Consider the following 115,343-nt stretch of genomic DNA (forward strand, 5'->3'; position numbering starts at 1 on the left):
TTCTGTCATGTAATTTTAATTAAATTAATGAGTTAGACTTTATATTTGTTAAAATTTGCGCGCGCAAAATTATAACTTAATTCTATTAAAACAAAAGATTCGTGTTATTTTATTGAAATAGAGCGAAATTGGACCGTTTTTTAGCTTAAAATACCTTGTGATTAACATAGTTTAGTTTTATGGCCTTATTTTGGATTGCATTCCGGGTTTCTTTTATTTACTTTTGAAGCCTGATAAAATCAGACAAGCAATACATTAATAAACCATATAAGATGAAAGGAATAATTTTAGCCGGCGGTTCAGGAACCCGTCTTTATCCAATTACACGTTCAATCTCGAAACAAATAATTCCGGTTTACGATAAACCCATGATTTATTATCCACTATCGGTTTTAATGTTGGCAGGAATTCGTGAGATATTAATTATATCAACTCCCGAAGATATTGGTTTGTATGAGAAATTATTTGGCGACGGTTCGCAACTCGGTCTGAAACTGTCGTATAAAATACAGCCATCGCCCGATGGTTTGGCGCAGGCATTTATTCTTGGCGAAGAATTTATTGGCGACGATAACGTGAGTATGATTCTTGGCGACAATATATTTTATGGTTATAAATTCAGGAAGATTCTGGAGCAGGCAGCAACATTGGAAGATGGCGCAACTGTTTTTGGATATTACGTGAATGATCCGGAACGATACGGTGTTGTTGAGTTTGACGAGGCAGGCAAAGTAACAAGTATCGAAGAAAAACCGGACGAGCCAAAATCAAATTACGCGGTAACCGGCCTTTATTTTTACTCGAACGATGTGGTTGAAAAAGCAAAAGCTTTAAAACCTTCAAAACGCGGGGAGCTTGAGATTACTGACTTGAATCGTATTTACCTCGAAGAAAACCGATTGAAAGTGAAACTACTTAGCCGTGGATTTGCCTGGTTAGATACCGGAACACACGATAGTTTGCTGCAGGCTTCTAATTTTATTTCAACCATTGAGCAGCGCCAGGGACTGAAAGTTTCGTGTATCGAAGAAATTGCATGGAAAAAAGGCTACATCAGTACCGAACAATTGATTGATTTGGCCAAGCCACTCAGTAAAAATCAATACGGCGAATATTTATTAAAAATCGCCAGCAAAAAAGCATTTACATTTTAATAAGGAATGAATATAGTAGAGACGGGAATCCCCGGATTAGTGGTAATCGAGCCGCGGGTGTTTGCGGATGACAGAGGATATTTTTTTGAAACTTTTCACGAAGAAAGATATCGGGAAGCCGGTATCATAAAACCATTTATACAAGATAATGAATCGCGCTCAACAAAAGGAGTGGTGCGAGGTTTGCATTATCAATTGGGCGATGCGGCGCAGGCAAAATTAGTACGTGTTGTACAAGGTGCAGTTTATGATGTTGCCGTTGATTTGCGCAAAGGTTCGCCTACTTTTGGACAGTGGTTTGGCGTTCAACTCGATGAGAATAATAAAAAACAGTTATATGTGCCACGTGGTTTTGCTCATGGCTTTTCTGTTTTGAGCGATACCGCTATTTTTACATACAAATGCGACAATTTATATAATCCGGCAACTGAACGCTCGATTAATCCTTTTGATGAAACAATTGGGATTGACTGGCAGTTAGGTGAAAGTGAGAAAATTGTCTCGGAGAAAGATTTGGCAGGACCAGATTTTGCAGATGCAGAAATGAATTTTGTTTACGATCAGCAATGAAGATATTAATAACAGGCGCATACGGACAATTGGGCAACGAATTAAACTTGCTCAGTAAAAACTATCCAGATTGGGAGTTTGTTTTTACTGATGTTGATTCGTTGGATATTACCGATGAAGAACAGTTAAAAAGTTACTTTGCTGATAACAACTTTGAGTTGGTAATAAATTGTGCAGCTTATACAGCTGTTGACAAAGCAGAGTCGGATTTTGAAACTGCACAAAAAGTTAATGCACTTGCACCTAAATTGCTTGCAAAATATTCGAAAGCTGTTGGCGCAAAGTATATTCATGTTTCAACCGATTATGTTTTTGCCGGCGATGCACATCTTCCTTATGAAGAAACCGATGCGGTTGCACCAAACGGAGCTTACGGCAAAACTAAACTCGAGGGCGAGCAAAATTGTCAGGCTGAAAATCCTGAAACAGTGATCATTAGAACAGCCTGGTTGTATTCTGCTTTCGGAAATAACTTTGTAAAAACCATGCTGCGCCTCGGAAAAGAAAAGGATGAATTGGGCGTGGTTTTCGATCAGGTTGGATCGCCAACTTATGCCGCCGATCTGGCTGCAGCAATTTTAAAAGTGGCTGAAAGTGAAAAGTTCGTGCCCGGTATTTATCACTATTCTAACGAAGGAGTGGCCAGCTGGTACGATTTTGCTTTGGCGATTTTCGAAATTTCAGGAGTTGATTGTAAAGTTAAACCAGTACTTTCGGAGAACTTCCCGACACCTGCAAAAAGACCGGCCTATAGTGTGCTGAATAAAGCAAAAATAAAAGTAACTTACGAGTTGGAAGTTCCGTATTGGCGCGATAGTTTAAAAATCTGTATAAAACATCTAGAAAGAGAATAATCATGGAAAATCAAGAATTAATGGAAGTAAGAGCGAAAGCACAGGAATGGCTTTCGGATACTTACGATGAAGAAACAAGGGCTCAGGTTCAAGCGCTTTTAGATGCTGAAGACCCAACGGAGCTGATTGATTCTTTTTACCGTAGCCTGGAGTTTGGAACCGGCGGTCTTCGCGGCATTATGGGCGTAGGAACCAACCGTATGAATATCTACACAGTTGGTGCTGCAACGCAGGGATTAAGTAATTACCTGAAGAAAAATTTTGCTGATCTTGATGAGATAAAAGTGGCTATTGGTCACGATTGCAGAAACAACAGCCGTTTGTTCTCTGAAACCAGTGCAAAGATTTTTGCTGCCAATGGAATTAAAGCATACTTGTTCGATGATTTACGTCCAACACCTGAGTTGTCGTTTGCTATTCGCGAACTAGGCTGCCAGAGTGGTATTATTCTTACGGCATCGCACAATCCTAAAGAATACAACGGTTACAAAGCTTATTGGGAAGATGGTTCGCAGATTGTTGGTCCGCACGACGTAAACATCGTTAACGAGGTTGCCAAAATAAAACCGGAAGATATCAAATTCGATGGACCTGATGAGTTGATCGAAATTCTGGGAGAGGAAATGGATAACAAATTCCTTGCAGAGGTTAAAAAGGTTTCTATTTCGCCTGACGTTGTTGAACGTCACAAAGACATTAAAATTATTTATACGCCAATTCACGGAACAGGAGTGAAGTTAATTCCTGCTGCTTTACGCGAATTTGGTTTCACAAACATCATAAATATTCCTGAGCAGGATGTGGTAAGCGGCGATTTTCCAACAGTGGTTTCGCCAAACCCGGAGGAGCCTGCAGCCATGGAAATGGCCATGAAAAAGGCCGCTGAAATTGATGCCGATGTTGTTATGGCTTCCGACCCTGATTCTGACCGGATTGGTGTTGTGGTGAAAGACGATAAAGGCGAATACATCATTGTAAACGGTAACCAAACTGCGCTGCTTTTCTTCTATTACATTATTGTAAAAATGAAGGAAGCCGGCAAACTGAAAGGAAACGAGTTTGTAGTGAAAACAATCGTTTCTACTGAAATGATTGCCGAAGTTGCCCGCCGAAATAACATCGAATATTTTGATGTGTACACCGGATTTAAATTTATTGCCGAAGTAATTCGCGATAACGAAGGTGTGAAAAAATACATCGGAGGTGGCGAGGAAAGTTTTGGTTTTATGCCTTCTGATTTTGTGCGCGATAAAGATGCCGTTTCGGCATGTGCCTTAATGGCCGAGATCACTGCATGGGCAATCGATCAGGGCAAAACATTGTACGAATTACTGCAGGATATTTATCTTGAATATGGTTTCTCGCGCGAGAAAATGAAATATGTGGTTCGTAAAGGAAAGTCGGGTGCCGAAGAAATTCAGCAGATCATGACTAAATTCCGAAACGATCCGCCAAGAGAATTGGGTGGCTCGCCAATGGAATGGGTAAAAGATTACTCAACCTTGATTGCGAAAAACCTGATAACCGGCGAAGAGAAAAAAATCGATCAGAAGATTACTTCAAACGTTTTGCAGTTCTTTACGCAGGACGGAACAAAAATTTCGGTTCGCCCATCGGGAACAGAGCCTAAAATTAAGTTCTATTTTGAGGTAGCCGGCGAATTGAAAGCACGTGAAGATTTTGATGCTGAAGAGCAAAAAGCCGATGCCAAGATCGATGCAATAATGGAAGAACTGGGATTGTAATAAAGTTTTTAGTGCTAAGCGGCTTTGGCCGTTTAGCGCATTTGTATTAAAATATAAATACCTAAATCAACAAAAATGAAATTTAAAATTTTCACTGTAGCCTTGCTTTTTGTAGCAGTGTGCGCAGTCGCTCAAGAGGAAAGACCAGAAATGGTTCCTGAAATGACTGAAATCTGGGATCCTGAAGTACCGGTAATTACACCAGGAGAAACTCCGGCTGATGCACCTTCGGATGCCATTGTTTTATTCGACGGTGTGGATATCGACCGCGAGTGGACAAACCAGGATGGTGGCCCTGTTGGCTGGAAAGTAGCCGACGGTTGTGTAACCGTTGAAAGAGGAACCGGAATCATTCAGACAAAACGTTCTTTCGAAGATTTTCAATTACACATTGAGTGGAGATCACCCGCCGAAGTAATTGGCGAAAGCCAGGGACGTGGAAACAGTGGTGTTTTCCTTCAGAAACGTTACGAAGTGCAGGTACTGGATAACTACAACAACCGTACTTACCGCAATGGTCAGGCCGGAAGTTTGTACAAACAACACGCACCGCTGGTAAATGCTTGTAAAGGCCCGGGCGAGTGGCAAGTGTACGATATTATTTACACTGCACCGCGTTTTAACGACGACGGAACCTATTTTACACCGCCAACCGTTACTGTTCTGCACAATGGTGTTTTGGTTCAAAACAATTCAAAATTGCGCGGACCAACAGAATACATTGGTATTCCTGAATACAGTGTAGAAAAACACGGTGCCGATGTTATTCAGTTGCAAGACCACGGAAATCCGGTGAGTTACCGTAATATCTGGATTCGCGAACTGTAGATGAAATACAAAAGATAAATGAAAACCGGGAGTTTGTGCTTCCGGTTTTTTATGAAATAAATAGAGGAGGTGGATTATTCAAACTCTTCAGAAAAAACAAGTTGGTCGTTATTGTCCGACAATTTAGTATAGTCAACAGCACCGCTTCCGGCGAATCGATATGAAACTCCTTTTAAAGCACCATTACTGTTTTCGTAAGAAGTGGTGTAAATTTCCTCATCATTCAGCAAAACGGTTACGAATTTATTGCTGATGTCCAGTTTAAGTGAGTTCCAACTATTCAGGTCAGTACCAAATGCCGAAAGATCGTTGTTCGTTCCCATAACATATTCTGTTCCGAATTTCTGAAAAATACTTCCAATACATCCAGGGTTTGCTAACTGAAGCACATGTCTTCCATATTCAGCAAATATCGATATTTCGCAAATCTGGCAAGCCAGTCCTCCCTCATCAATGTTGTTTTTAACCCGTGTTTCAAACGAAAAATTATCACTGTCGCCGTTAAAGTTTTCGTTTACATAGTAAAAGCAAGTTGCATGATTGTTTTTCGACAAATCGACATGATGGGCTTTAACCGTTTCCGGCGAAATGTATATCTGATTGTTGCCGATGCAATTTTCATTCACATAAATCGGGATCAAATCATTTTCCGGATTTTGAATGAGCGACAGCCAGCCGTTGGTAGTAATGTAAACCGGTATTTCTTTTACTAACTGATCATTGATCATGATTTTTGCACGATGATAGCCCGGGTAATAATATACCGAGGTGGAATATTTTTCGTGCCTTTTAATTTCAGCACGTCGGCGGGCATCCCACGATTGCTGAATAAAAGCACTGTCGAAATCATACATCGAGATATCGTAATCGAAAATAACCGTATTGGGAACTCCGCTGCTAACATTCGTGCGGCTTGTAAAGCTGGCCTCAGAGTAACTTTGAGCCGGCTTACTGTTTAAAAGAATAACTGCAAACAGGGCCACAACTATTACAGTAGCCGGGATATAAAGTACGCGTTTCTGAAACTTAAAATTCAGTCTCTTGCTTTTTCTTGGTGCTACGGGAGAATCAGCATGGTTATCTTTAAAATCGTACCAATCCTTATAATCCAGAAATTGTGCCAGTGCGTTTAGTGTATTTTTTTGCGGAATGCGCTGAAACTGGTTTTTAGAAATTCTTTTCAGGGTGGAAACACTCAGATTGATCCCGGTTTTTTCCTGAATCAGAAGGTTCAGATTTTCATAATCGCGTTGCTGCAATTGTTCCGGATCCTCAACATGCAATTTCTCGGCAATTTGCTGAACAATGATTTTTACGAACTTTTTTTCCTGTTCTGTTTCGTTATACATGGTCATTAATTTCTGGTTCCTAAAAATAGTAAGAACGATCGGTTTTCTATGCGTGAATACGTTTTGATTATGTTTTGACTACGGTTTGAACGTTGATTTTCAGTGTTGTTGCTGAAATTTGTTTCACGAGATTCATAAAAACCAAAGCAATGAAAACATTTGTAACACTACTTTTTATACTTATTAATCTTTCTGTTTCCGCCCAAGAGCATGTTAGTCTCGACGGAATCGACTGGATCTTGAACGGAAAAGTTGTTAACGAAAATTATAAGGGAAAAGACTGTTTGAAAACCGACGAGGGAGTTGCCACTGCCAGTGATTTTACATTAAAAAATGGCATTATTGAGTTTAAAATGTGTATCCAACCGGGAAGGGGATTTGCCGGGGTGCGTTTTCGGGGCGATGGAATGGGAGACACCGAAGAGTTTTACATACGCAAACACCAGAGTGGTAATCCCGATGCCATGCAATACACGCCGGTTTATAACGGTAATGCAGGTTGGCAACTGTATTACGGCGAAGGTTATGGCGCGGTAAAACAGCATGTTTTTGATGAGTGGTTCCAGGTAAAATTGGTGATATCGGGAAATAGAGGTGAGGTTTATATTTCGGATATGAAAAAGCCGATGCTGGTTATTCACGAGTTAAAAATGGGCGAACGTCAAGGGAAAATAGCCTTTTACGGGCCGGCCCGTTTTGCTGATATAAAAATTACTCCATTGGTTTCTCCTGAGTTAAAAGGAGAGTTTAACGAAATAGTTAAAGTGGGTGATGAGGTTATAAAAAGTTACCCGGTTTCTGAAGTATTTGATGCCGAAAAACTGATCAATGAAAATTTGTTCCCAGCTAATTTTACAAAACAGCTTCAATTCAAAAATTGGGAAACTGAAGCAAATGGACTTTTAAATATCTCGAAAACCGCAGCTTTGGCCGAGAAAAAGAATGCAGTTCTTCTGAAAATCACTATTGATTCTGAAACCGACTTGATTAAGATGATGAATTTTGGATTTAGCGATGTGGCCAAAATATTTGTAAACGGTAAAGCGGTTTGGTTGGGCGCTGATATTTACCGAAGCCGCGATTATCGTTTTCTGGGAACAATGGGGTATTTCGATTCTGTTTACCTCGATTTGAAATCAGGGAAGAATGAGATTCTTGTTCTGGTAGCCGAGAATTTTGGCGGTTGGGGATTTAAAGCCCGGTTCGAAAACCTGAACGGTATTAAAATTCTGTAATAAAATAAAACCATTGAAATAACCTTTAAAATTTTAAACAATGAACAGAAGACACAGTTTAAAGGCCGGTGCTGCATTGGTAACCGGACTAACATTAATTCCGGTTGTAAAATCGGCCGGAGAAAACTTAGTCAGCCAAACCGAAGAATCATTTTGGGAGGTAGTTAAAAACCGTCGCTCGGTGCGTGCTTATAAATCGGATCCGGTGCCGAAAGCTGATTTAGAAAAAATAGTAGATGCAGCACGAATGGCTCCAACAGCGGGCAACCAGCAACCCTGGAAATTTCTGGTTATTACCGATAAAAAGAAAATTGAAGCATTAAAAGCTGCAAAACTGAAAGAAGCTGAAGCCTATCTTAAAGATGAGAAAAAGCTGGCAGGCGAAGAGCTGAAGAAGCAACTAAACGAGTATGACAAACAGTTAACAACCGGATATTTGTCGGCGCCGGCTTACATTGTAGTTCTAACGGATAATAACAGTCGTTATCCGCATTATAACCACTGGGATGGCCCTCTGGCTGCTGCAAATTTAATGCTTGCTGCACGTGCGCTTGGTTATGGAACCGTTCATATCACCGATTCGTTTTCGGAGGAACTGACCCGAAAAGTATTTAATATTCCTGAAAATTATACGCGTGTTTGTTTTACTCCGGTTGGCGTTCCGGTAGAATGGCCTGAAAAAGAAAAGCAGGCACTCGGAGATTTTATAGTCAGTAACAGTTTTTAATTTTTAAATAAATAAAAAAGCCTGTTCCAACATTCTGGAACAGGCTTTTTATAGTATCTATCTATTAATTAGAATTCCATCACAAATTCCTCTTTCGGATTACGAACTTTTTTCATCGACGCTAACCAGTCGCCATCATTATCGCGATATCCCAAAGGAAGCATGGTTACACTTTTTAATCCTTTCGATTTTAGATCAAGCAGGTCGTCTAACTCCTCGGTAGTAAAACCTTCCATTGGCGTACAATCTACTTTTTGCTCAGCGGCTTGTGCAATCGACAATCCAAAACCAATGTAGGCCTGGCGGGCAGTGTGAATAAAGTTTTCTTCAGCCGATTGAGGTAAATAAGCTGCTTTTAGTTTGTCGGTGTAAGAGCCAAAACGACCGCGAGGTAATCCGCGTTCATCGGTAGTGCGGTTGTAAATCTCATCAATACGTTCTTCGGTGTAACGATCCCAGGCTGCAAAAACCAACAGGTGCGAACACTCTGCAACTATTTCCTGTCCCCATGCAATCGGAACGATTTTATCCTTCAATTCCTGGTCGGTGATAACGATTACACGAAACTGCTGTAAACCCGACGAAGTAGGAGCAAGGCGTGCTGCCTCAACAATTTTATCTACATCTTCCTGCGCTACTTTTTTTGTGGGGTCGTACTTTTTAGTGGCATATCTCCACTGTAAATTTTCTAATAATGACATTGTTTAATATTTTGACTTTAATAATTGAAGCCTACTTGGCTCTGTTTAATATTTTAACTACTAAATCTTTTAGCTGCATTAAATCTTCAGGTGTAATTCCCATTGCTTTTACCACTTTTTGCGGAACTTCTGCGGCTTTGGTTTGTAATTGTTTTCCGCTCTCGGTAAGCGATATTTCAACTACGCGCTCATCGCAACTACTGCGTTTGCGCGAAATCAAACCTTTTGCAGCCATTCGTTTTAATAAAGGGGTGATCGTTCCATTTTCGAGATTCAATTTGTCACCTATTTCATGCACCTTTTGCGGTTCATTTTCCCACAAAACCATCATCACCAGGTATTGTGGATAGGTAATGTCAATCTCTTCAAGAATCGGGCGATACACGTTAACGATTTCGCGCGATAAGGCGTAAACTGGAAAACATACCTGACTCTTTAATTTTAACTCCTCATCCATTTATTAAAACTTTTGCTGTACAAATATAGTGCAAAATAAAATCGTGCACGATATAATGGTATAAAATGTAATGGATTTTAGAAAAGATTAATATTTCATACCAATCAAGGGTTGAAAAAATTACTGTATAACCTTGATTTTCTCCCTTTTTTACCTCGGTCCTGAAGGAAGAAAGGCAGAAAATACTTGATCATCCTTTAGGATTTGAGGTAAAATCAAGGATTTTTATACAATCTGTGATTCAACCCTTGATTCGCATATTTCATGAATATTTATGAATATAAATGGGGGAATTGTTTTAGAATTAATAGGGAATTATTTAATGACAGTACCTTTTGCGCCCCACCAGTAAAAGGCATTCATTTTTAACCGGTTTGTTTTAACTGTTGGATCTTCTCCTTCCAGTTTTAAAGCTTCGTCAACTGTTGCCACATCAAAAATTAATAATCCCCGATTATTGCCACCTCCTTCAAACGGACCGGCTACAATTAGCTTTCCACTTTCAGCCAACTTATTTAGGTGCGCCATGTGCATTTGCTGGTAATAGGCTGCCTCTGTCGAATCTTTACTTTTTGTTTCTCCACTTTCAAGGAGCATAAAAACATAACGTTTCATGGTGTAGGTGGTGTCGCCTTCGGTGTAGGAGAATTCGCGCTGGTCCTGGGCCGAAACAGCAAAGGCAAAAGTTAAAAGGCAAAAGGCAAAAACAATTCTTTTCATAGTTGACTATTTTGTTTAAGGATGCCATCTTTATCTGTTTTATTTAGAGAAAGATGGCATCCTTTCTTTTTTTATGTTATAGATTGTTAGTATTCAGCATTCAGTATTAAATGACTAATAACCAATGACCAGTGATTGATAACACTCTACTTTTTCAACTGGTCTTTAAATATCTTCTTGAATTTCTCCAGTTTTGGAGCCACTACAAACTGGCAATAACCTTGCGATTTATTGCGCGCATAATAATTTATGTGGTAATCTTCCGCAATGTAAAACTTGTCGAATTCGGTAACTTCGGTAACGATTGGTCTGCTGTAAACTTCTTCCTTTTCAAAAAGATCGATAACACGTTCTGCCACTTCTTTTTGTTCTTCGTTGTGATAGAATATTGCCGAACGATATTGCGGACCAACATCGTTGCCTTGTCTGTTTAACGTTGTAGGGTCGTGTGTCATAAAAAACACTTCCAGAATTTCTGAAAAGCTCACCACCTCCGGATCGAAAGTAATTTGCACTACTTCGGCGTGGCCGGTTGTTCCTTCGCAAACCTCCTTGTACGTTGGATTTTTTACGTGTCCTCCGCTGTAACCCGGTTTTACATCAACAACTCCTTTTAACTCCAGGTAAATGGCTTCGGTGCACCAAAAGCATCCTCCGCCGAGTGTGGCTTTCTGCAAATCTTTACTCATACAAGTACTTGAATAAATTAATAGTGTGAATATAACTGCTAGTGTTTTCATTTCTTTTTAGGTATAAATCGCGAAAACGTTTTTTTCTCAAACTCCCAGGCAAAACGGAATTGTCCAAAAACGGAGGCAATCAGTAAAAATAACACCTGGTAAGCCGGAACTACGGTAACGATGTATAGCGGAACTTTTATCCAAAGACTGGTGGTTTCGGTTATGCCGACGAGATCGAAAACTCCTTTGCGCACATACAGCGCAGCACTTCCGGTTATTGAAAATACAAACAGAATTATTAAAACCTGGAAATTACTGTTCAGGTTCCATTTCTTTTTAAGTCGCTCAAACATTATCTCACTTTTGCTACTATTAACAAAAGAGTAGAATGTATGTTTTGTGTTGCTTTAAATAATATGGGTTTGGAATATGATGTAACCGTAAATGGCAAAGCGTAAAAAGCGGAATAGGGCATATTTTAGGTAACGTTTTGATGGGTAGCCGGCCGAACCAACCAGCAGGCTGATAGCAGCCCACGGAAGTGGAGTTAGTGCCGCTACAATAATCAGGAACAAACCATATTTTTTTAGCAATGGCCACTGTTCTTTTAGCAGGGTATTTCTGAAACGTTTAAGCCCGTCGCGGTTGTAGAAAAAGCGGCCAATAAGAAATGTAAGGTAGCCCATAAAATAGGAGACCGCAGCAAAAAAGGCCAGGTTCAGAAAATAATGCGCAATGGTATCTTTATTGATGGCCCAAATCATAAAAAGTTCGGGCGGAATAATACCAAAGAAAAATTCGGATAAACAATACACCAGGTAAACCAACATCGGTTTGGCGTAAATTTTATCCATCCATTCGTCGGGTGCACGCGATATTACAAATTCCTTAAAAAGTAAGTAGGCCCCCAAAATTATGAGCAGCCAGACAAATCCTTTCAGACCATTTTTAATTAGAAACTGTATTCGCGGACTTAGATTCATAGTTGATTTCGTTTACACGGCAATGTACAAAATAAAAGACATGTAGGCAGCCAAAACCATGCCAATGTAACCGATTGGGGAGAAGATTTTTTCTTAAGTTAATTCCACCACGGTAATCTCCGGAGGCATACCAATTCTGCCCGGAAAACCAATGTATCCGAACCCGCGGTTTACATACAGGAATTGTTTTTTCTCTCGATACAAACCTCCCCAGCGCGGATATTTATATTGTACCGGGCTCCACTTAATTCCGGCACGTTCTATACCAAATTGCATACCGTGCGTGTGGCCTGCAAATGTAAGGTCGATGTCGGTAGATTCCAGTACTTCTGCATCCCAGTGCGACGGGTCGTGGCTCATTAAAATTTTGAAGGACTGGCCTTGTGCTTTTTCTGAAGCTTTTTTCAAATCGCCGTGTTGCGGGAAAGGTGGTTTTCCCCAGTTCTCCACACCAACCAGTGCAATTTCTTCGCCGTTAATGGTTAAGGTTTCTGTTTCATTCAGCAGCAAACGGAAACCAATTTTCTGATGAAATTTTTTGATGGCAGCCAGGTTTTTTTCTTTGGCAGCCGGTGATTCCCATTCCGAATAATCGCCGTAGTCGTGATTTCCAAGTACCGAATATTTGCCGATTTTGGCATTCAGCTGCGATAAAACCGATTCCCAACCTTCAGTTTCTTCGGCAAAATTATTTACAAGGTCGCCAGTGAATAATAGAATATCCGGTTCCTGTTCGTTAATCAGCTCAACAGCTTTTGCCACCTGGTCGAACTTTTTGTTAAAGCTGCCCAGGTGCATATCCGATATCTGTACGATTTTTAATCCTTTAAACGATTTTGGCAAATTATCGAAATGCAAACTTTCGCGCATCACGCGGTAATTAAATTTACCTTTTGTAACGCCATAAAGAATCCCCGCAAACGGAACGGCTGCCAAAACCAATCCCATTTGATATAAAAATTCTGCTCTCTCCATTTTCCTTCCCGAATTATTTCGTGATAAATCTTTCTTTCTTTTTCCTTTTAACCAGCTGAAAATCTTTTGAAAAATCAGCTGAATATCTTTTAGTAATACAAATACAATAAATACAAATTTCGGAAAATAGAACAGTGCAAATGCCGATACCAGGTAGCCGGCATAGATGTATGCCTCCGACTGTTTTACATGTTTTATTCCGAACATAAAAAGGCAAAATCCGCCAAACACAACAACTGAAATTGCCCAAAATACGATGCTTAAGGATTGTTTTATGAATTTTATTTTGAGTTTTGCGAGCAGTGGTTTTATTCCCCGGTAGGTGTAAATGTCCACCAGCAGCATAAAAATAAACAGGGGAATTAATAACATGGCACTCGCTCTCATAAAATTACCTCATCGTTTTAACTCGTTGCAAATAAACAGTTTTATTATTAAAAAGTTTGTAATTCGGGTTGCAAACAAATCACAAAAAATCTTAAATGCGAGCAGAATAAATTGGGGTAGGGAGGAAGTAGGAACCTGTCTAATCTTCAGAAGCTTCTTCGGTTTTGCTTGAGTCGGCTACCAGACGATTAATTTCTTTTAGCTCATCGGGAGTAAAATGACGGTATTTTCCCCGTTTTAAATTTCCGAGTTCGATATTCATTATTCGAACTCGTTTCAGGCGGGTAACTTCGTAGCCCAGATGCGTGCACATACGGCGAATCTGGCGGTTTAAACCTTGCGTAAGAACAATTTTAAAAGAAAAGTCGTTGATGCGTTCTACCCGGCATTTTTTAGTGATGGTATCTAAAATCGGAACGCCGTTGCTCATTTGACGGATAAAAGCCTGTGTGATTTTTCGGTTTACGTTAACAATGTATTCCTTTTCGTGATTGTTTCCGGCGCGAAGAATTTTGTTTACGATGTCGCCATCGTTGGTCATAAAAATCAGTCCTTCACTGGGTTTATCGAGGCGGCCAATGGGAAATATCCGCTCTGGGAAATTGATGAAATCAACAATGTTGTCTTTTTTGCTGGTGTCGGTGGTGCAGGTTATTCCAACCGGTTTATGAAAAGCAAGGTAGATATTCGGAACCTCTTTCGTGATCAGTTGTCCATCAACTTCAATACGATCATCAGAAGTAACCTGAACGCCAAGCCCGGCAATTTCGCCATTTACTTTTACCTTCCCGCTTTCAATCAGCCGGTCGGCTTCGCGACGCGAACAAAAACCGGTTTCCGAAATCGCTTTATTTAATCGTTTGCTTTCCATCCGGGGGCAAAAGTAGGAAATCTAGCCTGACTAAGTCACAAATTTTCTTTGGGAATAGAATAATTTATGAATTAAACAGGCTAAAGCCACCATTCAGCTTTCACGCCTAAATAATGTCCCCATTTTTGTTCGCCCACAAATTGTAAATAGGGCGAATACAGGTTTTCGCTGGCAGCATCGTTGTAGTGCGACAATGAAAAAATAAACCTGAAATGTGGCCGAACACCGGTGCTTTTTTCGCCCGTTGGGGCAAAGGTCGGTGCCAAACTAATTTTCTGGTAGCAGTACTTCGGATCTTCGCCATCTTTTCGTTGCGAATAGTGAAACTCGCTTAATAAGTGAAACTTATCGGTGACATAATGCACATCTCTGAAACCAATTGTCAGATCTTGTTTGTAGTTGTAAACTTCGCGGCCCCAATAGGTTTCGGCCATGCCTTTTGTGTCGGCAGCTCCCTTACTTTGTGTGAAAATGAGATAGGCATTTAAATTATTTTCCTCGCTGATGTCAAACTTTACCTCATCAACAATTGCCAGGGAATAGGCACCGGAATAGTCGAGTTTATCGAGATCGGGAGCACCAAAAGTTATCCATGTTTTTGTTAGACCGCCGTCGCCACCATTAGCGATGCTGGTACCATAACGAACCGCCAAAGTATTGTAGGCGCCAATTTCAAGAGAAGGCAGGTCGGATTGAAGTTTCAGTCCGTATACAAAACCATGATCAGCAGAGTAGTTCAAAACAACGTCCGCGTTGTCAGTTCGTGGCTCCGGAATTGGATCGCTCTCTGTTCCTCCCATTCGGTGAAATTCAAATAACCCGGTAAGTTTATTGTTTTCTGACAACTGAAAATCGTGTTCGAGAATAAGTACATTCCGTTGGCGAAGCGCAATGTTTGCAACTCCGTCGCCAATATTCAAATAGAAATACGGAGGAACATCGGCAGTTGTATCGGTTGAGGAGACAAAAATGGAGGCAAAGCGTGTGTTTTTATACTCAATTCCAAATCCTTGCCCCGAATGATCATCGAAGAAAAAATGGTCGGCAATATGTACTTCGCCTTTTCGGTACAATCGGGCTCCAATCCAAATACTTAGGTCTTTGCCATTAATGTTGCTGGCTTCTGCATAAATTTCGGGCATGGCAATGGTAAGTCCTCCCAAACTGCTGGTTGATGAATTTCCGAAAAGCGATAAACTTTTGGAATAAACGGCAAACCGGGTTTGTACTTTTATTTTAGTGAGGTCGTTTTCGTTAAATGGTTTAAAATGGAAGGTTGGAACCAGTTCCAGGTAATCTTGTTCTTCAAGGCGGCCACCAATACTTCCCATATTATTCAGGTTGAGTCGCCGGCCAATCGACCCGCCATTATCGTAATTCCAGTCAACACCTACACGTCCGTAGGTGTCGAAACTGAAACCTGTTTTATCGCCTTGTTCGATGTAGTTTAACTGCCCAATGGAAATGATGGGGAGAATTAAAAAGACAGAGAAAAGGATGATGAATTGACGTATCATAAGTTGGTTGCGTTTACAGAATTGGATAGTTTAGCTATTAATAGTAAAAGTTACAACACTTAGCGGAACTAATCAATACCTGATTAGCGTGGAGTACGGTCATGGTTGGGTTAGCTATTTCAATAAGCTAATTTCTCCTTTCTTGAGTTGACGTAATTCCTTTTTCGAAAACTCTGCCGTAATTATCTTTTCGTCGAGTACTGTTTCGTAATACTCGTCGGGAACCAGCGGTTGAACTCCTGATTCGGTGAAAAACCAGGGTTCGATAAATGCGTAATACTGGAATTTTTCTTTTAGCGTCCTTGGTTTATCCTTTGTTCGTGGGATATCGTTAAGATAATACACCGAAAATCGTAGTTGGGCCGTTTCAATATCGTATTTTCCCAAAAGCCCCAAAGGAGTATGTGGATAAACGGTTTGCCCTTCTTCTACCCAAATATCACCTTTGGTAAAACCGGTATAATCTGCCAGCGTTCCGTCAGGATGTTCGATTATAATGTTGTTTTTACTACTTTGGTACGAAACCGAAAAATCTGTGAGGTAGTTATTCCCATCATCAATTTTTACAACCTTGCCTTTTCGCGCTGCAAAAACTGTGTCGCCCGGATTTGCCATAAATTGATAAGCATGCCAGTTTTTAGGTTTTTTCGAACCAAAATATTGATTTCCAAGGTTGGTAAGCGATCGCACTTTATAGGTTTTCTCAACACTCAAAGGCAGTAGATAAGTAAATTCAGGATCGAATTCAGGTTGGAGTTCACCCCGAATATACCAGTATTTGTATCGGCAGTTTATCGGGCGGCTATTATTTGTCGGTTTTAAACGAAGGAGATTTCGGTTGCTGACAGATACATTGCCATGAAAACCACTTGAATGTGCATTTTCTATATTTGTAAACCAAAGCTCAATGTAGTAGGTGCCACTTACATTTTTTATGCAATTGAATGACATGCTTTTGTCGTCGTTTCGCTCAGAAACAACCTGAATTTTTTTCTCTTGCGCCCAAACGGCAGATTGGATAAGAAACAATACAATAATTAGAAGTGATACTTTAGTGCTCATTATGATTGGGTATAATTTGCACTAAAAATAATAAAACTACTGTAAAATACTAAAGTGCATCAAGCCAATCTTCCATCTTTGTAATGGCATACACCATTTTACTGCAATATTTTTTCAGAAATTCTTCGGTTAATGGCAAGTCCTTGTATTCGTTCATTGCTGCTTTCAGAACTGTTTCTCCATCAAAATCAACATAAGCAATACGGGCAGTTAGCTCCTCAGGCTGGCGACCAAATTCCATTCCCGGCAGGAAAGCAACGCCGGTATCGCGAAGGATTGCTTCGCACAATTCAAACGATGTGAGAATGCCTCTAGCTGCCAGCTTTTCGCGGTAAACGCTAAAATTCGGGAACAGGTAAAAACCTCCTTTGGGAGTAGGAACGGTAATGTATTTTTCGCGTAAACGCATGGCAAAATAGTTTCCAAGCGATTTTAAAATGCGCCGCGAATGATCCAGATATTCGTCAATCTCCGGATGGTCTTCAAAAGCCGTAACCGCCGCGTATTGTATGGGCGCACTGGTTGAGGTGAAAGTTTCACTTGCCACGGTAGCCATTGCTTTTTGCAGCCATTTTAGGTTCGAAGGGAAAGTAAATGTGCCGAGACGCCAGCCCCCGGCCCCGGCCCACTTACTCAAACCACTGCTAACAATGGTGCCTTCAGGGTAATATCTTGCTATCGAAACATGGTCGCCGTTGTGATCTAACAGGCTGTATATTTCATCCGAAATAAGAATGATATTATACTTGCGGGCCACTTTGGCTAACTTTTTCAACCAGGCTTCAGAGTAAGTTGCACCTGTTGGGTTTGATGGGTAGTTTAAAATAACCACACGTGGCCGGTCGGGATCGGAACGACAGATGAGGTCGAGTTTTTCAGGACTCAGTTTCCATTCGCTCTCTTCCGATGTAGGAACCCAGTTTACATGGCGTCCTGCAATGCGTGCCTGTGGCGAATACGACACCCAGCTTGGTGTTGGTATTATGAGCTCGCCGTAATAAACCAGTTGCAGAATAAAAATCAGCTCTTTCGAGCCGGGGCCAATCATAATATCGTCGGCCGTACATTCCAATCCTTGATGGCGGTAATTGAATTCGGCAATAGCTTCGCGGAGTTTTAGCAATCCCATAACAGGCAGGTAGTCTTTTTGGTGCGCATTTTGGCGCAGAGCTTCCTGTACAATTTCGGGAACGGGAAAAGGAGATTGGCCAAGTCCAAGCTTGTAAACAGTTTCTCCCTTTTGAATAAGTTCGTTGCTTCGTTCGTTGATCAGCAGTGTTGCCGACTGGTTTAAACCTCTAACGTTTAAGTTGAGATTTACAAAGTGTTTGCTTTTTAGTCTTTTTTCCATCTTGCTGCTATCTTTAATTGTTATTTCAATTCAATATGCTGTCAAAAGTAACTCTTGAATATCAAAAAGAAATCAGTTGTTTTGTTTTTGTGGATATATGATTTTAAATTTTAACTTTCTCTTGATATTTGATATTTTATGTTCATAGTTTATCGTAAAACAAAAAAGGGAACCATTACTGATTCCCTTTTCAATTGTTATTGTATTTTTCTGCTATTCTAACTATAAATTAATTCCAATATTTTCTCCAGCCAATGCGCATCCACTTCAGTAAAAGATGCTTTTTCCGAGCTGTCGATATCCAAAACACCGATTATTTCACCGGCCTTATTTTTAAGCGGAACTACGATCTCTGAATTCGAGCGGGCATCGCAGGCAATGTGATCCGGAAAAGCGTGTACATCTTCAACTATTACTGTTTCTTTTTTGTTGTAGGCAGCCCAGCAGACACCTTTGTCTTTTTCCAGAATCTGGCAGGCAACCGGCCCCTGGTAGGAGTTCACAATCATCTCTCCATCTTCAATCAGGTAGTATCCCGTCCAGAAAAAGTAATCCATTTTATGGTGCAAAACGGCAATAATTGTTGCCATTCGCGCCTGTGTATTATTACTTTTTACCACCAGTTCACTCAGCTGTTTGTAAATCCTTCCGTAACGGCCTTCTTTTTTCCTGTCTTCCATTTTAAATTAATTCTGCCTGTTGAAATCTTGCACGAATAAACAAAAAATCATTAGTTTAGTTGAACTAAAAACTGAAAAAATGCACCGAATAATCGATGATCCGAACGAGCGCCAGTGGGGAATGTTAGTTCATATTGCCGCTTTGGCACTTTTTATTTTACCTGTTGCCGGAAATATAATTGGGCCGCTCATTATCTATTTAATGAAAAAAGACGAGTACGAATTTGTGAACGAACAGGGCAAGGAAGTACTAAATTTCCAGATCACCTGGTCGATCATCTTTTTTATTTCAATCCTACTTATTATTGTAGGAATTGGCGTTTTAATGTTGGTTGGATTTGGAATAGCCTGGCTGGTTTTGGTTATTGTGGCTTCGGTTTCGGCAAGTAATGGAACGCCTTACAAATATCCTTTCACCATCCGTTTTTTGCAATAATATTAATTGCCAAAGGATGTAATCTTTCAAAAAGATGACATCCTTCAATTTCATTCAATAACAATTGCTGTTCTTTCGTAATGCATTCCGTTATGGTACGATGCGAAATCTTTCTTGCCTCCAAATATTTCATGTACTAAATCACGTTTCAACTTTGTAGGATTCTGGGAGCATAGAGCCATAAAAGAACTATAGTTGTATGTTTTGAAATTTTCTGTTAATCCATGCCGTTCAGGATTGTAATGCACATAAAATATTGCATATTCCAAATAATCTTGCTCTGTAATTTCTAGTCGTTTAAAAGGCCGGTTGAATAAACTTCCGGTTCTGCTTTCCTGATTATTAATAGCCATTGAATAACTAACAAACATTTTCCTAAATTGATTGGAAACAATTTTGCCTATTTCGGTTTCATTTTCAATTCTGTAATCGTTTTGAAAAATGACATCCTTGATTTTTATAACTAAATGAAAATGATTGGGTAAAAGACAATAGGCTAAAATATCGACATATTCTGTTAAATGTTTTTTTATTAGTGCAAGGAAATGTTGATAGTTCTTTTTCTGTAGGAAAATTCTCTGTCCATTAATTCCTCGGTTGAAAACATGGTAGTAACTTCCACTCGTAAAGGGTGTTATTGATTTTATTGAAGGCATACATAAAGATACGAAAATTATTAACTGAACAGTTCTCATGGATAAGGATGTCATCTTTTTAAAAGATGACATCCTTAAAACTACTGTGTGTTTAAACAGAAATTCTTACTTTTGCAGCCTCATAAAATTTTAAAACGATGGCACAGAAACCTTCGATTCCAAAAGGCACCCGCGATTTTTCACCGTCAGAAATGGTGAGAAGAAATTATATTTTCAATACCATTAAAGATGTTTTTCGTTTGTACGGATTTCAACCCATTGAAACGCCGGCGATGGAAAACCTCTCCACATTGATGGGAAAATATGGCGAAGAAGGGGATAAACTGTTGTTTAAAATTTTGAATTCGGGCGATTTTATCTCGAAAGTTCCGCAGGATATGCTGGACGAGAAAAACTCGAACAAGCTTACCACAAAACTTTCGGAAAAAGGATTGCGTTACGACTTAACAGTGCCATTTGCGCGCTACGTTGTGCAGTATCGTAACGATATCGCTTTCCCATTTAAACGCTACCAGATTCAGCCGGTTTGGCGTGCCGACCGACCTCAAAAAGGTCGTTACCGCGAGTTTTACCAGTGCGATGTTGATGTGATCGGAAGTAACAGTTTGCTGAACGAAGTGGAGCTGGTACAAATTATCGATGAGGTTTTCCAACGATTGGGAATCAATACAACAGTAAAAATCAACAACCGTAAAATTCTAGCCGGAATTGCAGAAGCCATTGGCGAAGCCGACCGAATGGTTGACATTACCGTTGCCATCGATAAACTGGATAAAATTGGTTTGGAAAAGGTAAATGCCGAAATGCTGGACAAAGGAATTTCGCAGGAGGCCGTTGATAAACTTCAACCAATTTTAAAGCTTGAAGGAAGCACAGTCGAAAAGCTGGCGCAGATTGAAACAGTTATTGGCGGAACCGAAATAGGTGCCAAAGGAATTGCCGAAATGCGTACCATGTTTGCGTACCTTGAAAACGTTGAATTAAATACTACGGTTGAACTCGACCTTACACTAGCACGCGGATTGAATTATTACACCGGTGCTATTTTCGAGGTAAAATCGAACGATGTACAAATTGGCAGCATTTGTGGTGGTGGTCGTTACGACGACCTGACCGGAATTTTCGGTATGCCCGATGTTTCTGGTGTTGGTGTGTCGTTTGGTGCCGAGCGTATTTACGATGTGTTGGTTCAGTTGGATGCTTTCCCGGAAGAGTCGCTGGAAACCACAAAAGCTTTGTTCGTAAACTTCGGAGAGAAGGAAGAAGCCTACTGTTTGCCAGTTTTGGCTCAGTTGCGTAAAAATGGCGTGAATGCCGAAATCTTCCCCGAAAGCGCCAAAATGAAAAAGCAAATGACGTATGCCAATCGCAAAGAAATTGCATATGTAATTCTGGCCGGCGATAACGAAATGGCTGCCCAAAAGTTTACGCTTAAAAATATGGAAACCGGGGAGCAGCAATTAGTTGACGCACAAGAGCTGATAAATATCCTAAAATAGATGATCGGATTGTCCGATATTGCCCCAAAATAAATTGAGCAATGATTGCATCGGTTTCAAACAGACTTGTAAAAACCCTTGGTGGAGATGTACGTTTCCCGTGATAAACGTGCGCAGATGGATTGTAAAAGTTAGCGAGTAGTGAGCGATTTATTAAGGCTCGACTCAAATTACAATTTATCGGTTTAACAGTTTAACAATATCTCCATTAAAAATTTTTACAGTTTAAATTATGGCAAACCGTATATTTGAAATAACACCCAAAAACCTCACTTTCGAAATCATTCAGGATATTCTGGACAACAATGTAAAGCTCAAACTTTCAGAAATATCCGTACAACTTATTCATAAAAGTAAAAAGTACCTCGATAATAAACTCGAAAGAGCCGACAAACCACTTTACGGAATTAATACCGGGTTTGGTGCCTTGTGCGATATCGAGATTTCGAAAGATGGCCTGAGCAAATTGCAGGAAAACCTGGTCGTTTCGCACGCTTGTAATATTGGCCCGGAAATTCCGGCTGACGTTGTTAAACTGATGTTGCTGTTAAAAGCACACGCGCTTTCAAAAGGTAATTCGGCAGTACAATTGATAACCGTACAGCGAATTCTTGACCTTTTTAATAACGATGTTTTACCGGTTGTTTGCGAGCAGGGATCGCTTGGAGCAAGTGGTGATTTAGCGCCTTTGGCAAAACTATTTTTGCCACTGCTTGGTTTGGGCGAGGTTAATTTTGAAGGTAAAAAACAACAGGCCGGCAAAGTGCTTGAAAAGTTGGGGTGGGAGCCAATAAAACTGGAAGCCAAAGAGGGACTTGCCTTGCTGAATGGTACACAGTTTATGAGCGCGCACGCCGTGTTTACTTTACTAAAAACCTTCCGAATTATCGATCAGGGAGATATTATCGGGGCACTTTCGCTGGATGCTTTTGATGGTTTGATCGAACCTTTTTCTGAGAACATCCAACGTATTCGTCCGCACAAAGGGCAAGCCGAAACGGCAAAGAATTTCAGGAATGTTTTAACCGGCAGCGAAATGCAGGCCAAACCAAAAGCTCACATTCAGGATCCTTATTCTTTCCGCTGTATTCCGCAGGTTCACGGAGCAGTAAAAGACGCAGTTAATTATGTGGCTAAGGTCATTGAAACAGAAATTAATTCGGTAACGGATAATCCAACGGTTTTCCCCGATGAAGATTTGATCATTTCAGGAGGGAACTTTCATGGCGAGCCGCTTGCCTTGTCGCTTGATTTTCTGGCTATGGCAATAAGCGAATTGGGAAGTATTTCGGAACGAAGAACTTACCGTTTGATTTCGAGCGAACGCGAATTGCCTGAATTTTTGGTTGCTAATCCCGGATTGAACTCCGGTTTTATGATTCCGCAATATGCCGCAGCGTCGATTGTTAGCCAGAACAAACAGCTGTGTACGCCTTGTGTGGTGGATTCTATTCCATCGTCGAACGAGCAGGAAGACCACGTTAGTATGGGCGGAAATGCAGCAACAAAAGCCTTAAAAGTGGTGCTGAATACCGAAAAGATTCTGGCAATTGAATTGTACAACGCGGCTCAGGCAATGGATTTTCGTCGGCCAATAAAATCGTCGCCGTTTATCGAACGTTTTATTAAAGAGTACCGCAAAAAGGTAAGTTTCGTTGAGGAAGACATTGTAATGTACGAAGCGATAAACCTTACCATCGATTTCTTGAATACAACAAAATTCGATCGATTATAAAAAAAAGGCTGTCTGAAAATCATCAGACAGCCTTTTTTATTTCACACTTTAACGATTAAAGGGCGTCGCTTGTTTGTTGCTTTTTAAGCAATATTGTATTAATGTTTTGTGTAAACATCTTTTTAGTGTCTTCTTTCGAACGGGCAATACCCGAAGCCATTGTTGGTTTTCCTTCCATCGGAATATAAAGGAAAGCAGGTATGCTTTTTACGCCAAATACAGCAGCTAACTCGCGTTCAACTTGCGTATCGATTTTGTAAACGATCACTTCTTCCGAGAATTCAGCTGCCACTTCTTCAAGAATAGGAGCTGCAGTTCGGCAAGGTCCGCACCAGTCGGCATAAAAATCGATCAGAGCCGGTTTTTCGCCTTTGTATTTCCATTCTTGTGGAGAGTTTTCGTAATCCCATACTTTTTCTAAAAACATGGCTTTGGTTAGCATGGTGGTGGCTTTTCCTGCCTCCGAAACTGATTTTGTTGGCGCTTCACTATTGTTTTTTTCAGCATTTGCCGTGCACGAGCTATACCCGAACAACAAAAAAGCAGCCATCATAAGTGTAATAAATCTTGTTTTCATTTTATTCTGTTTTTATTAATATCAAACTGTAATGACAAAAATTTGTTCAAATATATATAAATATCTAGATATATGAATTACAAAAGCTATGCCAATTTTTGTCTCCATAAAACTACAACATATTTTAACTATTCAACGCAACCTTTTTTCTTTTTCATTCGTCTATCAGCTGTGATTAAATTAATTAAAAAGAGTGATGAAAAAATTAGCATTTGGAATTTTAATGGGATTACTGGTAGCTTTTACCAGCTGTTTAGATGACGACGATGGTTATTCGTTGGGGGATTATTGGGTTGGATTTGGTATTTATAAAGGCGATGGAGCGGGAGCTGTAAGTTTGGTCATGGACGATGGTTCTGTTTTGATTCCGGCAGCCTCGTCAAGTCCGGGTTGGTCTTTGGATTTTTCGGATGGCGACCGTGTTCTGGTTAACTATACAATTTTAGATGAAGACGAAACCAGCAGCTCGGTAGAACGCTACTTTGTTAAGGTAAATGATATCAGTGATGTGCTGATGAAAGGAATTATGGATATTACTGAAGAAAATGCAGATAGTATTGGTAACGATCCGATTATTGTTGAAGATGCCTGGATTACCGACAGTTTGCTGAATTTCAGATTGAAATACTGGGGATACAATAATATGCATTTCCTGAACCTGGTAAAAGAACCGGGAGATTTGACTGCCGACGATCAGCCATTTAAATTGGAGTTACGGCACAACGCAAACGAGGATCCTGAGTCGATTCCATACACCGCTTATGTATCGTTTAGTTTGAACAGCTTGCGGTTAAGTGGTTTGGATTCGATACGCTTTGAAGTTACTGCAACAGATTATGAAGGTGTTGCTTACCAGGATAGCGGCGTGTTTAATTATAGTAATTTGGAATTACCCACACCATAAAAATTAAACAGTGTAAAACAGAAAAGGTGCTCAAAATGAGCACCTTTTTTTATTTGATAAAAGTTGATTTTTATTCTATTCAGGTCGCTGAATCTGTTCGATCAGCATTTCTCTTTTATTTTCGTCGAAACGAGAAAAACCACGATCGAAAATTTGGTACTCGAAATTAACTTTCGGAGCACTTTTCATAGCTACAACAGGTGTTCCTGTAATATCTTCGATGGCAGCTTTAAACAGCGGGTCGTTTTTATCTCCAAGCGGGAAGGTGGCGAACAAGTCGTCATCAACCGGAATATCAGGAGCAAAACCATTTTTAAAATCGGTAACACCGGCAGCATTGGCATAACGCAAAACAATAGGTTGCAGCCCCCAGTTCGCGATTTCTTCGCTATATGATTCGCTGTAATAATCCTCTGGTCGTAAAGTGATTGATGCGGTATATTTTCCGTAGGTTGTATCTCCAACTGTTTTCACCTCATTCATGTATGCTCTCAACCCGGTTATAGATAGCTCAGATGCTGAAGCAGTTCCCGATCCGGTGAGGAAATAAACATTGTTTAAATCCATTTTAACGGGAACCTGGTTGTCGAAATAAACTTCAACCTGACTCATAATTTGTCTGTCGATAAAGTAGTCCTGGTACTTATTGTTCCATTTATAAGTAACAAGAATGCTGTTGTCGTTAACAATATCCACAGGTGCAATACTCGAGCACAAATGTTGTGCAGCCGAAATGGCCCCTCCCGGGTTATAACGAAGATCGACTACAAGATCTGTAGCTCCCTGGCTTACCAGGCTTGCAAAAGCATTGTCGAGCGCGCTGTTAAAATCAGGAATAAATTGTGCATAAAAAATATAGCCAATCTTTCTTCCATCGTGTTCAACAATTTTGGTGGTTAATACGGGATTAAGAGTTAATACTGAAGACGTAAGGCTAAGAGTTGTATCGGTGGCAATTCCTTCTTCGGTTAATACGCCAAGCGTTACATCCATGTTGTCGCTGTACAAAAGGTCGGTGTAGTTATTTTCTGTAATATCGGCATTGTCCATCATTACGAGTAAATCACCACGTTTAACTCCGGCCGCTGAAGCAGGAGTTTCCGGGTAAACATACTCAACGATAGCAAAAATATTACCGGTATTAGAGAAACGACCAAAGGCCAACGACCAGCCGTATGTTTTTTCAGTACCCTCAAAACTTGCTTCAAGAGCATCAACATCATCAGTTATGTACGACCACTTATCATCTACATAAAGCAATTTGTTGAAATAGGCTTTCGGATCGCTTTCGTAGTTATAATCTATATCTGGCAATTCGTCGTACCAGAAATAAATATCATCCATTGCCTCATAAATGAATTTGTTTACCTTTTTGGCATATTCCGAAGCTTCTGGACCGTCGGGGTTGGGGTCATCTTTTTGGCAGCCAATAAAAACCGCCAAAGCAAGAAATAACAATAATGTTGTTTTCGCTAAATTTTTCATAATGTATTCTGTTACGTCCACAATTGTTCTACAATCATTCTTTATTAACGCAGTATGAGGCGTTTTCGTTTATCTCTACTGCTTTTTTCCCTTTTTTTCGTCGGGATATTCAATACGGATATGGTAAATATTGATCAGTTTTTCTAAAAGTGTACGTTTAATTGTATCTATATCTCTGAATGTCAGATCGGAATCGTCCAACTGTTTATCCTCAATTTTCTTGTCGATCATACTATCGATAAGCGCCTTAAGGTTTTCGTGCGTTTTTTCTTTCATACTGCGCGATGCAGCTTCAATTCCGTCAACCAGCATAACAACCGCAGCTTCTTTCGAGCGTGGAAGCGGACCAGGATAAATAAAGGCTTGCTCATCAACTTCCTGATCAGGGTTTTGTTCCTGGTGTTTCAGGTAAAAATATTTTGCTTTTGTGGTACCGTGATGCGTGGCAATAAACTCAATAATAACCGCCGGAAGCTTGTGTTTTTGTGCCATTTTTACCCCGTTCTTAACATGGTCGATAATTACTTCTGCACTTTTTAAATTACTTATCCGGTCGTGAGGATTCATTCCCATCGCCTGGTTTTCGATAAAAAAGTTGGGGCGGCCAATTTTCCCAATATCATGGTAAAGTGCGCCGGCACGTACCAAAAATGGATTTCCGCCAATGCGCAGAATAACCTCTTCGGCAAGGTTGGCAATTTGCATCGAGTGCTGAAATGTTCCCGGTGCCTGCTCGGCAAGTTTTCGCAATAGTGGCTGGTTACTATCCGAAATTTCTATCAGCGTAACATCAGAAACAAATCCAAAAAGTTTCTCGAAAATATATACCAGCGGGTAAACCAGTAGAATAAGCACACTGCTAATGGCAAACCATTTTAGCATCGAATAATCGTAAGATAAAAATGTTCCTTCGTGTATAAGGTTTAGCGCCGTAAAAACAACTACGTAGGTTAAAAATACCCACAAGGCCGCCAACACGAGGTGAACGCGGCGATGCATTTTATTCAGGCTAAAAACCGCGATCAGACCTGCCGACACTTGCAGTAGTATAAATTCGTAGTTATTGGGAGCGTAAAATCCCATAAGCAGGGTTGTGATGATAAGCGTAAAAATGGCCGTTCGCGAATCGAAAAACGTTCGAATCATAATCGGGAACACCGCCAACGGAACCATATAAATGTGCAGATTAGGGAAGGTATTTATAAAGTTCGACAGCAGAATTATACCCGCCATCAACATCAGCATAAAACTCAGTTTGTTCAGGTGCTGAAGAATATCGCGGCGATACAACAAAAGGAACACAAAAATAAAGCTAAGCAGAACCGAAATAAGCAACACTTTTCCGATGGAAACCATGTAGCGGTTTACATCGTTGCCGCGTTCTTTTTCGTAACTGGCTTTTAATGACTCCAGCATCTGGTATTTTTCGGCATCCACGATTTCGCCTTCCAGCACAATTCGCTGGCCTTGTTTTACCATGCCGCGTGTAACCGAAATGGATTGTGTTATCTCATCAATCTCTTTCTGACTGGTTTCGTTATCGTACGAAAGGTTGGCTGTTATGTACCGTTCAAGATTAAGATCAGTTAGCCACGGAAAATTATTTCCCTCGCTAACCAGTTTTTGCCTTGTGTTGAGTAGTGCGTTGTAAGCCGATTTTTCAGAGTAAAGCTGATCCACATCTTCTTTCTGCACGGTATTTCCGGTGCGTTTATTTATCTCGTCTTTCCCTTTCAGTTCATCATAAATATCCACCGAAAAAAGTAGAATTCCGTTGCTATAAAGTTCATCGAGTTTTGTTGATAAAGCTTCAAATATTTTCTTCTTGTTAGTATTTGTGGTGTCAATATCCAGCTCCAGATCCTGGCGAAGGCGTGCAATACTTGCAATTTTTTGGGTAGTATCGTTTGAAAAATAGGGAACGAGCGAATTAATCTGTTGCGTTTTTTCGTCATCAAGTTCATTTGCCGTTTTTAAAATGGCAAAATCGAAAGGTGCCACAAGGTTTTCGTGTTGCCACGGAAACCCCCGCTGGTACTCGTATTTAAACTTTGGTTCCCCAGGCAAAATTAAATACAAAGCCACTGCTGTAAGCACAAATAACGAAATCTGCAATAACAGCTTGGTGTAGCTTTTTAGTTTTCTCATTAATTTCTTCATATACCGAATATCGAAATTTTGATTTAAAATACCATCACACTCATCTGCTTCTTTTTGAACCGTCTCTTAATATCTAGTTGACAAATTAGGTTTGCAGATAAGTTTGTAAAGCCCATTTTTTCTTAGTTTTGTGTTTATACGCTTCAAACAGGAGCTATTCCTGTTTTACAAAATAAAATTAAGAAAATATTGATGAACTACGGCATTTCCAATTTAAGTATTATTCCGGTTCGGCTCGAGCCTTCGGAAAAAAGCGAAATGGTTACCCAGATTCTTTTTGGCGAACACTTCGAAATGCGCGAGCAAATGGTGGGCTGGACAAACGTTAAGCTGGCCTACGACGGTTACGAAGGCTGGATTGATACAAAAATGATTACGCCGATAAATGCCCGTACACTAAACAAGATTGAAAAGAGCCCAACTGCTGTAACATCCGATATTATTACCATTGTTCCGGTTAACGAAGAGCAAAACCTTATGTTGGCGGCCGGAAGTACTTTGCCGGTTTGGCGGCCTTACCTAAAACAGTTTTCAGCAGTACAAGACACCTATTTGGCAACTGGTGAAGTAATTTACGGAAAACTTAAAAATCCACGCGAAATAGCCATAAAACAGGCATTGAAATATTTTAATGCGCCGTATCTTTGGGGAGGAAGAACTCCTTTTGGTGTTGATTGCAGTGGTTTTACCCAGATTATTTACAAGATGATTGGTATTAAATTACCACGCGACGCCAGCGAACAGGTAAAAATGGGAACGGCCATGAGTTTTGTTGATGAGGCTGAACCCGGTGATCTGGCTTTTTTCGACGATGAGGAAGGAAATATTGTTCATGTGGGAATTATCTGGAAACGAAATAAAATCATTCATGCATCGGGGCAGGTGCGTATCGATAATGTTGATCAATTTGGAATTTTTAATATCGATACGCAACGTTATACCCACAAAATGCGTGTAATGAAAAAAATAATAGAATAAAATGGAACACATCGAGCTTGTTATTTACGTTGCCCTTTTTGTAGCCGCTATTTATCTGGTTGTAAAACACTGGAAAACAGGTCGCAAAAAGTAGTGTATGATAATGAGATTGATGTCAGAAAGAATAAAATTTGCAGTTTAAAATCTGGTCTGCCAGCAACTTTTACTTTTTCGTTTTAATCCTTATAATTTATCCTTAATCCTTCAAAAATGTATTCCTATAAATATCCACGTGCAGCCCTTACTGTTGATGCAATTGTTTTTGTGAAAAGCGAAATAGCTTCTGTATTGCTGATTGAGCGGGGGAGAGAACCTTTTAAAAATAAGTGGGCACTGCCCGGAGGTTTTGTAGATATGGACGAAACACTGGAAAAAGCTTGTATTCGTGAGTTGGAAGAAGAAACCGGCTTGCATGTAAAAAAGATGCAGCAGTTTCGTACTTACGATGCCATCGACCGCGATCCGCGCCATCGAACTATTTCTGTGGTTTATTCGGTTGAGCTGGAGGAAGTGAAACCGGTAAAAGGCAGCGATGATGCTGCTCAGGCCAAATGGTTCCCGATTGACGAATTACCCGAATTGGCTTTTGATCACTCCGATATTTTATATGATTTCTTTAAATAAAAATGGCGGAAAAGAACTGTGAAATCTTTACCGCTATTTCTTTTAATATTCCTAGAAAGAATCTAGAACTTCCAACGCATATCAACCCAAAGTTTATCGCCAAGTTCCCACCAGCGGTTTATGGCCGAACCTAACGAAGCGTTGCTGTAATCAGTAAGGTATTCGCGGCACAACTGAGTTGGATTACCGTTAGCTGCATTTTCCTTATCTTTTTTCAGTAATTCCATCGCACGACTTTCAATAAATTCAGTTTCGTTGAGCACCCGGTTTTCAAAGGCTGTAACTTCCGGTTCAACAATTTCTTTTCCGGTGCCCCAGTTTACCAATGCCAAACGGTTGGCGCGGGTAAATGCCCACATGGCAGACTGGCGGCTAAAATGTTTATGACCACAATAATTGTATGCATCGGGTAAACTCAGGTTGCCACAATAAATGGGTACACGAGGCGAAAGACGTGGAATATCGAGACTAAACCACACTTTTCCGCCAATTTCGTCGGGCAGGTCATCGCGCAATTGAGCGATCCAAGAATACGAACAATACTGCACAGAAATGGGGCGGTGACGGTAAACGGAATTCTCTTCCAAGGCATTCATTAAATCGCGTTTATCTTTTGCCAGCCACGGATGTGCCGCCGGACTGATAATTGTATCTGTCACTTCTTCACCATCATCATTCTTCGTTTTGTGTGCCACTTTCAGGTTTCGTATCATCTCATATTCCGTACCGTCGTATGTTTGTTTGTATAGTGCAATTACCTCGCTGATATTCACCTTTTTCTCCACTTTTACAGAGAAAGGCAATTCATCGGCATCGAACTTCAGGTTCAAACCCGGAGCCATTGAGCTCAGTACAAAATACTCCCGAATATCGAATGGTTTCTCTCCACTGTAGGCTTTCCAGAATTTAAATGTTTCTTTTCCGTCCCACAAACCCAGATTTTTAGCTACCTCAAAAACATTGTCGGAAGCCATGAAATAATCCGGATTGTCCAAATCCAGTTCGCCAATTCGTGGAATATTTGCTGAAATTCCCACATGATCATCCGGAATTCGCTGGGCCGCCCAAACGCCACCAATTTTATCCGGGCCTTCGCCAAAAATTTCCAGTTGCCAAACTTCTTTGGTGTCGGCAATGGTTATACATTCCCCGTAATCAGCAAAACCGTATTCTTTAATCAGTTCGCCAATCAGTTTTATGGCGTCGCGTGCTTTTGTGCAGCGTTGCAGGGCGATACGTTCCAGTTCTTCAATCAGAAAAAGACCGTTTTCGTTGTGCAGTTCTTTGCGGCCGGTAATTGTCGTTTCGCCAATCGCCAGTTGTTTTTCGTTTATACACGGATATGCAGTGTTCAAATAGGCGTAGGTTTCGCGTGCCTCAGGAATTTCGCCTTTTAATTGCATGCCGTCCATACTCCATGCGGTGTGCGTGTGCATGGTTCCCCAATAAACTTTGTGGGTTGTGTCGCGGTCGAATTTTTGAGCCGGTACAAAATTTACCCACGTGCGGTAGTAGGCATCGCAGGTGTGAGCTGTAATGACCGAGCCGTCGTCGGTGGCATCTTTGCCAAACATGATGCTGGTGCAGCTTTCATTCCTGGTTTCATCGGGTTGGGCAAACAAAAATGATGCTGATGACAGTACCAGCATCACGAGTAAAGATATTCGTAACATAGTGCAAAGTTTTGCCCAAATTTAATAGAAATGACAGGCGGGGCAAATTAATTTGACATTATGTGAAGAATATTCTTAGAATATTGACAAAGTTATTGTTGGTGTTAATGCCCGTCAATTCCGTGAAGCATCAGAAACGAATGCAGCAGTATTTTATGAATTTCGGTTAGATATTCGTTTACGGCTTTTGTACTTCCTGGCAGCGAGAATACCAGTGTTTTGTCTTTAACTCCCGCAATTGAACGACTGAGTAATGCATTAGGTTTTTCTGCACCGTATTTTAGCCTAATGTGATCCATAATTCCCGGGATCTCCAAATCGATAAAGTTTGAAATAATAGCCGGAGCAATATCTCGTGGTCCGATTCCGGTGCTTCCGGTTGTGTAAATAATATCGAATCCCTTGTTCACAGCATTTTGTAGTTCTGTCTCCAAAAGCTCTTTTTCGTCAGGAATTACAGTGCGCGAAGTTTCGCAATTATATGTTTTTGAAGTGAACCAATCTTTGCTCAGTTTTTCGAGTAGTGGCCCGCTTTTGTCTTTGTAAATGCCATGAAATGCACGATCGCTAAGCGTAATAACTTTAATTTGGAATGTTTTTGGAATATATTCCAGCTCATCGTTTTCCGAAAGTGTTCCAGGTTTTAGAACCCGGCAGAAAATCCCTTCTTTAGGCATTACACATTTTCCTGCCAGTTGAAAAATCTCACAGTTATCGCCGTGGCATTTTTTTCCGATTTGTGTTACTTCCAATTCCACATCACCTGCTCTGAACCGATCAAAAGGCATGGTTTTATGCACCACGATTCCTTCGGTTGTAATGTTTTCGGCAAACTCGCCAAATTTGATCTCACGTCCGAGTTCTCCTTCAAAACTTTTAATGCTCTCCGCAGCCAGCAGACTTATTTGTCGGTGCCATTTTCCGGCATGAGCATCGCCTTCAATACCTTCAAGGTTTAGCTTTAATTCTTTGCGCGGAGTTTTTATCGTGCCTTTCTTCTCCGAAATATTCAGTGATTTTATTTTGCAGGTCTGTGCTTCCATTTCTGTAGTTATATTTTCTCCTTAAAGTCAAGTTTTACGTCTCCCATTACCATGTTTTTGTCAACGGCTTTGCACATATCGTAAATGGTTAACAGCGCAACATTCACGGCTGTTAAAGCTTCCATTTCAACGCCGGTTTGCCCAATGCATTTCGTCATGCTTTTTACCAAAACACCATTTTCCTGAACTTCGGCTTTTACCTCAACTTTGGTAAGTTGCAATGGATGACAAAGCGGAATTAGCCGCGATGTTTCTTTTGCTGCCTGAATTCCTGCGATTTCTGCAATGGTAATTACATCGCCTTTTTTTATCAGGCTTTCTTTTATCAGCCGAATAGTTTCGGGCTGCAAGGCAATAAAACCCGATGCTTTGGCGGTGCGTACCTGTTGTGGTTTGTGCCCCACATCCACCATGTTGGCTTTTCCTTCGTCGTTGATATGTGATAATTGGCTCATATTTTATCCTCCAATATTTGAGAAATCGTGTGATTCTGTTCCTACTCCTTTTTCCGGTTTGTTTTGCAAAGCCTGGTTGTAGGCTTCTTCAATGCCCAGTTCGCGGGTACTGTAACGCAATCCTGAATGCAGGCACGGAACGATAAATCCGTCGGCAGTTAAACGCAGACGATTACATATTTTGCAAATGCCGCCTAAACCTCCGTCAACAGCATAAAACTCACCGGTGCGCAAATCCATCTGACGGATGAAACGCAACTTCAATCCTTTCTTCTGGCAGAATTCCCGTACTTCCTGTTCATCTTCTTCGTTTTCGCCGGGAATGCGTACAAAATTTATTTTAACCGGTAAAAGTCCGGCTTCAATTGCCGCGTCTATTCCATGCAGTACATCATCAAGCTCACCAACCCGCGTAATTTTTTTGAATTTCTCCGGATTCACGGTATCCAGACTGATGTTAACCCTTTTTAATCCGGCAGCTTTTAAAGCCTTGGCATAACGTGGCAAAAGAACGCCGTTTGTTGTCATTCCAATATCCTCAATTTCCGGAATAGCTGAAAGCATACTTATCAGCTCTGGAAGATCTTTTCGCACCAAGGGTTCCCCTCCGGTAATTCGCAGCTTTTTAATTCCAAGTTTTACGCCAGCTTTAACGATGTCAGTAATTTCGTCAAACGAAAGAATGTCCTCGTGCTTTTTTAACGGCAAACCTTCGGCCGGCATGCAGTATTCGCAACGGAAATTGCAGCGGTCGGTAACCGAAATACGCAGGTAGTTGATATGTCTGTTAAAGCGGTCGTACATATGCAAATTCATCAGTTTGAATGGTTGAAACTCCCAGTGGCACCTCAAGCAAAGCATTCGCAAAAGCCAGTGCATTTATGTGCGCCGATCCATGAAATGGAATTTCGGAGATGGCTCCATTGGCATCAATAACAACCGGAATAATTGCCAAACGATTGGCTCTTTTCCTTTGGAACGTAAAATTCATTCGGGCTTTTATGCGTAATGGTGCATTGTCGGCTCCCAATAGTTTGTTGATTACTGGTTTCGCGATCAACTCAAATTGTACGAACGACGAAACCGGATTTCCGGAAAGTCCGAAGACGAACTTGCCATCTTTTTCCGAAAATGTCATTGGGTTGCCGGGTTTAATGCCGGTGTGATCCCAGTATATTTTAAATCCCTGTTCTTTTAATATCTCCGGAATAAAGTCAAAATCGCCGACTGATGCTCCGCCGGTAAAAACAATAAAATCGCTTGTTTCCAGTGCTCGGTTAAAACTGCTTGTAAGTAACTCGTAGTCGTCAACAAGCATGAGTTCCTCCACAACTTCAAGGTTCATTTTCCTGAGTTGGGTGATCACCTGGCTGGAATTACTGTTTCGTATCTGTCCCGGTTTTGGCGTTTCAGATGGTGGAACCAGTTCGCTGCCCGTTGCAATTACTGTTACTTTCGGGCGTTTTGAAACCAAAACCTCTGCATAACCTGCGCCGGCAAGTACTGCCATTTGCGGAACATTAATTAGTGTACCCTTTTTTAGCAGCACTTCACCCTTTTTATAATCTTCGCCCAGGTAACAAATATTTTTCTTTGTTTTGGGGTTAGTACAACGCACTTTATTTTCCGGAAGTTCTTCGGCATCCTCAACCATAAATACACAATCGCATTCGGACGGAACAGCAGCGCCGGTCATAATTTTCACACACTGGTTTTTCCCAATTTCAACAGACGCGATCTTGCCTGCATTTATTACTTCCAGTACTTCCAGCTCCTTGCCAATATCTCCAAGTCGACAGGCATAACCGTCCATTGCCGATTTGTTGAACGGTGGCATGTTTAAATCAGCCACCACATTTTCCTGTAGTACCCGGTTAAAAGCATTTTTCAGTTGTACCTTTTCGGTCGGTAAAACTGTTGCTAAATTGCCGATCAACTGTTGTATTTCTTCAAATTGGTTCATTAGGCGAGTGAAAATTTATTGTTCTTGAGCTGAATTCTATTGTAATCAAATTTAAGGTTTTCTCCATCATTTTGCACAATTATTGGATTGTGTATCAGGTGATGTGCTTTTCTTAGAGGAGTTCCCGTTGATTGAATGAAAAAGAACAAACCAGGATTGATTATTTCGTGTAATCCACCTGACTCACAAACAATGGGTGTTTCAGGTAAATAAGGCGAAAGCTTTTCTAAAGCTTCCGGAAGATACTTAGGTTCGGCCATTACAAAGAATACCTGCTTTGCACCGGCCTGTAACATCAACGAACTGTCTTTGCCCGTAATTTGCTTCTCCTGCAAAATAACAAAGTGCTTATGTTTTGTAAGCACATCATCACTGCTGTGCTCGTGGATATGCGAGGTGATTTTTAATCCGGTAACAGGTAAAGTTTCAGATAGCATTTCGATTACACGACAGGCAAAGTAGGTTTTTCCCACATTTCTGCCATTACCTGCAATCAACAGCAAGTTCGGATAATCGATTCTGGTATCTTTTTGTACTCGTGTCATTTAAAGCGTTTCAGGGAAGGGAAGGAGCTTCAGTTCGCCCAATGCAAAATCTGCTCGCCTCCTTTCCAATTTACCCCGACCTTGCCGGGATGCGGGAGGACCACCTGTTTCCGGGTAATCCCATCGGCCGAAATCCCTTGGTATGAACTTTAGGAAGATCAGCTCGGAGCCGGGACAAATATAGTAAAGAATCTAGATGTTTATATATGATGACAGTGGTGCTATACAACAGTTCAACTATTTATATTTATTCTAATCGTTTAAAATAAGGAATATGCCAATCAAGTTTATATTTTTATGCTAAATACTAAGACCTTTATTCATGCTACGATTACTTCTTTTTTCCACTTCTATTCTTTTAACTATTTCAACTGTTTGTGCTCAAAAATTGAAAAAGCGCACTGATAACTATGGGAATTTTAAGGAGGTTTATCATATTGATAAAGCGACCAAGTTCAGATGTGGCGAGAGTTTTATCGTTCATACCTCAACCAAAGATACGCTGGCAATTGGGAGTTATTTTAACGCTTCAAAAACAGGTGTGTGGAGGTTTGGAGATAGTAAATCGGGGGAAACCTATATGACTTTTGATTATTCAAACGATAGTTTGATCTATTTAAATCAGGAGTTGGTGGCAGATTCGTTTCTGGTGAAAACAGGAGACAACTATGAATTACTAAAGGTTGACCGACAACTTCTTTACATTGGATCGAAGAATGAAATTGTACGTTTAATTGGGAAGGATCTTGACGTTCCACGCGAGATTGTGGATGAAGGGAAAGTCGGTTTTTCTTTGCTACAGTATTTAGTTGATGAAAAGGGTAATCTATCTGGCCCGATGCTTTTGAATGGATTTTGTAATGAAATGGAGCAAAGTATCAATCGAAATGTATCGAGATTGTCGGGAGAATTTTTACCGGTTATTGTTGATGGAAATCCTGTTGCTTCCACGTTTTTTGTTCGGGTGAATGTTGGACTGAATAAGGAATTATTTTCGGATGGGAAGTCATCTCCTAATGTTTCGTCAACCGAAAATAGTGCTCCATATATTTTCAATATCGACATCAACTACAGTATTCAAACTCGGATCAAAAAGGTATATCTTGGGACGAAAGTCGTAACTACAAGAGATGAAATGAGGTAACTTGTAATTCGGGTGTGAATTCTCTGAGACTGATTTGTGAAATAAATTTTTGGTGCTTGGAGGAGTTTAATGGTTCAGGGGCAGGTTCACTTTGAGTAAACCTGGCCCTGAATTATTTAGTCTTCACTAACAACTTCTTCTTCCACAATTGGATTTGTCTTTTCGGAGAAATACGCCGAAACAATTACCAGCGCAACAACTGCCAATGCAATGTAAACGCCTGAAGGTATTGGAGCCGCTTCGCCCTGCGCATACGAGTGTAAACCCGACAGGTAATAGTTTACTCCGAAATAGGTCATTAGTACCGAGCTGATGCCCAAAACTGCAGCCACACTCATGGCAAAACTACCGCGCATTCCCGGAATGCGGTGCATGTGCGTAATAAAAGTGTACACCAAAACGGTTACCAAAGCCCAGGTTTCTTTCGGATCCCAGCCCCAGTAACGGCCCCAGCTTTCGTTGGCCCAAACACCACCTAAAAACGAACCCAGCGTAACCATTAATAAGCCAATTATCAAGGCAATTTGGATGATATTAACCAATTCTTTTATGGTGTGGTTGATTCTGTCTGAATTGCGTCTGTTTCTAAAAATCATTAAAATGAGATTCAGGAAACCAAGCAGCGCACTGATTCCCAAAAATCCGTAGCTGGCTGTAATTACCGCCACGTGAACGATTAGCCAGTATGATTTCAGAACCGGTACCAGGTTGGTAATTTCCGGGCTCATCCAGCTCATTCCGGCCACCATCAATGTTAAACCGGCCAGAACCGATGTTAACGACAGTGTAATTTCTGAACGTTTGGCAAAGATTAAACCGCCAAGTGCAGTTGCCCAACTGATGAATACCATCGATTCGTAACCATTACTCCATGGCGCGTGCTCCGAAATGTACCAGCGGATACCCAACCCTGCAGTTTCGGCAAGGAATAACAGCAGGATAAAATAGAAGGCAAAATTTTTCAGGAAACTTAATTTAATGTTCGGATTAAAAAGTGAAATCAACTGCAGCATCAGCAGAATCAAACCGGTGAACATGAAAATCTTTGATAATTTTCCAAAGATGTTCAGGTTATTATAGATCACCTCCATTTTTACTTTTGTTGCCGATGGAATGATTTTCGCGCCGATAGTTTCCTGATTTTGCTTCAGGTTGTTCAGCAACTGGTTTGCCGTTGCCCAATCGCGAATTTGTACCGATTGAAGATAAGCAGAAACCGTTTGTGTTGCGAAATCAGCCTCCTGAGCCGGAAGTTCTTTCGCCTCGTTAATGGAAACCCACTTGTGGTTATCGTCGTTGGGTACAGGGAAAATCGTCAGAAAATCGCCGCTAAAAATGGCCATAAGAATATTAACGCGCTCGTCAACATTCATAATCTCTTTATCGTATTTATTGCGGTGATTACTCTCTTTTGCATAAGCTGCCTGAACCGCAGAGCTTAGTATATAACCGCCCATTTCGCGCGGTCTAACAATTGAATTAAACGAAGCATATTTGCCACTAATTCCGATTGTTCTGCGCAATTCGGGATTGGCGACTTTTATAATGGCAATATTTTTCCAAAGTTCAGGATTGGCTTGCATATCCAGAAAAACTTCGGTTGGCGTCAAACCTTCCCAGCTGGTCTTTTTAGCTACTTTTCGTAGTATTTCGGAAGCCAGTGTAGAAACCGGCTCAACACGACCTTTTCGGTCCTGAATCAGTAAATGTTCGAACGACTTGGCATGCTCGCTATTCATTGGTGCCGGAGTTGTATTTTGTGCCTGTGCACTAACACTCAAGAGCAGACCGGTCACCAAAACAGCAAACAGCTTTTTACGTTTTTCGCGGAGTTGTGCCGATGCTTTCAACAGCGTTTTAAAACGACTGTTTCGGTTAAACAAAGTCAGCACCATTCCGATAGCCATAATCAGGTAGCCAAAATAAGTTACCGATGTTCCGGCAGAGTCGTGGTTCACCGACAGGATCGTTCCGCGCTCGTCGGTATCGTACGACGATTGGAAAAAGCGGTATCCTTTGTATTTCAATATATTATTCATAAAAATGCGGAATGGCATTTCCGTGGCGCCGTCTTTTAAAACAACTTCGCTGGCGTACGACGAAGGGCTCATTGAACCCGGGTAACGCTCGAGCTGGAAATCGTTAAGCTGGATGGCAAACGGTAGTTTTATGATTCGCGACCCGTACGAAACGGATACATTCATTCCGTCGATAGAGGTGTTGTAAAAATCGCCAACCTGGCCCGTGCGACCATAAACGATCAACTCTTTGCTTTCACTGTTTGTTGAAATCGCGGCTTTAAAAGCATCCGGCGGATTCATTGTCTGCGTTGGTTTTTGGTAAGCCAATTGAATCGAGGCGTTTGGAAGAAATTGTTTAACGGCAAAAGTGAGATTTTTATACGTGTAAGCTTTTTGCGTGTCAACCAGTTTTTGGGTATTTGGCGCAATCAACTCACCGGTGTCGCTCATCATGCCCGACGCCTCAACAGTGTCGTTAGCCGAAATGTACAGGTTGCCATCTTTTAAACTCAGCTGAACATCGGTATTTGTGTTGTTACCAAATCCTAGCGTTACACCGTTTAAATTCTTTGTATTATCGTTTCTAAGCGTAAAGTCTTTTCGCGAAGAGCCATTTACAACCGTAAGCAGCGAAACAATCGGTTCTCCGTTAGGGTCGAGAACAATGTTTTCAACCGCCGACGGCATAAAATGCTGATTGCTGATGTGGATTGTTTTTCCTTTAAAATGGATGTTATTTGAAAAACGGTTGGCGGTGTAGGGCGAGAATTTTACTTCGCTTGATTCTTCAACCGTTTCGGTGCCATCAGTTACTTTAACCGTTACATACGATGCTTCGGAAACAATAAAGTCCGACGAGCTATTTTCGCGAATATGCATAGTGCCTTCATATCCGTAGTAACGCGTAATCATTGCACCTACACCAATAACGATAAAGGAAATATGAAAAAGCAGTATCGACCATTTTTTCCGTGCGATAAGTTTGTATTTAAAAACACTGCCAACAATGTTGATGCAGAGTATAAATAACAGGATTTCGAACCACCTGGAATTGTAAATGAGAATTTTTGCAGTAGTGGTGCCATAATCGTTTTCAATAAAAGTGGCATAACCAATGGCTATTGCAAAAATTACCACCAAAATACCGGTAAAAAACATGGAAAAAATAAATGAACTGAGCTTCTTCATAATTAGTCGTTGTCTAGTTGTCTGAATTAAACACTAAAAAAATTCCTTTGTTTTGAAAACAAAGGAATTTTTCACAAAACAATAGTTTACAAAATATTAGTTTGTTGTTGTTGGATCGTCGTGAGCAATTACTTTCACAAATTCATCAAAATTCCATGCTTTTTTAGGAGCAACGTGGCCTTCTGGTTTTTCGCCAAGGTGACAAGCTTTACAGGTTTCTTCTGTTGGATCTGTCATACCTTTTGAAAGTGCCATTTTTTTGTTCTTCATAATTGCAGCCGATTTGTAGTGGCTACCAGGTCCGTGACATGATTCGCATGAAACACCTTCGTCGGCTTTAAGACCGGCAAGCAAACCGCTATCAACAGATCCGGCAGTTGAGTGGCATTTTAAACATGTTGCGTCATTTTTTTCGTCACCTTGAAGCGCATCCATTGCTTTGGCGTGTGGACCGGCTTCCCAAACTTTAAACTGCTCGCCTTTGTCGGGCTTGTTATGGCACATTTTACATTTAGCTGCACCAATGTACTTGTAGTTTTGTGCGGTCGCTGCGGTGCTGAAAATGATCGCAAGACCTAATAGAAACATTAATTTTCTGAAGTTCATAATTCTCGTATTAAAATTTATATTACTCGTTATTTGTTAAAAGCTATTATAAAAATAATAAATATTGTGCCAAAATCTAGTATAATGCTGTATGACACATTGAACACATCTCCGTTTTCCATGCTTCAGCAATGTCAACAGGGTGCTGGAATTCCAACGCTTCAAAAGCAGTAGAATACTGCATACTATCCTGAGTTCCCTGTGCTATAATATTGTGGCACAGCGAACAATCTTTCGAAATCGTTCTGTTTTCAGTTGTTGCATGGCGGTCGTTATGGCAACGATAACAACCGTCCGATTCCATGTGGCCAATGTTATTTGGATATTCTTTCCAGCTTGCTTTCATGTATGGAAAAATGTTATTCGAATAATCGTCCTGAATTGTTGCAATTGCCTGATCGATTTCAGCTTTTTTAGTTTCGTAAACATCAGGGTAACCACTTTCGAACCAATCGGTAACCTGGTCTTTAATGGCCATCATTGCTGTGTCTTTCGTCGGATAATCCTGGTAAAGCGCCATCATAGCTGCCAGTTTTATAGCAGGAAGCTCGGTTGAAATTTTACCTTCTGCCATCGACTGATCGATAAAGTTTTGCGGTGCATTGTAATTGTGCGACGGCCTGTTGTGGCAATCCAAACAATCCATTACCCGTGTTTCCAACGAATCAAGTTGTTCTTGTGAAACCATACTCATTTCGTCGGTATAAACGTATTCTTCTCCGGTTTTTGTGTTTGTATATTTTACCCACGGAATGATCTGACGTTTCTCGTCGAGCGCTTTGTATTCAATTTTTACCTCGGGGCTAATGTGCTGGTGAATACCTTTAATTACACCCTTAGGAGTAACCTGAGTACTTGTTTTTACCTGTAAATGAACAATATGCTCGGTGTTCTCTTCATCGGTTAAGAATGAATGTTTTTCACGCATTTTGTTATCGTAGAATTTCTCGGGCCAGTGACATTCTTCGCAGGTTTCGCGTGCCGGGCGCAAATTGGCAATTGGAGTAGGGATTGGCTGCGGATATTTATTGGCCAACACCGAATAAACCTGGTACAAACCCGAAAGTTTACTTTTTACATACCAGCTTGCTCCCGAACCAACGTGGCACTCCACACAAGCAACACGCTCGTGCGACGAACCGTGGTAAGTAACATATTCCGGCTCCATTACTTCGTGACATAATTTTCCGCAGAATTCTACCGATTCGGTGTAATGAAATGCTTCGTAACTTCCTACCGAAGAAATAATGAGCAAGAAAATTGTTCCAATGATAAAAATTGTACTGGCGTTACGGGTAGCCTGATTATTAAAATCAAGAATTGGCCAGTTTAAACGTTTGCCTTCTTCTTCAGCCAACCGTGCTTTTTTACGGTAAATCCGCATTCCGATTGGGATCATGAGCAATCCAACGATCAAAAATGCCGGAAGGATGATGAAGATGATTAAACCAATATATTGCCCACCAAATCCGAAAGCAAGATTCAATAGAAATAATGCCAGTATACTGGCGAGATTGAAGACAGCAATAACTGCTCCGGTAATCGATACCCAGTTTCTTATGGAAGACGGTAATTTCATAATTTTTCGTTTATTGGTTTGATGTAAAATCTAGTGATCCAAGATTATAATTTTCCTTTAATTATTCAAGGTCAGGTACTTATTTATAAGTTGTCTATATACGCGCTGCTATTTTGAAATTATGTTCTGAACGCGAAGTTTTAACACTTCTACAAAGTTACATATTTGTCATATTTACTGTTTATTATACTACTAATCTACTAGGTTAAAGTATTAAAAATTGTATTTTCATTTTTTTCGTTTTTTCGCCATTTAGTGGAAAATTAAAGAGTAAATTATCAGTAATACCATGATTACGCCGGCGAAAAGTGCGGTGAATCCAAATATTTTTATCGTTCTCATGTGTTCTTTGGTAAACTCTTTTTCAACGCGAACGTCATTGATTTTTCCGGATTTTACCAGCTGCTCATATTCGTGCGGACGATCTTTTTTGTATTCTTCCTCAAGAACATAACCGGTGAAAATTACGGTGTCCATCGGGAACGATTCCGGACGCAAGTGGGTGTTGAAAAAGTGAATGGTAAAAATAAATCCAACGGCCAGTAAAGCTTCGTCGCTGTGAATGATCTGCGCCACATTAATCAGCCAGCCAGGCAGGAATTTGGTAAAGAATTCGGGGAACCACAGCATTAATCCGGTTGAGCCGATTACCAGCACTCCCCAGAATACAGCGAAGTAGTCGAATTTTTCCCAGTAGGTCCATCGTCCATAATCGGGCCGCGGACCAACACCGATAAACCATTTTATAGAAGCCCAGAAATCGCGAATGTCTTTCCGGTTAAACATCAGCGAGTTACTGCTGAATATAAACTTGCTGACTTTAATTCCTTTTTTGAATTTAACTTTCAATAATGCTACCACATGGAAAATAAAATATCCGAAAGTGATCAGTGCAGCCGTTCGGTGAATAAAGCCGGCAATGTGAGCGCCACCGATGGCTTCAGCCAGATATTGGGCCCAGTCCATGTAGGCAAATTTCAATATCATTCCGGTAAGTGCCAGCAGTATAAAACTGATAATTACGAAAATATGGGTAATCCTGTTTTTCTTCTGGAAACGCCTGATATATATCTGTTTACCAACTGGTTTTGGCTCTTTTCGTTTTTTGATCATCGCGCCCAGCGAACGAGGAATCCACAACAATGTATGCAGCCCGAAGAAAGCAAACACACTTAAAAGTAAACCGGTCATGGCCCAGAAAGTGTAGTACAGCCACGGGAAGTTGCTTTTATCGTAATGTGTGGCGTGTGTCAGGTAACCGGTAAATTTCATGTTGGCATCAGTATGGCACTTCGAACAGGTTGCAACAATATTCCGTGGACTTATCGTTGATTTCGGGTTGTCCATCCGGTAAATATTGTGTGCTCCGTGGCAGTCGGAACAACGGGCCGCTTCAAGATAACCCAGCTGATAAACTTTTCCGTGGTAGGTTTCCAGGTAGGTTTCTGCCAGTTCCTCGTGGCACTGCCCGCACTGCGAGCTAATTTCCGACATAAATTTACTTTCATGTACTTCTGAAATATTGTGAGCCGAGTGACAGGTTTCGCAAGTTGGGAATTTCAGTTCTTCGGTGTTGGCGCTAATTCCGTGCTCGCTGTCAATGTACTGGTCGTAAATTCCTTTGTGGCAATTTCCACAGGTTTTTGCCAGGTTTGCCGGATTTACCGACGAACGCTCATCTTCTTCCTTCAGCATAAAGTGTGTGGTGTGGCAGTCGGTACAAATGGCGGCTGCCAACAATCCTTTTTCCTCCAGGCTTCGTCCGTGAACGCTGGTGGAATAGTCGTAATACGCATCGGTTTCCTTCAGGTTTGTTCCTTCCACTGCCTGTCCGTTTTCCTTATGACATTCGCCACAAAGTTTTGGTACTTCTGAGCGGAAAGTTGGAGAAGTTTCATCGTCGGACGGAATAACATGGTGCGATCCGTGGCAATCGGTGCAATACGGTGCATTTTCGTGTTTGGCAAAATAGGCTTTTCCGTGTCCGCTCTGGAAGTAAATATCCGATTCTTCGGCGTGGCAACTCGAGCAGTCCACCTTGTCGGAAGTTTCGCAAGGGCGGGCAATATTGGCCGTTACATCCGAGTGGCATTTTACACAGGTGATGTTATTATGGGCCGAATTAACAAATTGATTAACATCAACATAAAGCGAAACCTGTTCGTCGTCTACTACTTTGTGAATATCTGGTTGCTCGTGGCATTTCAGGCAGGTTTTATCCGATATGTTTTCGATAATATTTTTCAGCTCTACTTTGTGGGGTGGGTGGCAATCGGTACAGGCCGGAATTGCTCCCGGACTTTTCTCCCAAAGTTCTTTGTTGATTATTTTAATGTGCACATCCTCAATTCGCGCGTGGCATTGCATGCATGTTGCTGCAATGTTTTTCTCCGAAATGCTGGAGTTCATGTTGGTGTGGGGGAGAATAAGGTGGTTGCCGTGGCAGTTGTTGCAGGTGGCCGTTACCACCAAACCACTGCTGAATAATCCTTTTCCGTGGATGCCCTGTGTGTAGTTCTCAACAATGTTGTGCTCGCCAATATTATAGGCACGGGCAACCGGCGCTCCTTCGCGGTGGCAGGTTCCGCACAACACCGGAATATTCATTTTATAGGTGCGCGATTGCGGATCGGCCGAACTTAGTATCTCGTGCGTTCCATGACATTCGGCGCAGTTAGGCGAATTTTTGTCGCCCTCTTCAAAGGCAATTCCATGAACGCCGTCCATGTATTTTGTCATGGCCTCGTCGTGGCAATCGCCGCAATTTACCGGTTGCAGTTTATCGGCATGCGGAAATTCCTCGACATCGGCGTCCGTATGGCACGAAATACATTCGAGATAACTGTGTACTGATTTTTCGAGAATACCGGCAGGAATATACCTCGATACTTCCCGGCCGTTTACAATGGTAAAAAGCTCCGGGTCGTCGTGGCACATGGCACAATCGTCGTTGGATTGTGCCATAATTTTTAATCCGGGCAACAGAAACAAACCGACGATTAAAAAGATTTTAACCAGCCCTGAATTTGCTTCGGTGCATACATCGAACAGATTTTTGGCTAAAGTTTTGCTCAAGTACTTCATGCTAAGCGTCTTTAATATAATTACTAAATCCTTCTTCTCAGCCTACCTTGCGAGCCAACTATGCATTATTTGTGTGCTGCTATTTCTGTTCTGTTTTCTTCCTTCTCCCTTCTGCCTGCTTTGTTTTATTGTTTATTTATGGACTTGCTTTTCTTTGTTCAATTTACACGTGGTGCCATCCGTTTACAATGCTTCTGAAATTATCAAGAGGTGACTTGCCAATTGATGCAATGTAAAGATGCACGATTAAGAATATGGAAATAAAGAATCCCATAGCCGAATGCGTTACAGCTGTGATAAGAACACCGCTGATGTTGTAAATTTTATTGAATATCAGCTCGGGAAACATTAACCCGATACCCGAAATTATTACCAATGGAACAACCAGGTACATAACAGCGATATAAGTATATTTTTGTAGCGGATTAAATTTACGTTTTTCAGAAAGCGGGTAAGGAGCTTTCATTCCGTGAAACATTCCCCAGGCATAATAGTAGGCCTGTTTCATTGGGCGTTTCAGAAAGTTCTTAGGTTTAACAATGTAGAATTTCTTGTTGCTTGTAAAAAAGTTTCCGAATAAAAACAGCAAGTAATTCAGCGTTATAATTACTCCGGCATAATTGTGCACGGTAATAATCAGTTTAAAGCTTATCAGCGATTCTTCAAAACCCGAATTCATACTAATTCCGGTAACGATAAGAAGAATAATACCCAAGGCGTTTATACCATGCCAAATGCGTAACCAAAGCGGGTAGAAATATATTTTGTTCTCTGAGCTCATTGTTATTTCTTTTTGATGATGATTCTAAATATTACGTGGATGATAATTCCTGCAAATGCTGCAAAAAAGATGATCAAACTTATCGTTTTTAAAATTGGAATCTGGTGCGATCCAATCACGTAATTTTCATTCGAGAGCATTCCGAGCGCTGTTCCGTCTTCGGCTCTTTCCTGCAGGTTTTGGTATTTGTATAACGATGCTTTTAGCAATGAGTTTGCCGAGTGACATTCGGCACAACGGCGTACTGCTTCTTCTTTTGCAAGAATGTTGTGCGATACCATCAAATCGTCTTCAACTGCAGTGTGGCACTCGATACAACGTACATGTTTAAAGTGGAGCTCCTGGTTTGGCAGCCAGTCGTGAATGGTGCCAACGCCAGCTTTAGTATCGCCGGATACCAGACTGAATCTTTTCATATCATTATGACACGATAAACACATGTCGTTACTGTTTTCAACAATCTCCATAATACTGCTACTTGTGCGGGCAGTGGTAGAGTAGTAGTGTTGATCGTGACATTTTGAACAGGTAAAGTTATCGCCAAAACTCTGGCGGTGTATACTCTTGTTAACTTCTTCGTCTATCTTTTCAAACTCGTATTTTGCAAACGACTCATCGCCGGCGTGGCAATCCAAACATGTCATCATTGGCTCCAGCTTTAACGATGCAGCATGCGGATAGGTTGTATAGTCGAATGAGTGACAATCCGTGCAGTCGAAATTTTGATGAACACCTGTACGTAACCGCAAAGTATCGATTATCAGGTATGGATTCATCAGTCGTTTCTCCTCAGTATCCATCATGTCGTTATGAAATGAATAGGTTTGCTGAGAGTGACATTTTAAACAATCGTGATTTGCGGGATCATCGTAAAATTGCCCGAAACTCGGTACGGCAATCGCCAAAAGCATCAGGATTTGTAATGGAATGAAATATTTCATGGGTTAAATCGTGTAAATAGATCTGAAGTTTGCAATAACTTTATTGAATGAAAAATGGTAATATCACTTTTTACGGATATTACCATCTTTATCATTTTTACTTTTTAATCGATTAGAACATCCAGATACGAGTTATGGTAAAACCAACGGCCAATCCTTTATTGGTCCAGTCTTTCTGGTTATACATCATCGCATCCTGAGGAAGAATACCCTGTGCTGTTCCAACATAAATTTGGAAAGCGTGGGTGAATGTAAAGAATTCAACACCAAATGCTACGTTTTCTTTAGCATGTGTAGCCCAGGTATGCTGCTCGGTAATATCTTTAATTTTAAGTGGATTGTCGTAGTTGAAAATAAAAGATCCCTGTGGAGAGAACTTAATTTTTCCACTAAAATGAAGACCGATTACATCGTGGTCGTAATCCCAGCCTACCGTATTATAGTGCGAAAAACTGGCACCTGCCTGCAACGATAATACATCGCCGAAGTTGCGGGTAACCATAGCTTGCGAGAAATACGAAAGACGGTCGGTGAATCCAAACTGGTATTGAGCCGGTTTGCCTTTTGATTCAACTACGTTGCCGGTTCCGAAAGCGCTTTCGTTTCTTCCGTCGATAGCTACATTACCAAATACGGTAAGTGATATTGGCATGCCACTTGTTTTTTGCTGAAGTATTTTATACTTGGCATTAAAATCAGTGTACATGTTCTTTTTTGTGATTCCCGCGCCGATTTGTAGATTCTTTACAGGTACATAGTTTAGCGCCAATCTTACGTTGGAGCCCGGAGCATAAATTCCCCACAAGTCAGATTTCCCGTTTTCGAGCGAACCGAATTTGTGTTGAATAATAAATTCCAATGTACGTGCATCAGGAATATAAGAGGTTTGTGCGTCAATCAGTATGCCGCTGTTAAAAGCATATACCGGATCGGCTTCCTCCTCCTGTGCAAACGAATTGGAAAAAGTTACTCCTAAAATAATCAGAATCAATATATATTTTTTCATCATTAATCAGTTTAGGTTTTTAATTGTTTTGAGCTCCTTGAGTGATCCAGGTAAGTACCAATGCCGCTTCTGCCTCCGAGTATTTAATATGGTTTCCATCAGGGCTTGGTTTGGTGTAAATCAAGCTCGATGCAGGATCAGAAGTGTTTATATAACGGCTGCTATTTAGCGAATTATAGGCATTCTCAGGAGTAAGGTCTGGATTTTGATTTCCGGTGTAATGGCACGAAGTACATTTTGAATCGAAAATTGGCGCGATTTCCGCAGAAAACGATACATCAGGTGCATCGGGATCAGTCGGATCTACCACCTCTTCTTCAACTATCCAATTGTACGCGCAACCACTCATTATTATCGCTAATACGATCAGTGATAAAAGAGTTTTGAATGTCCTCATGAGTATTGGTTTTTAAAAAGTCGGATATAATTTAAAAAGATATCCGACTTTGTTATTTTTTCAAATTATTGTAAAAACAGTAGAGCCGCTTGCTATAAACCTAAGGCAGCTTCGGCCTGGTTTAGCAATTGTCTTGCATAACCTGGGTTATGTGCTCCGTGACTCTTGTCTTCCCATAAGCACATGAAATTCCAAAATGCATCCCATTGGTCTTTTGGTAAAGACGCGTACATAGGATGTACTCCGTCTTCAGCAACGTGGATCGCACCAATTTCTTCTAAAGCAGCTTCAACAGCAGCCATTCTTGCAGCGATATCAGATTGGATACCTTCAATATCAACTGCGTCACCATGGCAGTTATTACACATATTAATTTCAGCAACATAAGAGTGGCCGCTAGCGCCATCTTCACCGTGCATGTGACAATTAATACAAGTGTGGTGTGCTTGCTCAAATGGAGTACCAATTTGAGAACCCATATCAGCAGCAATCATATTTGCTTGTGGTCCGTGGTGTGGTCCGGCATGTGTACTGCTGGTGTAAACGTGAGTTAAAGGAACATCAAATACTACTGTTAATGTATCTTCGGTAGCATTTAAAGTTTTTGATCCATTAGGACCTACGGCACCGTGGAGTTGGTATGACTCAATATCCGCTCCTGTGAACGTGCGAGTAAATGTTGTTGCTTCTGTTCTATAATAAGAATCTGGAGTAGATCTTGCCTGGTGACAAGTTGCACACAAGTTTGAAGCTTCGTAGTTATAAGTTTTTCCATCAATGGCAGCTGATTCAACAAATTCCATACTGTAAAGAGGAGCACTTATACCTTCTTCTAAACTGCTGTGGTTGTTGTGACATGTTGAACACTCAAGCGGTGCACCAACTGCAGGAGCTATTTCAGCACCTGTTGTAATATAGGTTACATAACCTTCATCCGAGTGACATTGAGCACATCCTGCTCTGGTACCAGCATAAGAAAATGAAGTTCCAGCTGAGTGTGCGTGTTCTGAAAATGTAGTGGTAATCGCATCCATATTGGATTGTGTGTGACACACTAAACAGGTTTGATTCCCGTCCATACCATCGGCTCCATCGGCTCCATCAGTTCCATCGGCTCCAGGAAGTCCCATCGGCCCTTCTTTTGTACATGAAGAAAACATGAATGCCAGAATAAAACCTAGCATGAATAATTTTGAGATAGATTTGTAGTTCATAACGTAGTATATTAGGTAATTTATATTTGTTATTACTCTTTGGGAGATAAAAGTACTTCGATAACCATTATGAACTTTAGGGGGAACAGTGATATAACAGAATGTGCAAATTGATAATAAGCAAGTCTGGGATTGATATATGTCAATTATCCGTTTTCGCTAATCGAAACTAGTGAACTTTCGTCTAATATGCTTATTGTATTACCCTTGGTATTAATGTATTTAGAGTCTTTAAATTGGTGAAGAATCCGTACAAAGCTTTCTTTTGTCATGTTCGACATCTCGGCTAATTCCTGCCGCGTAAGAGGCACCGAAAACTCATCAGAGTTGAAAATTTCGTTCTTTAAATACAGTAAAGTATCAGCCACTCTTCCGGGCATATATTTCTGTGTATGGTCGACCAGTTTTTTTAGCAGGTAATTGTTTTGTTTGGTGTGGTTGCGCAGTAATTTAATGGCAAACTCGTTGTTCTGCCCAAAAATGCTGGTCAGGTTTGCCGAGTCGATCATACAGCACCTTACTTTGGTAATTGCCGAAACGCTAAAATGCTGGAAGTTTCCGTTAAAAAGACCTCCTCCGCTGATAAAGTCACCGGCTTTGGCAATACGCACAATTACGTTTTTGCCGTTTGCACTTTCAACATAAAATTTTGCCAGTCCTTCGTTAATACAAATCACCGAAGTTGAAGCTGTATTTTGTTTGGTGATAGTCTCTCCAACATTATATACAATTTGTCGTTTTTTGTCAATCAGAAAGTCAATTTCTTCCTGGTTGAGGGGGGAAAAGATGTTGTTTTTATGTTCTTGTATACACGATTTGCAACCTCCTCCATGAAGCTTACTGCCCTTGTTACAATTTTCGGTATTGTTATGCGCCATTTTAAAGTTTTGGTATTTAGTTAATTATCGTTATTAGGTTTCTCTTCTCATAATAATTAGCACAATTCTATTTTTGAACCTCAACATAGTAAAATATTTCAATATTTAAAAGTGTAGATTATTACTATTTTTAAATGAATTAATGTGAAAATTACTAATAAAAATCGGGAATAAATGAAGATGTGTTGGAAAGCAGAACCAGACCTTTCAGTTATGCGATAGTCAGGAGTTACTTATATATTAATATAAGTACGTGCAGAATTTGATATTACACGAGGAAAAAATGGGGGAGATATTTTGAACTGTTTTAGGTAAGGCGGGTACCGCGCCCGGTTGCAATATTTTCGGGGTTGGTGATCAGGATTTCCTGCACACCTTTTGCTTTTGCCCGGAAACCGTTATCGAGCTTCGGAATCATTCCTTCACTGATGGTACCGTCGGTTTTGTATTCGTCAAATAATTTATAATTCAGATCGTAGATCACCGACGCTTCATCGTTTGGATCGCGTAAAACACCCCGTTTTTCGAAACAATAGAAAAGGTAAACTTTAAAGTAGTTCGATAATTCGATGGCTAACTCCGAAGCAATTGTATCGGCATTGGTATTTAATAACTGGCCTTTTGCATCGTGGGTGAGTGGCGCTACAACCGGAATAACGTTTTCATTTATCAGCATTCGCAGTTCGCGTGCATTTACATCGTCAACGTCGCCCACAAAGCCATAATCAACATCCTGTACCGGGCGTTTGTGGGCTTTTATTAAACCGAGGTCGGCTCCGGTTAGTCCCACTGCATTCATGTCTCGCGCCTGTAATCCGGCAACAATCTTCTTGTTCACCAAACCTCCATAAACCATGGTAACCACTTCCAGCATGTCGGCATCGGTAATGCGGCGGCCATCAATCATTTTGGTTTCAATTCCAAGGCGCTTTGCAATCTCAGTAGCCGTACGTCCACCTCCGTGAACCAGTAATTTATTTCCTGAAATTTTACGAAACTGATCGAGCAGAGCGTCTAATGATTCAGGTTCTTCAACTACTTTTCCACCTACTTTAATGATTGTTAGCCTATCCATGATTTTGCTGATTACTTTTTATTTATTGTTTGTTTCGTTTGAAGAACGTTGATTCCGGTTTAAAATTGTTAGTACAAAGTTACGTTAGTGAGCTTAGAGTTTTAGAAAGTTCTCCAATATTTTTGCGCCGATAGTTCCACTTTTTTCCGGGTGAAATTGTGTGGCATAAAAATTATCGCGGTGCAAAGCAGCACTAAACGGAAGAATATAGTCGCAGGTGGCAATGGTATGTTCGCTTTTTTCGGCGTAATACGAGTGCACAAAGTAAACGTATTCGTTTTCCAGCTCGGCCGTAAAAAGGTCGCTTTTCAGGTCTTTGATGGCATTCCAGCCCATGTGCGGAACTTTGGTAATATATTCTTCGCTTGGTTTTGGAATAAAACGTTTTACTTTCTCATCGAAAATACCCAGACATTCGGTATCGTTTTCTTCCGAGTGCGAGCACATCAACTGCAATCCGAGACAAATTCCCAATACCGGTTGCTTCAGCGAAACGATCAGTTCGTCGAGTTTGTTTTCTCGTAGGTAAGCCATTGTTGTGCTGGCCTCGCCAACTCCCGGAAAGATGACTTTGTCGGCTTTCCGGATCTTGTCGTGATCTGCCGTAATTTCGGCATTCACACCCAGTCGGTTAAGCGCATTGTTTACCGATTCAATATTTCCGGCGTTGTATTTTATTATTACAATGTTCATTTTTATTCTTTTAGTAAAAGATCGATCACTTCCACCATTTCATTGAATTCGTCTTCTTTAAACAGGCGGGTCATGTATACGATCTTACCTGTTTTGTCGATAATCACGTTTCGGGTAACACCGGCACCTTTTGCGGCAAACGTGTAAAAGATATCAGCGCCCGGATCAAGTGCCAGAGGATAAGTAATTTCCATCGTTTTTTTGAAATCTTTTACCTTATCGAGTGGCTCGTCCATGTCAACACCAATCAGCACAAAATCGTCGTTGTTTTTGTGTTTTTGCCAGATCTCTTTTTCAATGTGTGGCATTTCTTTGCGGCACACCGAACACCAGCTGGCAGTAAATTGCAACATGGTTACTTTGCCTTTTAAATCGGCAGTTGAAACTTTTGTGCCGTCGGTAAGTTCCATGGTAATATCGGGCATTTGCTGGCCAATTTTTACGATGTAGCCGTAATCGGCCGGGATTTCTTTTTCCGGAACTGCGCTTAGTTGGGCGAATGCTGACATAGTTAATAGTGTTATACTGAGGATGGATAGTAGTTTTTTCATATTTCTTTATTGTTACTGGTTGCTTGTTTCAAGTTACTGGTTAATGTTTTTCATTCCAGTGTTTTTCTACGTAGTCAATAAATTTATTTAGTTTTTTGCCTAAAAGTTCATAATCTGCTATCAGATCGTTTAAGCCTTTTGATTCAAAATGAAGTTCATTAATCATTGTTAACTGGGAGTTTGCTTCATCACAAGAAGCCAGAGCATCAACCAGAAACCGGATAAAGTCTTGTTTGTATCTGTTTCTGCCATAGCCCTCAACGATATTGTCTTTTATGCTTTTTGTTGAGCGTCTGACCTGACTTCCTTGTTCATATAGTTCGTAAGCAGGTAAAGTTAAGGTCATTTTATGAACTTTAATAGCCAATTGATAGGCGGACTGATAAATTTCTAAATCTCTATAACTCTTCATAATCGTCTATTTTAGTTAATTTTTAAGATTGACTAAAACCTGCAACTTGTAACCTGCAACTTTGTTCTTAGTTAAACACAACTGTTCGGTTCTTATATACCAAAACTTTGCGCTGAAGGTGTTTGTAAACGGCTTTTGAAAGGACAATCTTTTCCAGATCGCGGCCTTTGCGAATTAGTTTTTGTACCGTATCAACGTGACTGCAGCGGGTAACGTCTTGTTCAATAATTGGGCCGGCATCAAGATCGGAAGTTACATAATGGCTTGTTGCACCAATAATTTTAACTCCACGCGTATGTGCAGCATGGTAAGGTTTTGCACCTGCAAATGCCGGTAAGAACGAATGGTGAATATTGATCACTTTATTCGGATAGTTCTTCACAAAATCTTCCGACAGAATTTGCATGTAGCGCGCCAGCACTACAAAATCGATGTTGTTTTCCTTTAACAGTTTTAGCTCAGCTGCTTCCTGCTCGGCTTTGTTCTCCTTATTTATCGGGAAATAGTGAAAATCAATATCAAAACGTTCGGCAACCGGACGCAATGTTTCGTGGTTACTAATAATCATCGGAATTTCCACATCCCACTCGCCGGCTGTGTAGCGTGCCAGAATATCGAATAAACAGTGTGGCATTTTCGATACAAACAGTGCCATTCGCGGAACTTCATTCGAAAAGTAGATCTTCCAGTTCATTTGCAGCGGACTGCCAATCAAGGTGTCAAAATATTCACCGATCTTATCGGCAGGAATCGCGAAATTTTCCAATTCCCATTCTACCCGCATGTAAAATATCTTTTCCTGGCGATCGACATGCTGATCGAGGTAGAGGATATTTCCTTTGTTTTTATTCAGAAATTCAGTTACAGTAGCAAGGATTCCTTGTTTATCAGGACAGTGGATTAACAGTATTGCGGTGTCCTTTTTTTCGTGTAGTGTTTTTATTGTTTTCATATTTTATTAACCGCAGAGTGAGCAGAGAACTACCCAGAGTTGCGCGGAGTTTTTTATAATTTTCCTTTTGTCGATGGCAAATCGAAGTTAAACACATCGCGGCGGATGGCCATTTTTATCGATTTTGCCAGTGCTTTAAAAATCGCTTCAATTTTGTGGTGTTCGTTGGCTCCTTCGGCTTTAATATTCAGGTTACACAATGCGGCATCGGAGAACGATTTAAAGAAATGCATAAACATTTCGGTAGGCATGTCGCCCACCATTTCGCGTTTAAAATCGGCATCCCAAACTAACCACGGACGTCCTCCGAAATCAATGGCAGCCATTACCAGGCACTCGTCCATTGGAAGGCAAAAACCGTAACGTTCCATGCCCAGTTTATTGCCAACAGCCTTTTTAAACGCTTCGCCTAAAGCCAGCGCCGTATCTTCAATCGTATGATGTTCATCAACTTCCAAATCGCCTTTTACCTGTATATCGAGATCAACGCCACTGTGTCGGCCGATTTGTTCGAGCATGTGATCGAAAAATCCCAAACCGGTTGAAATATTGCATACTCCCGAACCATCGAGATTTAAAGAAACTGAAATTGCTGTTTCTTTTGTGGTTCGCTCAACTTTTGCTGTGCGTTGCGGCGATGCCACACAAGCGTAAATATCGTCCCAGTCATCAGAAATCAAAGCACAAACATCTGCCAGTCCTTCCTTTTCCAGTTCTTCAACCTGGTCGCCGTTATTAATGAATATACCTTTTGCACCAAGGTTCTTCGCCAGCATAATATCGGTTTTACGGTCGCCGATAACAAAACTGTTTGCCAGGTCGTAATCGCCTTCAATGTATTTCGTAAGCATTCCGGTTGCCGGCTTCCGGGTAGTAGAATTATCCTCCGGAAAGTGGCGGTCGATGCAAATATCGTCGAAAACGACACCTTCGTTTTCAAACGCTTTCAATATAAAATTATGTACCGGCCAAAACGTATCTTCCGGAAACGAATCGGTGCCCAAACCATCCTGGTTGGTAACCATCACCAGCTCGTAATCCAGGTTATTTGCTATGTAGTGCATATTACGGAAAACCTTCGGAAGGAACTCCAGCTTTTCAAATGCATCGATTTGTTCGTCAGCAGTTTCGTAATTTAAGGTTCCGTCGCGGTCTATAAACAGTACTTTCTTCATCGTTTTTAAATTAGTTTTTTTAACGCACTCAGCAGGTTTTCGTTTTCCTCCGAATTACCAATTGTTATCCGCAGACTTTCGTCGCACAAATGTACTTTCGAGCGATCGCGAACAATAATGCCTTCCTCAACCAGGTAGTTGTAAATACCGCGGGCATCGTGCATTTTTACCAGCAGGAAATTTGCCTCGGATGGATAAACTTTAACCACAAACGGAAACTCAACAAGCAGCTTTTCCATTTTTTCGCGCTCGGCGATCAATAGTTTCACCCATTTTTGTACGGTAACTTTTTTGTCGAGAAGTTCCATCGCTTTGTCCTGAGTCAGAATATTCAGATTGTACGGATATTTTATTTTATTCAGCACGCCAATCAATTCTTTGCTTCCAAATGCCATTCCCAAACGAATTCCGGCCATTCCCCAGGCTTTCGAAAATGTTTGTAGAATTACCAGGTTGGGGTAGTGCTCCAGTTCGGCCATCAGGGTTTTTCCCGGCGCAAAGTCGATATACGCTTCATCAACAATTACCAGCCCGTGAAATTGGTTGGCCAACTCCAGCATCGCTTCTTTTTTCAAACTGTTGCCGGTTGGGTTGTTGGGCGAGCATAAAAATATCAACTTGGTATTTTTGTCGGTTTCGCCAAGAATGTCGTTAATGTTCAGCTGAAAATCATCAGTTAACGAAACTTTGCGCAATTCAACACCTGAAATATCGGCAGCCACTTTGTACATGCCGTAGGTTGGGTCGATGGTAACCACATTGTCTTTTCCCGGCTCGCAAAAAGCGCGTATTAGCAAATCGATCGGTTCATCGCTGCCATTCCCCAGGAAAATACTTTCAGAATCTACCTTTTTTAATACCGCTATTTTTTCTTTTACCAATCGCTGCAAAGGATCGGGGTAACGGTTGTACGGTTCGTTAAACGGGTTCTCGTTGGCATCGAGAAAAACCATGGCGTCGCCACTGTATTCGTCGCGTGCCGAAGAGTAAGGCTTCAGGTTTTTTATGTTCTCTCTTAATAAGTTATTCAGTTCCATAACATGTGTGACGTCATGCCGAACTTGTTTCGGCATCTTGTTTTTTTATCTTATATTCCAATATAAATCATTCATATTTGGATTTACAGATTTTATTAGGTTGATTTTCCATTGTCTGTGCCAATTCTTCAGTTGTTTTTCCCGATCAATTGCTTGATAAATGTCTGGAAAATCTTCGTAGTACAACAAATCTGTAAGTTTATATTTTGATGTAAATTCAGAACCAATTCCATTTTTGTGATCAGCAATTCTGGTTTTAAGATCACTAGTAACGCCAATATAAAATGTGGTCCTTCTTTCATTGCTCATAATATAAACATATCCTCCTTTCATAATAAAGAACCTGAAACAAGTTCAGGTTGACGTTTTAGTCAGCTAAATATTTAAGGCGTAAAGTTACAGCATTTTTGTGCGCTTCAAGCTCTTCGGTGGCTGCCATTTTTTCAATTGCCGGGCCAATTGTTAGGAGTCCTTGTTTATCAATCTCCTGGAATGTTATCTTTTTAAGAAAACTATCCAGGTTTACTCCACTGTACGATCGTGCCCAGCCGTTTGTTGGCAGGGTGTGGTTGGTTCCCGAAGCATAATCGCCGGCACTTTCAGGTGTGAATTCTCCCAAAAATACCGAACCGGCGTTGGTAATTTTACCTGCCAGATCCATATAACTCTTTGTGCTTATAATTAAGTGCTCCGGCGCATATTCGTTGATTAAATCAACACGCTCAGCATCATCCGAAACAACAATTAAAACACTGTTCGAAAGTGCTTTTTCGGCGAGTTCTTTTCTTGGCAATTGAGCTAGCTGCGTATCAACTTCAGCAACAACTTCTTTCAAAGTTGTTTCGTTATTGGTAACCAGCACCACCTGACTGTCGGCACCGTGCTCGGCCTGAGACAACAGATCGGAAGCCACAAAAGCCGGGTTTGATGTTTCGTCGGCAACAACGAGTACTTCCGACGGACCCGCCGGCATATCAATCGAAACTTCGTTCATGCTAACCAACTGTTTGGCAGCAGTTACATATTGATTTCCCGGACCAAAAATTTTATAGGTTTTCGGAACCGTTTCAGTACCGTAAGCCATTGCTCCGATTGCCTGCACACCGCCCAATTTGTATATCTGAGTTACACCTGCAACTTTTGCAGCATACAAAATTGCCGGATGGATCTCTCCATTTTTATTCGGTGGCGAACAAAGCACAATCTGTTTACATCCCGAAATTTTTGCCGGAAGTGCCAGCATCAACACCGTTGAAAACAGTGGAGCTGTTCCGCCCGGAATATACAAACCAACCTTTTCGATGGCTACCGGTTTTTGCCAGCAAGTTACGCCCGGACGGGTTTCCATCTTTTTGACTTCGGGCATTTGAACGCTATGAAAAGCCTTGATGTTTTCAGCGGCTAAAGCAATTGCATCCTTTAATTCCTGCGAAACTGTGGCTTCTGCTTTGGCAATTTCTTCCTCCGAAACCTCAAAATTATCGACTTTTACACCGTCAAAACGTTCGGTGTATTCGCGCAATTTTTCATCGCCCTGCTCACGTATTTCAGTTAATATATTTTGCACGCGACCGTACAATTCCGAAACATCGAAAAGCGGGCGTTTTAAAATTTCGGTCCAGGTATTTCTGGCCGGATTTATATAAGTTTCCATGAAGTCATTTTTTGTTTTTAACCGCAAAGCCTGATTGTTGCCCGAAAATAGCAAATTATTGCTTTTGCCTTTTTGAAAGGCAGTGTCAATCGTACAACGTTAAAAAATCATTTTCTCAATAGGAACAACCAAAATTCCTTCGGCACCGGCTTTTTTCAGTTTGCCAATTACATCCCAAAAGTCGTTTTCCTCAATTACCGAGTGCATCGAGCTCCAGCCTTCTTTTGCCAGCGGAACCAATGTTGGTGATTTCATTCCCGGAAGCAACGAAGTTATCACTTCAATTTTTTCGTTCGGCACATTCAGAAGAATGTACTTTTTACCTTCAGCACGTTGTACCGATTCGATTCTGAAAATCAGTTCGTCAAGAATTTCCTGCTTTTCTGCCGAAAGGTTTGGATTGGCAATTAATACAGCCTCCGATTTCATAACAACTTCAACTTCTTTCAAACGGTTGCTCACCAACGTTGATCCTGAACTAACGATGTCGAAAATAGCATCGGCCAAACCAATTCCGGGAGCGATTTCTACTGATCCGGTAATTACGTGAATCTCTGCATTAATGTTGTTTTCGTCCAGAAATTTTTTCAGGATAACAGGGTAGGAGGTGGCAATTTTTTTGCCGTTGAAGAATTCAACTCCTGGATAATCGAGTGACTTTGGAATAGCCAGCGATAATCGGCATTTCGAGAAACCAAGACGTTTGGCAATTACCACGTTTTCGTCTTTCTCGGCCATTTCGTTTTCGCCTACAACACCAATGTCGGCAACTCCGTCGGCAACGGTTTGCGGAATATCATCGTCGCGTAAAAACAAGGCATCCATAGGGAAGTTTTTCGCTTCCGATACCAATTTACGTTTACCCACGCTCAATCCGATTCCGGCTTCGTTGATCAGCCCCATTGAGTCTTCATTTAACCTTCCTTTTGTCTGAATAGCAATTTTGAGTTTTTCCATGTCTGTTTATATAAAAAAAGGCCTGCCTTTAATGGCAAGCCTTTATTAATTAATATCGTTGAGTTTGAACAAAACAATTACAGCCTACCCGATGGTTGGTTTTTCCAATGATGGCCGTGATGTAGTGTTCTTACTGTCATATCAGTTATTTTGATGCAAGTATAGTTATAAAATTGTATTGAACAATGTGTATTGGTGTTAATTTAAAATTAAAGTTAAGCGCATACTGAAGTATGTCTGAAATACCTGTAAACCGGCAAGAATATTACAGTGAAAAATGATTTTCTCCCTTTTGTACCTTGTTACTGAAGAAAGAAAGTGAGAAAATCCTTGATCATCCTTTAGGAGCTGAGGTAAAATCAAGGATTTTTGCCGAAGAAATAATGATTTATTTTGACGAATACAATCGATTGCATAGATTTGCATCAAACTTAAATCAACATGTATAAAACGATCATTCTTTTACTTGCCGCGGTAGTTTTGGGAGGAACAACGCAGGCACAAAAAGCGGGTAACGAAAAGCTTTTTAAAGACAAAACCATTAAAAAAACGATGACAAAGGCGCTGGACTGGCAACTGGAGCATCCAAAGCACGCCTTGTACGACTGGACCAACGGTGCATTTTACGCCGGAGTATTTGCAGCGTATGAAACAACCGGCTCGAAAAAAATCTGGAAAGCCATGTACGAAATGGGAGAGGCCAACGAGTGGAAACCGGGACCGCGTTTGCATCATGCCGACGACCATGTAATTTGCCAGACTTACATTGATATGTACCGCGTATCGGGCGAAAAGAAAATGATTGAACCATTTATTGCAACGATGGATGAGTTTATGAAAACGCCTTACGAAGCTGATGGCATTTACGAAAAAACATGGTGGTGGTGCGATGCTTTGTTTATGGCTCCACCTGCATTTGTAAAGCTCGGAATTACATTGGACGATGATAAATACCTGAAACTTTCGGATAAACTGTGGAAAGAAACTTACGATCTGCTTTGGGATAAAGAACACCATTTGTATGCTCGCGATATGAGCTACAAATGGAACGAACCCGGAATTGAAGAAAAGCACGAAGCCAACGGAAAGAAGATTTTCTGGTCGCGTGGAAATGGTTGGGTAATGGGCGGTTTGGTTCGTGTGTTGAGCGAACTTCCTGAAGACTACCCGAACCGTGATTTTTACATCCAGAATTATAAAGAAATGGCCGCAAAAATACTTTCGTTGCAACAGGAAGATGGTTTGTGGCGTTCCAGTTTACTTGATCCTGATTCTTATCCCGGTGGCGAAGCCAGTGGCTCTGGATTTTTCTGCTATGCATTGGCCTGGGGAATAAACAATGGAATTTTGGATAAAGAAACTTATCTGCCAGCAGTAGAAAAAGCGTGGGTAGGTTTGAATGGTTTGATTCAACCCGACGGACATGTGGGTTGGTGTCAGCCAATTGGTGCCGATCCACGGAAAAACTTCGAAGCAGACAGCTGGGAAGTATACGGAACCGGAGCGTTTCTACTGGCCGGCAGCGAAGTGATAAAACTAAACTGATCAATCGAATTTCAACAAATAAAAAGGCCGCTGCAAATCATTCTGCAGCGGCCTTTTTACTAAAAGTCTATTCCAAAATTTCGACCCCACCTGGCCTCCCCGAAGGGGAGGAAATATCCCCCTTTGGGGGATTATAGGGGGTGTAAGCCAATTAATAGAATTGAACACAAAAACATTGAGTTATTTTACTTCACCTTTTTCGCAGTAATTGGCATTTCTCCATCGGGGCTATTTACAACTCCTTTCATGGTTTCTCCTTCAACGGTAACTTTCAGCGTAACGTAGCTGTAGTCAACATAAAGGCCAAATTTCAATACACCTTCTTCATAAGTAACATCTTTCAGATCGATCTTGTAACCGTCTTCCATTTTAGTGTGTCCGGTAAGTTTGCCTTCCTTTTCTTCAATTACAATCGTTCCGGCATTGTAGCCGTAAGGTGCATTCGGAGCATCGTATTTCCATTCACCAATAACTTCTTTATTGTTCGAAGAATTGCTTGCATTTACTGTAATTGTTGCAGCAAAGAGGACAAAAACAAAAAACATTAATTTTTTCATCGTATTAAAATTTAGGTATGAATTTAAATTGCACTTGTTTAGTGTGTTACAAAGATTGGTAGCAACATTTATTTATGCAAATTAAAGGGACGAAAACCGCTATTTAGGGATGAAATTTCGGTAGTCAGGATAAAACAGTTAAAAGCAGGGGCGAATATTTTTCTGATACAGGAACAGTGGTTGCTGAAGAATGGAGGTGAAGACTGAGTTTTTTGTTTTCTTTCTCAACAAAGTCGACATTTTGCGTATTTACGATGAACGAACGATGGCAACGTAAAATGGATTCAGATCCCAGTTGGCTCTCCATATTTTTCATTGTATTGCGCAAAAGCTTTCGTTGCAATTTTCCTTCCAGTATAAAGTTTACGGTTACATAATTATCGGTCGACTCAATGTATAGAAAATCCTTGCTCCGAACCGAAAACCGTGGTTTCCCTTTTTCATCAGTAAAAGTTAAAAGCTGATTTGTGTCGGTTCCGGAAAGTTTGTTTTTTAGCTGTTCAATTTCTTCGCTGTGCTTTTTATAATAGATCAAAAGAAGCGCAAAAGAGTAGGGAATCAGAATCCCAAGCACGGTATATTTTAACGAAAAAAGGAAATCGTTTATAAAGTTGCCAATCGGATTGCCATAAAGAAAAATGTAAACGAGGCTGATCAATACAATCTCAATGAGAATCCACAACAAGTAGTTTTTTAGTTTGAATGATTGTTGATGCAGAAATTTGCGAAGTGGAAATTGCGTGAACAAAAGTACCAGCGACGAAATAAAACCATAGCTCGAAAGCCGGAGGAATTGAATAATTGGAGAATCGGAATACCAGCGGCCGATATTCCAGGGTTTAAATACATTGATAAAGAATATGCTGAAAACCAGAACGATAATAACAAGCAGGTACCTGTCTTTTTTTCGGTCGAGCAAACTAAAACTGTTATTCAAAAATTTTAGGTTCAAAGTCTGACTGTTTATTCGTCAATATTAAATGTTTGCTTCATAATTTCAAAAAAACATTTTAATTATTCTGTTGTGGCCGATTCCCAATTAATATTTATTGCTTTGTGCGCTCAAAGGCATGGTATTTGTCGGAACAGAGCACAATTAAACAATTACAGAAAGATTAAAGTCGTGAAACATACAATTACTATTCTATTATTTGCATCGCTGTTTTTTACTTCGTGCACCGAAAAGCCGGCAGACCAAAGCGGTTTGCCGGAAATTCTGCTGAAAAAATCGCAGGATATTTTACCCATTTCAAGTTTTGTTGAAAATCTGGATTACCTGGAATTAAAAGTAAACGAAGCCAAAATTGAGTTTGGCGATATTCTGGATGTTAAAGAGTTGGATGGCGATTTGATCATTCATCAGCGCCGGGCTCGCGAAATCAGCTTTATCCGCTTTACCCGAAAAGGCGATTTTATAAATACCATTGTAAGCAATAGAGAGGGGAGTGGTAAAATTAAACAACCACTGGATATAATTTGCTATCAGAATGATTTTGCTGTATTGGCCGAAGATGGAATTTACATTGTTGGTAAAGACGGTAAATACAAAGCCAAACTAATTGCTGCCAAAATGCCGGGAACTAAATTCTTTGAATCGAACAACCAGTTTTATGTGGTAAACGATGTTCCTGATTACGGGTTGTACACTGTTTATTCACAAAATGGGAATGCGAAAAAAGTGTCATTTCCTGAAGATCGACTAAAAGATTTGGGACATTCGAATCTTGCAGTTTCAGGAACGAATAATATTTCACTGGTTTCGTCGTACAGCGACACGGTTTTTGCCTATAATAATTCGGCTTTTCAACCCGAGTATTTAATTGAAAGCGACGGTTACCCATCATTTGCCGAAATGTGGCGAAACACCGGCGACAAGGACGATATTGAAACGCTGAAATATATTCACAATACGCACCATTCGAAAATTAAAAGCTACTTCGAAAACAGCAATTATATTTTCCTGACCTATTGGCTGGGCTCGCATCAAACCACTGCCCTGATTAATAAGAACGGTTGGGAAGCTACGTACTTTGCCGAGGCGGTAAATAATATTGATGGTGGAATTTGGGACAATCCATCGTTTCTTTCGCAGGCCAACGAGTTGTACATTCCGATTACCGCCTACAAAGTTAGCGGGCACAAAATTTCGGATAAACGTCATAACGAGTTCGAGAAAGTGCAACTGCATATTGCGGCTACCGGAAATCCGGTTTTAATGCGTTGCCAGCTGAAATAGGTTAATCGAAATACGTTTCTGTGCGTTCACCCCGTTTATATTCATACATCATTTTTATTTGTGCTTCGTTGTTTCGCGGAAGTGAAAGTGCCGGAAGTTCGTTTTCCTTAAACCAGCCCACGTCGCAGGTTTCCGGCCCGGTAGAAATGGTGTCACTCTGTTTTTCGCAAAGCAGAAAAATCTTGTAAACGTATTCAAAAGCCGGAGGCATATTTTGTTTTTGCTTGTCCATAATGGCCAAAAGACGCGTGGCTTTTACCTGTAATCCGGCTTCTTCCATACATTCTTTTTCCGCAACTTCGCCGGGGCTGTAAGCAATATCCGTCCATCCGCCGGGTAGTGCCCAAAGTTGATCCGCTTTTTCTTGTACCAACAGAATCTCGTCGTTTTCGTTAAAAACGACAGCTCTAACATCCACTTTGGGCGTTCGGTAACCGTTACGTTCTTCAATAACCGGTATAATATCAGAAACTGGTATGCGGGTGATTTTCTCCAGCATTTCCAGGCAGATATCTCGTATTTCCTGGTAGCGTTCAATGTCGTAAGGAATTGTGTTGTATTCCAGCCCAATTTCCGCCAGGGCATGCAGCCGTTTTATTTTCTCGAAATAGTAGTTGCTCATCTTTTTAATGAATTGATTTTGTGTGTTTGAGGTAATCTCTTTTTATACTTAAAACTTTACTGTTCTTTTTTTACCAGCATTAGTTTGTTGCCTTCCAGTTCAGAATATCCCTGGTCGTATACAAAATAATAAATGCGTCCGGTTTTGGTGGTGTAAGTATTGGTGAAGTAAGAAAAATTAAAGCCCTGTTTACTGAGCGTACTTTTGTAGGTAGTGGTTTTGTCTTCCGGATTCATTTCTTCCAAAATCGTGTGATTGTTTTTCAGTATACGGTTGATCTTTCGCATGTAATTCGTCGAGCCACTGGCCTTTTTATTGTTGTAGGCATTGCGGCAACTGTCGTTGCAAAATTTCTGGTCGGCACGTCCTTTTAAGGATTCTCCACATTCGAGGCAGGTTCGTTTTTCCATTTTTAATTGTTTTTGTTTGAGTTGCTAAAATGCTAATATACAAAATTATATCCGTTTGTAAACGTTTGCAAACGTTTATTGTCGACTACAAACGTTTAAAAACCGGATAGGCTTTATGCGCCACTTTACCTTTGTTTCAACAATTGCGTTACAGGACTCGCATAAGACACAGTCCTACATTATTAACTAAAAAAAGAAATATCATGAATGCATTAAGAAACAGCGTACGATTGTTAGGTCACCTGGGAGAAGATCCAAAAGTAAGACGATTAGAGAGTGGAAAAGTAGTTGCCAATTTTAATATTGCTACCAATGAAATTTACCGCGACAGCCACGGAAATAAACAAACGGAAACTACCTGGCACCGTTTAGTGGCCTGGGGAAAAAATGCCGAGGTTGCTGAAAAGTACCTGAAAAAAGGGAAAGAAATTGCCATTGAAGGAAAATTGACCAACCGCCATTGGGAAGACAAAAATGGCGAAAAACAATATATGACAGAGATTGTAATTAACTCGCTGTTGATGCTGGATAAAGCATCGAATTAACAAGCTCTAACGTTAATCCACAAAAAAGCAGTAAAGAGACTTAGTTTCGTTACTGCTTTTTTGGGTTTAGTTCGGACAGTTCAAACCCCGACAATATCGCCCTTTAATGAATAAGCAATGGCCAACACGTCTTTTTGTGTTTGCTCGTCGATGTTATGCTTATTCAAAGCTTTCATAATATCGTCAATAGCATGCATGTATTCGCCCTGCCCAATATTCATGCCTTTGTGCGACGATAGCATGTCTTTCCCGGTGTATTGTTCCGGACCACCACTTCCGGCTGCTAAAAAATTAATAAGGTGTTGCCGTACTTCTGCAAAATGTGCAGGATCGTCTTTTAACGGTAAAAACCGGGCATTTACAGCCGGGTTACTCATGTGGTTGTCTACAATGTCGTCAACAATCGACGTAATTCCTTCGATGCCTCCAAGTCGTTCGTAAAGGCTTTGTTCTACTGGTGTTCCCATGTTGTTTTGATTAAATGTTCCTATACAAGTTAAGGATTTGCAGATAAAAAGACAAGTAAGTATTTAAATAAGTATTGTTTCCTAAGGGAGTTTTAGAACCTAATTTTTTGTAAAAGGTCTAGGAACTATCAAGCGGATTTTTCATTCAGAGTTCAATCTCAAGCTTTCCTGGTTAGAACTGAAGAAACCGGTAAAATATTTATTACTGTTAATACCACCTGGCATTATGATACGGTTAGAGTACAGAAAAATTTATTCCTGGTAATCGCTCAAACTATCTATCATTAAAAATATCACTAATTTAAATCTTATTCATATGATGTTTTAAGTTGAAAGAAGACTATTTTTTAGTGAAGCTTACTTTCTTGTTTTTGTTGAATATGTTGTGCTTTTTTCTTTTTTTTATCTCGTTTTACAACTCATAGTTTTTCAATGTTTTTAAGTCTTTACAGTTTGCTAAATGCTCTTGATCTGAAAAAGGGAGATTTTGTGCTAATTCATTGATTTCTAGAACTCATTCGGGCCAATAAACTTGTTTGAAAACATACGGATTCATTACAGAATTATAAAATTGTGTCTTAATTTTATCATTGGTCAGACCGCACACTTGGATAAAAAAGGTCTTCAGACCTAATCTAGTGTAGAGTAGAATTTTTAACTAATTAAACCAGAGTTTATGGCTATTCAACAAAAAGACAGAATTTACCTCGACGGAGAGTTGTTTGAGCTGTTATCAACTCCTTTAAACTCCTTTTTCGAAACGCATCCTGAAATTCCAAAATTCAGAGGAAAAATGTCGGAATGCCGGAAAGGTTACATGGCCTCATGGCGCATCCGGAATAATGTACTTTATCTGACCGGTTTTCAGCAGGTGAGTCCCACTACAGTTATAAACCCAAGAGATGTACTTTCCGGTCCTAAAATGGTAGCCGACTGGTACGATGGTACACTTCGCATTCCTATCGATTCTGTAATTTCAGATTCCGATGGAGGTGACGATCCTCACGAAACAGAGCTTCATATTCAAGTTCAGAGGGGTGTTGTTTACACGCACGAAATCGTCCAGAAGAAGCATGTGACTTCGAATAACTCTAAAAAGAATAACGTTTTATAAACGGGCATTCTAAGTTTTCAGAATAAATCACAGCCTATTCATAACATCGTTTGAATACAAAACGATGGTGTGTCATTTCTTCTTTTGCCTGCCAGTTTACCGTTGCCAGTTCCCAACCTTTTTTGCCCAGTTTATTCGTGTAATCGTAAAGGTTTGGGCCGGTATTCCAATCTTCCAGTTCTTGACCGTTTACGAATCGCGGGCGCCACACTTTATCCAGTTTTTCGGCGGTTAAAAACAAGTATTCCCATTTTTTCATTATAGTTGTTTTTCGAACCTGATTCAATTTTGAATAATTCGGATTGCTGACCAGGATTAAGTCAGTAACAGAATACAGTTGAAATTCTGTTTGGGGATCAATTTCAGTCTGACGAAATCATTTTTACCGGCGCTGGTCCTGGTGGTGGAGCCGATATATCCATATCATGAAATTCCAATACCTTTTCTTTAAAACTGTTTTCAAAAGCTTCGTCAGTTGAGGCTACGCTTTGCAAAAAATTGTCGGCTCCCGGTCCTTCATGTAATGCCACTACAATCGGCCCGTCGGGCGTTTCTGCTAACCATGCATCGTGGCGTGTTAATCCATGTTTTTTGTTGAACGCATTAAAAGCCTCGTTTTGCTCTCCACTAAGCGATTTTGCCCAATTTTTCCAGTCATCAACTTTTCCCTTTTTTAAAGGAGCAAGAATTAATCCCATAACTTAAATGTTTAATAATGAATAATTTGAATAACTATTAAAATTAAGACAAATAAGTCTTTAATCAAAGATCGTGAGGTGCTAAAATTGCTGTTCTGTGTTAATAATTCTTAATCAACGGTGTACGGCGCTCTTTAAGGATAGAAGGCTGATTTCCAGAATCAGAATGCCCATTTTATACGTGCATAAACCGCTTGACCGTAATCGCCGTATTCTGTCCCCTGGCGTCCTAAAAATAACTGACCATTCAACATTACTTCCCAGTTATCGCCTAACGAGTAGGTTAACGATGGACCAAGAAAAGAAGAACCGTCGCAGGGATTTAGCATTGTCGACATGTTGGCTGAGAGCAGGGGAGTAAAAGGATAACTGATTTGCCCAAACAATTGGTATTTTCCCAACGACAGCATTTTGGCAGAGATATCAGGAGCAAAAAAACTTCGGCCTCCTGCATCGCCGGTAGTTCCGTAGCTATTGAATAAAGTTCCGAAATGCAAATACAAGCTGTTTGGGAAGGTATAATCTGCAGACACTGAAGCGACAAAAGTTTCAAAGTTTTCGGTGTCTTCTTTGTCACGCGGACGGAACCAGGTTGCTTCTCCGCGGAATCCGGCACCTTTTATATCACCGGCCCAACCGCCGCCTAGAACATAGTCTTTACCAACCCAACCACCCAAAAACTGGATGTCGTAATTAAATTTCGAAAACCGGTACATCCCGGCAATGGCAGTTTCATCGTTATTGTGCCCGATTTTATAAACCAGTTCTGCCGATGAAGTAACGCCGGTGTAGTATTGCATGCGAATTCCATCGGTTCCGGGGCGTTCTTCGTAATCAAAATCGAAGTAGGAAAAAGTGTTGAAAACGTCGTTAGGATTCCAAACCAGGTTGGTGCCCCAGTTTATGCGTTGTCGTCCCAATCTTACTTGTAATTTTCCACTGGTGTAATCAATCCACGCACGATCGAGCATGGTGTGTAAAAACCAGCTGTCGGCAGAAAGCAACACGGTTCCCAGGTCAAGGTAACCGTTGTCGGCATCCACAAAATCTTCGTAATTTGGGAATTCACGGATCATCTGCCCCATATAAATGCGGTTACGCGCTTCCAGTGCAAAGGTCAGTTTGTCCGAAGCATACCACCTGAAATTTAAACGGTTGTGTATTTCATTCAGAAAAAGGTAGTCCAACGATTTATCAGCGGAAATAGGAATCGGTTCCACCGGATGATAATACATGCCCAAATCTTTTACGTAACCATAAAATGACAGGTTTGACTGCGCCCTTAGGCCAAAGCTAAAAAGTATAAGAGATAGTATGAGTAACGATTTTTTCATTTTTGAATCTTGGTTGATCAGCTAATACTTATTTTCCAAATCTGACTAATGTCGAATGATGATTAACGAATTGTGAATGAAGATGTAAATTGAAACGTGGTTGTTTGTGTTTCTTTCAATCGCTATTCTGAAATCGTTAATCGCTATTCGTAATTCCTCATTTGCTCTCCATTCCACCTGCAAAATCCATCACACACATGGTATTGTATCGTGGATGAGTACCACAAGCTACGCCAACGCTTCTAAAATCAGGTTGAAGGAGGTTGGCGCGGTGACCACGGTTTTTCACACCATCGTCGATCAATAGAAAAATGACAATTTGTCGAGCGGAAGTATTTCCATAAGCAATATTCTCGGCAATGCGAACCTGCCATTTACCGTAACGTTCTATACGATCTTTTGAGTTTGAACGATCCTTTCCAATATGTCCTGTTCTTCCTGTTTTAGCCTGATCTTTCTGATGATCATTGGCCGCTTTTGTCAAAAGTTTATCCGGATATAAAACCGGAGCCGGAGCAGCATTTTTCAATGCACGTACACATTCTCGCAAAGCACTTATTCCTTCTTGCGTCATTATCGATTTATCGCCGGGGTAGTGCAGTATCTTTTTGTCGTAATATTGGGCGAGGGGAGCAATATATTTCTCCGCGTATGCCGACGGATTGGAACGGAACAAATTGACTTCATAAATTACTTCCTTTTCCAGGTCCGACAAATAATTGGCATCGGCTGCAGTGTTTAATGATCTGTCTTTTGTTGCTTCTTTCGCTGAAACTGTCAGGCTCAAAGCGATTAAAATTATTGCTATCCGGATTTTCACGTTCATGCTTTTTTAATGACATCCTTGTAAACAAACAATATGCTGTTACTTGCTGATGTCGCTGATTATTTTTCCATCCTCGATGGTAATTACACGCCGTGCTTTGTGTACCACCCGCTGGTCGTGCGTTGAAAATATAAACGTTATTTTTTCCTCTTTATTAAGTTGCTCCATTATATCGAGCAGATTTTCGGTGGAGTGCGAATCGAGATTGGCAGTTGGCTCATCGGCCAGTACGAATTTGGGTTTCGATGCCAATGCGCGTGCCACAGCAACTCGTTGTTGTTGCCCTCCCGATAATTTTGAAGGTCTTCGGTCCATCATTTCTCCCAATCCTACTGCTTTTAATAATTCGCTGGTTCGTACATCGCGGTCGGCTTTTTTGCTTCCCTGCAAATGCATAATAAATTCCACATTTTCTTTGGCCGTCAGAACCGGAATCAGGTTATATGCCTGGAAGACAAAACCAATATTTTTCATTCTGAAGTCAGTAAGTTTTCGTGATGATAATTCATTGATTTTAACACTGTCAATTTCTACTGAACCTTCTGTGGCATCATCCAAACCTCCGATGATATTCAGCAAAGTGGTTTTTCCTGATCCGGAAGGACCAACAATGGCGGTAAATTCGCCTTCCTCAATCGACATATTTATTCCGTTAACCGCGTGTACCGAAACGGAGCTGCCGTTATAAATTTTGTGCAGGTTTTTGATTTCTATGATATTCATTGCTGTAGTTATTAATTCATTCTAATATTCTAATCTTCAAATATTATCGCCTGTTTTAGTCAGTTCTCGTTGCTTCAGCCGGATTTAGTTTTAATGCTTTTCTAGCCGGGTAAATCGCAGAAATTAAACCGGTTAAAACTACCAGTGTAATTAATATGCCTAAAGAGTGCGATGGAAATTCAGTGGCAATTTCTGTTGACATTCCGTATTGCTCCAATCCTTGTGCAAACGCTGATAAATTGATCGGATGTTTTTCGAAAATCCGGGAAATTCCGATTCCCATCAGAATCCCGACTACACCTCCGGTCAGGGTCAGCATAATGGATTCCAGAATGATCATGTTAAAGATCTTTCGTTTGTTCATTCCAACTGCCATCAGCATTCCAATTTCTTTTACACGCTCCAGAACGGCCATCAGCATGGTGTTGATAATTCCGAAACACAAAGCAATGAGAATGATGAGTATAAAAATGTACATGTACTGGTCCATCGAATCGGTAATGATCGACATTTCCGGACTCAGTTCTTTCCAGGTTTGCACGTCCATTCCGGTGGCTATTTTTTGCACCGATGGTTTTACCGCTGTTGCAAAGCTGTTGTCTTTTAAAAGAATGGCAATCTCGTGAACGGCGTCGGGTTGAATGCCAATTTGCGAACGCAGATCGTTGATGTTGACGAACAAATGCATTTCATCAAAACCGGTGTTTACGGTTTTGTAAATGCCTGCTACACGATAACCTTTCGACGATAAATCTCCATTAAAATCAACCAGCTGTACATTTATTTTGGTACCCACTTTTAAGCGAAGTTTATCCGCCAATTTTTGCCCAACGAGTACCGGAGGCATTCGGCTGGTTTTTTCAAGGTAAGTACCATCAACCAGGTGTTCCCAAATATCGGTCACCTGCTTTTCTTTTTCCGGATCGATTCCCAGCATTTTTCCGCCGCCAGTTCCGTGAGCTGCCATAATAAACGGTTCGGCAATCAGTCGGGGAGAGGCAGCTTCCACAGAATCGAGCGCTGCAATTTTTTCGGCCAACGCAAAACCATTTGGAATAAATAATTCCGATTCGGTGTTATCCAGAAAATGAGGCGCGTGCACCTGAATGTGCGACAACTCCGATTTGGTTGCCGATTCAATGCGCGAATTGTACATGCCATTCATAAATGCCATCATAAAAATGCCTGCAAAAAGACCCAGCGCAATCGCCGCAATCATTACTATACTGCGGGTTTTGCTTCGCCAAACATTTCGCCATGCTATTGAAAGTATCATCGTTTTAGTTTTTCGTGATTAATTGTTAGAAGCTTTAACTGCGCATTGCTTTCGTGATTTTTAACCGGCTAACGTTAGTTATCGGGAAAATCGCTATAAACAGGCTGATGAGGAAAACCACAATGATCTGGTTATAAAAGAGCGAGGCCTTCATCGAAACGAACATGTACGGTTCCATGCCATAGATTTCGGTGGCTTTCGCCATGTCGCCGGTTAGCGGAATCGGGTTATAGAAAAAGTACAGGCAGAAAAAGTAACTGATTATCAATCCCACTGCACAACCGATAAGCCCGATAAAAAGCGTTTCGATAAAAACTAGCGAGGCTAGTTTTCGTTTTTGCATTCCCACGGCGTGTGTTACTCCAAATTCGCGCTGGCGTTCTTTTACCATCATAATTACTACGCTGAACATGCCAAATGCGATAACCAGGTAAAGAATTCCGAGCATGATAATTCCACCGCCACGGTCGCTCTGAATTATTTGCACCAGTTCCGGTGTCATTTCTGTCCAGGTCATTATTGTATTTTGTTCGGGCAGAATTTCTTCAATGTCTTTTTTGATGTGGTTTACACTATAGTGATCATCCGTCATTACCACCAGCGATGTCGATAATCCATAAGCCGAATAAAACTCACGGGCAGTTTCAATGTCCATGTAAACCAGCCGTTTGTTAAACTCCGCATTGGGGTGTTTTATAATTCCTTTTATTGGGAATAAACCACTCGCACTTATTCCGTGATATCCCTGTGAGATCATCACCAGCGTGTCGCCAACGCCCAGTTCGAGGTATTTGGCCAGTCCTCCGCTTATCACCACTTCTTTATCACCGGATTTTATAAAGTCTCCCGACTGCATTTTTTTCGAGAGGTTGGTAATCTGGTCTTCGGCTTCGGGCTCAATTCCCATTACCATGGCCGGTTTACTTTTCATGTGGTCGGCAGCAAGTGAAAACGATTCCAGGCGGTTGGAAACCAGCGAAACGTCTTTAATATTTTTAATTTGATTTTGTAACTCAGAATCAACCTCAAAACTATTGTCGAGCGTGCGTTCGTCCCAGTAAGCAGTATCCTGCACCTGCAAGTATCCGGTGTAGAATTTCACCGAATTATCGATCATGCTGTCGTACGAACCTTCCTGCATCGACCGCATCCACGAGGCCAGTAGCACACTGAACACAATAGATGATATGGCAATGATGGTTCGGCGTTTGTTGCGCCAGAGGTTGCGCCAGGCTAGTTTTATGTTTGTTTTCATTGGTTAATGCTTGAATGTTTTTATAATTGGTGTCATTTCGACGAGTAAACGAGGAGAAATCTGTTGCATTGAAAGAGATTTCTCAGTCATTCTTCCTTCGAAATGACAGTCCTTATCGTATCCTTTTCATATTCTGCTGCGAAAAGAAACTCTCTTTCAGATCAACATCAAACTCAATTTTGTCAAAGATCATCACCGTTTTGTTGCCTTCTTCATCAGCCGGAATCATTTCAAGGCGTGTTGGCATTTCGCGGTCGTCCATCATTTTTACATCGGTCAGAATTTCAGTGTTTACGAGGTAACCATCTTCATCGTAAAACTCAGCTTTCAGCCAGTGCAATTCTTCTTTCGATATCCACATGATCACTTTTCCCCAAACAACGGGAGCATCTTCGTGTGGTATCAGTTCAATTTTGTAGCACGAATAACCATCAACTTCTTCCTCGCCAAGTAATTTGTTCGAATAGTCTTTTGCCATTTGCGATTCTTTAACCAAATCGTCGTTGGTAAAATCAGAACCCATCCACGACTGCATCATCATCGACGGCGGGATTTTAATCATCCGTTCAATGTTGGGAACCCAGTTCCACATTTCCTTGTCGCGTTTCAGAAAAACCTGTCCTTTTTCTTTGGCCGGAGCAGTTATATATATCAGCGAGTAGTCGTTGCCCAGGGTCCAGTTTTTCATCGAAACAGTCCGGCTCCATCCCGGGCGTTCAATAATCATGGTCATTTCGCCACGACTCGATTCACCCCTGAATTTTTCGTCGGCTTGTTTTACAATAGCTGTCATATCCTGAGCCAGTACAACAAGACCCAGAAGCATAAAAGTTAGTGTGAGTTGTATGCGTTTCATTTTGGTAATTATTGATTGTTAACGATTTTAAATGATGCGGCAATTACGGCCTCTTCCAATTTCTCCATGGGGAAAACATCGGGAGCAGCAACACAATACAAAAAGGCACCTTCGATTAACGACGAAATAGCCATTAAGTCACTTTCCGGATCTTTGCTGCCTTGTTCTTTAATAAAACCATAAAATAAGTTGAAAATGGGGGCGGCTTTTTCTTCGTAAGTTTCAGCAAATGTTTGTGAGATTTGAGGTTGCAACAACAACGAAAAGAACAACTTCCAGTGTTGCATGTTTTCGCGAAGTAACTTGAAATTTTGCCGGATAAAATAGATAAACTCCTCTTTAGTGAGAATCCCGTCGTGGTTAATATCCAGGTTGTCGTAAATTTCGTTAAAACCATGCTCCATCAGTTCGTCAAGAATTTCTTTTTTGCTGCTGAAGTAGTTGTAAGTTAATCCTTTGGATATTTTTGCTTTCGCTGCAATCTGGCTAATCGAAGTTGCATGATAGCCATTCTCGGCAAATAATTCCAATGCAGTTTCCATAATTAACTGCTTTTTCTGTTTTCTGATATCGTCGAATTGTTCCGGACTTCTTGGCATCTTATTTATTTATTGATTGAACGGTCGGTCAAAGTTAAATGATGTATTTTGAAATTCCAAGAAAAAAGTTGATTAATTGACCAATCGGTCATTCTAAATATGGAAGATTAGACGAAAAAGTTCAAATTTGAAATGAGTGCTTGAAAATAAATGGGAAATTAATGGACAATTTGGCCAATGCACCAATAGTTGCAAGCAAATGTAAAATAACTTGTTTTCTTTGCGTCCAATTGTTTTAACAGAACCGGGGCGTAATTAACCCCGTCATCTATAATTTACGTAAATGAAAATATTTGAAGGACATTCTTTCCATATACCCGTTCTGGGTGTTGGATATTCAATGGACACTCCTGTAAATGTTGCACCTTTTGGAATTTCGTCGGTGATTTCGCTTGTTGATGATTCGCTGATGGAAAGTATTCGCGAATTCTATTGTAAAAAGTTCGATTTGCCGTTTACTGCCATCCCGAAAAAGGTGGACGACCACAGGGCAAAACGCATAACATCGTACCTGAATACGATGGAAGAAGTGGTAAATCAAAAGGTTGAAAGCTTAAAAGCTTCTTTGTCGAATGTTGGAGGCGAATTGGAAAAATATTACGATATGCTTCCCGAGGCATCGGAGTTGAAGGCGAAATTCAGCCACCTTGGATTTAAAAAATCGGTTTCGGAAGAGCTGAAAAAATGGGTGAACGAGAAGTTGCCGGTGGGATCGATTGATGTGAACATTATGACCAAGCTCGACCAGGTAAACAAAAAAGATGGCGAAGAGCTTCCCATCGAGTATAACGATGCACATGCGGCGCTGCGTGGTTTTGCCAACAGTAACCTCAGTTCGTCGTTGGTACTTTCTGCCGGAATGAGCCCGCGTTTGTACAGCTATATCGAAAATTTCAAGGACTTCTTTCCTGATATTACGGGATCGATTAAAAAGAAAATTATTCTGAAAGTGAGCGACTTCCGATCGGCACTGGTGCAGGGGAAAATGTTGGCTGCAAAAGGACTTTGGGTTTCGGAATACCGCATTGAATCGGGTGTAAACTGTGGTGGACACGCTTTCCCTACAAACGGTGTTTTGTTTGGGCCAATTCTGGATGAATTCCGTCTGAACCGTCAGAAGTTGTTCGATACCTGCGCTGAGATTTATAAAACAGCTTTGCAGAAAAAGGAGCTTTCGCAACCGGCTGCCGAACCTGATATAAAAATTACCGCACAAGGTGGTGTTGGAAACGTTGAGGAGCACAACTTGATGCTCGAGCATTACAACATGGACAGCGTTGGCTGGGGATCGCCGTTTATGCTGGTTCCCGAGGTTATCAGTATCGATACCGAAACCATGAATCTATTGGCCGATGGCAAGGAAAAAGACTATTACTACAGTGGATTGTCGCCGCTGGGTGTACCTTTTAACAGTATTAAAGGCGCATCGATGAGTCGGCTTCGTTTGGCGATGGCTGCCGATGGAAAAGCAGGAATGCCCTGTACAAAAGGATTTTTACGGTATAACACGGAGTATACTGAAAAGCCAATTTGTACTTCGTCGCGCCAATACCAAAGTAAGAAGCTGAAGGAACTGGAGGAGATGAATTTGCCGGAAGCAGAATACAAAAAGGCTTACGATAAAATAATCGAGCCGGAATGTTTATGTATCGGGCTTGGAATTTCGATGCTGCAATCGAAAGGGATTGCAGTGAAAGAAAACGAAAAAGTAACCGTTTGTCCGGGACCAAACCTGGCGTATTTTTCAAAAATCTCTTCGCTGAAAGAGATGGTGGATCATATTTACGGCCGTATTAATTTGTTGGACAAAGGGTATCGTCCTCACATGTTTTTGAAGGAGCTGAGTATGTACCTCGATATTTTTAAAGAGCGTATGGAGGCTTTTCAGAAAGATACTGAAGACGTGAAAGAAAAACGTAACCTGTTGAAATTCAAGAAGAACTTGATGGACGGCATCGACTATTACAAAAACCTTTTTGGTGAGAAGAAAAAGGATGTGGTTGTCGAGCTGGAAAAACTCATTCAGAAATATTCAGTTCTGAACGTGGAATTGTAATTGTTTTCACATTACTATAATTGAAGCGGGATCCATTCATTTGGGTTCCGCTTTTTAATGCCACAAATTTTAGATAAGTAAATTCAGAATGAAACAATTTGACTGGTCAAATTGTAATTATGACAAAAAACAGATCGATGTGATGATAATCTGTTTATATTTGGCTGCATTAAAAATCTGGTTGTCGTTCGATACCACAAATTATTAAATCATTTATGAAGCGTTTTTATTTGTTCCTTTTGGTGTTTTCCCTGTTTGTGATTAGTGTTAATGTTAAAGCCGAAGATGCTGACTCGTTGTATGTTGCGACACATTATAACGAATCGGAATACTTCATTGAAATGCGCGACGGCGTAAAATTATTTACGGTGGTTTACACGCCAAAAGATGAATCGAAAACGTACCCGATGTTGATGAACCGTACATGTTATAACGTAGACGGAACTCGCAATAACAAACTCAGAGCGCCATCAGAATACCTGATCCGTGGCGGATATATTCTTGTTTACCAGGATGTGCGCGGCCGTTATATGTCGGGCGGAACTTTTGATAATATGCGCCCCAATATTCCGGGTAACGATGTGAAAAACAAAAAGGATATTGATGAAAGTTCGGATACTTACGACACCATTGATTGGTTGATTAAAAACATAAAAGGCAACAACGGCAGAGTAGGGATTTACGGAATTTCGTATCCCGGACATTACAGTGCAGCAGCGTTGCTTGATGCGCACCCGGCTTTAAAAGCTTCTTCGCCACAAGCCCCGATTTCTGATTTCTTTTTCGACGATTTTCACCACCAGGGAGCATTCTTGCAATCGTATATGGCTGCTTTTCCGGTGTTTGGTTACCAGAAAGATTCGTTGACCAACAAAGCGTGGTACGGCGATAAAATGATGCGTTTGTATAAAGATCGTCCTGCAAATGGTTACGAGTTTAACCTGGCGCTGGGGCCGCTAAAAAATATCACTAAAAAATACCATTACGATAACTTCTTTTGGAACCAGGTAGTAGAGCATCCGAATTACGATGAGTTTTGGCAAAAGCGTTCCATTCTGCCTCACCTGAAAGATATTAATCCTGCCGTGTTGACTGTTGGTGGTTGGTTTGATGCCGAAGATCTGTTTGGACCGATAAACATTTATAAAACCATTCAACACAACGATCCTGATGCCAAAAGCACGATTGTAATGGGACCATGGACACACGGTGGCTGGTCGCGTGAACGTGGGCAGCAAACCATAAATCATATTTACTTTGGCGACAGTATTTCTACTTTCTTTCAGCGCGAAATGGAAAAACCATTTTTCGACTATTACTTAAAAGATGAAGGAAAAATGACTTTGCCGGAAGCTTTTATGTTCGATACCGGATTAAAAGAATGGAAAAAATATGACGAATGGCCTCCAAAAGATGTGGCTCCTGTAACCTTCTCATTCGGGGAAAATGGCAAATTGCTGATGAACGAGGAAGCCGATGCAGGTGATGAGTTTAGCTATGTTAGCGATCCTGCGAAACCGGTTCCTTACCGTTCGGAGGTTGAAGGTTTAACGTTTACGCCACGCCTGTTTATGACCGACGATCAGCGACATGCTTCATACCGACCAGATGTGTTGACTTTTAAAACCGACATTCTGGATGAAGATGTAACTATTGCCGGCGAAATTCTGGCGCAGCTGGTGGTTTCAATGACCGGAACAGATGCTGATTTTGTGGTAAAACTGATCGATGTGTATCCGGATGATCATCCAAATTACGAGCACAATCCTAAAAATATAATCATGGGGGGCTACCAGCAGTTGGTGCGTCACGAAGTGTTCCGTGGACGTTTCCGCGACAGTTATTCCGAGCCGAAGCCTTTCGAGCCGGGAGTACCAACTAACGTAACTGTTCCGTTACAGGATGTGTTGCATACCTTTAAAAAAGGTCATCGCATAATGATTCAGATTCACAGCACCTGGTTTCCTTATATCGACCGCAATCCGCAAAAATATGTCGACAATATTTACAAGGCCGATGAGGAAGATTTTATCAAGTCGGAAATTACGATCCACGGAATGTCAACTGTAAAAGCCGGTGGCGATTTACCTACTATTGAATTGATTGAAAGGGTGGATTAATGTTGAAGGATTGAGAATTTCGAATGATGATTAACGATTTTTGATTGCAGAGGGATTTAGTGCTGAAAATGCATGAATGCTTTAATGCGTCAATGCTTAAGGTGTGAACCAACTTTGTGAAACTCTGTGTCTTCTTTGTGCAACTTTGTGGTTGACTTTTTTATTTGAGTTTTGAGAATTTAAATTTTGCCTATTGCAATTTTGCCAAATGAGAAAGAAGACTGTTACTTTCCTTTCCGTAAACGAAAACGGGTTGGATGAATAGGAAAGACTCCTTCATTTACGAATTTTACATCTTCAAGTGAATAGAAGGCTTTCGGGTTCGTAGTTTTTACGATCAGCTCTACCTTCTTAATTTCCGAACGTTTGATGATGCTGTGAATAATACTAACTTTTTCGTTTGCCCCCTGCGCATTATGGTGAGTGATGCCATATCCCGCAGCTTTCAGATTTTCAATAAGTTTACTTGCATCTTTTTTGGTAATAATCTGAAGTTTAACAATACCAAGTGCCAGTTTTTCTTCAATCAACAGACCAATATAATTTCCGGCAGCAAAACCCAATCCATAGGCAATGTAGCAAAGCCAGTTGTCCAGGTTTTCGATGATCTTTGTAATAGCTATTAACCAAATCAACACTTCGAAGAATCCGAGGATTGGAGCCCAAAGTTTATGCCCTTTCGATACCATTACAATACGAATGGTTCCAATGGTTACATCCGCGATTCGGGATATAAAAATTAATCCCGGAAGCAGTAAATAAATGAATAAATTACTGTCGTAAAAACCTGTTTCCATAGAAGTAAATGTATGAATTCTTTCTTCATCTCGACGCAGAAAAACAGCTAAGTCTACTATTCAAAGTTACAGATTTCTCTCTTTGTTCGAAATGACAGTACCCGTACTTTTCCTCCCGACGCTTTGGTCGGGATTTGGCTATGGCCGATTTTCAATTCGATCAGCAAAGCTGTTCTCAACTTTTCCTTTTGCCTTTGTATTTTTTCCTTTTGACTTGTTCGTCTAGAACTCCGAAGTAAAATGGAACTTAATGTCTTTGAATTCGTCTTGTGCCATTTGCAAAATAAACGATGAATCGGCCATAAAAACATCGCGCCCCAGTTTGTCTTTTGCCATTTTCTGGTGCTTGCGTTTTTTAAATTCGGTCAGCACTTTTTCATCGTCGCACTCAATCCAGCAGGCTTTGTGCATCGATAGTGGCTCGAAACGACATTTCGCTCCGTATTCATGTTCCAAACGATACTGTATAACTTCAAACTGCAGTTGACCAACAGTTCCAATAATTTTTCGTCCGTTAAAAGCACTGGTAAAAAGCTGCGCAACACCTTCATCCATCAACTGGTCAACACCTTTTGCCAGCTGTTTCGATTTCATTGGATCGGCATTTTCTACAAAACGGAACATCTCTGGCGAGAAGCTCGGCAGTCCTTTGAAATGGATATCTTCACCATCTGTAACGGTGTCGCCAATGATGTAGTTTCCGGTATCGGGCACACCAATAATATCTCCAGGGAAAGCCTCTTCAACAATTTCTTTTTGCGAAGCCATAAAAGCGGTCGGGCTAGAAATTCGGAACGATTTTCCCAGTCGAACATTCTTATACATTTTATTTCGTTCGAATTTACCGGAGCAGATCTTTACGAAAGCAATTCTGCTTCGGTGGTTTGGATCAATGTTGGCATGAATTTTAAAAACAAAACCGGTAAACCCTTTTTCTTCGGGTTTTACAACACGTTCTTCGGTAGAACTTGGTTGCGGGATAGGAGAAATTTTAACGAATGAATCGAGCAGTTCCTGTACACCAAAGTTATACAGCGCACTACCAAAAAATACCGGTGCCAGTTCTCCCGACAGGTAGTCTTCGTTATTAAATTCCGGGTAAATTCCTTCAACCAGTTCCAGTTCTTCGCGCAATACATCGGCATCTTCGCCAATATGGTCTTCCAATGTAGGATCCGAAACATCTTCAAACTTGATACGCTCTTCAATTTCCTGAATGTCGGGCGTGAAAAGTTTCAGGCTGCGGTTAAAAATATTGTAAACACCTTTAAAATCTGGGCCATTGTTAATTGGCCAACTTAGCGGGCGAACTTTAATTTTCAGCTGATCCTCGATTTCATCCATCAAGGTAAACGGATCTCCTGCAGGGCGGTCCATTTTATTTACAAAAACGATAACCGGCGTTTTGCGCATCCGGCAAACGTTCATTAGTTTTTCGGTTTGCGGCTCAACCCCTTTTGCGGCGTCAATAACAATAATAACACTGTCAACCGCGGTAAGTGTACGGAAAGTATCTTCCTGGAAATCCTGGTGACCCGGGGTATCCAGAATGTTAACTTTGTAGCCGTTGTACTCGAAACCCATTACCGAAGTAGCCACCGAAATACCACGCTGGCGCTCGATTTCCATAAAATCGGAAGTGGCACCTTTTTTAATTTTGTTGCTTTTTACAGCACCTGCCACACGAATTGCTCCACCAAAAAGAAGCAGTTTCTCGGTTAGGGTGGTTTTTCCGGCATCCGGGTGACTCACAATTCCAAAAGTGCGACGACGTTGTATCTCTTCTAAAAAACTCATTTGCTATCGTATATGTAATGCGGCCGCAAAAATAGAAAAGATATTTTAATTCAATCTCATAAAACAGAAAGAGCTGTTTGGTGTTAAATCTAAAAACGGAAACAGAGACAACCACATGATATTTATTAATGTAGACGAACGGAAATTTGAAGCCTACAAAAACGAACTGGTGAAATTGTACATCGACTCATTTTCGGCGGGTAAAAGCTTTCAATACCATTCTGAAGAAGAAACCGAAGTCTACCTTCGATCAATTTTTGCTGTAGGCTACGGAATTCTTGCCATGAAGGAAAATGAAATTATTGGTGCGATATTGCTAACACCCTTAAGTTTTGATGAATTGCTGCCGGAAGAAATTGCCAAGAATTTTGATATGAATCGCTCGGTTTATGTGGCCGAAATGATGGTGGAAAAATCAAAACAAGGACAGGGGATTGGTAAAAAGTTACTGACATGGTTCCTGAAAGAGGTAGACAGAAATAAGTATAATCAAGCTTTTATTCGCGTTTGGGTAGAGAACGAAGCTGCTCTTGGTTTGTATAAAAAAATGGGATTCGAGGTTTGTGCCACCATGGTTCAGCCCAAGTTACTGGCCGATAAAAGTGAAACTTTTGATTTTGAAAAGATCTATCTGCATCAGAAACTTAGCTGATTTTCCTGTACAATAATTATCAATAACTTAAACAATTTCAATCGTTGATTTGCTATATGCTGATTATATTCGTTAATATTTTGAAACCCGATTTTCAAGGATAGAGTAGATTATGAACAATTTGATAACCCATACAACCGATTTGATTAACGGAAACGCTGAACAAAAAAAGGCAGAAATCCGCGATTATTTCCTAAAAACATATGCTCTGGATGAAAAACTTTACGAGCACTTAAAAAACGATAGAGCTTTTTATCAGCGGGCCGATCCGCTGCGGCATCCGCTAATTTTTTATTACGGACACACAGCCGTGTTTTATATCAATAAACTGGTGCTGGCTAAGATTATCGATCATCGTATAAATTCCCATTTCGAATCCATTTTTGCAATTGGAGTTGACGAAATGAGCTGGGACGATCTGAATGAATCGAATTATGATTGGCCTACCGTAAAAGAGGTGTTTAAATACCGCCAGAAAGTTAAAGAAGTGGTGCTGGATGTAATCGACTCAACTCCGCTGACTTTGCCCATTAATTGGGAGAATCCGTTTTGGATAATTATGATGGGGATTGAGCACGAGCGCATTCATATTGAAACTTCGTCGGTGCTGATAAGGCAATTACCGCTGGAATTTATAAAGCCGAATATTTTCGACGTGCCATGCAAAGAATCGGGCGATGCACCTGAGAACCGCATGTTAAACGTTAAGGGTGGAGAAGTGCTTATCGGCAAACCATACGATCACCGTTTTTACGGATGGGATGTTGAATATGGCGAGCATCAGGTTGAGGTTGATGATTTTAAAGCATCGGAATTCCTTGTTTCCAATGGTGAGTTTCTGGAATTTGTCAAGGATGCTGGGTACAAAACAAAAGAATACTGGACAGAAGAAGGTTGGAATTGGTGTCAATATCAGAAGGCTGAATTTCCACTGTTTTGGAGAAAACACGAGGAGAATTATTTGCTGCGACTTTTTGATCAGGAAATTGAAATGCCATGGAACTGGCCGGTAGAACTGAATTACCTCGAGGCAAAAGCGTTTGCCAACTGGAAAACAAAACAAACCGGTAAAACTTATCGTTTGCCAACAGAAGCAGAGTGGTATCGATTGGCGGAACAGAACGGCATAAACGATGATAATTTTGAATCGGTAGAGGCAAATATTGGTTTGGAAAAGTTCGTGTCACCCTGCCTGGTAAATCAATTTAAACAAGGAGAATTTTACGATATTATCGGTAATGTGTGGCAATGGACGGAAACACCGGTTACCGGTTATCCCGGATTTAAAGTGCACCCCTTGTACGACGATTTTGCAACACCAACTTTCGACGGCAAACACAACTTGATAAAAGGCGGTTCGTGGATTTCAACGGGTAACGAAGCGACCTGGCATGCGCGTTATGCTTTCCGCAGGCATTTTTATCAGCACGCAGGTTTTCGTTTGGTGGAATCTGAAAAACCACTGATTATTCGCAACGACTCGTATGAAACTGATTCGGAAGTGGCCCAGTCGTGTGAGTTTAATTATGGAGAGCCGGTTTTGGGATTCGACAATTTTCCGAAAAGTATAGCCGAAATTTGCAAAGAATATGTAGGCGACCAAAATTCTCTGAAACTTCTGGATTTGAATTGCGATACCGGACGAACAGTTTTTGAACTGTCTGATTCCTTTAAGCAGATTACGGGTCTTGATTTTTCGGCACGTTTTATCCGAATGGCGATCCAGTTGCAGAAGCAGGGTTTTATTCGTTACATAACCAAAGACGAAGGCGAGTTGGTGCATTACAATGACGTGCAGTTGTCGGAACTTGGACTGAATCCAAAAGATAACCTGCAGTTTATGCAGGCCGATGCCAATAATCTGAAACCAATTTACAGGGATTACGATGTTGTTCTGGCCATTAATTTATTGGAAGAGTTGTATAACCCGAAACAGTTTTTGGCGACGATTCATGAGCGATTAAATGCTGATGGAGTTCTCATTCTTGGTTCAACTTACGATTGGGAAAAGAACAATATAAAACGAGAAAACTGGCCGGGTGCATTTAAAGAAGATGGAGAGCCGGTAACTTCTTTTGAAGGAATAAAGGCTTTGTTGCAGGAACAATTTGAATTGGTGAAAGAGCCAATTAATCTGACTGCAGCAAAAACTGTCTCATCCCGAAATATTGAGGTTTCGGTGGTTGAAATCTCTGTTTGGAAAAAGCGCTAAAGGGCCGGAACCAGAAAGAAAGAAGCCCGGAGTTTGAATTGTTCTTCAATCTCCGGGCTTCTCTTTTATCATTTCTTGCTCGAAAGCATCAATCTAATTCTGATTATATTTCGGCTTTTTCACATCTTTAAACGATTCGGAAATGTGTTTCCAGTAATCCTTATGAAATTTCACATCTGATTTTCCAAGGATATCATGATACGTTTTTGGCTCATCATCCGGATGAAATATTTTCAGGTCCATATCTTCATACAACGCTGAAACTTCAGGATGAAACTGTACCGCAAAAACATGAGGATAAGTACTGTGTGCAACGCCTTCAATAATTTTTCCGTCGGGCGATAAACAGGTTACTTCCATTCCTTTTCCCAGCTTTTCAATGGCCTGGTGGTGGCTGCTGTAAATACGTGGCGTTGCTTTTTTCGACACTTTTATGGTCTCTCCAAAAAACGGATTATCAGTAAATTGTATCGTATGCAGGTTGATGCCCATAAAAAGCGAATCCTCCTCGATTAACTGCCAGTAATTGCGGTGCATATTAGCGCGGCCAATGGCAACGGTTTCTTCGGGTGTTTCGGCGTTGTAAATTTCAGCCGGAATATCCTGTATTAAAGTTCCGCCGGTTCCCACATTCATGGTTTGCATGCCCAGGCAAAAACCGGTCACCACATAATCGGGGCGCTCGGCAAGGAAGGGCTTAAACGATTCGTCCTGGTAGCCTCCCAACAGGTGAAACATAAAAGTGGCTTCGTAATAATGACGGGCAGGAGTGTACACTCCCGATTTTGTATTCTCCTCGCCATAAATGGCAGGTGGAATATCGGCGCCTCCAAAAAATATAATCCCGATTGAGTTATCGAAAACCTTTTTCAGTTGAGCGGTAACATCGTTTTCCTGGTATAAATTTGTTTCGTTAAGGTCGCCGGTAATTTCGTGCAGAAAAAAGTTATCGAGCCCATTTTCGTTGATGTAATCCTGCGTTTTTGGGTAATCGCTTTTCTGTTTTTCGTAATAAACACCAACAAATTTTACCTTGTTTTTATTCACCTTCAGAATGTCGTTATCGGTAAGGTATTGAATGGTTTTTATACGATGAACCGTGGGATCGCAAAGAATAATGTACTTTTTGCGGGTGTTAAAATCAGTATCGAAAAAATGTTGTGCGAACGCGTTACTAACCAACAGAAACGCAAACAGAAGTAAAAGCAGCTTTTTCATTTTAAATAAATTAATTTTTTTTTTGACCAGAGTTTTCATCACCAAAATTAAAAGATTAGTGCTTCCAACAATGCATTGATCGTGCTATTTAAATAAAACATAATTTAGGCAGTACACATCCTATAAACTTTGTACATTTGTCTAATCATATAAAAAGAAAAAAGGTTATGAAATTCAATTTTAAATCATCTTACCTGGTATTGGGTGCAGTTATATTAATTGTTTTGCTGCTTTTTGGTGGCCGCATGTTTAAAATATTAAAGCCTGGTGAAAAGGCGGTAATTTTTAAGCCCTATACCACCGGTTTGGATAAGGATAATATTTTTGGTGAAGGATTCCATATAATCGCTCCATGGAACGAACTGGAAATTTACAATGTGCGCGAACAACAGCGCGATGAAACAATGGATGTGCTGGATAAAAACGGTCTTTCAGTAAATGTTGATGTAACGGTTCGTTTTAATCCTGAATATCAGAAGATTGGATTTTTGCACGAACAATTTGGGGTTAACTTTATAAATGTGTTGGTTATCCCTGAGGTTCGATCTTCAGTACGACAAGTTGCAGGGCGTTACACAGCCGAAGAAATTTACTCAACAAAAAGGGCAGAAGTAGAGCAGACTATAATTACAGAAACACGAAAAGTGTTAAGTGAAAATTTTATCGATATGCGTGCCTTGTTAATCCGTTCGATTAATTTACCGGCTCAGATTAAAGGCGCTATTGAAAATAAGTTGCAGCAGGAACAGGAAGCGTTGGCTTATGAATTCCGTTTGAAACGTGAAGAATCGGAAGCTGAACGACGCAGAATTGAGGCAGAAGGTATTGCCAACTATAACCGCATTATCAACGCGAGTTTAACAGATAAAATCTTAACTCAGCGTGGTATTGAGGCAACAACATCGTTGGCCGAGTCGCCTAATTCGAAAGTTGTTGTTATTGGTAGCGGCAAAGACGGGCTGCCTATTATTTTAGGAAATAATTAGAAGCTTTAAAATAATTGAAAAAGCGAGCTGGTAATTACCGGCTCGTTTTGGTTAAGGAAATTTTATCGAAGCTAACTTGTTAACCCCTATCGTAACTTCGTTCCGATTGTCTCCGTCAGCCGACGGAGGACAGGAGCGCCGAAGAAGCGACAGGGGGGAGGTTACAAAGGTTGATTTATTAAGCATGAAAAAAATCAAAAATCCCTGGAAAGATCCAAAGAACATTGGCGAATACAATTGTTTTGCCTGTTCGCCATACAACAGTGCGGGCCTGCAGCTCGAGTTCTGGGAAGATGGTGACGAGATTATCACAAAATGGAAACCCGAGCGTAGTTATGAAGGCTGGATTGGCGTTTTACACGGCGGAATTCAAGCCACTCTACTCGACGAGATCGGCGGCTGGGTCGTAATGTTAAAACTAAAAACTGCCGGTGTTACCACCGATATGCAGGTGAGTTATTTAAAGGCCGTAAAAGTTTCAAAAGGCGAAGTAACCATAAAAGGCAAGCTGATAGCGCACGAGGGACGGACTGCAAAAATAAGTGCATCGCTGTACGACGGAGCCGGCGAAGAATGCGCAAAAGCAGAGGTTTCGTACTTTGTTTTTCCTGAGAAAATAGCCAAAGCACGGTACCAATACCCCGGTTTTGAGGCATTTTACGATTAGCCGATCTGCAGCCTCTGCTTGCAGACGTAATTAATTGATATGGTGATCTGAGTTATTCTTCTTCGTCGTCGAATTCGGAAGTATAATCAGGCATATCATCATCTTCATCGAACTCGTCGTAAATAGAAAATTTTTGTTTAGAACTTTTGTCACGCGATCCGGCGTGTTTGTTTTGTTTTCGGTCAAATTTGTCTAATTCGGGGTAACGATTTTTGTTTACTTTCTTTTTCATCACGTGGGTAAACCAATGTAATTAAAAATTAAATAGTTAGATTAAATAAATTTCCGCAGGCAAAATAGAAAAAAAATAAATAAAACAAATCTGTCGTTTATTATTTTTATAAAATTGTAAAGTTATACGGAAGTGTTTGTAATATGTTATTCATGAAAAGACTTAAAAATATTGTTCTGATACTTTTTTGTGCTACTCTTTGGATTGGGGCACAGGCACAGGATTCTAAAAAATCGGACAAGTTGTTTGAAGAAGCCCGAAAGTATTATGTCGACGATAATTATCCGGCAGCAATTGAAGCGGCTGACAAGCTTTTAAAGAAAGACCCGGAGTATGCGAGTGCTCACCTTTTGTTGGCTGAGATTTATAAAGATTTGGATTCCACCCGCCTGGAAATAAAACACCTCACCAAGGCCGTAGAATTGGATGATAACCCGCTGATTGATTTTCGTTTAGGAGAATCGTTTTATAAGCTGGGAATGTATTCCGAGGCGCTCAGTTTCTACGAGAAATACAAGGAGAATAAAAATATTCCGGAAAAGCGGCAGTTTCTGTTGGCGTGTAAAATTGCCAGTTGTCGTTTCGCACTCAACAGCATCGAGAATCCGGTGGCTTTTGAGCCCACGAATCTGGGCGACGAGATAAACACTGCCAATGATGAATATTGGCCAACGCCGTCGCTCGATGGAAAACATTTGGTTTTTACCCGTTTGATGAAAGACGGGGGCCGGCCACAGGAAGACTTTTTTATGGCCGAAATCGACTCGTTCAACTGGGACAATGCTGTGCCGATGAGCGAAGTGAATACTGCAGATAACGAAGGTGCTCAAACATTATCGGCCGATGCAAAAATACTGTTCTTTACAGCCTGTAACCGTGGAGATGGTTTGGGGAGTTGCGATATCTATTTCTCACGATTAGTTGAAGGAAAATGGACCGAACCACAAAATGCAGGAGCACCTTTAAACACTGCGTCGTGGGAAGGACAACCTTCGCTATCGTCTGATAATCATTACCTCTATTTTTCGAGTAACCGGCCCGGAGGAATGGGACAAAAAGATATTTGGCGGATTGCTTTTAACGGCTTTTCAGACGATGGAAAACCGCAATGGGGTAAGCCGGAAAATATGAAAGCTTTGAATACTTCGGGCGACGAGATTTCGCCATTCATTCATGCCAATAACCACAACTTTTACTTTGCTTCCGATACGCATGTAGGTATGGGAGGGCTCGATTTGTTTACAGCCGAAATTACCGAATATGGCGAAGTGAAAGACCTGAAAAATATGGGTTACCCCATAAATACCTACAAAGATGATATGGGGCTGACAATTAGCTCGATTGGCGATATTGCCTATTTTTCATCAGCACGTGAATCGGATAACGGGCTTGATATTTTTTCCTTTAATCTGGATCGTGGATTACAACCACGACCTGTTACTTACATCAAAGCAAAAGTTACAAATAGAGCAACAACCGAACCGGTTATGGCCGATATTGAGCTTGTTAACCTGAATTCATCAGTTAGTGAACCACGCATCGAAAAAGCCGACGAAAACGGCCAGATTATGCTCGCCTTGCCTGTGGGGCGCAATTATGCATTTAATGTTTCGGAAGATGGGTTTATGTTCTACTCGCAATCTATGCGTTTAGCGGATGAGAATTCTTTGACCGATCCGTTTATTCTGAACATTGAATTGGAACCAATAGAAGTTGGTGCCGAAATGGATCTTCACAACATTTATTACGAAACCGATTCGTTTGCGATCCTTTCGGAGTCGGAACCTGAATTGCAGAAACTGGTCGGCTTTTTGAAAAATAATGGTGGCTTAAAAGTAGAGATTCAGGGACATACCGATAGCTCGGGTAATCCGGAAAGTAACCTTGAACTTTCGAAATTAAGGGCAAAATCGGTAGTTGATTACCTTGTTGAAAATGGTATTACAAGCAGCCGTTTGCAATCGGAAGGATATGGCGATACAAAACCTGTAGCTACCAACGAAACGGTTGAAGGACGCCGGTTAAATCGTAGAACAACGATTAAAATTATTGCCAAATAAAGATTTTTGGTATCATAACTTTGTTAGTTGTTTCATTTGTCTACTTTTATGGTTTGTACCAAAAATCTGATAAATGAAACAACTGCTTTGTACCGCATTCGTATTAGTGTGTCTTATTTTTACCGCCTCTTCACAAGAAAAATATCTTAATCAATGGCCATCCTTTCGGGGGCCGTTTGCCAAAGGTTTTATCGAAAATTCAAAAACAGTAAGTAGCTGGAATATCGAAACCGGAGAAAATGTGCTCTGGAAAACTCAGATACCCGGCTTAGGGCATTCAAGCCCTACAATTTGGGACGATAAAATGTTTATTTCTACAGCCGTTAGCAGTTCGGGCGATAACGAAGTAAAAATAGGTTTGTACGGGGATGGTGATGCCGTGGAAGACGAGTCCATTCATGAATTCAAATTGTATTGCCTCGATAAAAATTCCGGCGAGATCGTTTGGGAAAAACTGGCCACCAAACGTGTTCCCAAAGTAAAACGTCATACAAAAGCATCGCATGCCGATGGTACACCTGCAACCGATGGAAAACATGTGGTTGTTTTCTTTGGCTCAAACGGGCTGTTCTGTTACAACATGGATGGAGAATTGGTTTGGCAAAAGGAATTCGATAAAATGAATGCCGGGCCTTACGATGTGCCCGAGTTGGAGTGGGGATTCTCAAGTTCTCCAATTATTCATAACGACAAAGTAATCATTCAATGCGATTATTTAGGCGACTGTTTTTTGGCCTCGTACGATATAAATACCGGGGAAGAAATATGGAAAACATCGCGCGAGGAAGTTTCGACCTGGAGTTCTCCAACAGTGTTTGAAAAAGATGGAAAAACACAGGTGGTGGTAAACGGCTGGAAACACATGGGCGGTTACGATTTTGAAACCGGCAAAGAGATTTGGAAAATGAGTGGAGGAGGAGATATTCCTACGCCAACACCCGTAGTTGCCAACGACCTGATATTCATAAATAATGCACACGGCCGGTATTCGCCAATTTATGCCATAAAAACAGATGCTACCGGCGACATAACTCTCGAAAAGGATGAAACGGAAAATGAAAGTATCGTTTGGAGTATAAAACGTGGTGGCGCGTATATGCAAACGCCGCTGATTTATGGCGATTATTTATATAACCTGCGTGGAAATGGTTCGTTAAATGTATTCAATGCAACTACGGGCGAATTGATGTATAAAGAAAGTCTGGGATCGGTTGGAGGTTTTACAGCGTCGGGTGTGGCTGCCGATGGGAAGGTTTATTTGTGCTCGGAACAAGGAGATGTTTTTGTTGTTAAAGCAGGCCCTGAGTTTGAAATTTTGGAGCACAATAAAATGAACGATGTGCTTATGGCTTCACCTGCAATAAGCGGCGATGTTTTGTATTTCAGAACGCAAAAATCGGTGATTGCTGTGGGAAATAAATAGCCTTGGGAATTGACCTTCTAATTAGTTTAAGGAGTGTTATTCCCGGTGAGGCCAATTAGTATGCTGATGTAGAAATTTCGAGGATTACCCGGATAGTAGTATCGTGGAGGGTTGCCGCCAAACGAAGGGGCATTAACAGCCAGCATTGAGGAATAATGAATATCAAAAATATTTTGAACGCCTCCGCGGATATCAAATTTAAAGTTGTCCTTTTTTCCTTCGTACCTGATTTCTGCATTGGTTAATCCAAATGCTTCCGAGAAAGTGCTATTAGCATCGTTTACAGGCATTTTTCCGTTATAGCGGTACCAACCGTTTATCGATAAGTTTTTGATGGGGGACAAGGTGGAACCAAAACTGAATGTTTCTTTTGCAGTTCCAGGTAAAAGATTGCCGGAATAATCGTTTCCTAAATTCACAAAATCGTTAAAATGATAGTTCGCCAATGTTGTACTTCCGTATAAAGTTAGCAGCGGATTTCTGTTGTGTGTAATGGTTACCCATGTAAATTCGGCCTCGAAACCCGGGTGCACTGATTGCCCGGCATTAACACCAACATAAGCATCTTCGCCGGTGCGATGTGCCACAAGCAGGTTGTCGATATAAATGCGGTAGTAGCTTGCCGAAAGTTTAAACCGGTTGGTAATTTGGGTTCTGAATCCCGCTTCAAAACTCCATCCCGATTCCGGTTTTATGTCGGGATTAATACTGCCTTCAGGCATTAAGGTTTCTTCGAAAGAAGGCGTTGAAAAACCATGGCTGATATTTCCAAAAATTGAATTCTCGTGATTCAAAAGAACATTTACTCCCAAACGCGGCGACAAAACCGGTTTGTAATTTCGGTTACCCGACTGGTCGCCGTTTTCCGTAAAATGATCGGTGTATTTAAAACGTGTGAGGTTTCCGTTCAAGCCGGCAGAAATAAATACCCGCTCTTTAATGTTCGATTCCAACTGAATAAAAAGATTCTCGTATTGTCGTTTTTCATTGTTATCCGAAAGTAGCTGATCGTTATCGTTGTCGAAAGTCTGCCAGTCGTAGGTTTCGCGGAACATTTCCAAGCCGGTCGTCATCACCATACGAAATTCTTCTGTGGCAACAACTTTTTGAATGTAAGCACGCCACCCGATGTAGTCTGACGATTCTTTCAGGCGGTTAAACGGACGCAGTTCATCCAAATCGCGGATACTTCCAAAAACACCAACCGATATTTTGCCGTCGTTAAGCGTAAAACGATTAAACGACGCGCCAAATTGCGAGTTGCTATACTCCTCAAATCCCTTTACCGAAGCCCAGTTTTGTGCAGCACTTTCCGGATCGTTTTCATAGGTTTCCAAATCGAGCGAACTCGGAATATAGCCTTTCATTTTTGTGGCTTTTAGCAAAAACTGAAGGTTCGATTTTTCCGAAAAATTGTAAATGGAATTGATGAGCAGATTGCCCCGGTTTGTCGAATTATTTTCGCGGTAACCATCGCTCGAAAGCAATGCGCCAAGTGTGTAAATCTGTAATTTATTTGCAGTAACTCCGGCCGACAGCGTGTTTTTATACGTGCCAAATGAGGCCACTGTAGTTTTGTTTTGCACAAAATCCTTTACCACAGTTTTCGGATGAAAGAGCAGCACCCCGGCCAATCCGGCACCGTACAAACTCGATGATGGTCCTTTTATGATTTCAACACGTTGAATGGCTGAGTTTTCAAGGTCTTCCAAAACGGTTTCACCATCACCGGTAGTTAACGGTATTTCGCCAAAGTAAGCTTTAATTTTGTTTGTGCCGTATGGCGTTCGCGAGCCAATTCCTCGAATGGTTAAACGATTGGTGTTAAATGTGCCGTGGTGCATTAAAATTCCGGGAATGCGGTTCAACGCATCGATGGGAGTGAGTGCATCGCCCGATTCAAGTTGCTCGGGTTGCAGCAAATTAACCGGCGCCGGTGTATTAAAAATATTATATGGCGAACGAAATGCGGTAATGGTGATTTCTTCTATCTGATCACTTAACGGCGTTGTATCCTGACGTGTGAACGGTAATTGCGCATACAACACATTTGTAGGAATAAATCCGGAAATGATCAGGAAGAGTAGAAATGTACACCATCTCGTTTTCATCACAGGCTTTTTTGTTCTCTAACCAAAGTTTATGAAAGGTAGGGAATATTTTTGAGCCGTAAAAATGTGCGAAAACGGAATGGTGAATTTGGTGTCTTTTCAGCTATTTCGCTTTGTTTAGACGGTAACCTTTTTTAGTCCCAACAGAAAATCTTCATTAATGCTGGCACCTAGTCCGGGCGTTTCAGTAATGGTAATTTTACCCTTGTCGCCATAAATAATACCTCCTTCAACCGGATCTTCTTCCATCATTAATGGTGTGTCAAAATCGTAATAAACAATGTTTTTTGAAGAAAGGGAAAAATGGGCTGCTGCGGTGAATCCCAAACGCGTTTCAAGGAATCCACCAACCTGGATTTCCATTTTTGCGGCTTTAGCAAATTTCACAATCTTCAGTGCTTTAAAAATACCACCCGATTTGCTCAGTTTAATATTGATCAGGTCGCAGGCATATAAATCGATCAATCGTTTTGCATCGATGTGATCACAGCAGGTTTCGTCGGCCATAATTGGAATAGGGCTGAATCGCCGGATCTCAGGTAGAGCCATGTAATCCCAACGCGGAATAGGCTCCTCGCAATGTTGTATTTTATAAGGTGTAAGCGCTTTTAAAATATCGAGTGCTTCTTCGGTTTTCCATCCCTGGTTGGCATCCAAACGAATCGGAATTTTTGGACCAATCGCTTCGCGAATTCTTTTAATGCTTTCCACATCCTGTTCTTTCGAGTGGCCAAGCTTTACTTTTACGATCTCAAAACCATTCTCAACAATACGTTTAGCATCGGCAGCCATCTTTTCCGGGTTGGTAAGACTTACCGTATAATCTATTTGCATTTCCTTGTCGTTTTGCCCTCCAAGAAATTGGTAAAGTGGTACACCGACTTTTTGCGCCGAGATGTCATACAACGCCATGTCGAAAGCACTTTTTATGCTCGAATTACCATAAATAGTTTTGTCCATTGCGTGTGTGCATGCCTCAATGTCTTCCGGGTTTTTTCCTTTTAAAACCTGGGCCAGATACTGCCCAACAATAAAACAGGTTTCCATGCTTTCGCCGTTGATCGTCATAAACGGGCTACATTCGCCAAAGCCTGTAATGCCTTGGTTTGTGTGGATAACAACGATCACATTTTGGGCGTGATACATTGGGCCTAATGAAATAACAAAAGGTTCTTTTAATTTGATGGGAGATTGGTAGATATCAATCGTGTCGATTATAAGGTTCATTGTAATAGTGCAGTTTTTTTACAAAGTTGATAAATCTTTTCAATGAATTTGTATGACAAATGATATAATTTGACAGATTAACAAAATAATTAAGATTTAAGATCACGTTTAAATTTTGATGGAGAAGAAAAACATTAAGATCCAAATTTCAGTAATGAATCAGGTTATATGGGAAAGAAACTTCTTTTGTCTTATCAGACGGATTTTACTATTTGTCTTGCCACAAATAGTAAACACAAAAGTCAAGGCTGCGCCCGCTTCCCTCGGAAAAGCTGCGCGGTGCCTGCTAAAATTCCTGAAACTCGTCGTACCTCCTCAAACAACAGTAATTTTTTGACGCCGTCACCTCTTGTTTTCCGGCTCACCGGACGAGGCCAGGCTCCGATGTTTCTGACGCTACATTAGTGGACGGCCTCTTTTGGTCTTAGCGCGGAGTTGAAATAAAACCTTAATGAGAGCGGGAAGCTTCGAGGAATCGAGGAGATCACCCGTCCGAATTTGGGTTTTATGAGAATGGAGGGTTAAGATCAAAAGGAGCCTTGATCTTTGTGCATACTATTTGGATTAAGCCAAATAGTTTGGCCGCCGGCAGGCAGAAATTACAATCTACTTTTTGTATAAAACTGATGATTCAAATGGAATTACAGGTGATGCTTGATTCGTATATTGAAAATGGGGATGGTAAAAAATAAAAAAGCCCGTCAGTTTTTCTGACGGGCAGGTAGTTTTGGACTATAGATTTTTTAATCTAAACTTGTTAAAAACGCATCGCGCTCTTTCAGGAACTCTGATAAACGCTCGATAGGATCGCGTGTTATCGCTACTCTTCCTGAGCGGATAAACTGCATTACCTTAAACTGGTTTAACTCCTCGAACAACGCTTGTGTATCTTCCTTGTGGCCGGTCTTTTCAATTACCACATAATCTTTGGTAATTTCAAGAATACGGGCGCCAGCTTTACGAACGATCGTTTCGATAGTGTCGCTCTCGTAAATCGGTTCGATCGGAACTTTATACAAAGCAATTTCCTGGAAGATCATTTCAGCGTTGGTGTGATAAAAAGCTTTCAATACATCGATTTGCTTTTCAATTTGGCTAACCAGTTTTACCGCCATCGCATCGGTACAGTGTATTACTATTGTAAATTTATAGATGCCCTGCAATGCCGACTCTGATACGGTAAGACTGTCGATATTTGTTTTTCTGCGTGTGAAAACGTTTGTGATCCTGGTTAAAAGACCAATGTGGTTTTCAGAATAAACTGTAAGGATATATTCTTTTCTCATTTTTTCAACTTTTTTCGTTATTCAAAATCCGAATTTAAGGCTCTAAAATTACATCCGAAACTGATGCACCCGTTGGAACCATCGGGAACACATTGTCTTCTTTCTCAATTTTCACCTCCAGCAAATAAGGACCATCGTGGTCGAGCATTTTTTTGATACTTGCATCCAGATCCTCGCGTTTGTCAACGGTGTGGCCCGGTATTCCAAATCCTTTACCGATTGTAATAAAATCGGGATTATGCAATTCAGTAAACGAATAGCGTTTTTCGAAGAATAACTGCTGCCACTGACGCACCATTCCAAGGAAGTTGTTATTCAGCAACATGATTTTAACCGGCAAATTGTTTTGCGCGATTGTTCCCAGCTCCTGAACGGTCATTTGGAAACCACCATCGCCAACAATACCAACAACAGTACGGTCGGGTGCTCCAAGTTGTGCTCCCATTGCAGCTGGCAAACAAAATCCCATTGTTCCCAAACCTCCCGAGGTTACATTACTTCTCGATTTTTTGAATCCGAAATAACGCTGTGCGATCATTTGGTGCTGACCAACATCGGTAACAAGAACAGCCTCATTATTTGTCTTTTCTGACACAATTCTAACGGCTTCACCCATTGTCAACCCCGGTTTTGTAGGGTAAAGGTCTTTCTGAATAACCTTTTCGTTTTCAATGGCGTCGCATTTTTTAAATTCGTTATGCCAGTTTTCGTGATTGTTCGGATTTACATTGTCGATAAGCATTTTTAATGCTTTTTTCGCATCACCCAATACGGCCACATCCGTTTTTACGATCTTATCAATTTCTGCCGGATCGATCTCAATATGAATGATCTTGGCCTTTTTGGCGTATTCGCTAACCTTGCCGGTAACGCGGTCGTCAAAACGCATTCCCACCGCAATAATCAGGTCGGCTTCGTTGGTGAGTTTATTCGGACCGTAGTTTCCGTGCATACCCAACATTCCTACATTAAGCGGATGATCGGTTGGCAATGCAGAAAGTCCCAATAAGGTCCAGGCTGCAGGAATTCCGGTCTTTTCAATAAACGTTTTTACTTCTTCTTCAGCATGGCTGATAATAATTCCCTGTCCAACAAACAGCAACGGTTTTTTAGCTTCGTTAATTAAATCGGCAGCCGCTTTAATCTGGTGTGGATCAATACTGGTTTCCGGTACGTAACTGCGAATTTTTTTACATTTTTCGTATTCGTATTCCAGCTCGCCAAATTGTGCATCTTTTGTTACATCAATTAAAACCGGGCCCGGACGGCCAGTTGTGGCGATATAAAAAGCCTGAGCAATTACTTTCGGAATTTCTTCGGATGTAGTAATCTGGTAATTCCATTTAGTAACTGGAATTGACATTCCCACGATGTCCGATTCCTGGAATGCATCGGTTCCGAGCAGCGGCTCAGCTACTTGTCCGGTGATACACACCAATGGTGTTGAATCGATCATCGCATCCGCGATTCCCGTCATAAGATTAGTAGCACCTGGACCTGAAGTTGCAAAGACAATTCCAGGTTTTCCGGTGACGCGCGCATAGCCCTGGGCACCATGAATGGCTCCCTGTTCGTGGCGGGTTAAAATATGTTTTACCTCTTTGTCAAAATCATACAACGCATCGTAAACGGGCATAATTGCACCGCCCGGATACCCGAAAATGGTATCCACCCCTTCTTCCATAAGCGACAGGATCAATGCTTGTGAACCGGTAACTTTTTTTGCTGTCATATTGTTTACTTTTTAGCGCCGGTGCTGATGCCGGCTATCTGTTTGTTCTTTGTTTTATTCTTTTATCTCAATTAGTCAATTAATCTTACGGCTCCCATATCGGCCGATGAAACGAGGCTTGCATAAGCTTTAAGCGCTTTCGATACGTTGCGGACTCGTGTTGCAGGTTTCCATGCTTTTGCGCCTTTTGCCTCTTCTTCGTCGCGGCGTTTTTGCAATTCTTCGTCAGAAATTACAAGGTTGATAGAACGCTCGGTAATGTCGATGGCAATTTTATCGTTGTTGCGAATTAGTGCAATTGCACCGCCACCAGCTGCTTCCGGAGACACGTGGCCGATAGACAATCCCGATGTTCCACCCGAGAAACGTCCGTCGGTTATCAGTGCACAGTGTTTATCCAGTTGCATCGATTTCAGGTACGAGGTAGGGTAGAGCATTTCCTGCATTCCCGGTCCTCCTTTTGGCCCTTCATAACGAATAACGATAACATCACCTTTTTGAACGTCATCGCCAAGAATTCCATTCACCGCATCGTCCTGCGAATCGAAAACTTTTGCTGTTCCCGTGAATTTAAAAATCGACGGATCAACACCTGCAGTTTTTACAATACAGCCTTTTTCAGCGATGTTACCAAAAAGAACAGCTAATCCGCCGTCTTTGTTGTAGGCATTCTCGAAATCGCGGATACAACCATTGGCACGGTCATCGTCCAATTCTTTGTAGGCGCTTTGCTGCGATCCCATAACCAGGTTTCGACCTCCACCCGGAGCCGATTTATATCGGTTTATCGCATCCTCGGTAACCGTATCACGTTTAATATCGTATTCGGCAATGGCTTCTGCCAACGTTCGTCCGTCGATACGCGAAACGTTGGTTTCCATTAAACCGCCTTTTTCCAATTCGCCCAAAATACCAAGAATACCACCGGCACGGTTAACATCCTGAATATGGTAATGACCATTAGGCGCCACTTTACACAGGTTTGGTGTGATGCGCGAAAGCTGGTCGATATCATTCATAGTAAAGCTAACTTCGGCTTCGTGTGCAATAGCCAGCAGGTGAAGTACCGTGTTGGTTGATCCTCCCATGGCAATATCCAATTTCATTGCATTTAGAAAGGCATCGCGCGAACCAATACTTCTTGGAAGTACCGAATCGTCGCCTTCGAAATAATATGCTTTTGTTGCTGCGATAATTTTTTGTGCAGCTTCTTCAAATAATTTCTTTCTGTTGGCGTGTGTGGCTACAATTGTTCCGTTTCCGGGAAGTGCCAAACCAATAGCTTCAGCCAGACAGTTCATCGAGTTGGCGGTGAACATTCCCGAGCATGATCCGCAGGTAGGACAAGCGTTTTCTTCCACCTTTTGCACATACGAATCAGCAATTTTGGTGTCGGCAGCCATAACCATTGCATCAACAAGGTCGAGGAATTTGTCGTCAACTTCGCCGGCTTCCATTGGCCCGCCCGAAACAAATACTGCCGGAATATTCAGGCGCATAGCGGCCATCATCATTCCCGGAGTAATTTTATCGCAGTTCGATATACAAACCATTGCATCTACTTTGTGCGCATTACACATGTACTCAACACTGTCGGCAATCACATCGCGCGACGGAAGCGAATATAACATCCCGTCGTGGCCCATTGCAATCCCATCGTCGATGGCAATGGTGTTAAATTCAGCAGCAAAATAGCCTTCTTTTTCAATTAAACTTTTTACATACTGGCCAATTTCGTGTAAATGAACATGCCCCGGAACAAACTGAGTGAACGAATTAACAATTGCAATCAAAGGTTTCCCAAAGTGTTCTTCTTTCATTCCGTTAGCTCTCCAAAGGCTGCGTGCCCCGGCCATTCTGCGGCCCTGTGTGGTTGTGTTGCTTCGTAATGTGTTATGCATACTTTTTTGTCTTTTTCTGTCTGTTATAACATTAAAAAAGCCTTTCTCTGTTTTGAGAAAGGCTTATAAATATCTTTAGTATCTATACAAATTAATGACCTTTCTCAGAACTTCCAAGAATGACAACGAGTAGGACAATAATATTGATAGATAAAATTTTCATAATTTTTGTAACGATGAAACAAATGTAAAAATTAAAATTTATTCTCAAAACGAATTGAAATCAAAATCTCGGAATTTGAACGAATTTTAAACATATATGAAGATTTACTTCGGAATTGTAATTGTTTTGATTACAAATCTGTCAATTTTTCCCGCGTATTTGAGAAGCGTATTTTGAATGATTTTATTAATTTCAGGCTTTGCAATAAACGCAAACATAAAACTAACAATGAGCCTACGCTACCATTCAATATGCCTTATCGGGTTGCTGTTTTTATTCTCCTGTGTATCAAAGCCAAACGGGGAAATTCTGAAAAATAGTGATTCGGTAAAAATTTATCCCGACTATACTGAAGTTACAATTCCTGCCAATATTGCTCCACTTAATTTTTTGGTTGAAGAAGAAGGAGATGCTTATTATCTGAATATTTCGGGTGAAAAGGCGGGGAGATTAGCTGTTTCATCTCGAGATGGTCAATTTCGATTATCAGAAAAAAAATGGAAAAAATTGCTTGGCGAAAACCTGGGAGCAAAAATCAGCTATCTAATCTCAATTGAGAAAGATGACAAGTGGATTCAATATCCTGTTTTTACCAATACTGTTTCTGCCGAAAAAGTTGATCCGTTTTTGTATTACCGTTTGTTATATCCGGGCTACGAAAGCTGGACCGAACTGAGCATTGTTCAACGAAGCCTTGAAAGTTTTAAGGAAAAGGCGGTAATTCAAAATAACGTGGTTGGGCAAAATTGCGTGAACTGCCATGCTTTTAATAACCAGAATGCCGATGATTTTATGTTTCACATGCGCGGTAATTTGGGCGGGACTTATTTTGTTGAAGATGGTGAGTTGAAAAAAGTGAACATGAAAACCAAGGAAATGCAAAACGGCGCCGTTTATCCGCGCTGGCATCCGTCGGGGAAATATGTGGCTTTCTCATCGAATAAAGTGGTGCAGCAGTTTCATTCCATGGAAAACAAAAAGATCGAGGTTTCTGATCTGAACTCTTCGTTGGTAATGTATGACGTGGATAAAAATGAAATAATGCAGGTGCCTGTTGATCCGAAAAAGCAATTTATGGATACTTACCCGGAATGGTCGACTGACGGACATTTTTTGTATTTCTGCCGTGCTGCTCAAATTGCCGAGAATTACGATTACCGGGATATAAAATATGATTTGTACCGGGTTGCATTCGATCCGGAGCTGCGAAAATTTTCAGAACCTGAGTTGGTTTTTGATGCTGCAGCTATTGGAAAGAGCGTTTCCTTTCCGCGGATAGCACCGGCCGGAAATGTGTTGATCTTTACCTTGCACGATTATGGTAACTTTTCTATCTGGCATAAAGAGGCCGACCTTTATTCGATTGATTTGGGGAATTTGCAGGTGAAGAAATGTGGAAACAACAGCGATTTTACCGAAAGTTACCACAGTTGGTCGTCGAATAGTAAATGGTTGGTATTTAGCAGCAAACGTGGCGATGGCCTAACAGCCCGTCCGTATATTTCTTTTATAGATGAAAACGGTGTTGCAAGTAAACCTTTTGTTTTGCCTCAGGAGGATCCCGGATTTTACAGGGATTTTGTAAAAACATTTAATATCCCTGAGTTTGCCAAAACGGATGTTGACCTTACACCGGGCGAAATTCGGGAAGCTGCCGGTAAAGAAGCTTTACAAGCCCAATGGGCAAACAATTAAATCAATTGAAATGACTTCAGTTCCAGATAAAACCAAAATAATATTTCGCTTTCTTCCTGCAGTGCTGCTGTTTCTGTTCGCAACTATTTTTCTGTACAGTTTTACCGACTATATTTTCTTTTATCAGGAAAAGTCGTCCTTATTTCAAGTCTCTTTTTCTTTCCTGAAACAGCACCTCGACCAACCGGGCGGAGTTCTGGAATACCTGGGACAGTTACAAATTGCCTTCTATTATTACCCTTTGGTTGGAGCGCTTATTGTGAGTTTGGAGGTTTTGCTGATTGTTTGGTTGTTAGCCAAAATCGGCAAAAAGTTAGGCGCAGAACAGTTCTTGTTCATGCCATTTTTAATTGGAGCCTTACTTTTTTACCTGCAAACAAATTACCAATATCAGGCATTAAATAACCTTGGAATTTTAGTGCAGTTACTTCTCTTTTGGAGTCTGATAAAGAGCAAATTCAAATATCAGTGGTGGATAGTAATTGTACTTCCCATTTTGTATTTTCTGTTTGGTAGTTATTGTTTTCTGTTGCTCGGTTTGTCAAGCATTTATTTCCTACAACAAAAAAGCTGGTTGAAGTTGACATTGAGCTGGATCAGCCTTGCGGTTTTCTTTTGGATCGGTAAAGAGTACTTGTTTTTCTATACTACCGATTCGCTTTTAGTATTTCCATTTTTGACAACAGTTATCGGCGGACAGGTTGTATTATTTGGTTTGACCGTTTTATTATTACTTCTCATTCCTGTGTTTGCAAAAATTAGAATTAAGGCAATTGAGCGGATAAAAATCAGACAGATAAAATTGGCCGGATTCTCTCCCTATCTAATTTTAGTGGTGCTTGTTGTTGCTGCCTTTCAGAATATTGATGTGAAGAGTAAACACTATTTTCAGGCTGAGAAATTGTTTTACGAGCAAAAATATGACGAGCTGATTCGTTATAATTTTAACGAGCCCACCACGAACAAACTAACGTTGTTTTTAAATAATGTGGCTTTGGCCGAAACCGGGCGATTGGGCGATTCGTTTTTTAATTTCCCGCAAAGCAACGATGGAAGCACACTGTTTTTGAAGTGGCAAAATATTGGTCAGTACCTACAATTTGGCGGTTATTATTATTATGCCATTGGCGTTGTAAATGAAGCGCAGCGTTGGGCTTACGAATACACGGTAATTTATGGCTACACACCTGAAACATTAAAAATGCTGATTAAAACCGAGCTGATAAAAGGAAATTACAAGACTGCTGAAAAGTATATCTCAATTCTTGATCGATCGTTATTTTACAAGGATGATGCAAGCTATTTCAGGAAGTTTTTGAATGATGATGCAGCCGTGCTGAACGATAAAGAATTGGGACGAAAAAAGCAGCAGGATACCAAATTCGATTTTTTTGTAAAAAGCGATACACCGTGGTTGAACCTGCTGCCTGTTTTAGATGCTGACTCGAAAAACTCGGTTGCATTGCAGTATGAACTGTCGTGGTTGATGCTTCAAAAAGATATGAAAGGCATTGTTGAATTGTTACCGGCTTTGGAAAACGCTGGACTAAAAAAGATTCCCAAAAATGTTGAAGAAGCTGTGGTGACCTACAAATTGTTGCGGGTAGGAGAGATGCCCGAGCTAAAGAAGCTGCAAATTGATCCTCAAACTGAACAGCGTTTTCAACGGTATTACCAGATTTATCAGCAAAACCAGGCGAACAAACGTAAAGCACAAATTGCGCTGCGTGATTTTGCCGATACTTACTGGTACTATGTCTTTTTCAATTAAAGGTTTACTTTATTTCGATTTTAAGAGTTCATCGTTGTTTTTAAATAACAACATAAATGCTACCACTAAAACAACAGAACTTAGTGTGGTGATTCCCCAAATGGCACTCCAGTTGTAACCGGCGTCGCTTTTAAAATTGGCTATTAATTCGCTGCAAATAAAATTTCCAACCAAAAGGCCGGCACCAAATGTTACCAGGAAAATAAAACCCTGCGCCTGCGATCGTAATTCGGCAGGTGCTTTTTTGTCAATATAAATCTGGCCGCCAACATAAAAGAATCCAAATATCAATCCGTGAATAAGAATTCCGATATAATACATCCAGCTTTGGTTGATAACACCACCGGCATAAAACGAAAGGTAGCGCACTGTAAGAGCAATCAAACCCAAAATCATCACTTTTCGTAAGCCAAACTTTTTAATGGCAGGGGGAACGAGAAGTAAAAATCCCATTTCTGCCAGAACGCCCCAGTTCATGGTTACCGAAATATATTTGGTGTTGATGTTCAGCAAAAACTCGGAAAAGAACGAGTAATACATTGAAAAGGGAATAAGCGACAGAAAAGAGAAGATGATAAAAATGGCAAAGTTTTTATCGCGCATTAATTCAACTGTTCGTAAACCAAAAGCATCAATCAGCGAACCTTTTTTCCCTTTGGCAGGAGGCGGAGTGTTCGGCAAAGTAAGGTTAACAAATACGGCAACGATACTTACTGCTGCACCGCAATAAAAGGGAATGTTCGTGCCATCGAAATCGAAGCCCAAAAGACTTATGAAAACTACACTGAAAATACCCGATGCCACCCAGCCAATCGATCCAAACACCCTGATTTTAGGGAATTGTTCGGATGGAATGTGCGCCATGGCAATTGAACTGGTTAAACTCCAGCTGGGCATGTAACCCAACATGGCAATTAGCAGGAAGATAAATAGTAAATCGGGTTGATTTGTTGTTCCGGCCATTAGCAACATTACAGCATTCAGCAAATTTAACGAAGCCAGTACTTTTTGGCCCGGGAAAAAACGATCGGCCAGCATGCCAATAACCGGCGAACCGAGGCAGCCAATAGCCATCGAACTTAATATCATCGATTTTTCGAAACTGCTAACGTCGAGGTTGGTTAAATATGCAGCCAGAGGAACCCACCAAACAGCGTACATCATGTATTGGAGGAGCATCATCAAAGACAGTTTTATTCTAATCATGACAATAGGATTTTAGGCAATGGGCAAATGCCAATGCGTTGGTTTAAGCAATAATGTTAAAATGAAGAACCGGTAACCTCTTCAGGCTCAGTTAAGAGTTGTGGGATATGAGGGCAATTCAGATCGTATTTTACAGTAGTTCAGTTAATGAAATTTGTTTTCTTATTGTAGAAAATACTAAATGAATAGGTTGATACAAAAAGACCGGCTCAAGTTGCCGGTCTTTTATATACTAACTAAACTAAACAACTAGTTGTAACCGGGATTCTGTTGCAACTGTGGAGCCTTGTTTATTTCCGTACGTGAAATTGGTAACCAATAGTTGGCATCGTTCCATGATCTTGCATCAGCATCTGATGAAGTGTCGTAGAACCATTCGTGGCTACCATCTTCGTAATGATAGATTTTAATTGGGTGAACCGTTTTGATAACGTCTTCCGCAATCATCCATTTACGAATCATATACCAGCGGTCGCCTTCACCAAAGAACTCTACCATACGTTCGTGGCGATACCAATCTCTGGCTTCTGCCTGGCTGGTTGTCATTTTATCAGGTAATCCTGCACGGTTACGAATCATGTTCAGTGCATCCATACCTTTTTCAACTTCGTTCAACTCAATACAAGCTTCGGCATAATCGAGAACAACCTCGGCGTACCTCATTTCAATCCATGCATTTTCGTTGTTAAAGTATTGTCCAACGGTTGCCGGATCCTGGTATTTTTTAATGTAATAACCGTTTTTAGTACCGTTCCATGCCTCGATTGGTCCCTGGCGGGTATCCAATCCTGCAGTTTGCGATCCATCGGCTGCTACATAATAACCTGTTTGAACACGTCCTTCAGGGTCTAAAGCTGCACCGTCAGTTGGGCGATCGATCCATTTTGCTCCATCGAAAAGAACAGTTGCATAAAAGCGAGGTTCTCTTCCTACGTATGGGTTAATTTCCGGATCAGCTTCCAGTTCGGCAGCTGTTGCTTCGCGTAATTCAATGTCGCCCGGGGTGTATTTGTCCCAAACGAAATCACTACCATCGGCCATTTCAAATTCGCGAACTGCAAGTTCGTTCGGGCCGTTGTTTCCCCAGTTGTGGTAACCGTTAGGTCCCCACCATCTGTTTTGGGTAGTTCTGTTACCCTGAGCCTGCAAGTGCTGCACACCCCAGATAGCTTCGTCATTCCATTCGCCTCTTTGTGTAAAAATGCTAGAGAAGTTTTCTGCATAAGCATCAACATCAGCATCGGTTAATGGAGAAGGAGGATCGTCGGTTGCACCTGTAAGTGAGTAATCACCGTAGTTTCCGTCCATGATTTCTTTGGCGATTGTTTGCGCCTGAGCCAGTAACGATTCTCTGCTGTGCGACTGGAATGAAACCAGCGGATCAGTAGAATAAGCGCCATGCATCAGTTCACCGGTACTCCAGCTTAAAATACGCGATTTTAAAGCAGCAGCAGCACCTTTTGTAGCACGTCCCTGATCCATATTATCTTTAGTTGGAAGTCCGGCAATTGCTTTATCAAGGTCGGCGATAATAAAATCAAGTGTAGCATCTAACGAAGACCTGTTGATTGACAAGAAATCTTCACCCAGTTCGAATGGCTGATCAACCAATACCAAACCGCCGTATGAGCGCATTAAGTTTACATAGTCGAAAGCGCGGATAAAATAAGCTTCGGCGATATAAGTTGCCAGGTCGGCTTCTTCATTTGCATTTTCGGTAGGCACGTTCTCCGCATTTGCAAGAAATACGTTTACGTTTTTAATGTTGCTGTATAAGCTCCACGAAATCCAGTTGAAACGCCAGTTTCCAAAGTGTCCCAATTCATCAGGGCTCATAATACCCTTAAGGAACGGGTAACCACTCGGACGGTGTATACACAATAACTCGTCGGTAGCTCCGGACAGAAGATCTTCCCTTAAACCCAATAACATATTGTTATCAACGCCAATAAAGTCATAACATCTGCCCAAATATGCTTTTGTTAGGTTTAAGTCTTCAAAAACAGATTCCTCGTTAAAAGCGTCAACCGCCTTTTGGTCGAGAATATCGTCGCATGATGTTGTTGCAAAAATAAGCGTCAACACCAGTATCGAACCTAATATATTTTTCATATTCTTCATTTTTCAATATTCATTAATTACTAAAATGTAACTTTAACACCAAGAGCCAGCGTTCTTACAGCCGGATAGTTCATAGGAGCTCCAATTTCAGGATCGAAATTTTTCTGAGCAGCATAAATCAGGAACAGGTTGTTTCCTGCAAAATATACCTGAGCTCTTGAGATTCCCAAATCGCCAAATACAGTATTTGGAATGGTATAGGTAAGAACGGCATTTTTCAAACGGCAGTAAGCCATGTTATCCAGGTGGTAAGTACTCATATGGTTGTCAAACGACCAATATAAGTCATCGCGGTTGTAAGCTCTTGCCACATCAGTGTTGGTGTTTTCAGGTGTCCAACGGTCGTCGAAACTCCATTGGAAATAGTTACCTGCTTCACCACGACGTCCATCTGCAATGTTCATGCGGTAATATTTACCCTGACCTTGTGCCAGTACTGATAAGTGCCAGTTTTTGTAGTCTAAATCGATAGACAAACCGTAACTAACTTCCGGCATATCTGTTTGGTCGATAAGTATACGGTCGTCGCTGGTAATTGTTCCGTCACCATCCACATCGCGGAAAATAACATCACCAGGTTTTGCTCCATCCCAGTGAGGATAGTCAAGTGCAGCCTCATCGGCAAAAATACCAATCGCATCGTACATTAACCAGGCTCCATAAGGGTGTCCGGTACGTTGTTGCCAAGGCTCTGCTCTCTCAGGTTCGTCCATAAATACCACTTCGTTGTGGTTGTACGAGAACTGACCGGTAACGTCAAGTCGAAGGTCGGATGTAATATTTTTGTGGTAACCTGCTTCCAACTCAAAACCACGGTTGTCAACTTCAGCAATATTTTCATCAGGTAATGCTAATCCGGTGAATCCCGGAACAGAAGCATCACGAGAAGCTAAGATATCAGAACGTTTGCTGTAGAAGAAATCAGCGTCGAACGAGATCAGGTTTTCAAGAAATTGGGATTCGAAACCAAGGTTGTAAGTAGTTTGTTTTTCCCAGGTAATATTTGGGTTTGCTACTCCTGATTGTTGAACAACAGTTTCAACTTGTTTTCCTGAGCCCATTGTTAAACCGGTTCCCAGTACATATTTGTTCATATATTGGAAAGGACTACCAGGGTCCATACCCATTTTACCATACGAAGCTCTCAGTTTGAAGTAATTGATGAAAGCCAGATTGTTTTGCCAGAAGCTTTCTTCAGAAGCTCTCCATCCTAACATTAAACCAGGGAAATTACCCCAGCGGCTGTCAGGAGGGAATTTTAACGAACCGTCGCGACGGAACAGTGCTTCAACTAAGTATTTTCCTGCGTAGCTGTAGTTGGCACGACCAATGATTGATTTACGTGCGTAAATTGACATCGATCCCCAGTTGTCTTTATCAGTATCAGAACCTGCGTCGATTGTTTGTACAACATCTGAAATGTAATACTTACGGAAGGCTCCAAAGTAGTTGCTGTTTTGTTCAACTTGCTCGTATGCACCAAAAATTGAGAATGAATGGTCGCCAAAGTCGCGCGCATAATTAAAGTTGAAGTTTGCCAGCTTACGAATATTGCGGCTATAGTCTTCAGCTAATTCAGGAGCTGAATAACCACGTAATGAAGGTGTTAGATCCATATCAATTACATAACCTTCTGAATCGTAGGTTGCACTATCCCAGTTTTCGGTATAAAGTGTCCATGGTTTACGGAATTGTTTTCTGTACCAGTTCGATACGTCGTAAGAATAATATCCGCTCAATGTTAAACCTTCAACCATTGCAGGTGTAATTGTTGCTTTGAATGTAACCTGGTTGATGTAGTCTTTCTGATCGTCGTAACCACCTTCGAAAGTAGATGTTACAACAGGGTTATCACCATATTCAATATCCGGTCCCGGTAATCCGTTTGGCCAGAATGACCAACGGGTAGGAAGCAGACGGGTTGATTGTCCGTAAATATCGCTTGCACTCTTTGTAGGGTACTTTTTGTTATTTAAGAAACCGGCATAATCAACCGATGTGGTTAACCAATCGGTAATAGGAAGTTCCAGTTTTGCACGCAAATTATATTGCTTGTAATTGGTTGATTCCTGTTTGTAAATAGCTTCTTCGTTTTTATAACCCAACGAAACGTAGTAATACATTCCGTTACTACCACCGTCAATACTGAAGTTGTGTTTGCTGGTAGTTGTCCAGTCGTCTACCAAGTCGCCAACCCAGTCACTATTTGGGTGTTGCCAAGGGTCGCGGCCACTGTAGAACAAGGCGATATCTTCATCAGAATAAGTACGCTCTTTGTTTTCGTAATCCTGGTATTCACTTAACATGGTGGCATAATCGCCTGCGTTAGTTACTTCAGGAAGGATTGTTGGAGTCATAAAACCTTGATAGAACTGGTAGTTCATTCTTGGTTTTCCTGATTTACCTCTTTTTGTGGTTACCAGAATAACACCGTTTGCAGCTGTTGAACCGTAAATTGCAGCCGATGCATCTTTCAGTACCGATACACTTTCAATATCAACCGGGTCAACATCGCCAAGCGAACGACCAGGAATACCATCAATTACTACAAGTGGTGCAGTTAATTCAGGGTGGTCGTTACGGTCTCCTAAAGTGGTACGTCCACGAACGAGAATAGTAGCGTTACTTTGTCCCGGCTCACCGGTTGTTTGAATACCGGTAACACCGGTCATACGACCCGACAGTGTGTTGGTAACGTCGGCAGCAGGAATAGCTTCAATTTGCTCTCCGTTAACTGAAGATACAGAACCCACCACGTTGGCTTTTTTCTGCGAAGCGTAACCTACGGCAATAACTTCTTCAAGACCAATTGCTTCAGCCTCAAGAGTAATGTTAATGGTTGCTTTGTTGCCAATGTTCACTTCCTGACTTCTCATTCCCACGAATGAAAATACCAGAACTTTGGCGTCGGCAGGAATACCGGTTAAATTGTAGTTACCGTCAACATTGGTAACAATACCAACTGTTGTTCCTTTTACGATTACCGATACACCCGGAAGAGGCATACCTTCTTCGTCGACAACAGTACCCGAAATAGATTTTTCCTGCGGGTTGTCTGAATTGGCAGCAGACTGTCCGTCGTTGGCTGCCGGGTAAACAATAACTTGTCGGTCAATAACCTGGTAAGCAAGATGATGTTGTGGTAAAATTTCATCTAAAATTTCTTCCACACGTGCATCATCGGATGTTACCGACACTTTTTGATTGTCGTTCACAACGTCGTTGTTGTAAACAAACTTGAACTCGCTTTGGTCAGCGATGGTTTGAAATACTTCTTTCAGGCTGGCCTTTTTCATTTTTAAATCGAACTTAACCGATTCAGAATAAGTGCTGGCCTGCACGCTAACAACAATCGCCAGTAACAATGCCATAGTGACACCTGCTACACGTCGAAATTTTGTTAGCCATCCCGATGAACAGGAAAGCTTAGCATTAATGCATTTTTCCATACAATAATAGTTTAGTTTGTTAAACAATAAAATTTAGTTCATTTAAATCTCCTGTGTAAATAGTTGATCAGACTCACAAGAAGACTTTCTTTTTTGTTCTTAATTCACATCATTTCTAATCTTGTCTTGATTTTTTAGATTCTATAATTATTCCGTTATTATTTATTTTGTATTCAAATGTTTTGGCCACGCTCAGTAATTCGAGTATCCGTTCCAGCGATTCTTCTTCAAATTCTCCCGAATATTTAAAGTTTCCGGTAACTGAGTCGGCAACAAAAATCCGTGTTTCAAAATGGCGTTCCAGCTTTTTCGAGATGCTGAACAGATCTTCATCGTAAAACCGCAATATTCCATCGCGCCATTGAGCCGGTTTCCCCAGGTCGGTGTGCAACAGTTTCATTTTTCCGGTGTTGGTATTGAAATAAGCACGATCGCCCGGATTTAAAATGGCAGTATTGTTATTCGTATTCGGGTTTAGCTGAACCTTTCCTTCGTACAACGAAATTTCGTGAACATCGTCGGTAGGGTAGGCAACAACATTAAAATGTGTTCCCAAAACTTTGGTTTTCAGGTTCGAGGTTTCGATTATAAAAGGCTTTTCGGCATTTGGGGCCACTTCAAAATAAGCTTCGCCAAACAGGGTTACTTCTCTTTTGTCGCCAATAAATGGTTCGCTGGCAATTAACAACGACGATGAGTTTAACCACACCTTGGTGCCGTCACTTAAAGTCACCGTCTTAATTTCTTTGGCTCTACAACTGTACTGGTTTAGCGTTGGTGCCTGCTTTTTTTCGATAATATAGTTTATTGAAAATGCCATTGATACTATTAATAATACAGTAGCTGCAATTCCGATCCATTTCCAGTTATTGGTTTTCGGACTTTGGTGATATGTGAATCCGAGCTTTTTTTCAGTTTGCCGGATTATAGAGTGTTTTTTTGCTCTCGGGAAATATTTCCTCCAGAAGGTATTAAGTACAGAATAGCTTCGTGCAGTGGATTTATGTTTCTCCAGCTCATTGTTGAGAAGTCCATCTTCTTCTTCGCTGATGGATTCTGTAAGCTTCTTAACAATGAGCTCGTAGGTGTCGTCTTTCTTCGTCATCTTTTGTCTTTCTACCTAAAAAGACGTTCGTAACATCTACTATACCTAATTCAACAATAAAAAAATCAATAAATATTAAATTCTAATGAAAATGGGAGAGGAGGATAACTTTTTCGGCAACTGGTTTTACCAGGCGAAAGAGAATAAACTGGCTTGTTTTAAAGGCGATTTTTTTGCTTTCTTTTTCTTATCGATGCCCAGTGCTTCTGTTATTTTTTTCAGTGCGGTAACCAGGTGGTTGTTTACCGTTTTTTCCGAAATGCTCATTATTGCAGCAATTTCGCGGTGTTTAAAACCATTTATTTTTGCCAGCGAAAAAGCTTCACGGCATTTTGGAGGAAGTTCACCGATAGCTTCATAAATTTTATTCAGCATTTCTTTTTCTATTGTCTCATCATCTTTGCTTTCCACTGCCGGGAATAAAAAATCGTTGTATTCGTCGATGAATACAATTTTTTCGTTTTTCATTTTCCTGAGATGCGACAGGCAGCTATTTTTAACTGCAATAAAAAGGTATGATCTGATATTGTGAATATTGGGGAGCTCGGATCTTTTATGCCAAATTTTAACATAAACATCGCTTACCAGTTCTTCTGCAATTTCCTGATTGCGTACAAAACTTAAAGCGTATTGAAGTAATTCGTCAGAGGTGACTTCCATAAGGAGTTGAAAGCGTCTGGTATTTCCTTCAGCAATTAACAGTTTCGTTTTTTGGTCGTTTAGCATCTAGTTTCAGCAAGTTGTGCAGCTCAATTTTTAAAGAGATACACTTTAGTTTAGTTTAATGAAAATAAAGGTAATGAACCTAGATGTAAAAAAAAAGGATTTTTATAAAAAAGGATTTTGCTAATTTATTGAAATTGTTTTGTATTTACCATAAACATTGGCGTTTGGGTGTTTTGCAACCGTTCGGTACTGGTAGGTAATTTTTTTATTCTTAACCGGAAGCCTGAACATAAAGAAGTTGTCATCTATTTCCAAATTTTTTGTTTCGGTCCATTCATTAGAAATAAGGGCATCGGTAAATTCGGGAAGCGGGCGATACTGAAAACAAACTTTAAGATTTTCCTCGTCGCCTTGCTCAACAATACTGCCGTTAAATTGCACGTAACTCGTTCCGCCGGATTGTATGATTTCCGCCTCGCCGGTTTCTACAACGGGGGGAACAAATGCCGGTTCAGCATTCGTAATTTTTAAAACAAGAGGATAATTCCATTTTTGATTATTGTATAAACGTTGTGCACGCACGCAGGAAATGTGTATGCCATTTTCTTCCTGTTTGAAAAATGTGGTAGCGTTTATTTCGGGCATGTATTCAACACGTTTTCCCGATTGCCCCAATACTTCAACATTGGTATTTTCGGTACTTTTAACCGATTTTAAAATAAACTCGCGACGTTCGCCCCGCGGCCACTCCGCTTGTTTGGTTAGAATGGCATAAAGTGTTTTTTCTTCCGGTTTCCAGGTGAACCAAATATTTTCTTCGTTCGGAATAATCCATGGTTTTGTAGCTTCAATTGCTTCTCCGTTTACAAAGTTCCAGGCGGCAATTTCGCGCAACAGGTTTTCCTGTTCTTCGGCAACAGCGCCATTTGGTTTTGGCCCGATATTGAGCAGTTGGTTGCCTCCTTTTGCTCGAGTTTCAACCAGTATGTCCATTAGCTGAACACCCGTTTTATAGGTTTCGTTGGCAGGTTTGTAAGCCCACTGCGTTCCCATAGTTAAACATGCTTCCCACGGATCGGTAACTGTGGTGCCGGGCACCGTTTGTTCCGGTGTTTCCATGGCGCCACGTGTTATCACCACATCGGGGTGAAGTTCCCATGCTACTAGTTTACATTTTTCAAGCAAAGTTCCTTCGCCACCATCGTAAAAAAGAATGTCGATGTCGCCGTATTTAGCCATTAATTCAATGGTTTGAAGTTCGTTTAACTCCACATATTTATTCATAAGGTGTTGCGGAATGTCGTTAATATTTGTGCGGCGGATTTCGAGCCCGTTTTCATGCAAAAAATGAAAATCCTCGGGAGAGAAATAAAATCCAACTGCTAATCCTGCTTCGCGCGTGGCTTCGACAAATTCTTCCAGCAAGTCTTTTTTATAAGGTGTGTTGGTAATGTTAAAGTCGGTGGTTTCGGTGTCCCACATACAAAATCCCGAGTGGTGTTTTGTGGTGAACACAATGTATTTCATTCCGGCCAATTTGGCCAGCGTTGCAATTTTTTTTGCATCAAAATCTTTAGGGTTAAACGTTTTTGGAAGCTCGTTAATGTATCGGTTCTGGTAATCTTCCGATGCCCCAACCATCGAGTGGCTGATTACAATTCCCAACTGGCTGTCGAAACTAAAATGAATAAACATACCGAAACCGAGATCACGAAACCATTCAACACGCTCGGGTTTGTTCATGTTTAATACCTCTTGGTTAGTTGTTTGCGCCCACAATGCTACCGAGAATGTTAGTAGCAGAAATGTTATGAATGATTTTATCATAGCGAGAAAGATTGATGTTTTAAGGACTGTTAAAGTACTAAAAAATAGCTGGGGTGCAAGTTGTATAAATGGCCATATTTTCATTGAAAAATACAATGTTTTACAAATCAGGACTATACGATTTTTGTGCACAGAAATTTGACCATAATGATTGTGTAAATACATTTTTTCTATTAAAATGCTACATTTGTAATATGTAGTACATTTAAACGTATTTACCACTGACCAAAATTTACGATAATGGATGAAGTCTTTAGAAAAATCGGGAGCAAGTTAACGCTGAGCCAAAAAATTGAACGTAGAATTGAAGCTGCAATTCGTGAGAAAAAATTACCGGTAGGATCAAGGTTGCCAACCGAAAGAGAATTGTGCGAATCGTTTGGTGTTAGCCGAACGGCATTGCGCGAAGCACTGCGTCGGTTAAGTGCACGCGGACTCATAGAAATTACCAAAGGTAGTGGAATGACTGTTACCGGGCTAAAGATTGACGACGCCATTGAAAACCTGAATTTGTATTACGATATGCAGTTCGACCATAATCTGATTGCTCAAATTATTGAAGTGCGCAGGTTATTCGAGCCCGAGATTGCAGGATTGGCAGCCAAACAACGCACACAAAACGACTTAAGCGATATTCAGGATAATATTGAGGCTTTTAAGGCCTGTAATCCTGACAATATTCAAATGGAGGCCGACCTGGATAATAAGTTTCATTTATTGATTGCCAAAGCAACGCATAACCCGATTGTGCAGATTTCGATGGAGCCTATTTATTCGCTTTTGCCGCGCATGCGAAACCTGATTTACGCAAATGTAGAGGGCGAAAAAGACATTACGCTCGAGTATCATCTGAAAATATTTGATGTAATAAACAAACAAAAAAGGGAAGAGGCAGCTGAGCTAATGAAAGTACATTTGCACCGTACAATGGAAATCTATCAGAAATACCTGCACAACTCTATTTAGGATACAACGGTTTTATGAAATTTTTACAAAGCGTATTTTTTATTGGTTTGGCATTGCTCGTTTTTGCCTGTCAGAATAAAAAAGAGGAAGTGTTCGATTATCAAAATTATTTATCTCAGGGAAAATTCAAAGAAGCTGAAATCAGGTTGAATGAGCTAATTTCTGATGATCCGCAGAACGAACAATTAGCTATTCAGCTGGAAACCATCCACCGTTTACGAAAGGAGTTTCCTTATACTCGGGCTGATGTAAAAGAACAGTTGAGCGAATACTTCCCGGATTTAACAGACGATGACCTGAACCAATGGGAAAATGCCAGGCAGCTGGAGATGCGTGTTATCGATGGTGAGAAGCGTTATTTTTCAAGGTCGGTCAGTAATTTCTTTCGTTTAAACGAAGCTGCCGGAAAGATTAAAGAAGAGAAAAATGGGAAAGCCTACGATGGTGTTGAAGATTTTCAGCAGACCGTTATTCCACAGTGGTTTGAAAAACCAATTGAGCCACGAAATCCTTTTGTTCCGCAACGCATAAAAGTAGATTATACAATTACGCTGGACGCCAATGCAGTGCCGGCAGGCGAACTGGTAAAATGCTGGTTACCTTATCCGCGAACCGGGTCGCAACGTTTGCCTAGGGTCGAATTTTTGGAAGCCAGTCAGGAGGAATATATCATTGCTCCGAACGAAACCATGCAACGCACCGTGTATATGGAGAAAAAAGCGGTGCAAGATGAGGCGACGGTTTTTCAAATCTCCTATGTTTTTGAAACTGCTGCACAGTGGTTCGATATAAAACCAGAAGATGTTCAGGGATACGATAAAAACTCGGAGCTATATAAAAAATATACTGCCGAGCGTTTGCCACACATTGTGTTTAACGATCAGATAAAATCATTAGCTAAAAATATTGTTGGCGACGAAAAAAATCCGGTAAAACAAGTAGAGCTCCTGTATTATTGGATCAACGATAATATCCCGTGGGCCGGAGCACTCGAATATTCGGTTATGCCTTGCATTCCGTGTTATGTGCTCGAAAATATGCACGGCGATTGTGGTATGCAAACCTTTTTGTTTTTGAGTATGGCTCGCAGCCTCGGAATTCCGTGTAAATGGCAAAGTGGCTGGTATTTGTTGCCGCAAACCAAAAACCTGCACGATTGGGCCGAGGTGTATTACGAAGGCGTTGGTTGGGTGCCGGTTGATCCGTCGTTTAAGCTAATCGATTCGGAAGACAAGCGCATTAAAGAGTTTTACCTGAACGGACTGGATTGTTACCGCTTGGTGGTAAACGATGATTTTGCCCGTGAACTGGTTCCACCTAAAAAGTATTATCGAAGCGAACCTTTTGATTTTCAGAGAGGAGAGCTGGAATGGGAGGGTGGTAACTTGTATTTCGATACATGGGATTATCATCTCGATTTTGAATATTTGCCGGCTACCGAAAACTAATCGTATCTAGATGTTAAGGATGAATTTTTCATAGAGTGATTCTCCGGAAAAATCACTTTAAAATTTATATTTGTAATATGTAATACAAATCTTGTAAGGCAATGAAATTTACTCACATTATTTTTCTATTCTTTTTGGTTATGGCATCTTGTACGCAACAGCAACAATCATCTGATATTGAACAACAAGTTGATCAATTGATTGATCAGCAAATTAAAGACAAACGCGTAGAATACTGTAAGGTAAGTGTTTCTGTAAATGATGGCAAGACGGCAATAACCGGAGCTACTGTTTCTAAAGCGACCTTTGAATCGTTGGAATCGTTTGCATCGGAAAACGGATGTGATTTTTCTGTTGACCTGTTGCCTGATGAGACTTTTAGCGAAAATCCATGGGCAGTGGTTACTATTTCGGTTTGTAATATCCGGAGTAACGCAAGGCATTCTGCCGAAATGTTAACGC

103 protein-coding genes and 1 riboswitch (1 of these 104 running past the window's edge) are annotated in these 115,343 nt (G+C 40.9%); of the genes, 31 read left to right on the forward strand and 72 right to left on the reverse strand.

Going from position 1 to position 115,343, the window contains the following annotated elements; all coding sequences use genetic code 11:
• The first annotated feature begins 272 nt into the window (after nt 1-272).
• The 5 genes from rfbA (at nt 273) to QZ576_RS07825 (ending at nt 5,151) form a co-directional block, all read left to right on the forward strand.
• Nucleotides 273-1,154: a glucose-1-phosphate thymidylyltransferase RfbA gene (gene rfbA / locus QZ576_RS07805; protein WP_297095788.1), complete on the forward strand. Its 882-nt coding sequence runs from the start codon at nt 273-275 to the stop codon at nt 1,152-1,154.
• Between the two features lie 6 nt (nt 1,155-1,160).
• Nucleotides 1,161-1,724, forward strand: a complete 564-nt coding sequence (gene rfbC / locus QZ576_RS07810; protein WP_297095790.1) for a dTDP-4-dehydrorhamnose 3,5-epimerase — start codon at nt 1,161-1,163, stop codon at nt 1,722-1,724.
• Nucleotides 1,721-2,578, forward strand: a complete 858-nt coding sequence (gene rfbD, locus QZ576_RS07815) for a dTDP-4-dehydrorhamnose reductase (RefSeq protein ID WP_297095793.1) — start codon at nt 1,721-1,723, stop codon at nt 2,576-2,578. Before rfbC ends, rfbD begins: the two co-directional genes overlap by 4 nt.
• 2 nt (nt 2,579-2,580) lie before the next feature.
• Entirely contained in the window at nt 2,581-4,323 is a 1,743-nt protein-coding gene (locus tag QZ576_RS07820; protein WP_297095796.1) for a phospho-sugar mutase, read from the forward strand.
• Between the two features lie 75 nt (nt 4,324-4,398).
• Nucleotides 4,399-5,151 carry a DUF1080 domain-containing protein gene (locus QZ576_RS07825; protein WP_297095799.1) on the forward strand — a complete coding sequence of 251 codons (753 nt, stop codon included), beginning with the start codon at nt 4,399-4,401 and terminating at the stop codon, nt 5,149-5,151.
• A gap of 74 nt (nt 5,152-5,225) precedes the next feature.
• On the opposite strand, the gene QZ576_RS07830 is transcribed toward QZ576_RS07825, so the two are convergent.
• Entirely contained in the window at nt 5,226-6,500 is a 1,275-nt protein-coding gene (locus tag QZ576_RS07830; protein ID WP_297095801.1) for a hypothetical protein, read from the reverse strand.
• Nucleotides 6,501-6,649: 149 nt separating this feature from the next.
• Between QZ576_RS07830 and QZ576_RS07835 the strand changes: the two genes are divergently transcribed.
• On the forward strand, nt 6,650-7,735 hold the full coding sequence (locus QZ576_RS07835) for a hypothetical protein (RefSeq protein ID WP_297095803.1): 1,086 nt from the start codon (nt 6,650-6,652) through the stop codon (nt 7,733-7,735).
• A 40-nt stretch (nt 7,736-7,775) separates the two neighbouring features.
• Complete coding sequence (locus QZ576_RS07840) at nt 7,776-8,462, forward strand: nitroreductase family protein (RefSeq protein ID WP_297095805.1); 687 nt, start codon at nt 7,776-7,778, stop codon at nt 8,460-8,462.
• 68 nt (nt 8,463-8,530) lie between these two features.
• Here the strand turns inward: QZ576_RS07840 and QZ576_RS07845 are convergent, their stop codons facing one another.
• From QZ576_RS07845 to QZ576_RS07900, 12 genes are all read right to left on the reverse strand, one after another.
• Nucleotides 8,531-9,163, reverse strand: a complete 633-nt coding sequence (locus QZ576_RS07845) for an NAD(P)H-dependent oxidoreductase (RefSeq protein ID WP_297095807.1) — start codon at nt 9,161-9,163, stop codon at nt 8,531-8,533.
• A 31-nt stretch (nt 9,164-9,194) separates the two neighbouring features.
• The gene (locus tag QZ576_RS07850) at nt 9,195-9,620 is read right to left on the reverse strand and encodes a MarR family winged helix-turn-helix transcriptional regulator (RefSeq protein WP_297095809.1); all 426 of its coding nucleotides are present in this window, start codon (nt 9,618-9,620) and stop codon (nt 9,195-9,197) included.
• 315 nt (nt 9,621-9,935) lie between these two features.
• A complete protein-coding gene (locus QZ576_RS07855) occupies nt 9,936-10,340 on the reverse strand; it encodes a YciI family protein (RefSeq protein WP_297095811.1) in 405 nt (134 codons plus the stop codon).
• Nucleotides 10,341-10,486: 146 nt separating this feature from the next.
• On the reverse strand, nt 10,487-11,080 hold the full coding sequence (gene msrA, locus QZ576_RS07860) for a peptide-methionine (S)-S-oxide reductase MsrA (protein WP_297095814.1): 594 nt from the start codon (nt 11,078-11,080) through the stop codon (nt 10,487-10,489).
• Nucleotides 11,077-11,373, reverse strand: coding sequence for a DUF6787 family protein (locus QZ576_RS07865; protein WP_297095816.1), 297 nt, complete (start codon nt 11,371-11,373; stop codon nt 11,077-11,079). Before QZ576_RS07865 ends, msrA begins: the two co-directional genes overlap by 4 nt.
• A 54-nt stretch (nt 11,374-11,427) precedes the next feature.
• Nucleotides 11,428-12,003: a hypothetical protein gene (locus QZ576_RS07870; protein ID WP_297095818.1), complete on the reverse strand. Its 576-nt coding sequence runs from the start codon at nt 12,001-12,003 to the stop codon at nt 11,428-11,430.
• 93 nt (nt 12,004-12,096) lie between these two features.
• Nucleotides 12,097-13,350 carry a metallophosphoesterase gene (locus QZ576_RS07875; protein WP_297095820.1) on the reverse strand — a complete coding sequence of 418 codons (1,254 nt, stop codon included), beginning with the start codon at nt 13,348-13,350 and terminating at the stop codon, nt 12,097-12,099.
• A 154-nt stretch (nt 13,351-13,504) separates the two neighbouring features.
• Entirely contained in the window at nt 13,505-14,236 is a 732-nt protein-coding gene (rluF, locus tag QZ576_RS07880; RefSeq protein ID WP_297095822.1) for a 23S rRNA pseudouridine(2604) synthase RluF, read from the reverse strand.
• An 80-nt stretch (nt 14,237-14,316) separates the two neighbouring features.
• Nucleotides 14,317-15,753 carry a carbohydrate porin gene (locus QZ576_RS07885; RefSeq protein ID WP_297095824.1) on the reverse strand — a complete coding sequence of 479 codons (1,437 nt, stop codon included), beginning with the start codon at nt 15,751-15,753 and terminating at the stop codon, nt 14,317-14,319.
• Between the two features lie 114 nt (nt 15,754-15,867).
• A complete protein-coding gene (locus tag QZ576_RS07890) occupies nt 15,868-16,815 on the reverse strand; it encodes a M23 family metallopeptidase (protein ID WP_297095826.1) in 948 nt (315 codons plus the stop codon).
• 49 nt (nt 16,816-16,864) lie between these two features.
• Nucleotides 16,865-18,166, reverse strand: a complete 1,302-nt coding sequence (locus QZ576_RS07895; protein WP_297095828.1) for an aminotransferase class I/II-fold pyridoxal phosphate-dependent enzyme — start codon at nt 18,164-18,166, stop codon at nt 16,865-16,867.
• A 218-nt stretch (nt 18,167-18,384) separates the two neighbouring features.
• Nucleotides 18,385-18,846 (reverse strand): GAF domain-containing protein, encoded by a 462-nt coding sequence (locus QZ576_RS07900; protein ID WP_297095830.1) that lies wholly within the window; start codon nt 18,844-18,846, stop codon nt 18,385-18,387.
• A 79-nt stretch (nt 18,847-18,925) separates the two neighbouring features.
• Between QZ576_RS07900 and QZ576_RS07905 the strand changes: the two genes are divergently transcribed.
• Nucleotides 18,926-19,282, forward strand: a complete 357-nt coding sequence (locus QZ576_RS07905; protein WP_297095832.1) for a DUF4870 domain-containing protein — start codon at nt 18,926-18,928, stop codon at nt 19,280-19,282.
• Nucleotides 19,283-19,332: 50 nt separating this feature from the next.
• On the opposite strand, the gene QZ576_RS07910 is transcribed toward QZ576_RS07905, so the two are convergent.
• Nucleotides 19,333-19,977 carry a hypothetical protein gene (locus QZ576_RS07910; RefSeq protein WP_297095834.1) on the reverse strand — a complete coding sequence of 215 codons (645 nt, stop codon included), beginning with the start codon at nt 19,975-19,977 and terminating at the stop codon, nt 19,333-19,335.
• 98 nt (nt 19,978-20,075) lie between these two features.
• On the opposite strand from QZ576_RS07910, the gene hisS reads away from it, so the two are divergent.
• A complete protein-coding gene (gene hisS / locus QZ576_RS07915; RefSeq protein ID WP_297095835.1) occupies nt 20,076-21,437 on the forward strand; it encodes a histidine--tRNA ligase in 1,362 nt (453 codons plus the stop codon).
• 232 nt (nt 21,438-21,669) lie between these two features.
• Complete coding sequence (hutH, locus tag QZ576_RS07920; protein WP_297095837.1) at nt 21,670-23,172, forward strand: histidine ammonia-lyase; 1,503 nt, start codon at nt 21,670-21,672, stop codon at nt 23,170-23,172.
• Between the two features lie 55 nt (nt 23,173-23,227).
• On the opposite strand, the gene QZ576_RS07925 is transcribed toward hutH, so the two are convergent.
• Nucleotides 23,228-23,749, reverse strand: a complete 522-nt coding sequence (locus QZ576_RS07925; protein ID WP_297095839.1) for a thioredoxin domain-containing protein — start codon at nt 23,747-23,749, stop codon at nt 23,228-23,230.
• A gap of 196 nt (nt 23,750-23,945) precedes the next feature.
• Here QZ576_RS07925 and QZ576_RS07930 point away from each other — a divergent pair, with 196 nt between their 5' ends.
• Nucleotides 23,946-24,653 (forward strand): NigD-like protein, encoded by a 708-nt coding sequence (locus QZ576_RS07930; RefSeq protein ID WP_297095841.1) that lies wholly within the window; start codon nt 23,946-23,948, stop codon nt 24,651-24,653.
• Nucleotides 24,654-24,728: 75 nt separating this feature from the next.
• Here the strand turns inward: QZ576_RS07930 and QZ576_RS07935 are convergent, their stop codons facing one another.
• Both QZ576_RS07935 and QZ576_RS07940 read right to left on the reverse strand, forming a co-directional pair.
• A complete protein-coding gene (locus QZ576_RS07935; protein WP_297095843.1) occupies nt 24,729-26,138 on the reverse strand; it encodes a S41 family peptidase in 1,410 nt (469 codons plus the stop codon).
• Nucleotides 26,139-26,213: 75 nt separating this feature from the next.
• Complete coding sequence (locus QZ576_RS07940) at nt 26,214-28,286, reverse strand: HDIG domain-containing metalloprotein (RefSeq protein ID WP_297095845.1); 2,073 nt, start codon at nt 28,284-28,286, stop codon at nt 26,214-26,216.
• Between the two features lie 204 nt (nt 28,287-28,490).
• Here QZ576_RS07940 and QZ576_RS07945 point away from each other — a divergent pair, with 204 nt between their 5' ends.
• Together QZ576_RS07945 and QZ576_RS07950 are read left to right on the forward strand one after the other, a co-directional pair.
• The gene (locus QZ576_RS07945; protein WP_297095847.1) at nt 28,491-29,276 is read left to right on the forward strand and encodes a C40 family peptidase; all 786 of its coding nucleotides are present in this window, start codon (nt 28,491-28,493) and stop codon (nt 29,274-29,276) included.
• Between the two features lie 210 nt (nt 29,277-29,486).
• Nucleotides 29,487-29,900 (forward strand): NUDIX hydrolase, encoded by a 414-nt coding sequence (locus QZ576_RS07950; RefSeq protein ID WP_297095849.1) that lies wholly within the window; start codon nt 29,487-29,489, stop codon nt 29,898-29,900.
• Nucleotides 29,901-29,962: 62 nt separating this feature from the next.
• Here QZ576_RS07950 and QZ576_RS07955 read toward each other — a convergent pair whose 3' ends face one another.
• The 6 genes from QZ576_RS07955 to QZ576_RS07980 all read right to left on the reverse strand — a co-directional run bounded on the left by QZ576_RS07955 (nt 29,963) and on the right by QZ576_RS07980 (nt 35,579).
• The gene (locus QZ576_RS07955) at nt 29,963-31,573 is read right to left on the reverse strand and encodes a C69 family dipeptidase (protein ID WP_297095851.1); all 1,611 of its coding nucleotides are present in this window, start codon (nt 31,571-31,573) and stop codon (nt 29,963-29,965) included.
• Nucleotides 31,574-31,677: 104 nt separating this feature from the next.
• Nucleotides 31,678-32,616, reverse strand: a complete 939-nt coding sequence (locus tag QZ576_RS07960) for a molybdenum cofactor synthesis domain-containing protein (protein WP_297095854.1) — start codon at nt 32,614-32,616, stop codon at nt 31,678-31,680.
• An 8-nt stretch (nt 32,617-32,624) separates the two neighbouring features.
• Nucleotides 32,625-33,071 carry a cyclic pyranopterin monophosphate synthase MoaC gene (moaC, locus tag QZ576_RS07965; RefSeq protein WP_297095856.1) on the reverse strand — a complete coding sequence of 149 codons (447 nt, stop codon included), beginning with the start codon at nt 33,069-33,071 and terminating at the stop codon, nt 32,625-32,627.
• A gap of 3 nt (nt 33,072-33,074) precedes the next feature.
• Entirely contained in the window at nt 33,075-33,887 is an 813-nt protein-coding gene (locus tag QZ576_RS07970; protein WP_297095858.1) for a GTP 3',8-cyclase MoaA, read from the reverse strand.
• Nucleotides 33,859-35,034: a molybdopterin molybdotransferase MoeA gene (locus tag QZ576_RS07975; protein ID WP_297095860.1), complete on the reverse strand. Its 1,176-nt coding sequence runs from the start codon at nt 35,032-35,034 to the stop codon at nt 33,859-33,861. Before QZ576_RS07975 ends, QZ576_RS07970 begins: the two co-directional genes overlap by 29 nt.
• Nucleotides 35,034-35,579, reverse strand: coding sequence for a hypothetical protein (locus tag QZ576_RS07980; protein ID WP_297095862.1), 546 nt, complete (start codon nt 35,577-35,579; stop codon nt 35,034-35,036). Before QZ576_RS07980 ends, QZ576_RS07975 begins: the two co-directional genes overlap by 1 nt.
• Before the next feature lie 43 nt (nt 35,580-35,622).
• Nucleotides 35,623-35,760, reverse strand: a riboswitch (molybdenum cofactor riboswitch).
• A 141-nt stretch (nt 35,761-35,901) separates the two neighbouring features.
• Here QZ576_RS07980 and QZ576_RS07985 point away from each other — a divergent pair.
• Nucleotides 35,902-36,723: a hypothetical protein gene (locus tag QZ576_RS07985; RefSeq protein WP_297095864.1), complete on the forward strand. Its 822-nt coding sequence runs from the start codon at nt 35,902-35,904 to the stop codon at nt 36,721-36,723.
• Between the two features lie 116 nt (nt 36,724-36,839).
• Here QZ576_RS07985 and ccsA read toward each other — a convergent pair whose 3' ends face one another.
• The 20 genes from ccsA to hisG all read right to left on the reverse strand — a co-directional run bounded on the left by ccsA (nt 36,840) and on the right by hisG (nt 58,924).
• Nucleotides 36,840-39,932 (reverse strand): cytochrome c biogenesis protein CcsA, encoded by a 3,093-nt coding sequence (ccsA, locus tag QZ576_RS07990; protein ID WP_297095866.1) that lies wholly within the window; start codon nt 39,930-39,932, stop codon nt 36,840-36,842.
• Nucleotides 39,933-40,028: 96 nt separating this feature from the next.
• Complete coding sequence (locus tag QZ576_RS07995; protein ID WP_297095868.1) at nt 40,029-40,538, reverse strand: multiheme c-type cytochrome; 510 nt, start codon at nt 40,536-40,538, stop codon at nt 40,029-40,031.
• 76 nt (nt 40,539-40,614) lie between these two features.
• Nucleotides 40,615-42,117: a NapC/NirT family cytochrome c gene (locus tag QZ576_RS08000; protein WP_297095870.1), complete on the reverse strand. Its 1,503-nt coding sequence runs from the start codon at nt 42,115-42,117 to the stop codon at nt 40,615-40,617.
• Nucleotides 42,118-42,369: 252 nt separating this feature from the next.
• Nucleotides 42,370-45,201 carry a cytochrome c3 family protein gene (locus QZ576_RS08005; protein WP_297095872.1) on the reverse strand — a complete coding sequence of 944 codons (2,832 nt, stop codon included), beginning with the start codon at nt 45,199-45,201 and terminating at the stop codon, nt 42,370-42,372.
• 163 nt (nt 45,202-45,364) lie between these two features.
• Nucleotides 45,365-45,982, reverse strand: coding sequence for a cytochrome b/b6 domain-containing protein (locus tag QZ576_RS08010; RefSeq protein ID WP_297095874.1), 618 nt, complete (start codon nt 45,980-45,982; stop codon nt 45,365-45,367).
• A gap of 2 nt (nt 45,983-45,984) precedes the next feature.
• Nucleotides 45,985-46,923, reverse strand: coding sequence for a cytochrome c3 family protein (locus QZ576_RS08015; protein WP_297095876.1), 939 nt, complete (start codon nt 46,921-46,923; stop codon nt 45,985-45,987).
• A 112-nt stretch (nt 46,924-47,035) separates the two neighbouring features.
• Nucleotides 47,036-47,929, reverse strand: coding sequence for a DUF5777 family beta-barrel protein (locus QZ576_RS08020; protein ID WP_297095878.1), 894 nt, complete (start codon nt 47,927-47,929; stop codon nt 47,036-47,038).
• A gap of 19 nt (nt 47,930-47,948) precedes the next feature.
• The gene (locus tag QZ576_RS08025; protein WP_297095880.1) at nt 47,949-48,326 is read right to left on the reverse strand and encodes a hypothetical protein; all 378 of its coding nucleotides are present in this window, start codon (nt 48,324-48,326) and stop codon (nt 47,949-47,951) included.
• A gap of 92 nt (nt 48,327-48,418) precedes the next feature.
• Entirely contained in the window at nt 48,419-49,540 is a 1,122-nt protein-coding gene (locus tag QZ576_RS08030; RefSeq protein ID WP_297095882.1) for a cytochrome c3 family protein, read from the reverse strand.
• A 146-nt stretch (nt 49,541-49,686) separates the two neighbouring features.
• Nucleotides 49,687-50,418 carry a Crp/Fnr family transcriptional regulator gene (locus QZ576_RS08035; protein ID WP_297095885.1) on the reverse strand — a complete coding sequence of 244 codons (732 nt, stop codon included), beginning with the start codon at nt 50,416-50,418 and terminating at the stop codon, nt 49,687-49,689.
• Nucleotides 50,419-50,725: 307 nt separating this feature from the next.
• Nucleotides 50,726-51,493, reverse strand: a complete 768-nt coding sequence (gene argB / locus QZ576_RS08040; RefSeq protein ID WP_297095887.1) for an acetylglutamate kinase — start codon at nt 51,491-51,493, stop codon at nt 50,726-50,728.
• 93 nt (nt 51,494-51,586) lie between these two features.
• Nucleotides 51,587-52,186 (reverse strand): imidazole glycerol phosphate synthase subunit HisH, encoded by a 600-nt coding sequence (gene hisH, locus QZ576_RS08045; RefSeq protein WP_297095889.1) that lies wholly within the window; start codon nt 52,184-52,186, stop codon nt 51,587-51,589.
• A 2-nt stretch (nt 52,187-52,188) separates the two neighbouring features.
• Nucleotides 52,189-52,737 carry a TlpA disulfide reductase family protein gene (locus QZ576_RS08050; RefSeq protein ID WP_297095890.1) on the reverse strand — a complete coding sequence of 183 codons (549 nt, stop codon included), beginning with the start codon at nt 52,735-52,737 and terminating at the stop codon, nt 52,189-52,191.
• A 40-nt stretch (nt 52,738-52,777) separates the two neighbouring features.
• Complete coding sequence (locus tag QZ576_RS08055; protein ID WP_297095892.1) at nt 52,778-53,149, reverse strand: four helix bundle protein; 372 nt, start codon at nt 53,147-53,149, stop codon at nt 52,778-52,780.
• A 67-nt stretch (nt 53,150-53,216) separates the two neighbouring features.
• Nucleotides 53,217-54,101: a formyltetrahydrofolate deformylase gene (gene purU / locus QZ576_RS08060; protein ID WP_297095894.1), complete on the reverse strand. Its 885-nt coding sequence runs from the start codon at nt 54,099-54,101 to the stop codon at nt 53,217-53,219.
• A 53-nt stretch (nt 54,102-54,154) separates the two neighbouring features.
• Entirely contained in the window at nt 54,155-55,276 is a 1,122-nt protein-coding gene (gene hisB, locus QZ576_RS08065) for a bifunctional histidinol-phosphatase/imidazoleglycerol-phosphate dehydratase HisB (RefSeq protein ID WP_297095896.1), read from the reverse strand.
• 5 nt (nt 55,277-55,281) lie between these two features.
• Nucleotides 55,282-56,349 carry a histidinol-phosphate transaminase gene (gene hisC / locus QZ576_RS08070; RefSeq protein ID WP_297095898.1) on the reverse strand — a complete coding sequence of 356 codons (1,068 nt, stop codon included), beginning with the start codon at nt 56,347-56,349 and terminating at the stop codon, nt 55,282-55,284.
• A 9-nt stretch (nt 56,350-56,358) separates the two neighbouring features.
• On the reverse strand, nt 56,359-56,646 hold the full coding sequence (locus QZ576_RS08075; RefSeq protein WP_297095900.1) for a GIY-YIG nuclease family protein: 288 nt from the start codon (nt 56,644-56,646) through the stop codon (nt 56,359-56,361).
• A 34-nt stretch (nt 56,647-56,680) separates the two neighbouring features.
• Nucleotides 56,681-57,967: a histidinol dehydrogenase gene (gene hisD / locus QZ576_RS08080; RefSeq protein WP_297095902.1), complete on the reverse strand. Its 1,287-nt coding sequence runs from the start codon at nt 57,965-57,967 to the stop codon at nt 56,681-56,683.
• A gap of 99 nt (nt 57,968-58,066) precedes the next feature.
• Nucleotides 58,067-58,924 (reverse strand): ATP phosphoribosyltransferase, encoded by an 858-nt coding sequence (gene hisG, locus QZ576_RS08085; RefSeq protein ID WP_297095904.1) that lies wholly within the window; start codon nt 58,922-58,924, stop codon nt 58,067-58,069.
• 441 nt (nt 58,925-59,365) lie between these two features.
• Here hisG and QZ576_RS08090 point away from each other — a divergent pair, with 441 nt between their 5' ends.
• On the forward strand, nt 59,366-60,469 hold the full coding sequence (locus QZ576_RS08090; RefSeq protein ID WP_297095906.1) for a glycoside hydrolase family 88 protein: 1,104 nt from the start codon (nt 59,366-59,368) through the stop codon (nt 60,467-60,469).
• Between the two features lie 185 nt (nt 60,470-60,654).
• Here QZ576_RS08090 and QZ576_RS08095 read toward each other — a convergent pair whose 3' ends face one another.
• Together QZ576_RS08095 and QZ576_RS08100 are read right to left on the reverse strand one after the other, a co-directional pair.
• Nucleotides 60,655-61,026 (reverse strand): hypothetical protein, encoded by a 372-nt coding sequence (locus tag QZ576_RS08095; RefSeq protein WP_297095908.1) that lies wholly within the window; start codon nt 61,024-61,026, stop codon nt 60,655-60,657.
• Between the two features lie 124 nt (nt 61,027-61,150).
• On the reverse strand, nt 61,151-61,978 hold the full coding sequence (locus QZ576_RS08100; protein ID WP_297095910.1) for a LytTR family transcriptional regulator DNA-binding domain-containing protein: 828 nt from the start codon (nt 61,976-61,978) through the stop codon (nt 61,151-61,153).
• Nucleotides 61,979-62,149: 171 nt separating this feature from the next.
• Between QZ576_RS08100 and QZ576_RS08105 the strand changes: the two genes are divergently transcribed.
• Nucleotides 62,150-63,262: a 6-bladed beta-propeller gene (locus tag QZ576_RS08105; protein WP_297095912.1), complete on the forward strand. Its 1,113-nt coding sequence runs from the start codon at nt 62,150-62,152 to the stop codon at nt 63,260-63,262.
• A 1-nt stretch (nt 63,263) separates the two neighbouring features.
• On the opposite strand, the gene QZ576_RS08110 is transcribed toward QZ576_RS08105, so the two are convergent.
• Both QZ576_RS08110 and QZ576_RS08115 read right to left on the reverse strand, forming a co-directional pair.
• Nucleotides 63,264-63,884, reverse strand: a complete 621-nt coding sequence (locus tag QZ576_RS08110) for an NUDIX hydrolase (RefSeq protein ID WP_297095913.1) — start codon at nt 63,882-63,884, stop codon at nt 63,264-63,266.
• A gap of 56 nt (nt 63,885-63,940) precedes the next feature.
• The gene (locus tag QZ576_RS08115; protein ID WP_297095915.1) at nt 63,941-64,294 is read right to left on the reverse strand and encodes a hypothetical protein; all 354 of its coding nucleotides are present in this window, start codon (nt 64,292-64,294) and stop codon (nt 63,941-63,943) included.
• 203 nt (nt 64,295-64,497) lie between these two features.
• Between QZ576_RS08115 and QZ576_RS08120 the strand changes: the two genes are divergently transcribed.
• On the forward strand, nt 64,498-64,839 hold the full coding sequence (locus QZ576_RS08120) for a single-stranded DNA-binding protein (protein WP_297095916.1): 342 nt from the start codon (nt 64,498-64,500) through the stop codon (nt 64,837-64,839).
• An 80-nt stretch (nt 64,840-64,919) separates the two neighbouring features.
• On the opposite strand, the gene QZ576_RS08125 is transcribed toward QZ576_RS08120, so the two are convergent.
• Entirely contained in the window at nt 64,920-65,306 is a 387-nt protein-coding gene (locus tag QZ576_RS08125) for a group 1 truncated hemoglobin (protein ID WP_297095918.1), read from the reverse strand.
• Nucleotides 65,307-65,982: 676 nt separating this feature from the next.
• Here QZ576_RS08125 and QZ576_RS08130 point away from each other — a divergent pair.
• Nucleotides 65,983-66,420: a hypothetical protein gene (locus QZ576_RS08130; RefSeq protein ID WP_297095920.1), complete on the forward strand. Its 438-nt coding sequence runs from the start codon at nt 65,983-65,985 to the stop codon at nt 66,418-66,420.
• A gap of 34 nt (nt 66,421-66,454) precedes the next feature.
• Here QZ576_RS08130 and QZ576_RS08135 read toward each other — a convergent pair whose 3' ends face one another.
• From QZ576_RS08135 to QZ576_RS08175, 9 genes are all read right to left on the reverse strand, one after another.
• Nucleotides 66,455-66,679, reverse strand: coding sequence for a hypothetical protein (locus QZ576_RS08135; protein ID WP_297095922.1), 225 nt, complete (start codon nt 66,677-66,679; stop codon nt 66,455-66,457).
• 103 nt (nt 66,680-66,782) lie between these two features.
• Nucleotides 66,783-67,118 (reverse strand): hypothetical protein, encoded by a 336-nt coding sequence (locus QZ576_RS08140; RefSeq protein WP_297095924.1) that lies wholly within the window; start codon nt 67,116-67,118, stop codon nt 66,783-66,785.
• 161 nt (nt 67,119-67,279) lie between these two features.
• A complete protein-coding gene (locus tag QZ576_RS08145) occupies nt 67,280-68,452 on the reverse strand; it encodes a hypothetical protein (protein ID WP_297095926.1) in 1,173 nt (390 codons plus the stop codon).
• A 157-nt stretch (nt 68,453-68,609) separates the two neighbouring features.
• Entirely contained in the window at nt 68,610-69,278 is a 669-nt protein-coding gene (locus QZ576_RS08150; protein WP_297095929.1) for a CAP domain-containing protein, read from the reverse strand.
• Between the two features lie 39 nt (nt 69,279-69,317).
• A complete protein-coding gene (locus QZ576_RS08155) occupies nt 69,318-70,001 on the reverse strand; it encodes an ABC transporter ATP-binding protein (protein ID WP_297095931.1) in 684 nt (227 codons plus the stop codon).
• 55 nt (nt 70,002-70,056) lie between these two features.
• A complete protein-coding gene (locus tag QZ576_RS08160; RefSeq protein WP_297095934.1) occupies nt 70,057-71,277 on the reverse strand; it encodes an FtsX-like permease family protein in 1,221 nt (406 codons plus the stop codon).
• 34 nt (nt 71,278-71,311) lie between these two features.
• Nucleotides 71,312-72,532: an FtsX-like permease family protein gene (locus QZ576_RS08165; RefSeq protein WP_297095936.1), complete on the reverse strand. Its 1,221-nt coding sequence runs from the start codon at nt 72,530-72,532 to the stop codon at nt 71,312-71,314.
• Between the two features lie 112 nt (nt 72,533-72,644).
• The gene (locus QZ576_RS08170) at nt 72,645-73,388 is read right to left on the reverse strand and encodes an outer membrane lipoprotein-sorting protein (RefSeq protein WP_297095937.1); all 744 of its coding nucleotides are present in this window, start codon (nt 73,386-73,388) and stop codon (nt 72,645-72,647) included.
• A gap of 8 nt (nt 73,389-73,396) precedes the next feature.
• Nucleotides 73,397-73,987: a TetR/AcrR family transcriptional regulator gene (locus tag QZ576_RS08175; RefSeq protein WP_297095939.1), complete on the reverse strand. Its 591-nt coding sequence runs from the start codon at nt 73,985-73,987 to the stop codon at nt 73,397-73,399.
• A gap of 283 nt (nt 73,988-74,270) precedes the next feature.
• Between QZ576_RS08175 and QZ576_RS08180 the strand changes: the two genes are divergently transcribed.
• A complete protein-coding gene (locus tag QZ576_RS08180; RefSeq protein ID WP_297095941.1) occupies nt 74,271-76,043 on the forward strand; it encodes a hypothetical protein in 1,773 nt (590 codons plus the stop codon).
• A gap of 215 nt (nt 76,044-76,258) precedes the next feature.
• A complete protein-coding gene (locus QZ576_RS08185; protein ID WP_297095943.1) occupies nt 76,259-78,163 on the forward strand; it encodes a CocE/NonD family hydrolase in 1,905 nt (634 codons plus the stop codon).
• Nucleotides 78,164-78,387: 224 nt separating this feature from the next.
• Here QZ576_RS08185 and QZ576_RS08190 read toward each other — a convergent pair whose 3' ends face one another.
• The gene (locus tag QZ576_RS08190; RefSeq protein WP_297095945.1) at nt 78,388-78,960 is read right to left on the reverse strand and encodes a DUF2179 domain-containing protein; all 573 of its coding nucleotides are present in this window, start codon (nt 78,958-78,960) and stop codon (nt 78,388-78,390) included.
• Between the two features lie 222 nt (nt 78,961-79,182).
• Nucleotides 79,183-80,757, reverse strand: a complete 1,575-nt coding sequence (locus tag QZ576_RS08195; RefSeq protein ID WP_297095946.1) for a peptide chain release factor 3 — start codon at nt 80,755-80,757, stop codon at nt 79,183-79,185.
• Nucleotides 80,758-80,872: 115 nt separating this feature from the next.
• Here QZ576_RS08195 and QZ576_RS08200 point away from each other — a divergent pair, with 115 nt between their 5' ends.
• A complete protein-coding gene (locus tag QZ576_RS08200; RefSeq protein ID WP_297095947.1) occupies nt 80,873-81,409 on the forward strand; it encodes a GNAT family N-acetyltransferase in 537 nt (178 codons plus the stop codon).
• 112 nt (nt 81,410-81,521) lie between these two features.
• Nucleotides 81,522-83,621, forward strand: coding sequence for a 5-histidylcysteine sulfoxide synthase (gene ovoA, locus QZ576_RS08205; RefSeq protein ID WP_297095948.1), 2,100 nt, complete (start codon nt 81,522-81,524; stop codon nt 83,619-83,621).
• A 93-nt stretch (nt 83,622-83,714) separates the two neighbouring features.
• On the opposite strand, the gene QZ576_RS08210 is transcribed toward ovoA, so the two are convergent.
• A complete protein-coding gene (locus QZ576_RS08210; RefSeq protein WP_297095949.1) occupies nt 83,715-84,839 on the reverse strand; it encodes a gamma-glutamyl-gamma-aminobutyrate hydrolase family protein in 1,125 nt (374 codons plus the stop codon).
• 167 nt (nt 84,840-85,006) lie between these two features.
• Here QZ576_RS08210 and QZ576_RS08215 point away from each other — a divergent pair, with 167 nt between their 5' ends.
• Nucleotides 85,007-85,825, forward strand: a complete 819-nt coding sequence (locus QZ576_RS08215; protein ID WP_297095950.1) for a prohibitin family protein — start codon at nt 85,007-85,009, stop codon at nt 85,823-85,825.
• A gap of 184 nt (nt 85,826-86,009) precedes the next feature.
• Entirely contained in the window at nt 86,010-86,492 is a 483-nt protein-coding gene (locus QZ576_RS08220) for a PaaI family thioesterase (protein WP_297095951.1), read from the forward strand.
• A 52-nt stretch (nt 86,493-86,544) separates the two neighbouring features.
• Here QZ576_RS08220 and QZ576_RS08225 read toward each other — a convergent pair whose 3' ends face one another.
• Nucleotides 86,545-86,724: a hypothetical protein gene (locus tag QZ576_RS08225; RefSeq protein WP_297095952.1), complete on the reverse strand. Its 180-nt coding sequence runs from the start codon at nt 86,722-86,724 to the stop codon at nt 86,545-86,547.
• 152 nt (nt 86,725-86,876) lie between these two features.
• On the opposite strand from QZ576_RS08225, the gene QZ576_RS08230 reads away from it, so the two are divergent.
• Both QZ576_RS08230 and QZ576_RS08235 read left to right on the forward strand, forming a co-directional pair.
• Entirely contained in the window at nt 86,877-88,784 is a 1,908-nt protein-coding gene (locus QZ576_RS08230) for an OmpA family protein (protein WP_297095953.1), read from the forward strand.
• A 73-nt stretch (nt 88,785-88,857) separates the two neighbouring features.
• Nucleotides 88,858-90,207 carry a PQQ-binding-like beta-propeller repeat protein gene (locus tag QZ576_RS08235; protein ID WP_297095954.1) on the forward strand — a complete coding sequence of 450 codons (1,350 nt, stop codon included), beginning with the start codon at nt 88,858-88,860 and terminating at the stop codon, nt 90,205-90,207.
• A gap of 26 nt (nt 90,208-90,233) precedes the next feature.
• Here the strand turns inward: QZ576_RS08235 and QZ576_RS08240 are convergent, their stop codons facing one another.
• The 5 genes from QZ576_RS08240 to ilvD all read right to left on the reverse strand — a co-directional run bounded on the left by QZ576_RS08240 (nt 90,234) and on the right by ilvD (nt 98,464).
• On the reverse strand, nt 90,234-92,318 hold the full coding sequence (locus QZ576_RS08240; protein ID WP_297095955.1) for a TonB-dependent receptor: 2,085 nt from the start codon (nt 92,316-92,318) through the stop codon (nt 90,234-90,236).
• A 117-nt stretch (nt 92,319-92,435) separates the two neighbouring features.
• Nucleotides 92,436-93,545, reverse strand: a complete 1,110-nt coding sequence (locus tag QZ576_RS08245; RefSeq protein WP_297095956.1) for a mandelate racemase/muconate lactonizing enzyme family protein — start codon at nt 93,543-93,545, stop codon at nt 92,436-92,438.
• Between the two features lie 743 nt (nt 93,546-94,288).
• Complete coding sequence (gene ilvN, locus QZ576_RS08250; protein ID WP_297095957.1) at nt 94,289-94,831, reverse strand: acetolactate synthase small subunit; 543 nt, start codon at nt 94,829-94,831, stop codon at nt 94,289-94,291.
• A 34-nt stretch (nt 94,832-94,865) separates the two neighbouring features.
• A complete protein-coding gene (gene ilvB / locus QZ576_RS08255) occupies nt 94,866-96,563 on the reverse strand; it encodes a biosynthetic-type acetolactate synthase large subunit (RefSeq protein WP_297095958.1) in 1,698 nt (565 codons plus the stop codon).
• A 71-nt stretch (nt 96,564-96,634) separates the two neighbouring features.
• Nucleotides 96,635-98,464 carry a dihydroxy-acid dehydratase gene (gene ilvD, locus QZ576_RS08260; protein WP_297095960.1) on the reverse strand — a complete coding sequence of 610 codons (1,830 nt, stop codon included), beginning with the start codon at nt 98,462-98,464 and terminating at the stop codon, nt 96,635-96,637.
• Between the two features lie 391 nt (nt 98,465-98,855).
• Between ilvD and QZ576_RS08265 the strand changes: the two genes are divergently transcribed.
• Both QZ576_RS08265 and QZ576_RS08270 read left to right on the forward strand, forming a co-directional pair.
• Complete coding sequence (locus tag QZ576_RS08265) at nt 98,856-100,322, forward strand: hypothetical protein (RefSeq protein WP_297095961.1); 1,467 nt, start codon at nt 98,856-98,858, stop codon at nt 100,320-100,322.
• Between the two features lie 10 nt (nt 100,323-100,332).
• Complete coding sequence (locus QZ576_RS08270) at nt 100,333-102,093, forward strand: DUF6057 family protein (protein ID WP_297095963.1); 1,761 nt, start codon at nt 100,333-100,335, stop codon at nt 102,091-102,093.
• A 9-nt stretch (nt 102,094-102,102) separates the two neighbouring features.
• On the opposite strand, the gene QZ576_RS08275 is transcribed toward QZ576_RS08270, so the two are convergent.
• From QZ576_RS08275 to QZ576_RS08300, 6 genes are all read right to left on the reverse strand, one after another.
• Nucleotides 102,103-103,299: an MFS transporter gene (locus QZ576_RS08275; protein ID WP_297095965.1), complete on the reverse strand. Its 1,197-nt coding sequence runs from the start codon at nt 103,297-103,299 to the stop codon at nt 102,103-102,105.
• Between the two features lie 249 nt (nt 103,300-103,548).
• Entirely contained in the window at nt 103,549-105,411 is a 1,863-nt protein-coding gene (locus QZ576_RS08280) for a RagB/SusD family nutrient uptake outer membrane protein (RefSeq protein WP_297095966.1), read from the reverse strand.
• A gap of 29 nt (nt 105,412-105,440) precedes the next feature.
• Nucleotides 105,441-108,869 (reverse strand): TonB-dependent receptor, encoded by a 3,429-nt coding sequence (locus QZ576_RS08285; RefSeq protein WP_297095968.1) that lies wholly within the window; start codon nt 108,867-108,869, stop codon nt 105,441-105,443.
• 115 nt (nt 108,870-108,984) lie between these two features.
• The gene (locus tag QZ576_RS08290; RefSeq protein WP_297095970.1) at nt 108,985-109,974 is read right to left on the reverse strand and encodes a FecR family protein; all 990 of its coding nucleotides are present in this window, start codon (nt 109,972-109,974) and stop codon (nt 108,985-108,987) included.
• 126 nt (nt 109,975-110,100) lie between these two features.
• Nucleotides 110,101-110,700, reverse strand: coding sequence for an RNA polymerase sigma factor (locus QZ576_RS08295; protein WP_297095972.1), 600 nt, complete (start codon nt 110,698-110,700; stop codon nt 110,101-110,103).
• Nucleotides 110,701-110,820: 120 nt separating this feature from the next.
• Complete coding sequence (locus QZ576_RS08300) at nt 110,821-112,467, reverse strand: alpha-L-fucosidase (protein WP_297095974.1); 1,647 nt, start codon at nt 112,465-112,467, stop codon at nt 110,821-110,823.
• 240 nt (nt 112,468-112,707) lie between these two features.
• Here QZ576_RS08300 and QZ576_RS08305 point away from each other — a divergent pair, with 240 nt between their 5' ends.
• The 3 genes from QZ576_RS08305 to QZ576_RS08315 all read left to right on the forward strand — a co-directional run.
• Nucleotides 112,708-113,433, forward strand: coding sequence for a FadR/GntR family transcriptional regulator (locus QZ576_RS08305; protein WP_297095976.1), 726 nt, complete (start codon nt 112,708-112,710; stop codon nt 113,431-113,433).
• Between the two features lie 14 nt (nt 113,434-113,447).
• Nucleotides 113,448-114,881 carry a transglutaminase-like domain-containing protein gene (locus QZ576_RS08310; protein ID WP_297095977.1) on the forward strand — a complete coding sequence of 478 codons (1,434 nt, stop codon included), beginning with the start codon at nt 113,448-113,450 and terminating at the stop codon, nt 114,879-114,881.
• 101 nt (nt 114,882-114,982) lie between these two features.
• Nucleotides 114,983-115,343 carry the beginning of a C40 family peptidase gene (locus QZ576_RS08315; RefSeq protein WP_297095979.1) on the forward strand. The gene runs 827 nt beyond the window's last position, so 361 of the gene's 1,188 nt are visible here — the first part of the coding sequence; it begins with the start codon at nt 114,983-114,985; the stop codon falls past the right edge of the window.

Source organism: uncultured Draconibacterium sp. (genome assembly GCF_913060805.1).
In the GTDB taxonomy this organism is placed as follows: domain Bacteria; phylum Bacteroidota; class Bacteroidia; order Bacteroidales; family Prolixibacteraceae; genus Draconibacterium.

Excerpts from the sequence above, each read along its gene's own strand:
- rfbA (WP_297095788.1), top strand. The coding sequence starts at position 273 with ATGAAAGGAATAATTTTAGCCGGCGGTTCAGGAACCCGTCTTTATCCA.
- rfbC (WP_297095790.1), top strand. The coding sequence starts at position 1,161 with ATGAATATAGTAGAGACGGGAATCCCCGGATTAGTGGTAATCGAGCCG.
- rfbD (WP_297095793.1), top strand. The coding sequence starts at position 1,721 with ATGAAGATATTAATAACAGGCGCATACGGACAATTGGGCAACGAATTA.
- QZ576_RS07820 (WP_297095796.1), top strand. The coding sequence starts at position 2,581 with ATGGAAAATCAAGAATTAATGGAAGTAAGAGCGAAAGCACAGGAATGG.
- QZ576_RS07825 (WP_297095799.1), top strand. The coding sequence starts at position 4,399 with ATGAAATTTAAAATTTTCACTGTAGCCTTGCTTTTTGTAGCAGTGTGC.
- QZ576_RS07830 (WP_297095801.1), bottom strand. The coding sequence starts at position 6,500 with ATGTATAACGAAACAGAACAGGAAAAAAAGTTCGTAAAAATCATTGTT.
- QZ576_RS07835 (WP_297095803.1), top strand. The coding sequence starts at position 6,650 with ATGAAAACATTTGTAACACTACTTTTTATACTTATTAATCTTTCTGTT.
- QZ576_RS07840 (WP_297095805.1), top strand. The coding sequence starts at position 7,776 with ATGAACAGAAGACACAGTTTAAAGGCCGGTGCTGCATTGGTAACCGGA.
- QZ576_RS07845 (WP_297095807.1), bottom strand. The coding sequence starts at position 9,163 with ATGTCATTATTAGAAAATTTACAGTGGAGATATGCCACTAAAAAGTAC.
- QZ576_RS07850 (WP_297095809.1), bottom strand. The coding sequence starts at position 9,620 with ATGGATGAGGAGTTAAAATTAAAGAGTCAGGTATGTTTTCCAGTTTAC.
- QZ576_RS07855 (WP_297095811.1), bottom strand. The coding sequence starts at position 10,340 with ATGAAAAGAATTGTTTTTGCCTTTTGCCTTTTAACTTTTGCCTTTGCT.
- msrA (WP_297095814.1), bottom strand. The coding sequence starts at position 11,080 with ATGAAAACACTAGCAGTTATATTCACACTATTAATTTATTCAAGTACT.
- QZ576_RS07865 (WP_297095816.1), bottom strand. The coding sequence starts at position 11,373 with ATGTTTGAGCGACTTAAAAAGAAATGGAACCTGAACAGTAATTTCCAG.
- QZ576_RS07870 (WP_297095818.1), bottom strand. The coding sequence starts at position 12,003 with ATGAATCTAAGTCCGCGAATACAGTTTCTAATTAAAAATGGTCTGAAA.
- QZ576_RS07875 (WP_297095820.1), bottom strand. The coding sequence starts at position 13,350 with ATGTTATTAATTCCCCTGTTTATTTTTATGCTGCTGGTGGACATTTAC.
- rluF (WP_297095822.1), bottom strand. The coding sequence starts at position 14,236 with ATGGAAAGCAAACGATTAAATAAAGCGATTTCGGAAACCGGTTTTTGT.
- QZ576_RS07885 (WP_297095824.1), bottom strand. The coding sequence starts at position 15,753 with ATGATACGTCAATTCATCATCCTTTTCTCTGTCTTTTTAATTCTCCCC.
- QZ576_RS07890 (WP_297095826.1), bottom strand. The coding sequence starts at position 16,815 with ATGAGCACTAAAGTATCACTTCTAATTATTGTATTGTTTCTTATCCAA.
- QZ576_RS07895 (WP_297095828.1), bottom strand. The coding sequence starts at position 18,166 with ATGGAAAAAAGACTAAAAAGCAAACACTTTGTAAATCTCAACTTAAAC.
- QZ576_RS07900 (WP_297095830.1), bottom strand. The coding sequence starts at position 18,846 with ATGGAAGACAGGAAAAAAGAAGGCCGTTACGGAAGGATTTACAAACAG.
- QZ576_RS07905 (WP_297095832.1), top strand. The coding sequence starts at position 18,926 with ATGCACCGAATAATCGATGATCCGAACGAGCGCCAGTGGGGAATGTTA.
- QZ576_RS07910 (WP_297095834.1), bottom strand. The coding sequence starts at position 19,977 with ATGAGAACTGTTCAGTTAATAATTTTCGTATCTTTATGTATGCCTTCA.
- hisS (WP_297095835.1), top strand. The coding sequence starts at position 20,076 with ATGGCACAGAAACCTTCGATTCCAAAAGGCACCCGCGATTTTTCACCG.
- hutH (WP_297095837.1), top strand. The coding sequence starts at position 21,670 with ATGGCAAACCGTATATTTGAAATAACACCCAAAAACCTCACTTTCGAA.
- QZ576_RS07925 (WP_297095839.1), bottom strand. The coding sequence starts at position 23,749 with ATGAAAACAAGATTTATTACACTTATGATGGCTGCTTTTTTGTTGTTC.
- QZ576_RS07930 (WP_297095841.1), top strand. The coding sequence starts at position 23,946 with ATGAAAAAATTAGCATTTGGAATTTTAATGGGATTACTGGTAGCTTTT.
- QZ576_RS07935 (WP_297095843.1), bottom strand. The coding sequence starts at position 26,138 with ATGAAAAATTTAGCGAAAACAACATTATTGTTATTTCTTGCTTTGGCG.
- QZ576_RS07940 (WP_297095845.1), bottom strand. The coding sequence starts at position 28,286 with ATGAGAAAACTAAAAAGCTACACCAAGCTGTTATTGCAGATTTCGTTA.
- QZ576_RS07945 (WP_297095847.1), top strand. The coding sequence starts at position 28,491 with ATGAACTACGGCATTTCCAATTTAAGTATTATTCCGGTTCGGCTCGAG.
- QZ576_RS07950 (WP_297095849.1), top strand. The coding sequence starts at position 29,487 with ATGTATTCCTATAAATATCCACGTGCAGCCCTTACTGTTGATGCAATT.
- QZ576_RS07955 (WP_297095851.1), bottom strand. The coding sequence starts at position 31,573 with ATGTTACGAATATCTTTACTCGTGATGCTGGTACTGTCATCAGCATCA.
- QZ576_RS07960 (WP_297095854.1), bottom strand. The coding sequence starts at position 32,616 with ATGGAAGCACAGACCTGCAAAATAAAATCACTGAATATTTCGGAGAAG.
- moaC (WP_297095856.1), bottom strand. The coding sequence starts at position 33,071 with ATGAGCCAATTATCACATATCAACGACGAAGGAAAAGCCAACATGGTG.
- QZ576_RS07970 (WP_297095858.1), bottom strand. The coding sequence starts at position 33,887 with ATGAATTTGCATATGTACGACCGCTTTAACAGACATATCAACTACCTG.
- QZ576_RS07975 (WP_297095860.1), bottom strand. The coding sequence starts at position 35,034 with ATGAACCAATTTGAAGAAATACAACAGTTGATCGGCAATTTAGCAACA.
- QZ576_RS07980 (WP_297095862.1), bottom strand. The coding sequence starts at position 35,579 with ATGACACGAGTACAAAAAGATACCAGAATCGATTATCCGAACTTGCTG.
- QZ576_RS07985 (WP_297095864.1), top strand. The coding sequence starts at position 35,902 with ATGCTACGATTACTTCTTTTTTCCACTTCTATTCTTTTAACTATTTCA.
- ccsA (WP_297095866.1), bottom strand. The coding sequence starts at position 39,932 with ATGAAGAAGCTCAGTTCATTTATTTTTTCCATGTTTTTTACCGGTATT.
- QZ576_RS07995 (WP_297095868.1), bottom strand. The coding sequence starts at position 40,538 with ATGAACTTCAGAAAATTAATGTTTCTATTAGGTCTTGCGATCATTTTC.
- QZ576_RS08000 (WP_297095870.1), bottom strand. The coding sequence starts at position 42,117 with ATGAAATTACCGTCTTCCATAAGAAACTGGGTATCGATTACCGGAGCA.
- QZ576_RS08005 (WP_297095872.1), bottom strand. The coding sequence starts at position 45,201 with ATGAAGTACTTGAGCAAAACTTTAGCCAAAAATCTGTTCGATGTATGC.
- QZ576_RS08010 (WP_297095874.1), bottom strand. The coding sequence starts at position 45,982 with ATGAGCTCAGAGAACAAAATATATTTCTACCCGCTTTGGTTACGCATT.
- QZ576_RS08015 (WP_297095876.1), bottom strand. The coding sequence starts at position 46,923 with ATGAAATATTTCATTCCATTACAAATCCTGATGCTTTTGGCGATTGCC.
- QZ576_RS08020 (WP_297095878.1), bottom strand. The coding sequence starts at position 47,929 with ATGAAAAAATATATATTGATTCTGATTATTTTAGGAGTAACTTTTTCC.
- QZ576_RS08025 (WP_297095880.1), bottom strand. The coding sequence starts at position 48,326 with ATGAGGACATTCAAAACTCTTTTATCACTGATCGTATTAGCGATAATA.
- QZ576_RS08030 (WP_297095882.1), bottom strand. The coding sequence starts at position 49,540 with ATGAACTACAAATCTATCTCAAAATTATTCATGCTAGGTTTTATTCTG.
- QZ576_RS08035 (WP_297095885.1), bottom strand. The coding sequence starts at position 50,418 with ATGGCGCATAACAATACCGAAAATTGTAACAAGGGCAGTAAGCTTCAT.
- argB (WP_297095887.1), bottom strand. The coding sequence starts at position 51,493 with ATGGATAGGCTAACAATCATTAAAGTAGGTGGAAAAGTAGTTGAAGAA.
- hisH (WP_297095889.1), bottom strand. The coding sequence starts at position 52,186 with ATGAACATTGTAATAATAAAATACAACGCCGGAAATATTGAATCGGTA.
- QZ576_RS08050 (WP_297095890.1), bottom strand. The coding sequence starts at position 52,737 with ATGAAAAAACTACTATCCATCCTCAGTATAACACTATTAACTATGTCA.
- QZ576_RS08055 (WP_297095892.1), bottom strand. The coding sequence starts at position 53,149 with ATGAAGAGTTATAGAGATTTAGAAATTTATCAGTCCGCCTATCAATTG.
- purU (WP_297095894.1), bottom strand. The coding sequence starts at position 54,101 with ATGAAAACAATAAAAACACTACACGAAAAAAAGGACACCGCAATACTG.
- hisB (WP_297095896.1), bottom strand. The coding sequence starts at position 55,276 with ATGAAGAAAGTACTGTTTATAGACCGCGACGGAACCTTAAATTACGAA.
- hisC (WP_297095898.1), bottom strand. The coding sequence starts at position 56,349 with ATGCCGAAACAAGTTCGGCATGACGTCACACATGTTATGGAACTGAAT.
- QZ576_RS08075 (WP_297095900.1), bottom strand. The coding sequence starts at position 56,646 with ATGAAAGGAGGATATGTTTATATTATGAGCAATGAAAGAAGGACCACA.
- hisD (WP_297095902.1), bottom strand. The coding sequence starts at position 57,967 with ATGGAAACTTATATAAATCCGGCCAGAAATACCTGGACCGAAATTTTA.
- hisG (WP_297095904.1), bottom strand. The coding sequence starts at position 58,924 with ATGGAAAAACTCAAAATTGCTATTCAGACAAAAGGAAGGTTAAATGAA.
- QZ576_RS08090 (WP_297095906.1), top strand. The coding sequence starts at position 59,366 with ATGTATAAAACGATCATTCTTTTACTTGCCGCGGTAGTTTTGGGAGGA.
- QZ576_RS08095 (WP_297095908.1), bottom strand. The coding sequence starts at position 61,026 with ATGAAAAAATTAATGTTTTTTGTTTTTGTCCTCTTTGCTGCAACAATT.
- QZ576_RS08110 (WP_297095913.1), bottom strand. The coding sequence starts at position 63,884 with ATGAGCAACTACTATTTCGAGAAAATAAAACGGCTGCATGCCCTGGCG.
- QZ576_RS08115 (WP_297095915.1), bottom strand. The coding sequence starts at position 64,294 with ATGGAAAAACGAACCTGCCTCGAATGTGGAGAATCCTTAAAAGGACGT.
- QZ576_RS08120 (WP_297095916.1), top strand. The coding sequence starts at position 64,498 with ATGAATGCATTAAGAAACAGCGTACGATTGTTAGGTCACCTGGGAGAA.
- QZ576_RS08125 (WP_297095918.1), bottom strand. The coding sequence starts at position 65,306 with ATGGGAACACCAGTAGAACAAAGCCTTTACGAACGACTTGGAGGCATC.
- QZ576_RS08130 (WP_297095920.1), top strand. The coding sequence starts at position 65,983 with ATGGCTATTCAACAAAAAGACAGAATTTACCTCGACGGAGAGTTGTTT.
- QZ576_RS08135 (WP_297095922.1), bottom strand. The coding sequence starts at position 66,679 with ATGAAAAAATGGGAATACTTGTTTTTAACCGCCGAAAAACTGGATAAA.
- QZ576_RS08140 (WP_297095924.1), bottom strand. The coding sequence starts at position 67,118 with ATGGGATTAATTCTTGCTCCTTTAAAAAAGGGAAAAGTTGATGACTGG.
- QZ576_RS08145 (WP_297095926.1), bottom strand. The coding sequence starts at position 68,452 with ATGAAAAAATCGTTACTCATACTATCTCTTATACTTTTTAGCTTTGGC.
- QZ576_RS08150 (WP_297095929.1), bottom strand. The coding sequence starts at position 69,278 with ATGAACGTGAAAATCCGGATAGCAATAATTTTAATCGCTTTGAGCCTG.
- QZ576_RS08155 (WP_297095931.1), bottom strand. The coding sequence starts at position 70,001 with ATGAATATCATAGAAATCAAAAACCTGCACAAAATTTATAACGGCAGC.
- QZ576_RS08160 (WP_297095934.1), bottom strand. The coding sequence starts at position 71,277 with ATGATACTTTCAATAGCATGGCGAAATGTTTGGCGAAGCAAAACCCGC.
- QZ576_RS08165 (WP_297095936.1), bottom strand. The coding sequence starts at position 72,532 with ATGAAAACAAACATAAAACTAGCCTGGCGCAACCTCTGGCGCAACAAA.
- QZ576_RS08170 (WP_297095937.1), bottom strand. The coding sequence starts at position 73,388 with ATGAAACGCATACAACTCACACTAACTTTTATGCTTCTGGGTCTTGTT.
- QZ576_RS08175 (WP_297095939.1), bottom strand. The coding sequence starts at position 73,987 with ATGCCAAGAAGTCCGGAACAATTCGACGATATCAGAAAACAGAAAAAG.
- QZ576_RS08180 (WP_297095941.1), top strand. The coding sequence starts at position 74,271 with ATGAAAATATTTGAAGGACATTCTTTCCATATACCCGTTCTGGGTGTT.
- QZ576_RS08185 (WP_297095943.1), top strand. The coding sequence starts at position 76,259 with ATGAAGCGTTTTTATTTGTTCCTTTTGGTGTTTTCCCTGTTTGTGATT.
- QZ576_RS08190 (WP_297095945.1), bottom strand. The coding sequence starts at position 78,960 with ATGGAAACAGGTTTTTACGACAGTAATTTATTCATTTATTTACTGCTT.
- QZ576_RS08195 (WP_297095946.1), bottom strand. The coding sequence starts at position 80,757 with ATGAGTTTTTTAGAAGAGATACAACGTCGTCGCACTTTTGGAATTGTG.
- QZ576_RS08200 (WP_297095947.1), top strand. The coding sequence starts at position 80,873 with ATGATATTTATTAATGTAGACGAACGGAAATTTGAAGCCTACAAAAAC.
- ovoA (WP_297095948.1), top strand. The coding sequence starts at position 81,522 with ATGAACAATTTGATAACCCATACAACCGATTTGATTAACGGAAACGCT.
- QZ576_RS08210 (WP_297095949.1), bottom strand. The coding sequence starts at position 84,839 with ATGAAAAAGCTGCTTTTACTTCTGTTTGCGTTTCTGTTGGTTAGTAAC.
- QZ576_RS08215 (WP_297095950.1), top strand. The coding sequence starts at position 85,007 with ATGAAATTCAATTTTAAATCATCTTACCTGGTATTGGGTGCAGTTATA.
- QZ576_RS08220 (WP_297095951.1), top strand. The coding sequence starts at position 86,010 with ATGAAAAAAATCAAAAATCCCTGGAAAGATCCAAAGAACATTGGCGAA.
- QZ576_RS08225 (WP_297095952.1), bottom strand. The coding sequence starts at position 86,724 with ATGAAAAAGAAAGTAAACAAAAATCGTTACCCCGAATTAGACAAATTT.
- QZ576_RS08230 (WP_297095953.1), top strand. The coding sequence starts at position 86,877 with ATGAAAAGACTTAAAAATATTGTTCTGATACTTTTTTGTGCTACTCTT.
- QZ576_RS08235 (WP_297095954.1), top strand. The coding sequence starts at position 88,858 with ATGAAACAACTGCTTTGTACCGCATTCGTATTAGTGTGTCTTATTTTT.
- QZ576_RS08240 (WP_297095955.1), bottom strand. The coding sequence starts at position 92,318 with ATGAAAACGAGATGGTGTACATTTCTACTCTTCCTGATCATTTCCGGA.
- QZ576_RS08245 (WP_297095956.1), bottom strand. The coding sequence starts at position 93,545 with ATGAACCTTATAATCGACACGATTGATATCTACCAATCTCCCATCAAA.
- ilvN (WP_297095957.1), bottom strand. The coding sequence starts at position 94,831 with ATGAGAAAAGAATATATCCTTACAGTTTATTCTGAAAACCACATTGGT.
- ilvB (WP_297095958.1), bottom strand. The coding sequence starts at position 96,563 with ATGACAGCAAAAAAAGTTACCGGTTCACAAGCATTGATCCTGTCGCTT.
- ilvD (WP_297095960.1), bottom strand. The coding sequence starts at position 98,464 with ATGCATAACACATTACGAAGCAACACAACCACACAGGGCCGCAGAATG.
- QZ576_RS08265 (WP_297095961.1), top strand. The coding sequence starts at position 98,856 with ATGAGCCTACGCTACCATTCAATATGCCTTATCGGGTTGCTGTTTTTA.
- QZ576_RS08270 (WP_297095963.1), top strand. The coding sequence starts at position 100,333 with ATGACTTCAGTTCCAGATAAAACCAAAATAATATTTCGCTTTCTTCCT.
- QZ576_RS08275 (WP_297095965.1), bottom strand. The coding sequence starts at position 103,299 with ATGATTAGAATAAAACTGTCTTTGATGATGCTCCTCCAATACATGATG.
- QZ576_RS08280 (WP_297095966.1), bottom strand. The coding sequence starts at position 105,411 with ATGAAAAATATATTAGGTTCGATACTGGTGTTGACGCTTATTTTTGCA.
- QZ576_RS08285 (WP_297095968.1), bottom strand. The coding sequence starts at position 108,869 with ATGGAAAAATGCATTAATGCTAAGCTTTCCTGTTCATCGGGATGGCTA.
- QZ576_RS08290 (WP_297095970.1), bottom strand. The coding sequence starts at position 109,974 with ATGACGAAGAAAGACGACACCTACGAGCTCATTGTTAAGAAGCTTACA.
- QZ576_RS08295 (WP_297095972.1), bottom strand. The coding sequence starts at position 110,700 with ATGCTAAACGACCAAAAAACGAAACTGTTAATTGCTGAAGGAAATACC.
- QZ576_RS08300 (WP_297095974.1), bottom strand. The coding sequence starts at position 112,467 with ATGATAAAATCATTCATAACATTTCTGCTACTAACATTCTCGGTAGCA.
- QZ576_RS08305 (WP_297095976.1), top strand. The coding sequence starts at position 112,708 with ATGGATGAAGTCTTTAGAAAAATCGGGAGCAAGTTAACGCTGAGCCAA.
- QZ576_RS08310 (WP_297095977.1), top strand. The coding sequence starts at position 113,448 with ATGAAATTTTTACAAAGCGTATTTTTTATTGGTTTGGCATTGCTCGTT.